The sequence below is a fragment of the Bradyrhizobium sp. CCBAU 51753 genome, from assembly GCF_015291565.1.
Lineage (GTDB): Bacteria > Pseudomonadota > Alphaproteobacteria > Rhizobiales > Xanthobacteraceae > Bradyrhizobium > Bradyrhizobium ivorense.
Genome location: NZ_CP030037.1, coordinates 6,437,291 through 6,546,999, shown reverse-complemented (window position 1 = coordinate 6,546,999; position 109,709 = coordinate 6,437,291). Strand labels below are relative to the sequence as shown.

The following is a 109,709-nucleotide window of genomic DNA, read 5'->3' as shown; positions in this document are numbered from 1 at the left end:
AGGGGCACTGTCTCCGCGAGCAGGCGCTGGCCGGCTGCTCCGCCCCGGACCGGAGCAATCGCCTCGCCACCAGTCTGGAAACGCTGAAATACATGGTTGCCGCCGGAGAGGGCTGCACGCTGGTCCCGGCGCTTGCCGTCTCCGAGCGCGATGCGGTGGTCTATTCCCGCCTCCGCGGCACGAATTACTCACGCAAGGTCGGGCTCGCCTGGCGCCGGAGCGATCCGCGCGGATCGGAATTTTCAACGCTTGCGGAGCGGCTGAGGCAGATCGCGAGCGCGTTCGACATCGACGTCGACGTGACCTGACGGCGCTTGCGGTCACCGGGCCGCGAACGAGTTGCTCGCGGCCGTCCGGTTCATCGTCGCGCGGGGCGCGCTGGCTCAGGACTTCGGCATCAAGCCAGGGGCGTTATGCGGCCATTTGGCGATCGTGGCCTCGTCGACATTGAGATGCTGGGCCACGAGCTTCGGCGGCGTGTGCGTGAGCCAGTTGGACAGCGAGACCTCCTGGTAATGCGCGGTGCGGAATACCCCGATGAATTGCAGATCGGTGTCGCCGACGTTTTCGACGTAGTGGCCGAGATTGCGCCTGACATAGCCGATGTCACCGGCGTTGAAATCGGTCGTCAGCGCCTTGGGGCCGGTATCGAACACGGTCATGCGCGCCTTGCCCTTGATGTAGTACTGCCACTCGTCGGCATTGGGGTGCCAGTGCATCTCGCGCACGCCGCCGGGCCGCACCGTGACCAATGCAGCCGCGACGTTGGTGGACGCCATGAAGTTGGTGCTGTCGGCGACCTGGATGGTCCCGGTCTCCGACGACTTGACCGGACGCGATGAGCCGAGCGGGAAGATAAAGGGATGCGTCGCGACCGGCGCGTCCTGCTGGACGGCTGCGCGATCGGCGGCGAGATCGCCGGGCACGGTGCCCTGGAAGATCCACAGATCGTGCAGCGGGATCTTGGCAAAGCTCTCCGCCGGGACGCCGAAATTCTTGGCCAGCACTTCCGGCGGGGTGTGGGCGAACCAGTCGGTGACGAGCAGGGTGTTGAACTCGTCGGCGTGGCCGTCGTCGAAGCAGATCACGAATTCGCAGCCATCGGGGCCGAGGCCCTGCAACGAATGCGGCGCGCCGGCCGGGAAGTACCAGAGATCGCCTTGCTTGACGTCGGCGACGTAGGGGTGGCCCTCGGCGTCGAGAACCGTGACGCGGCAGCTGCCATAGGTCATGATCGCCCACTCGGCGGCCTGGTGCCAGTGCAGCTCGCGGATGCCGCCGGCCGTCAGCCGCATGTTGACGCCGGAGATCTCCTTCGCGATCGCGAAGTCCTCGACCGTGACCTGACGCGCCCATCCGCCGTTCTGGATTCGCTTCGGCGCGTTGTTGAACGAGGCCCATGTCGTCGGCATGCCGCCGACGTCGGTGGCGGGCGGAGATTGCGCCGACGGAAACTGGTTGCCGAGCGCCGGGTTCTGCGGACCCGGATCGCGGAGATTTCCGGGGCCCTTTGCATTGATCGCGCCCTCGGCCGGCTGGTCGGGATTGCCGAATGAGTTGGCCTTGGCAGCGGACACCGTCATCGCAGCACCGACCGCCGATGCAGCCAGCAGGTTTCGTCTCGAAATCATGATCATGCTCCAAAGCAAAGGTGCAGGGGTTGCCGACTGCGGCTTCCCTACAAGCTAGGCTAGCATCGGACTGGCCCAACCATGAAACGGCGTTTGACTTTCCAGAATGCACTACGGCGTTTGCGCGGATCTCGACGTGCGGCCATCAGGCGTTTTCGAAAAGAATCGTCCGAACAGGGACCTAGCTGATCAGACATCGGTATCCGCAGAGGCGCACGCGATGTCAGAACGCAAAGCAATTCGTCCCTATCATCACCCGGCGGGGGGATGGGGCGCGCTCAAGGCCCTCAGCGCGCACCTGATCGAGCAGCGTATCCCCGTGAAGGGAGCCGCGACGCTCGGATGCATGAACCAGCCCGAAGGTTTTGACTGCCCGGGTTGCGCCTGGCCGGATCCGAAACATACCTCGTCATTCGAGTTCTGTGAGAACGGCGCCAAGGCGGTGGCCTGGGAGGCGACCGCCAAGCGCTGCACGCCCGAGTTCTTCGCCGCGCACACCGTGACCGAATTGTCTGGCTGGTCCGACTACCAGCTCGAAATGGCGGGCCGCCTCACGCATCCGATGGTCTATGACGCGGCCACCGACCGCTACCTTCCGGTCAGCTGGAGCAAGGCGTTCTCGATCGTGGGCCGCCATCTCAAGGTGCTGCCGGATCCGAACATGGCGGAGTTCTACACCTCCGGCAGGACCTCGAACGAGGCCGCCTTCCTCTACCAGTTGTTCGTCCGGGAATACGGTACCAACAACTTTCCCGATTGCTCCAACATGTGCCACGAGGCCACCAGCGTCGGCCTGCCGCAATCGATCGGCGTCGGCAAGGGAACGGTGCTGCTGGAGGATTTCGACAAGGCCGATTGCATCTTCATTTTCGGCCAGAACCCGGGCACCAACAGCCCGCGCATGATGACCAATCTGCGTGACGCCGCGCGGCGCGGCGCGCCCATCATCTCGTTCAACCCGTTTCGCGAACGCGCGCTGGAGCGGTTTCAGGCGCCGCAGAGCCCGGTCGAGATGGCCACCTTCGGCTCGACGCAGATCAGCTCCCGGCTCTATCAGGTGCGGGTCGGCGGCGATGTCGCCGTCATCAAGGGCATCATGAAGGTTCTGGTCGAGCGCGACGCTGCGGCGCGCGCGCTCGAGCAGCCGGCGGTGCTGGACTGGGATTTCATTCACGGCCACACGGTCGGCCTGGAGGCCCTCGCGGAGGACCTGAAGGCGACGCAGTGGCGCGATATCGAGCAGTGCTCGGGCCTCAGCCGCGAGGACATCGAGCATGCCGCGCATATCTACATGCGCGCCGAGCGCGCCATCATCGTCTACGGCATGGGCATCACCCAGCACCGGCGCGGCGCGCAGAACGTCCAGCAGCTGGCCAACCTCGCTCTGCTGCGCGGCCACATCGGGCGCGAGGGCGCCGGCATCTGTCCGGTCCGCGGCCATTCCAACGTTCAGGGCGACCGCACCGTCGGCATCACCGAAACGCCCGCGGCCGACTTCCTCGACCGCCTCGAGCGCCGCTTCGGCTTCAAGCCGCCGCGCGCGCATGGTCATAACGTCGTCACCGCCCTCGAGGCGATGATTCGCGGCGAGGTGAAGGTGTTTGTTGCGATGGGCGGCAACTTCGCCGCGGCCATTCCCGACTGGCAGCTGACGCGGCAGGCGCTCAGGAATCTCGATCTCACGGTCCACGTCTCGACCAAGCTGAATCGCAGTCACCTGATCCACGGCCGCGATGCCCTGATCCTGCCCTGCCTCGGCCGCACCGAGGTGGATGTGCAGGCGAGCGGGCCGCAATCCATCACCGTGGAAGATTCGATGTCGATGGTCCATGCCTCGGCCGGCCGCAATCCGCCGGCGTCTGAACATTTGCTGAGCGAGCCGGCGATCGTCGCCGGCATGGCGCGGGCAACGCTCGGGCAGCGCTCGGTGGTCGATTGGGACGAACTCGTCGCGGATTACGATCGCATTCGCGACGCCATCGAGGACGTGTTCCCGATATTCCAGGCGTACAACGCGCGCGTTCGGGTGCCCGGCGGCTTCCACCTTGTCTCGACCGCGCGCGAACGGATCTGGGCCACGGCCAGCGGCAAGGCCAACTTCCTGGTGTTCGACGGCCTCGGCGAGGATCCGAGCGACACCCATCCCGAGACGCTCTGGCTGAGCACCATCCGCAGCCACGATCAGTACAACACGACGCTCTACTCGCTCTCCGACCGCTATCGCGGCGTCTATGGCCAGCCCGACATCGTGTTTCTGAACCAGCACGAGCTGGAGAAGCGCGGCCTCGCGGACGGCGACAGGGTCGATCTGGTGACGGCATCGACCGACGGCCTCGAACGGCGCGTGCGCAATTTCCGCGTGGTCAGCTATTCGTTCCCGGACGGCTGCTGCGCCGCCTACTATCCGGAGGCCAATCCGCTGGTGCCGCTCTATGCCCACGATCCCGTCAGCTTCACCCCGTCGTCCAAGGGCATCCCGGTCCGGATCGAGCGCGCCAGCGCGAACAACGCATCCGGTGACAGCCGGCAATCCGGGGAATGAAGCAGATGCGAGCCAGCAAGAATTCGATCCTCAGAGATGATCGGTAAGTTGCGGTTCGGGCCGGATCCGCGCCGGCGCCGGGCCCATCAAGCGCCGGTGCCGCGGCGTGCATCCCGTGAACCGTTTGAAGACGGTAGTGAAATGGGCCTGGGTCTGGAAACCGACCGCGAGCGCGATCTCCAGCAAGGTCATCGCGGGATCCTGCATCAGCTCCTCGGCTCGCCGCACCCGCGCGCGCAGCAGAAATTCATGCGGCCGCAGGCCCGTTGCGGCCCGGAATTGCGAGGCGAAGTGCATCCGGCTCAACCCTGCGACCGCAGCCAGATCGAGCAGCGTAATCCGCGACGCGATGTGACGATCGACATAGTCGACGACCCGCTTGAGCCGCCATTTCTGCAAGGCCTGGACTCGCCGGTCGCTTGTCTCGGCTGCGCCTGATGCAGCGGCGCGCCGGGCGCGCGGGTTGAACTGTATGATCGCGGGCGCCAGCTGATGGGCTTCGGCTCGCTGCTGATCATCATGAACGGCAAGCCGGAACGCCTGAAACAACGGCTGGATGACATCGCCGTGCGGCTGCATTGGCGAGCCATCGGCGATAAAGGCGCCGGCTGCGGCCTGGTTGCCGCGTGAAGAGGATTGTGTGCACGTCTCGCCCGACATCAGAGTTGCTCCCGCTGGACAATGCTGTTTCGTTGCTCAAGGCCGATCCAGGTCATCCGCCCCTGCGATCCCACCAAGCCGCCTGCCGCGAGATCGTCAAATCACTGCCGCTTCCAACATGGCCAACAGGAGGGATAGGCTCAATTAAATACGGATTTAGGATTCGGTGCGGCCCGAATTCGGCGAAATGGAAGGCTGCCTTCGGTGGAATGGAAGGCTGCCGCCGTCTAAACGCGAATTCAGATTTCTTAATTTCTATTTAGTGGGCTCACCACAGCGCGCAGACCTACAGTCTTGGGGCCGGACCTCAAATGTGGGAGCAGCAGATGCAGAGCCAGAGCGCAGTCGTGAGTGCCAGCGTCGTTGGTGCGACAGGGCCTCGATCGGCGGATTTCTTCAACAGCTATTCCGCGGCCATCAGGCGCTTTGACCTGCTGGAGGCCGGTCGCGAGCAGCAGCTCGCGCGCAATTGGCAGGAACGTCGCGACAAGCGCGCAACGGATGAGCTGATCACGAGCCATCTTCGCCTCGCCGCAAAGATAGCGCGCCAATACAAGGGGTACGGCCTTCCGATCGCCGACTTGATCGCCGAAGCGAACCTCGGTCTGGTGATCGCTGCGGGACGTTTCGAACCCGGGCGCGGCTCGCGCTTCTCGAGCTATGCCATGTGGTGGATCAAGGCCACCATCCATGATTACATCCTGCGGTCCTGGTCGCTGGTGAAGATCGGCACGACCGCGGCCCAGAAGAAGCTGTTCTTCCGGCTTCGCAGCGAGATGAGAGCCCTGGCGGGTCGAGGAGCCGCGCTCACGCCGGAAGCGGCCCAGACCATCGCAGAGCGGCTCGATGTCACCGCACGCGATGTGGTCGAAATGGATACACGACTGCACGGCGACCTGTCGCTGAATGTCAGGTTCGGCGACGAGGATCAGTCGATGGAATGGGAAGCGATGCTCCCCGACGGCTCGCCGGACTCCGAGACGGTCGTTGCCGAATATGACGAAGCGGCGCAGCGATCGAAGGCGCTTCATGCCGCTCTCGATGTGTTGACCGCGCGTGAGCGACGCGTGTTTGAGGCGCGGCGGCTCGTGGAGCAGCCATTGACTCTCGAAGAGCTGGGGTGCGAGTTGTCGCTTTCGAGCGAGCGGGTGCGTCAGATCGAGACCAGTGCGTTCGCCAAGGTCAAACGCGCGACGGTTTCCGCTGCAACGGAGCGTTTTCCGGCGCGGCCGGAGCTCTGCTGACGGCACGACGCGGGGCTCGAGCATGATGCTCACCCATGCTTGAGCAAGAGAGCAGCGTCGATCACGGCCGCTCGACGCCAAAACGAGGCAGGACGAATAACAGCTTCGTCATGCGACGTCGCAAGCTCTGAATTCGTTTTTACTTGAGCAGGACGGCCCCCGGCAGCATGTCAAGGGAGCTCCGCTCAACCGCGTGCCGTCAGGAATTGAGGAATGGGAATTGTCCGTTTCGCGCTACGATTTCCGCACACGTTCTATGTCGTTGCGGCGCTGATCCTGTTCCTCGGCGGCGCCGCGCTCTGGTCGATGCCGACGGATGTCTTTCCCGAAATTCGCATCCCGGTCGTGACCGTGATCTGGCAATACACCGGCCTCTCTACGCCGGAGATGGAACAGCGCGTCAGCACCTACAGCCAATATTCGATCAGCTCCAATGTCAGCGGCATCAAGAATATGGAGGTGCAGACCCTTAACGGTCTGTCGGTGCAGAAGATCTACTTCCAGCCCGACGTCAACCTCGACCTCGCTATTGCCCAAATCGTCTCGGCCACCAACTCGATCCGGTCATTGTTGCCGCCGGGAATTCAGCCGCCGATCGTCGTGCAGTTCAACGCGTCCAGCGTTCCGGTGCTGCAGCTCAGCCTGAAGTCCGACAAGCTGAACGAGCAGCAGCTCTATGATTTCGGCATCTATCGCGTCCGCCAGCAGCTCGCGCCGGTGCCAGGCGTCACCTTGCCGACGCCGGCCGGCGGCAAGTATCGCCAGATCATGGTCGACATCGATCCCGACAAGCTCTTGGCCCGCGGGCTGACGCCGCTCGACATCGTCAACGCGGTCAACACGCAGAACCTGACGCTTCCCTCTGGAACCGCGAAAATGGGCGATCTGCAGTATACCGTTCGCACCAATGCGACGCCGTCATCGATCGACGATCTCAACAGGATCCCGGTCAAGTTCGCCAATGGCGCGACCGTTCTGCTCAAGGACGTAGCACAGGTGCGGGACGGATCGATGGTGCAGCAGAACATCGTCCGAGAGGACGGCCGGCGTTCGGTGCTGCTCAGCATCATCAAGAACGGCAATGCGTCGACGCTGGCCGTGGTCAACGGAGTCAAGAAGGCGCTGACCGCGGTGCGCGCCGCCGCCCCGGCGGGGCTCAAGATCACCGAGCTGTTCGATCAGTCGGTGTTCGTGACCAACTCGGTGAACGGCGTGCTCCGCGAGGGCGCCATCGCCGCGGGATTGACCGCGATGATGATCCTGCTGTTCCTGGGATCGTGGCGGTCGACGCTGGTGGTCATGATCTCGATCCCGCTGGCCATCCTGTCCTCGCTTGTCGTGCTCTACTTCCTCGGCGAGACGCTGAACACGATGACGCTGGGCGGCCTCGCGCTGGCGGTCGGCATCCTGGTCGACGACTCGACCGTGACGATCGAGAATACCCATCGGCTGTGGACCGAGGAGGGGATGTCGCTGGCGGACGCCACGTTGCACGGCGCGGCCGAGATCGCGGTGCCGACCCTGGTGTCGACGCTTGCCATCAGCTGCGTGTTCACATCCGTGGTGTTTCTCGAGGGGCCGGCCAAGTACCTGTTCACGCCGCTCGGGCTCGCCGTGGTGTTCGCGATGCTGGCCTCCTACGGCCTGTCCAGAACCCTGACGCCGATCACCATCGGACTGCTCCTCAAAAGCGAGCGCCCTCACGCCCACGGCGAGGTCCCAATTGGCCTGTTCGGGCGAATCTCGGCGGCGTTCGAGCGCGGCTTCGAGCGGCTGCGCGACGGCTACGCCACGCTGCTGGTCCTGCTGCTGCGGCGCAAGGCCATCGTGCCGATCGCTGCGTTGCTGATCCTTGGCCTCGGTGTGACGATGCTGAGCCTGGTGGGGCGCGACTTCTTCCCGCTGATCGACGGCGGGCAGATCCAGCTTCACGTCCGTGCGCCGGCGGGGACCCGGATCGAGAGCACGGAGGCGATCTTCCAGAAGGTCGAAGACAAGATCCGCGAGGTGATTCCGGAAAAGGATCGTGCGCTCATCGTCGACAATATCGGCCTGCCGGCGCGGGCCTATAACCTCGCCTTCGCGGACGGCTCGACGATCGGCGTCAATGACGGCGTGATCCTGGTCTCGCTCAAGGACGGCCACAAGCCGACCGCCGATTACATCAGGACGCTGCGTCAGGTGCTGCCGCAGGCCTTTCCCGAGGACACCTTCTACTTCCAGGCGGCGGATATCGTCACACAAATCCTCAACTTCGGCCTGCCGGCGCAGATCGACGTCCGCACCGTCGGCTACGGGACCAACAATTTGTCGGTGGCGCAGCAGCTCCGGAAGCGGCTCAGCGCCATTCCCGGAATCGTCGATGCCCATCTCCAGCAGGAGGTCGACGGCCCGGATTTCTTTGCCGACATCGACCGGACCCGCGCGGCCCAGCTCGGCTTGAACGCAAGCACGGTGGCGACCAATGTCAATGTCAGCCTCAGCTCGTCGGTGCAGGTGTCGCCGAATTTCTGGACTGACCCTGCCTCTGGAATTCCGTACTACCTCGCGGTGCAGACACCGGAGTACAAGGTCAACTCGCTGAACGCGCTGGCCAACACGCCGGTGTCCACCTCGCTCGCGGCCAGCGGTCAGACCGTGCCCGGCATGCTCAGCAATGTCGCGACCTTCAAGCGCGATACGGTGCCGACCAACACCAACCAGAGCAACATCCAGCCGGTGTTCGACGTCTACGCCAGCGTGCAGGGCCGCGACCTCGGCAGCGTCGCCGCCGACATCCAGAAGGTCACGACCGAGCTGCAGAAGGGCCTGAAGCCGGGCAATTCGATCCAGGTCATCGGCCAGATCCAGAGCATGAACGATTCCTTCCGCGATCTCGGCATCGGCCTCGTGTTCGCGGCGGTGTTTGTCTATCTCCTGATGGTCGTGAACTATCAGAATTTTGGCGATCCCTTCGTGGTGATCCTGGCGCTGCCGGCGACGCTCTGCGGCATCGTCACCATGCTGTTCATCACCGGCACGACGCTGAACGTGCCGTCCTTGATGGGGGCGATCATGTCGGTCGGTGTCGCCTCCGCCAATTCGATCCTGCTGGTGACGTTCGCGCGCGAGCAGCAGCTGAAGGGACACTCGGCCTTCGAGGCGGCATTGAGCGCCGGCCACACCCGGATTCGTCCGGTGCTGATGACGGCCGCGGCGATGATCGTCGGCATGATCCCGATGGCGATCGGCGGCGCCGGCGAGGAGCAGAACGCGGCGCTTGCACGGGCCGTGATCGGCGGATTGCTGTTCGCAACGCCGACGACGCTGCTCGTCGTGCCCTATCTGTTTGCCATGCTGCGCAAGGGAAATGACGGCAAGCCGCACCATGGTGTATTCGAGGAAGTGCAGCAATGACCGAGATCGAGCTACGACCTGACGACATCACGCAGGTGCCTGATCGCCAATCCGGCTCCGGCGCGCCGTTGTTGCGGACGGAAGGAGAGCCGCCGCGCCGATATGGTGGACCGGTGCTCGGCGCGACCGTGCTGTTGTTGCTCGCCGCCGGCCTTGGTACCGGCGGCTGGCGTCACTACGAGGCCGGGCGCGCGGTCGCCGCCACGGCCCGGGAGGCGCGTGACATGGTGCCGGAGGTGCAGGTCGCCACCGTCCGCGCCAGCGCCAGCAAGATGCAGGTCAGCTTGCCGGCCACCACGGCGGCATTCGAGGCCGCCAACATTTTTGCCCGGACCAGCGGCTATATCGAGAAGCGCTACGTCGACATCGGCGATCACGTCAAGGCGGGGCAACTGCTCGCCGAAATCGTTGCACCCGAGGTCGATCATCAGATCGCCGAGGCGCAGGCCGCGCTGGCGCAGAGCCAGGGGACCCTGCACCAGACCCAGGCCAGCCGCGAGCTCGCCGAAGTAACCAATGCGCGCGACAGCAAGCTGGTCAAGCAGGGATGGTTGACCGCACAGCAGGGCGACAACGATCGCTTGACGCTGCGGGCACAGCAGGCCGCGGAGGGCGCGGCGCTGTCCAACATTGCGGTGCAGGAGGCCCAGATCAAGGTGCTCGAGCAGCAGAAGGCCTACCAGCGCGTGGTGGCGCCGTTCGACGGCGTGATCACCCAGCGCAATGTCGATAATGGCAGCCTGGTGCAGTCCGGATCGACCTTCATGTTCACGCTGATGCGCGCCAACGTGATCCGCACCCAGGTGTTCGTGCCGCAGGACGAGGCGTTCGGCGTGGCGCCGGGCGTCGACGCCGTCGTGCGTGTGCCCGAAATCCCCGACCGGGCGTTCCCGGGCAAGGTGACGCGCATCGCGACCGCGCTGCAGCCCGGCAGCCGGACCTTGCTGACCGAGATCGACGTGCCCAATCCGGACGGCGCGCTGCAACCGGGCATCTATTGCACCGTCGAACTGTTCATCCCGCAGAGGACGCCGTCGATGATCGTGCCGGCCGACGCCGTCGTGTTCGATGCGAACGGACTGCATGTGGCGGTGGTACGCGAGGGCCGTGTTCATCTGCAGAAGATTTCAATCGCGCGTGATTTCGGCACCGAGGTCGAGGTGCATGATGGCGTCAAGCCGGGCGACCAGGTCATTCTCAACCCGATGCTGAATCTGGCTGAGAACAGCAGGGTTGCCGTCGGCAAGCCGCAGACGACCTAGAGCATGATCCGGAAAAGTGTGAAACGGTTTTCCCTCGCGACAAACGCGGAACGCGTTTGCGCGGAGATCATGCCCAAACAAAGAGCTAAAGCGCGATGATGATTCAACCTAATCTCATCGCGCTTTAGACCGCGGCCGATGCGCGGCCGCGCGGCGAGTGCATCGCCGGCCATGACGATCACCGCGCATTGAGCGGCCGTGACCAGGGTTGCATTTGGATCGGTCATGCCAGTGCGCACCTCTCCTGCAGAGCCAAGTGTTCTTGGCCTGTCATCTGCAAGGGAGAAGTGTGATGACGACATTCAAGCTGTTGTCTGCAGGGCTGATCGCTGCCGCCGCTTTTGCGGCGCCGGTCAGCGCCCGCGAAAACTGTACAGCCGCGCGCGGCATTGCGGCGCGAACCGCTAACGGCCTCTCCGCGGTGGAGCGCTGCTTCGGCGGACGTCTCTGGATTCCCGCACCGTCCGTGAGCGCGCATTCCGAAGCGCCGACCGATCAGCCGGGCGGAGTCTGCGACCATGGCGATGACGCTCAGATTTGCTGAGAGCTCCGGCATCCCGCTTCAAGACAACTCAACATGTGGAGTGTGAAGCATGAAAGGTCTCTCTGTTCTCTGCGTCGTCGCCAGCCTCGCCCTGTCGGGCACGGCCGCGTTTGCCCGAGGGGGCATGGGCGGCATGGGATCACATATGTCGATGGGCGGTGCGCTGGGGACCAGCGCGGCGAGGCCGGGAACGAATTCTCTGGGCACGGCGCTGCCAGGATCCGATTTCGGCAACGGCCATCCGATGAAAGGGCCGCCGCTCGGCACCAACCCCGCGATCGATCGGGACGACGCGCGGCTGCAAAAGATGCTCGAGGGATCGATCTGCCGCGGTTGCTGAGCAACCCGGCAAGCCCCGGCTTGCGGTCTTGACATCCGGTCCTGGCATCCGGCCGTCAGATAATACCGCATCACGAGTCTGCGTGATGGATGGCCGCATGCCAGCGGTCCCACGGCGCTCATGGACTCGCGCCATGGAATGGACGCATATCTCCCGATCAGATGCATTCGTCCCGGCGGACAGTGCCGAGGGCGTGAATACTGAAATCGGAGAATGAGCGTGATGATCGACAATGACGGCGCAAAACAGGGCGGCAGCGTTTCCGTCCGCAACGACTGGAGCCGCGCCGAGGCGGAGCGCCTTTACGAGCTGCCGTTCTCCGACCTGGTGTTTCGTGCCCAGACCGTCCATCGCGCCAATTTCGATCCCAACCGTGTCGAGACCGCGAGCCTGCTCAGCATCAAGACCGGCGGCTGCCCGGAGGATTGCGGCTATTGTTCACAGAGCGCCCATTACGACACCGGCCTGAAGGCGACGCGCCTGATGGACCAGGCGGACGTGATCGCGACCGCCCGGCGCGCCAGGGACGCTGGCGCCGAGCGCTTCTGCATGGCCGCGGCGTGGCGCAATCCCAGGGATCGCGATCTCGACCAGGTCTGCGAGATGGTCAGCGCGGTCAAGGGCCTCGGCATGGAGACCTGCGTGACGCTCGGCATGCTGACGCCCGCCCAGGCTGGCCGGCTGCGCGACGCCGGACTCGATTTCTACAACCACAACGTCGATACCTCGCCGGAGTATTACGACCAGATCATCACCACGCGCACGCTGCAGGATCGCATCGATACGCTGAGCCATGTGCGGGAGGCCGGCATCAAGGTCTGCTGCGGCGGCATCATCGGCATGGGCGAGCAGGTCACCGACCGGCTCGGCATGCTGGTGCTCTTGGCCAATATGCCGGTCCATCCGGAGAGCGTGCCGATCAACCTCTGGAACCGGGTCGAAGGCGTGCCCGTGAACGAGACGGCGAAGCGGCCGGATCCAATCGCCGTCGCGCGCCTGGTCGCGGTCGCCCGCATCATGATGCCGCAAAGCGTGGTACGGCTGTCTGCCGGGCGGCAATACATGACCGACGAGCTGCAGGCGCTCTGCTTCCTCGCCGGCGCCAATTCAATCTTCATTGGCGACGTGCTGCTCACCACCCGCAACCCGCAGCGCGACCGCGACGCCGATCTGCTCGATCGACTTGGGATCAAGTCGGGGCTGGAGCGGACGGAGCAAGGCGATGCGGTGAGCGGGTCGGAGATCGTTGCTCGCGCTGGATAGCTCGGCGTTGAAGCGGCTCCGCTTCGCCTCTCCCCGCCTGCGGGGAGAGGCCGGAACGCATCGCCAGATGCGTTCCGGGTGAGGGGGAGTCTCCGCGAATCCGACTGCCGCCATTGATGCGGAGGCAGCCCCTCACCCCAACCCTCTCCCCGTGAAGGACGGGGAGAGGGAGCTCTCCTACCGTCAGGACGCCGCAGCCAGTGGTGGCGAGACCACCTGCGGCGCCTCCGCCTGCGTGGCCGTCGTCGCGAGTTCGAAGCGGATGCCGTGTAGGGAGACCGTCAGCGGAATCCCGCGAAAATCGTCGTTGAAGGCGTCATTGCGAGGAGCGACAGCGACGAAGCAATCCATGTTTCCGCTTGCGGAGGCATGGATTGCTTCGCGGAGCCTGTCATCGGGCGCGCGTTCGCGCGACCCGTTGGCTCGCAATGACGCGGGGTAGGGGCACTACCGGTTCAAGATCTTCAGCCAGACATCGCCGAGAATGGCGGGCTCGCGCGGCGGGAGATAGGTCAGGCCGGCGGCCTTGCCGAGCTCCGCGAGCTTGCCGGTCGACTGCAGATCAGACAGCACCTTGTTGACGGCGTCGAGCAGCGCCTTGTCGGTCTCGAGGGCGACGTAGCCGCGATTGGCGCCGATCGGATAGTAGTAGCCGGACGCGGTGATCCTGGTGTCGGGATGCACGGCGCGATGGGCGTCGAACCGGCGCAGGTCAAGCAAGGTCGCGTCGAACGCATCGCGCTCGAGCTCGCCGAGCAGATCGCTGCGGCCGGGCACCAGATGGGTGATGTCGTCGATCAGCTTGCCCTTCTCGTAGGTCATGAGAATGGCATCGCCCAGCGTGCCGCTCTCGATCGCTAGGCGCAGGCCGGCGAGATCGCCGATATCGGTGATCTTGCGGTCCCTCGCCTTGGGGCCGAGCACGATGGTCATCGGCGAATAGATGTAGGGCCGGCTCGGCATCAGCACGCCGACCGGGATCCGCCGGCGGCGATCGTCGCGGGTGGCGCCGTCGAAATCCGGCAGCTTTGCCGTCTTGACGCCCGGCACCACCAGCGAGTCCTTGGTGAGGGCATAGCCGCCGACCAGGGCGCAGCGGCCGTCCGACAGCAGCGCATTGGCCTCGAGCGCCGGGCTCGAATCCTCGTCGAGCTTGCTCTCGAACCACTGGATCTTGAGCGGCCGTCCCAGCCGGTCGGCGATGGTCTGCGCCAGCACCACATCGAAGCCGGAATCGGGCTTGCCGCGATGATGCGCCGACAGCGGGGGCACGTCCTCGTCGAGGCAGACCTTGAGCGGCTCGTCGGCGGCCCGCGCGGACATCGTCGCCGCTGCAAGAAGCATTGCGGCGATTGCGCCCGCGAGCAAAGCTCTCATGGCTTCCTCCGGCTCACCACGAAGGCCCACACGTCGGCGATCTCCTGCTCGCTCAGGATATCGCCCCAGGGCGGCATCTTGCCGTTCTTGCCCTGCTTCACGGTGCTGACGAAGCGCGTCTTGTCGTCGGGAAATGTCCGCAAGTCCGGCGTGATGGTGCCGGAGTTCACCATGTTCGGGCCATGGCAGTGCGAGCAGTTCTTGGCGTAGGTGACCTTGCCCTGGTCGGCCGTACCCTGGGGATCGTTCGCGGCGGATTGCTGTGCGGCGGCCGGGATCTGGGTGATCAAGGCCGCCGCGACGGCGGCGAGGATCGCCGCCGTCAACAGAGTTGCTCGTTCAGTCACGTCTGCTCCGCGCTCAATTCTTGACCGCGAAGACCCACAGCGAGCCGCCCGGCGGGACCGTGGCCAGCCGCTCGTCGCCGGAGAACAGCGAATACACGCCGCCGTAGCCGGAGGTGATGGCGACGTATTGCACGCCGTCCTGCTGCCAGGTCACCGGCTGGCCCTCGATGCCCGAGCCGGTCTGGAACTGCCAGAGCTTCTTGCCGGTGTCGGCGTCGAAGGCTTCGAACTCGCCGGTCAACGCACCGGTGAACACGACGCCGCCCGCAGTCGACAGCACGCCGGAGAAGCGCGGAATGTCGGAGGGCGCTTCCCACTTCGCCTTGCCGGTCATCGGATCGATCGCCTTGAGGTGACCGCGCGGGCCGTCACCCCACTCCCAGAGATCGGTCAGGTCCATGCCGAGATACCATTCGCCCTGCTTGAAGGTGACGGGTTCGGTCTTGTAGCGGCCGCCGAATGCGAGCGTGTTCGCATAGGCCAGGTTGGTCTGCGGATTGAACGCCATCGGCTGCCAGTTCTTGCCGCCGAGGATCGACGGATAGACCACGACCTTCTTGCCGTCGCGTGCATCCTTGCTGATGTCGGTCTCGATCGGCCGGCCGGTCTTCATGTCGATGCCGGTGGCCCAGTTGACCTTCACATAGGGATTGGCCGCGAGCAGCTTTCCATTGGTGCGGTCGAGCACGTAGAAGAAGCCGTTGCGGTTGGCATCCATCAGCACCTTGGTCGGCTTGCCCTCGACGTTCATGTCGGCAAGCACCATCTCGGCCACCGAGTCATAGTCGAACGGATTGTTCGGCGAGAACTGGTAGTGCCACTTGATCTTGCCGGTCTTCGGATCGAGCGCCAGCACCGAGCAGGTGTAGAGGTTGTCGCCCGGGCGCACCGCGGAATTGAACGGTCCGGGATTGCCGATGCCCCAATACACCGTGTTCAGCTCCGGATCGTAGGAGCCGGTGATCCAGGTCGAGCCGCCACCCAGCTTCCAGGTGTCGCCCTTCCAGGTGTCGCCGCCGGGCTCGTCCGGGGTCGGGATCGAGTGGGTGCGCCACAGCTTCTTGCCGGTTGCAGCATCCCAGCCGTCGATGAAGCCGCGGGTGCCGAACTCGGCGCCCGAGATGCCGGTGATGACGACGCCGTCGGCGACCAGCGGGGCCACCGTCATCGAATAGCCTTCCTTGATGTCCGCGGCCTTCTGGCGCCAGAGCTCCTTGCCGGTCTTGGCATCGAGCGCGATCACATTGGCGTCGAGCGTGGTGCGGAACACCTTGCCGTCATACAGCGCGGCGCCGCGGTTGATGATGCCGCAGCACACGATTCGCGCCGTCTCGGCGGGATACTCGACCTTGGTCTTCCAGATCTGCTTGCCGGTCTTGGCGTCGATCGCGATCGTGGCGCTGTGCGTGGTGACGTAGATGACGCCCTGGTAGACCAGCGGTTGCGATTCCTCGCTGCGGTCGTCGTTCAGGCTGTAATTCCAGACCGGGACCAGATTCTTGATCGTGTCCTTGTTGATCTGATTCAGCGTCGAGAAGCGCTGAAGATTGTAACCCATGCCATAATTGAGAACATTCGATGTATCAGTCGCACCCTTGACCAACTGTTCGTTGGTCTGGGCGCTTGCACCGTAGGATGCAAGAATTACGAGGCTTGCGGCCAGCGCAATGCGTTTCATCAGCTCCTCCCAATGGACCTTCTTCTGCACGCCTATTTCCTGACGTTGCAGATGCAACTTTCGGCCCGAAACCAAAACGCGTCAATACGAAAGTAGCACGCACGAAGGCTTATGCTGCGGATGCTGGATTTTTCATCACGCGCGTACGTGTAGCCGTTGGCATGCCAACGCCGATGAACAGCCGTTCGTCGCGAGGTTGCGTTTACACGCTACGCCACAATTGCTGTTGGTGTTGTGCAGCGAGCGCGTGCGACTTGAACCAATCGGCTAACTCGACGGCGCGCGTCGACAGGCGCTCGGACGCGGCTTTGCACCGCGCTTGTCCGATGGCACGTTGCAATTGTCGATGCGCTGCTCGTCGTTCCATTTGTGGCCGAGCCGCTCCTTGCCGGTGAGCGTGTCTTGCCGGGCCGCATTGGCTGATGGAGTAGGGGCTTTGCTCTGGGCCGATGCCGGCGGGAGCAGAGACAGCGCAAGCAGGCTGCCCAGAGCGAACTTGGTGATGCCGCGCATGATTGGCCTCGCTTGTTCATGGTGCAATGCAGTCGAACGGTCGCCAGAGATGACCGCCGCCATCGATCGCTTTCCACCCGAATTCCGACAGGGCAGCAAAGCTGCACAATCCGTGCTGGGTCGCGCGGAAACTGTTATGGTTGCCGGAATGGCATGTGAGGAGAGACCAATGATGATTTCGCGCCGATCGCTCGCCTTGATCTCGACCTTGGCCCTGGCCGTGGCAGCGCTGTCAGGTCCCGCCCTCGCGGCCTCCGGCGGCAAGAGTGTGCTCAAGATGCTCGACCCCGACAATGACGGTACGGTCGACCTTGCCGAGGCAAAGAAGGCGGCCGCCGATCTGTTCGCGAAGCTGGATCCCGATCACGATGGCACGCTCGACGCGCGCGAATTGCGCGGGCGCCTGACGGCGAAGGAATTGGCTGCGGCGGACCCCGACCACGACGGCACCCTGACGCTCGACGAATACCTTGCGGTGGTCGAGCAGCGCTTCAAGGCTGCCGATCCCGACAACGACGGAACACTGGATGCGAAAGAGCTGAATTCGCGCGCCGGCCGGGCCTTGCTGCGCCTGCTCAAATAGGCGCTCGGCGGCAAATGCCGGTGGGCCGGCAGCCGGGGCTCGGGCCCCGATCCGGCACATCAGAAAAAAAGTTGCGATTGCACTCCTGGGCAAGACTCAACCGGCATGATCAGGTCTGCTGGTTGGCACGTTGCCCCGTGGAAGCGGGAAAATCCCTGACAGAACAATGTCCGATTTTCCCAGCGGGCCCAAATCTCCGCAGCCATCGCCAATCCCGTCCGCCGCCGGCATGTCCAGCAGCGAAGTCGGCCGGAATCCGGCCTGCTTGCGCCGCGTCTGGGGCGGTCCTAGCTTGCGGGCGGTGCAAGCCTCGCGCCAGCCTTTACTTGGGAGAGCACGGAAATGACCTGGAAAACCCCGAAGATCGTCGAAGTACCGGTGGGCATGGAAATCAACATGTACGCCTGCGCAGCGCGCAAGTGATTGACGGCGTTCTGCCCGGCTCGCGCAGCTTGCTGCGTCGAGCCGCGGCGGGCGTCGATCGGCGCGGTGGCAACGATCCTCGCGCTGCAGCTGCTGTTCAGAAAATTCACCGCACCGTCGCGTGCGAACGCCAGCGTTCGCGAAGCGCACCCGATTTGCCGACCGGCACCGGCTTGCCGTAGGGTGCCGCTCAATGGGTGCAGGAATCAAAAGCATTGGGTTGAAGACGCTGTGCGCGGTCACCATGGCCGCCGCGGCGCTGCCGCTTGCCGCGCGTGGCGAGGGCTTTGATACCGAGCACATCTTCGGCTTCATGATCGGCACCGACGTCGGCACCGTCGGCGAGCGCGAATTCCAGAGCCAGACCACCGGGCGGTTTGCGAGGAGCGGCGGCAGCTATCGGGCCGTCGGCCAGGAGCTCGAGGCTGAGTTCGTGCCGATGCGGGATTTCCGCGTCGAGCTCGGCACGACGTTCATGGCGCATGACATCAACCGCGTTCCCGGCTTTGACGATCGGCGCCAATTGTCATGGCAGGGCGTCTCGGTCGATCTTCGCTACCGCTTGCTCGATCGCGAGGCAGCGCCGTTCGGCATGACGCTGGCGCTGGAGACGCACGCCGACCGCGTCGACGAGACCAGCGCAGCCGTGGTCCGCAGCCACGGCACCGAGCTCACGCTGGCGTTCGACCGCGAGGTGATTCCCGATTTCGTTCTGGCCGCCGTCAACCTGAGCTATGAGCCGGAATGGACGCGGCTGCCGCGCACCGGCGCAGCGGAGCAGGAGGCGACGCTCGGCATGGCGTTCGGGCTCATGGCGAAAGTGCGGCCCGACATCCTGATCGGCGGCGAAGCGCGTTACTTCCGCAAGTATGAGGGGATCGGCCTCGACGAGCTCGCCGGGCAGGCGCTGTTCATCGGCCCGACCGCCTATTTCCAGCTCTCCGAGAAATCGCGCCTGACCGCGACCTGGGGCGTCCAGGCCTGGGGGCAGCGCGCCGGCGGCAGCGGCAACCTCGACCTGGTCAATTTCGAGCGCCACCAGGCGAGGCTGGTGTTCGGCGTCAATTTCTAGAGCGTCGTTCCGAAAGATCACGCTCAAACAAGAGCCTGCAGCGCGATGATCGCATCTCGCTTGAGGCTTGGTTCCGGTGGCCCTCACGGGGCTGTGAAACCGCGTCTTGCCTGATACGTATTTCGCCGTGTTATCTATTTTGAGGGCACGCTTAAGGATTGCGCATGATCGATCTTGTACTCACCGTTTGTGCGGTGCTGTCGCCCGCCACCTGCGAAGAACAGCACCTGTTGTTTAATTGGAGCGGCTCGCCGCAACAATGTGCGATGGCGGCACCGCCCTACATCGCGCAATGGATCGGCGAGCACCCGAAATGGACCGCGGTGAAGTGGCGCTGCGAATATCCGCACCCCAACGATCGCGCTAGCACCGGCGGCGAGGCGCCTGCGGGGTAAGGACTACTTGTTGCAGTCCTTCAGGTCCTTGTCGGATACCGAGAACACCGCATCGGCCTTGATCTCGATGTCGCGCACGAAGCACTGCCTCGCGCCGCTGTAGCCGACCTTGGCGTCGTAGCGGCCGGGCTCGACGCCGGTGATGCGCAGCCGCTCGTCGTGATCGACCTCCTTGTCCTTGTCGTTGAGCGTCTGGTTGGGGCCCCATTGGTTCTTGCCGGCCGGTGACAGCTCGAAGCTCGAAATTGTCGCGCTGGTCAGATTCCACAGACGAATGCCCTTGCCCTTGCTCTGCGCCAGCGCTGCGCCCGGCAGCGCGAGCAATGCGACAGCAACGACGATCCACGCCCGCGACATTGAAACACCTCCGATACTTTTCTTAAAGGATGACCGCGTCTCACATATTTGCAAGGTCCAACTGCGCCAGCCGCGCCTTGATGTCGGCAATGTCCTGCTCGCTGCGCTTCGCCCGCAGCGCGGCGATGGTCTCGACGTGAATGATGCGGGCCGGCCGCGCCGACAGGAAGAACAGGCGGTCGCCGAGCCGGACCGCGTCGTCGAGATCGTGGGTGACGAAGAGCGTCATCATCCGGCGGCTCGCCACTAAGGTCGCGATCTGCTCGCGCAGCCGCCCGGCGAGGGCATTGTCGAGCGAGGCCAGCGGCTCGTCGAGGATCAGAAAATTCGGCTCGACGGCGAAGGCGCGGGCGAGCGCGACGCGGCGGGCGAGGCCGAGCGACAGTTCGCCGGGAAAGTGATGGCGGTGCGCGGAAAGCTCCAGCACGTCGAACAGCGCGGCGAGCCTCGCTTCATCGACGTCAGGCGCGGCGAGGCGCACATTCTCCTCGACCGTCCGCCAGGGCAACAGCCGCGGCTCCTGGAACACCATGCCGAGCCGCACGCCGGGGCGCACGACGCGGCCCTGATAATTGTGGTCGAGCCCGGCGAGGATTTTCAGCAGCGTGCTCTTGCCGCAGCCGGACGGCCCGAACACCACGCCGACCTCGCCGGCGTTCAGCGTGAAGCTGATGGCGGCGAGCACGTCGTGGCGCTTGCCGGCCGCGTTCTCAAAGCTCTTGCCGGTGATATTGACCTCAAGCTGCACGGAGCCGCCACCGCGATAGCCTGGTTTCAAACGGCTGCACCAGCAGGGTTTCGATCACGAGCACGACGGCCGCAAAGCTCAAGGAATAGGCGAGCAGCAGCGGGATGTCGAACAGCTGGAAGGCGACGCCGATCTCGAAGCCGACGCCGTTGGGCCGGCCCAGCAGTTCGGCGACCAGCACGATCTTCCAGACCAGCGACAGCCCGGACCGCGCCGCCGCCGCGATATAGGGCGCAAGCTGCGGCAGGATCACATGGCGGAAGGTGCGCGCCGGCGGAAACGCAAAGGCCGTCGCCATCTCGTCCAGCGCAGGGTCGAGCGCCCGCGCGCCCTCGCGCAGGGTGACGACGGCGGTCGGCAGCTTGTTGATGGCGATCGCCGCAATCGCCGCGACCTCGGTCAGCCCGGCCCAGATGTAGGCGAGCACGATGACGACCAGCGCCGGCAGGTTAAGCAGCAGGATCAGCCAGGGATCGCCGAGCCGGTTGGCGAGCGGCATGCGGCCCATCAGATAGCCGATCGCCGAGCCCAGCGCCATCGCCAGCGTGAAGGCGAGCGCGACGCGGGCCAGCGTCGCGCCGAGATTGACGAACAGCGCGCCGGATTTGGCCTCGGTGAGCATCGCCGCCAGCACCACCGGCGGCGGCGGCAGCTTGGCGTCGCCGATCACGAGCGAGGCGATCCACCAGGTGGCGATGAACAGCGCGAATGAGACGAGACGCAGCACCTCAGTCTCCGGGGATGGCTTGATAGAAGGTGCCGGGATCGAGCTCGCTCGCGCTGCCGACCAGCTCGCGGCCGCCGACCTGCGCCAGCACCCGGTAGAGCACGCGGGCGTCGGCTTCCTCGTCGGCGATCGGGCGGCGCGGGATGCCCTCGCGATAGCGGTCGCGATAGGCGCGCAGGGTGGCGGCGTCGGGCGCGCCGGTAAGCTGAGCGATCGCCTCCCATTCGGCGTCCGAGGTGGCGAGGATCTGCTTGGCCTCGCGGGTCATCGCGATGAAGCGGGCCACGGCATCTTTGTTGGCATCGGCCCAGGCCTCGTCGAACACGTAACCGATCATCGCGATGCGACCCTTGCTGCCGAGCTTCGCGAGCACGTCCTCCATGCCGGCGAGGCGGCGAAAGCCCTTGGCCTCCAGCGCGGCGCAGAAATTCCAGTAGTTGAGATTGGCGTCCATCTCGCCGCCCTGCGTCTTGGCCGCGAGCAGCGGCGGCGCGCCATAGACGATGGTCGACTGCGATTTCAGGTCGATGCCGTCCTGCTTCAGCGCGGCCTGCAGCAACAGCCAGCTCTTGTCGATCGCGCCGCCGGCGACCGCGAGCTTGCGCCCCTTCAGGTCGGCCAGCGACTTGATCGGCGAGGACGCCGGCACCATCACGGCGCCGAGCGCGCTGGAATAGGGGTAGAACTGCAATTTGGCGCCGAGCGAACGCTCGCGCGACACCCATGGCCAGTCGGAGACCATCACGTCGGCATTGCCGGCGCGCAGCGCGATCTTGCCGGCCTCGGGACTGGCCAGCTCGACGACGTCGATGCTGAGATTGGCCTTCTTGTCGAGACCATGGGCGCGGATGACCGCCAGTTCCCAGGCCAGCGTCCCCGTCTTCTGCGACGCAATGCGGATCGTCTCCGCCTCGCAGGCGGTCGCGATTTGCATCACGGCGACAACGGCCGCCGCCAGCATGGTGCGAACTGAATCCATCATGGTCTCGTGAGCGCTCGTCCCGAAAGTTTGCTTTTCTCAGTCACACCCATAGCATAGCCTGCGAGACAAGAAGAGGAAGCAGGACCATGGCACGAGCTGGCATGCTAGGACCGATTGTCGCCCTTGCGGCGCTCGCTGCGACATGCATGCGCGCGCAGGCGCAGGAGATCAACGACTATCCGACCTCGGCGCGGGCCGAATATGTGTTCGGCTGCATGAAGTCCAACGGCGAGAGCCGGCAGTCGATCGAGCAGTGCTCCTGCTCGATCGACGTCGTCGCCTCGATCATCCCCTATGATCGCTATGTCACGGCGGAAACCGTGCTCAGCATGGCGCAGGTGCGCGGCAATCTCGGCGGCCAGTTCCGCTCGTCCGAGCAGGCTGCCAACGCGCTCAACGACCTCCGCCGCGCGCAGGCCGAAGCCGAGGTGAGATGTTTCTAGCTTCGGCTCACCTCTCCCCAACGGGGAGAGGTCGGATTGCGCTCGGCGATGCGAAGCATCGTCCGGTGCAATCCGGGTGAGGGGGTCTTGCTCGCTCGATAGACCGCAACCCCTCACCCGATTTGCCGCGCAAATCGACCTCTCCCAAAGGGAGAGGTGGCACTTCCGATGTCGCTCCAGACTAGCCTAATCCGATCGCGCTTAGCGATTGTCCCGCCGTGCCGGCGTCAAGTCCCGGGATTGTCGACCTTCCATTCGTGCTGGAAGACGTGCCCGTCGGTGTCTTTGGCTTCGGCGCGGATCTGCTTGGCGCCGTTCGAGACATAGGTGAAGCGGATGTTGGGATCCTCGGAAATCGAGATTCCGCCCTCCATCGCTAGCACCGGGCTGTCGCCCTGCCAGAGCTGCAGCTGGTTGATGAAGAACGCCGGGATGTAGAGCTGCGTCACCTGGTCCATCTGCAGGCCGGAATTGTTGGGATGGCCGATCATGATCTGGGCTTCGCGCGTCGTGGTCGCGGGTCCTTGCTCCGGCTTGGCGAATTGCCGGTAGCGCATCTGGCCGAGCCGGCTGTTGGCTTCCTCGACATTCTTGCCCGCCGGCGCCGAGCAGCCGCCCGACGCCTTCACATAGGTCTTCGCCATATAGAGCTTGCCGTCGCTGAGCTCGGCGACGGCGTGCACATTGGTGTAATTGTTGACGCGGACGCGGGTCGAAATCTCCGTGACGTTGGCGTCCGGCCCGAGCGTAAATTTCGCGGCCATCGGCGCCGGGTTCTCATCGATCACCAGCGTGATCGCGGTGATGCGGCGGCTGTCGCCGGGCGACAGTTTGGTGCGCAAGGTCACCGGGACGATCGCAGCATCCTCCGCGCGCGTCGGCATCTCGATGCCGATCACATCGTTGCCGTCATTCATCGGGCGGTTGTTGAAGATGTCCTGCACCAGCCCCGGCCACGGATCATACGCCTCGGCCGCAAACGCAGCTTGTGTGCCCAGCGCGATCGAGAGCAGGCCGGCGACGCAGAGCGCGCTGGCAATCGTAAGCAGGCGGACGCGAGGGCGGAGCATAGTCGCGAGATCCTTGTGCGCCGCGCCACTATAGGACACGGCTACTCCCATTCAAGCTCGGAGAATGCTGCGGTTGCGTTGCGCGCGTTGTAGTCGTCGAACAGCTGCCAGCGCGGCCGTTCCGACGCGGCGGCCCGTTCGGCCGCCGCGGTAATCGGCTTGCCGCTGGCGACCAGCGCGCGCACATCCGCAGCCAGCGTCTCCAGATAGCGCCGCTCGTCGGCAAGCGCCGCGGGCCATTTGCTCACGGCTCCGTGACCGGGAACCACGCGCTGCGCCGGGATCGCCGCAAGCGCGTCAAGCGCGCGCAGCCAGCCCTTGAGGCTGCCGTCGACCACGGGGATATGGTTAAGAAACACCAGATCGCCGGCGAACAGGGTGCTCGTCCGTTCGTCGAGCACGGTGAGGTCGTTATCGCTGTGGGCGGCGGGCCACGCTCTCAGCTCCAGGGTTCGTCCGCCAAGGTCGAGCTTCAAGGTGTCCTCGACCAGCACGGTCGGGGCGATGATTCGCACCTCGTCGATCAAGGCATCGCCCATCGTCCGGCGAAAGCCGTCGAGATAGAATTGTCCGCGCGCGGTCAGCGCACGCGGCAATCCCTTGTGGCCGACGAAACTGGTGCCGTCCTTGACGAAAGCCGCATTGCCAAAACTGTGGTCCGGATGGGCGTGGGTGTTGATCACATAGCGGATCGGCTTGTCGGTGTGGCTCTTGATCGCCGCCAGCAATTGCCGGCCTTCGCGGACGCTGCCGCCGCTATCGATGACCGCGACGGCGCTGTCGCCGACCACGAAGCCGACATTGGCGATGGCGCCGTCATTGTCGCGCGTCATCAATGCGGTCACCCCGCCATGCACGAAAATTCCGGGAGCGACTTCGCTTACAGGCAATTCGCGCTCTTGCGCCCGCGCTATGGTCGATGCCCCGAGCGTCAGGAGCAGCGCTAACCCCGCAACCCAATGAGCCATGTTTCCGCCTCAGTTTCACCGGCACGCGTAACCGATCGCGCGATGGTCCGGTTTGCGGTGCAGCAAGAAACGCGACAGCGTCGCGCGGGTTATTCCTGTTGCACGTCGGGGTGCGGCGAGCAATCCATGGCTGGCGACGCACGGTCCGATCAAGAGGAGAGCGCGTGATGAGAATGTTCGGATGCCGCCCCGCGTTGCTTGCGCTCGTTCTCTTCATCGCCTGTTTCGCCGGACGCGACGCCGCGCGCGCGCAGGTCAATGATCAGGGCGAGCTGTCGATCGAACTGGTCGATCCAAAAGTGCTGCGCATCTGCGCCGATCCGCGCAACCTGCCGTTCTCCAACGACAAGGGCGAAGGATTTGAGAACAAGATCGGCGAGCTGTTCGCCGAGAAGCTGCAGAAGAAGCTCGACTACATGTTCTTCCCGCAGGCGACCGGCTTCGTGCGGGTGACGCTCGGATCGCATCGCTGCGACGTGATCATGGGTTTTCCGCAGGGCGACGATCTCGCGCAGGCGACCAATCCCTATTACCGCACGGCCTACGCGCTGGTGGTCAAGCCGGGCAGCGGCCTCGAGGATGTCGCGCTGCTGGAGGACGAGCGGCTGAAGGGCAAGCATATCGGCATCGTCGCCGGCACGCCGCCCGCGACCAACATGGCGATCGCCGGACTGATGGGGAACGCGAAGCCGTATCCACTGATGATCGACACGCGCTACGATTCCTCGGCGGAGGCGATGATCAACGACCTGAACAAGGGCGAGATCGATGCCGGCGTGCTGTGGGGCCCGATGGCCGGCTTCTATGCCAAGAAATCCAATCCGCCGCTGCATGTCACGCCGCTGGTCAAGGAGACCACCGGGCCGAAGCTCGTCTACCGGATCGCGATGGGCGTGCGTAACGCCGACCAGGCCTGGAAGCGGCAGCTCAATCGCCTGATCCAGGAGAACCAGCCAGCGATCAACAAGATCCTGCTCGACTTCGGCGTTCCCTTGCTCGACGAGAGCGATCGGCCGATCGGCCCGGAGAACACAAACAAGTCGCCATGATCAGGCTGCTCGCGGCCGCGATCGCGTCGACGCTGCTGACGGCGGCGCCGGTCCGCGCGCAGGACAAGCCCGAAGAGCCCGCGGATTATCGCACCGAGGACTATCGGTCGCCGGTGCCGGTGACGCTCGCCGGTGCGCGCGTGCTCTCGACCGCGGAGGCTGAAAAGATCTGGCGCGACAAGTCCGGCGCGTTCATCGACGTGCTGCCGCGCGCGCCCAAGCCGAACCTGCCCGAGGGCACGGTGTGGCGCGAGCGGCCCCATCGCAACATTCCCGGCAGCATCTGGCTGCCCGACACCGGCTACGGTCGGCTCGCGGCATCGACCGAGGACTATCTGAAGCACGGGCTCGCCCGCGCTACCGGCGGCGACGTCGCGACGCTGCTCGTGATCTACTGCCAGGAGAATTGCTGGATGTCGTGGAACGCGGCCAAGCGCGTGCTGTCCTACGGCTACCGCAACGTCGCGTGGTATCCGGATGGAACGGACGGCTGGGAGCGCGCCAATCTGCCGCTGGCGATTGCGGAGCCGGAGCCGCGCGAGGGCGGGGAGCGGTGATCCCCGCACCGCGCGATCCGTGAGAGGTTTACGGCTTCTGCTTGTCGAGCTTGTCGATGGTCTTGCTGCCGCCACTTTCGGTGGCGGTGAAGGTCACCTTGTCGCCGGCGTGGAAAGCCTCGAGCGACTGGCTTTTCGGAACCTTGTATTCCTGACCCGCACCGCCAGCCGCGCCGACCGTGCCGGCCTGGACCGGCGCGATGGTGATGGTTCCGCTCAATCGGTCAATTTTGGTGACCATTCCCGAGGATTGCTCGGCCAAAGCCGCTGATGTGACCAGGCTCGCTGCCGCAAGGCTGGTCAGGACGATCTTGGCTGCTCGCATCGAGGCCTCCCAATTCGCAGGTAAGTCGAAGGCAACGGGCGAGCGGCGCCATTGGTTCCGCGGCGGTTCGCCGCTGGTGAGGAAGTGAGAAGGTCCGAGCCACAATAAAGCCGTCGTCCCTGCGAAAGCACTAGGGGCATGCACACGTCTCACTCATCAGTCAATCTTGCTTAAGGCTACACGGGAGGTGGGAGGGCTCTCTCCCCCCTTGCGGGGGAGAGTTGGAGAGAGGGGTAAGCCACAAACACCGCCCGCGCGGCTTACCCCTCTCCCTAACCTCGAGAGCGAGCTCCGCTCGCCTCGGACCCCGCAAGGGGGGAGGGAACCCATCCGGTGGTGCCTTCCTGGCCTGTAAGCCCTCGCACCAGATGTGTGCATGTCCTAGTGCTTCCGCAGGGACAACGGCGGCGGTGACGGTGCGCTTCTTGCTGCCCCTTACACGCCGTGGTGGCCGCAGCCGTCAGTCCAGCTCCTGCTGGATGGTGCGGCCGAGCGCGAACAGGCGCTGGTCGATCGCGGTCGGCACTTCGCAGACGAATTTGACCACGCGCCTGCGGTCCTCGAAGATTCGCGTCTCCCACACCAACTGATTGCCGAGCTCGTCGATCTTGGCCTGATCCGGCGGCGAGGCGTCCTGCACTGCCTGCAGCGCCAGCGTATCGGCGCGGATCTTTTCGGCGGCCTCGCGCTGCTTGCGCATCACGCGCTCGAGCCCGTTCATCACCGAGGCGCGCTGCGCATTGAGCGCATCGAACAGGCCGGCAAACAGCAGCTTTCCCGCATTGGTCTTGTCGGCGGCGGACGCGGTGAGGAATTCGCTGATCTCCTTCTGCGCCTGCTCCAGCGGAACGCGGCGCGCCGCGAGCTTGGCCACCAGCGCGCTGATCTTCGGATCGTCCTTCCACTTGGTCGCGGCATCGTCGAGCGGCGGCCCGGCCCAGACCGCGGCCAGCGAAATCTCCGGCACCTTGGCCTGCGTGCACGGCCAGTCCGGATAGCGCGGGTCGGCGCCGAGCGCGGCGTGGTTTGACAGCCCAACAGTGAGCAGGCCGCCGATCCCGATGCACCAAGGCTTGATCAAGGACTTGATCATGCGTCGCCTCCGCCGGGCCCGCGGCGCACCAGGCCGCGTGATGGATCGTAAGCCAGGATCGCGCCGATCATGAACACCACCGTGCAGCCGCCGACCACCGCGAGCGAAACCCAGTTCATCTTGCCATACAGCGCAAACCGTATCAGCTCCACCGCGTGTGTGAAGGGATTCCACTGGCAGATATAATACAGCAGCGGGCTGCCTTCCTGGACGCGCCACAGCGGATAGAGCGCCGACGATGCGAAGAACATCGGGAAGATGACAAAGTTCATCACGCCCGCAAAATTCTCCAGCTGCTTGATGCCGGACGAGATCAGCATGCCCAGCGCGCCCAGCATCAGGCCGGACAGCACCAGCGCCGGAAGCACCGTGAGGTAGCCGATCGGCGGCGGTGCGATATCCCAGAACCAGGCGATCGCGAGGAAGGCATAGACCTGCAGCAGCGACACCGCGGTGCCGGCCAAGAGCTTGCAGAACAGCAGATAGCCGCGCGGCAGCGGGCTCACCAGCAGGGTGCGCATGTTGCCCATCTCGCGGTCATAGACCATCGACAGCGAGGACTGCATGCCGTTGAAGAGCTGGATCATCGCCATCAAGCCGGGCGCGATATAGACCTCGTAGAGGATGTAGGTCTCGTAGGGCGGGATGATCGAGATGCCGAGCACCTGGCGGAAGCCGGCGGCGAAGATGAACAGCCAGACCAGCGGCCGCACCAGCGCCGAGACGAAGCGCTCGCGCTGATGCAGGAAGCGCAGCGCCTCGCGCCACACGATGCCGTTCAGGCAAATGATGTATTCCGACAGCGCGAAGCCGCTTCGCGCTGGTGTGACGGTGGTGCTGCTCATGACGGCGGCTTTCCTGCGAGCGTGGCCGCCCCGGTGAGGCGCATGAACGCGGTGTTGACGTCCTGCGCGCCGGCCTCCGCGATGACGCGCGACACCGGGCCGTGGGCCAGCATCTTGCCCTGATGCAGCACGACGAGGTCGTCGCTCGGCATGATTTCGTCGAACAGGTGGGTCGCCCAGAGCACGCCGATGCCCTGTTCGGCGACGAGCTGGCGGACATGATCGAGGATGTCGGCGCGCGCCTTGACGTCGAGCCCGACGGTGGCCTCGTCGAGCAGCAACAGCCGCGGCCGGTGCAGCAGCGCGCGGGCGATCTCGAGCCGCCGCATCTGGCCGCCCGAGAGGTCGCGCACCTTGCTGCCGGCGCGGTCGGCAAGACTGATGCGCTCCAGCACCTCGGCGCTGCGCAGCCGCGCCTCACGCCGCGAGATGCCGTGCAGCGCAGCGTGATACAAAAGATTCTGCGTCAGCGACAGGTCGAGATCGAGCGTGCGCGGCTGGAACACGACGCCCAATAGCCGCAGCGCTTCGCCCGGCGTCCGGCTGATGTCATGGCCGAAAATGCTGATCCGGCCGGCCTGGATGCCGAACAGGCGGGTCACCAGCGAGAACAGCGTGCTCTTGCCGGCGCCGTTGAGGCCGAGCAGTGCCGTAAAGCTTGCCGGCGCGACGGTGAAGTTGACGTCGATCAACGCGCGGCGCGGACCGTAAGCGTGGCTGACATGGCCGATCGACAGCGCGGGCTGCACGGCAGCGTCAGGCCCGGACGCGGTTTCCGGCGCAGTCTGGTTCGCGATGTGCCTGTCGGTTGCGGTCATGGCTGTGCGATCGTGATGCCCCAGGGCAGTTCGCCGACCTGGATGGTCTTGATCACCTTCTGGGCGGCGACGTCGATCACCGAGACGTCGTTTGAGACGCCGTTGGTGACCAGCAAATATTTTTCATCCGGCGTGAAGTCCATGTGCCAGACCCGCTGGCCGACCAGCAGATACTTTGTCACCTTGTGGCTGATAGCATCGACCACCGCGACGCGGTTGGCGGGGCCGAGCGCGATGAACGCGGTCTTGCCGTCCTTGGTCATGCCGATGCCGACCGGCTGGATCGCCTCCTTGCGCAAGCCCGGAATGTCGAAGCTGATCTTGCCGGTAACCTCGTGCTTGACCGGATCGATGATCGACACCGTGCCGCCGATCTCCGAGGACACCCACAGTTCCGAGCTGTCATGCTTGAACTGGGCAAAGCGCGGCCGCGCGTCGACCAGCACGTTGGCCACAATCTGGCGCGTCGCGGTGTCGATGAAATGCGCCATGTTGGTGGTTTCGGAGGTGTTGATCAGGATCTTGCCGTCCGGGCTGATCGTCATGCCCTCGGGCTCGACCCCGACCTGGATGTCGCCGATCCGGGCGCGCTTCTCGAGATCGATCACGGTGACCGTGTTGTCGTTCTCGTTGGCGACATACATGGTCTTGCCGGCGGCATCCTGAGTGAACAATTCAGGGTCGGGGCCGGAGGGCAGGGTGTCGACGATCTCGTTGGTCTTGGTGTCGATCACCTGGATGGTGTCGTCGTCGCCGACCGCGACCATCACGAACTTGCCGTCGCGCGAGAACTCGATGCCGCGCGGCCGCTGCCCGACCTTGATGGTTTTTGTGACCGTCCAGCTGGTGGTGTCGATCACCGAGACGGTGTTGCCCTTCTCGTTGGACACGTAGGCAACGAACGCTGACGCCGGTGCGATGGCGGCAAGCCATGCGAACATCCCGGTGATCAGGCTTTGGCGCCACATGCGTTTCGTCTCCCTCACTGCAGCTTGCATTTCGTCTCGGGCCGGTCAACACCGAGCGTGTCGAGCTCGGAGACCTGGTGCAGGAAACCTTCCTGCGGCGACACCGAGACGACCATGCGGCCGTCGGCCAGCAGGATCGGCTGGCGCAGCTGCCAATTCCAGTCCCGCAAGGTCAGCCGGGTGCCCTTGAAGGCGGCGATCGAGAAATCCGGTCCCTTGAGGAAGGCGATGACTTTCGCCGGATCGCCCGAATTGGTGCGGGACGTTGCCTCGCCGATCATCCGTGCGGCTGTCCAGGCCTGCATGTCGAGCGCGGTCATGCGGCGCTGGTTGAGCTTGACGAAGCGGTTCTGGATCTGGACCGCGCCCCATTGATCATGCGCGGCGTCCCAGCTGGTCGGCACCAGGCCGGCCGAGCCCGCGACCGGCCGCGGATCCCAGGTGCGGTAGGGCAGATAGTCCGCGAACACCTCGCTCTCGTCGGCGGCGATGAGCACGTCATATGCCGGCATCTGCTGGGTGAACACCGGCATCTGGCGCTGGATCAGCGTGACGCCGGAGTCGGTGCGCCGTGCGCCGCCGGTATCCTCAAAGGTCTTTTCCTGGACGATCTTGGCGCCGAACCGCGTGGCGGCGCGGCGCAGCGCATCGGCGTAGAGCTTGTCCTTCTCGTGCGAGCCGGAGATCAGCAGCCAGCGCTTCCATTGCTTCCATACCAGATACTGCGCCAGCGCATCCGCGAGCATGCTGCGGGTCGGCGCGACGTGGATGACGTTGGCGCGGCAGTCCTGCTCGCGCAGCCGGTCGTCGATCGCACCGGCATTGAGCAGCACGGTGCCGCGGTCGCGCAGCGCGTCGGAAACCTTGAGCAGCGCATCGGCGGGCAGGTCGGTGATGATGAAGCTGTCGCGCGCCGCGAGGTCGGTCGCGGCCTTGGCGACGTCGTCGCCGTCCTTGAGCCTGACCTCATCGAGCGCAAAGCGCTGGTTAAGGAATTTTCCGGTGGTGTTGTTGTCCTCGATCGCCAGCCGCGCGCCGGCGATGCCGTTGTTTTCGGCAGGCTGCTCGACCAGCGACAGTGACGATTTGACGCCGGCATGGCCGAGATAGCCGATACGGATCTCGACCGGATCGGCTGCCAGCGCCGCTCTCGCGAACAGGCTGAGTGCGATCGCGCCGACCAGCCATCGGAACATACGTCCTCCCGTTACATCTTCTCATTGCTTGAGCATGATCCTCTTGGGATCATGCAGTGACTTGCAAGATGACCGAATTGGCCTAGCTTGCAACCCCGCTTTTTGTCCGTGCGAGGTTACCAATTGATCGGTTCACAATCATGAGATCGTTCATCATTGTCGTGTCCGCGATGTTTGCAATGTTGGCTGCGGCACGTGCCGAGCCGCCCAAGGTCGCGGTGTTCGATCTCGAGATGATCGACACCAGCCTGCAGGGCGAGGTGAACGGGGCGCAGGCCGACGAGCAGGCGCGGCTCGCGCGCACCGGCGATCAGGTGCGCAAGGCGCTGGCGGAGTCAGGCAAGTTCCGCGTGCTCGACATTGCGCCTGTCAATGCTGCGGCGCACGGCAGCAATCTTCAGGCCTGCGGCGGCTGCGACGTCAAGCTGGCCGGCGAGATCGGCGCCGATCTTGTGATGACCGGCGTGGTGCAGAAGGTCTCCAACCTGATCCTCAACATCAATCTCTATTTGCGCGACGTGCACACCGGGCAATTGCTTGCGGCCGCCAGCGCCGACATGCGCGGCAATACCGACGAATCCTGGTCGCGCGCCACCAGCTACCTCGTGCGCAACCGCCTGCTCGCGCCGAATTACGGCGCGCCGCAGGCGCAATGATTTGCATACACCAATCTAATTCCGTCATCCCCGCGCAAAGGCTTCGCCTTTGTCGCTGGAGGTGCGAGCTCTTGCGAGCCTCGAAGGATGAATCGGCCAGGCTACATCCGCGCGAAAAGCCGGGCCGTCGACCCTTCGAGGGCCGCTGAAGAAGCGGCCACCTCAGGGTGACGGGACTGAGATGCGCGGATTGCTTTCCCAAGTGAGGCGGCGCGCCATAAGCGATCGCCTAGGGGCGAGCGTACGGCTGGCGAATTTCGGAATATTGGAAGAATACCCCTGACTTGCCCGACGTGTCAATAGCCTGGTCGAACGCCGCCGCCGGCTACTTTGCATGGGGTTGTTTTCGCCATATTGGCATCGCGCAGCCTTGGCGCGAGGAAACGTCACGCCTTCAGCCGCGCGGCGTGCCAGCGCAGGTGGTCGGCCATGAAGGTCGAGATGAAGTAATAGCTGTGGTCGTAGCCCGGCTGGCGCCGCAGGGTGAGGGGGATATTGGCCTTCTCGCAGGCGGCTTTCAGCAGCTCGGGCTTCAGCTGCTCGGTGAGGAACTGGTCGGCATCGCCGACATCGACCAGGAGGCCGGAGAACCGCGCGCCGTCCTCGATCAGCGCGACGGTGTCGTGCTTGCGCCACGCCTGTTTGTTGCCGCCGAGATAGCCGCCCAGCGCCTTGGTGCCCCACGGCACCTGCGAGGGCGCGACGATCGGCGCGAACGCGCTGGCTGCGCGATAGCGGTCGGAATGGCGCAGCGCCACCGTCAGCGCGCCGTGGCCGCCCATCGAGTGGCCGAGGATCGATTGCCTGTTGGTATCGACCGGGAAATTCGCCGCGATCAGCTGTGGCAGTTCCTCGGTGACGTAGCTCCACATCCGGTAATTGGTCGCGAACGGCGCTTCGGTCGCATCGACATAGAAGCCGGCGCCGAGCCCGAAATCGTAGGAATTAGCGGGATCGCCGGGCACGCCTTCACCGCGCGGGCTGGTGTCGGGCGCGACGAAGATCAGGCCGAGCTCGGCGCAGGCCGCGCGGTACTCGCCCTTCTCGGTGACGTTGGCATGGGTGCAGGTCAGGCCCGACAGATAGGTGACGACCGGCAGTTTGGTGCCGGGTGCGTGCTCCGGGACGAACACCGAGAACGTCATGTCGGTCTTGGTCTCGCGGCTCTGATGCCGGTACACACCCTGCGTGCCGCCATGCGATTTGTTCTGGGAAATGGTCTGCATCGTCATGTTCCTGGACTCTTCTTGGATTTGCGGTGCGCGGCTTCAGGCGACGCCACTCTCGATCGCCAATCGCACCAGCTCCGCCGAGGTGCGCACGCCGAGCTTCTGGCGCATGATCGATGACGTGTTGGCGACGGTCTTGTAGGAGGAATGCACCAGCCAGGCGATCTCCGACAGGCTCTTGCCGGACGAGAGCAAGCGCAGGATCTCCATCTCGCGCGAGGTCAGTTTCGACAGCGGGTTCTGCGCAAAGGCCGGCCGCGCGAAGGCGACGTTGCGCGCGATCGCCGGCGGCAGATAGACGCCGCCATTGCCGACCTCGCGCACCGCTTCGACCAGATCGTTGGGATCGCCGGTCTTGGAGACGTAGCCCTTGGCGCCGATGTCGATGGCGCGGGCGGCGAACACCGGGTCGCTGTTCATGCTGAACATGATGATGCGGGCGTCGGCATCGCGCGCCAGGATGCGGCGCGCCAGCTCGAACCCGGACACCGTCGGCAGGTTGATGTCGATCACGCAGATGTCGGGCTTGTCGGCGACGAAGGCGCGCTCGCCGCTCTCGGCGTCGGCGGCCTCGAGTAGCGCGATCTCGGGATCGTCGGCGAACACGGTGCGGCAACCGGAAGCGACGATCGGATGGTCATCAACGATCAGAATGCGCATGGCGTTGTCCCGTCGACCGGCGTCGCTCCCTTCATCGCGTCACGTGCACAAGGTTCCGAACCGGTTGTGCACCTCGTGCGAGATTGCAGTAGGGTCGGATTAGATAGCCGGGCAAATTTGGCTGTCAACGATCCTCTGGGAGGATGGTTCGCGGTCGGGGGCAACGCAATGTGGCGAAATCTATCTCTGCGCGCACGGATCAACCTCTTGCTGGCGCTGATCCTGCTGCTCGGATTGAGCATCAATATCGCGCGGCTCGTGCTCGAGGCCGGGCCGCGCGTCCAGGCCGAGGACCAGAGCGTGATCCGCCTTGCGCGCGAGTTCGTCACCACGATCGTGGCCGATCTCAACGACGCCGCGGACCCGGATGCACGGCTCAACCAAATCGTCCGCGATCTCAGCAAGCTGCGTCATGTCAGCATCACGCGGCAGGACGACGCATCTTCACCTGCGCCGGCGCGTTCCGGGGATGCCGGCGAGCCGCGGGCGCCGGCATGGTTCGTCGCGCTGGTGCATCCCGAGCAGACCTCGGTGCGGGTGCCGATCTCCATTCACGGCAAGCCGCAATCGCTCGTCATCACCTCGCATCCCGACGACGAAATGGCCGAGATCTGGGACGGCATCGTCACTCAGCTCGAGGTCGGCTCGGCGATTACGGTGGCGCTGCTGCTGGTGACCATGCTGGTGGTCGGCCGCGCGCTGGCGCCGCTGCAGGCGCTGTCGCAAGCGATGAGCAGCATCGAGGCGGGGGATTACGACGCGCGGGTCGAGCCCGGCGGCTCGCCGGAATTGGCGGCGATCTGTGCCAAACTGAACCATCTGGCGGCGACCCTGGGTGACGCGGTGGAGGGCAAGCGGCAGCTCGCCGAGCGCGCGGTCTCGTTGCAGGATTCCGAACGCAAGGAAATCGCGCGCGAGCTGCATGACGAGTTCGGGCCCTATCTGTTTGCATTGCGCGCGCATGCTGGCGCCCTGTCCCGGCTGTCGGAGCTCGACAAGGCCGATCCGGCGGCGCTGCGCAAGCATGGCAATGCCATCCTCGAGCAGGTCAACGCACTGCAGCAATTCACCCGCCGGATCCTCGAACGGCTGCGGCCGGTCGGGCTGGCCGAGCTCGGGCTGGGCGAAGCGCTCGGCGCGCTGGTGCGGATGTGGAGCGAAACTCACCCCGAGGTCGAGATCGAGAGCCGCATTTCGGATGCGCTCGGCGAGGTCGGCGAGACCGCCGATCTGACCATCTACCGCATCGTCCAGGAAGCGCTGACCAATGTGTTCCGCCACGCCGGCGCCACCGCGGTCGATATCACGGTCGAACCTGCGGAGCGGCCGATCGGCGTGCATGGCAGCCGCGGCTGCGCTTTGGTGCGGGTGCGCGACAATGGCGGCGGGCTGCGGCCGGATTATCGGCTCGGCCACGGCCTCACCGGGATGCGCGAGCGGCTGCTTGCGCTCGGCGGGACGCTCAACATTTCTTCCGGCGATGACGGCGTCACGGTCGAGGCGCTGGTTCCGAAAGCCGCGCAGGCTTAGGCGGCCGATCGCGCCCAGCGGGTGAAGACGAGCCAGGCCAGTGCGAGCGCACCGGCAATCCAGAGCAGGATGATCGCGATCATGCCGGCGCGGCTGGTCGGGCGTCGCAGCGCGGCGGTTGCGCTGGTGCGGCACTCCGCCATCACGTCAGCGGGAATCAGCCGGATCGCGAGCCAGATGCCTGCCGGCACTAGGATCAGATCGTCGAGATAGCCGAGCACCGGGATGAAATCCGGGATCAGGTCGATCGGCGAGAGCGCATAAGCCGCGATCGCAACCGCGAGCGCCTTGGCGTACCAGGGCACGCGCGGATCGCGCGCGGCGAGGTAGAGCGCGTAGCTGTCCCGCTTGAGATTGCGCGCCCAAGCCTTGATGCTGGAGAGCATGGCAATGCGATGCCGCCCGGGCGCAGGCGCTATTCCAGCACCACGTCCACCGCGATGCCGTGCTGGGCCTTGTGCACAGACGACGGCGCGATGCCGAAATATTTGCGGAACACGCGGCTGAAATGCGAGGAGCTGGAAAAGCCCCAGGAGAACGCGACGTCGGTGATGGTCTTGCCGTTCTGGCTTTCCAGCTCGGCCCGGCAATGCTGCAGCCGGGCCTTCCAGATGTAGTCGCTGACCGTCATGCCGCGATCGCTGAACAGCATGTGCAGGTAGCGCTTCGAGCAGCCGAGCGCCGCCGAGATCCGGTCGATGCAGAGATCGGGGTCGCGCAGGTGCTCGCGAATATAGCCCTGCGCGCGCACATAGGTGGCCTCGGCGCTGCCGCGATCGAACATCGCGCCGGTCTCGCGCAGCGGCAGCAGCAACAGGTCGATCAGCGAATCGGCGACGCCAACCGCATTCACCGGCGACAGTTTCGACGCCTCGCCGAACGCGGCATGCACGAAGTCGTAGGCGATGCGGCCGGTGCCGTTGCGCGCCGACAATTTGCACGGCGCCATCTTGGAGAGCTGGAAGCCGCGCTCCTTCAACAGGTCCTTCGGCACGATCACCACCTCGTGGCGCGTCAGCGACGGGCTGATGATGGTGTGCGGGCAGGACACGTCATAGGCGAAGCAGTCGCCGGGCATGATGTCGAAGTGGCGGCCGTCCTGCTCGAAATGCGAGACGCCGTGGGTCTGGAACACGATCTTGATGTAGGGGTGCTCGGACAGCTTGATGCGCGAGACGGTGTGCGCGATCCGATGCTGGCTCGCCTCGATCTGGCAAAGCTTCAGCCGAGAGACCGTGGTGAAATTGATCCGGCCCTCGAGCGAGGATCCTTCCAGCGGATCGACGTCGAACTGACCGCACAGATCGGTCAGCGCATCTGACCAGCGCTGGATCTGCCGCCGGGGCGTCAATCCGTTCGTGCTGAGTGAATGGACTGTATCGGACATCTTTTCAGCCACCGATTCGATCCCCCAGCGTGACTGTTCGTCGCGCAAAGCCTGGCCCGAGATTGCGCCGTTTCCCGCGGATTTTCGCGAGGTCGAGGGAAGGCGGCGGGATTTCCTCCCGGTCAATGTCGGGCAATCCTCCGTCTAAGTTCTTGCGCCGTCAAGCTCAACCTTGAAGGGCGCGAGGCCCCAAGGCGGCCGCGGCGCACTGGATGCTCTGCAGCATGGCGCAGCCTTCCGGGGGCGCACGCAAGAGATACAGGAAAAATCTTACCGAGTTTCGCTGTCGAGCAAACGGCTCTTCCCTTTTGGGCAAGTCGGCCATGGCCAATGGGGGTAGGGCTAAGGAACCAAAATGGAAGAAGTGGGCCGTTTCGACGGAAACCCTTGAGCTCTTAAACTGGGAGGAATCCACGATGCGCAAGTTGCTCTACGCGACCGGTCTTGGGGCAATGGCGGTGTTCGCCGCCGGGGCTGCCAATGCCAATGACGAACTCCACAAGATGGCGCAGAACCCGAAAGACTGGGTCATGCCCACCGGAGACTACGCCAATACGCGCTTTTCGAAGCTGAATCAGATCAACGCCTCGAACGTCGGAAAGTTGCAGGTCGCCTGGACGTTTTCGACCGGCGTGCTGCGCGGCCACGAAGGCGGCCCGCTGATCGTCGGCAACGTCATGTACGTGCATACCCCGTTCCCCAACAAGGTCTATGCTCTTGACCTTTCGAACGAGAACAAGATCATTTGGAAATACGAGCCGAAGCAGGATCCGAACGTCATTCCGGTGATGTGCTGCGACACGGTGAACCGTGGTGTGGCCTATGGCGACGGCAAGATCTTCCTGCATCAGGCCGACACCACGCTGGTGGCGCTCGACGCCAAGACCGGCAAGGTGGAGTGGCAGACCAAGAACGGCGATCCCAGCAAGGGCTCGACCGGCACCTCGGCGCCGATGGTGGTCAAGGACAAGGTCCTGATCGGCATCTCCGGCGGCGAGTTCGGCGTGCAGTGCCACGTTACCGCCTACGACATCAAGTCGGGCAAGCAGGTGTGGCGCGCCTTCTCCGAAGGTCCGGATGACCAGATCATGGTCGATCCCGCCAAGACCACCGATCTCGGCAAGCCGATCGGCAAGGACTCGAGCATCAAGACCTGGCAGGGCGACCAGTGGAAGATCGGCGGCGGCTGCACGTGGGGCTGGCTGGCCTACGATCCCTCGCTCGACCTGATGTACTACGGCTCGGGCAACCCCTCGACCTGGAATCCGAAGCAGCGTCCGGGCGACAACAAGTGGTCGATGACCATCTTCGCGCGCAATCCGGACACCGGCATGGCCAAGTGGGTCTACCAGATGACCCCGCACGACGAGTGGGACTATGACGGCGTCAACGAGATGATCCTCACCGATCAGCAGATCGGCGGCGCCGATCGCAAGCTCCTGACCCACTTCGACCGCAACGGCCTCGGCTACACGCTCGACCGCAACACTGGTGAGCTGCTGGTCGCCGAAAAGTACGATCCGAAGGTGAACTGGACCTCTGGCGTCGACATGAAGAAGGACTCGCCGACCTACGGACGTCCGAAGGTCCTCGATGCCGCGTCGACCGACAAGGCGGGTGAGGACGTCAACGTCAAGGGCATCTGCCCGGCGGCGCTCGGTTCGAAGGACGAGCAGCCGGCAGCCTACTCGCCGGACACGCAGCTGTTCTACGTGCCGACCAACCACGTCTGCATGGACTATGAGCCGTTCAAGGTGAGCTACACCGCAGGTCAGCCCTATGTCGGCGCGACGCTGTCGATGTATCCGCCTCCCGGCGAGACCCACATGGGCAACTTCATCGCCTGGGACGGCAAGACCGGCAAGATCGTGTGGTCGAACAAGGAGCAGTTCTCGGTCTGGTCGGGTGCGCTCGCGACCGCCGGTGGCGTCGTGTTCTACGGCACGCTGGAAGGCTACCTGAAGGCTGTCGACGCCAAGACGGGTAAGGAGCTCTACAAGTTCAAGACCCCGTCCGGCATCATCGGCAACGTCACGACCTATGAGAACAATGGCAAGCAGTATGTCGCAGTGCTGTCGGGTGTCGGCGGTTGGGCAGGCATCGGCCTCGCGGCCGGTCTGACTGATCCGACGGCAGGTCTCGGCGCGGTCGGCGGTTATGCCGCGCTGAGCAACTACACCGCGCTCGGCGGAACGCTCACCGTGTTCTCGCTGCCGCAGCAATGAGCTGACCACCTCGTTCCGGCGCATGGGGTGACCTCCATGCGCCGGTGCGTCTTCAAACTCTACTACGAGGACAAGGCTCTTGCGTAAGATCTGGTTTGTGAGTGCTGCGATCTTTGTCGTGGCAATGGGAGGAGTTGCTTTCGCGGAGGACGCGGGTGATCCGACCGCCGTCAAGTCCGAAGACGGCAAGTATCTCGACAAGGATGGCAACCCGACGTTCAAGGTCGCGCCCGACGGTACGACGGACTGGTACGCCTACTCCGGTTACCGCCGTTACCATTCGGAGTGCCACGTCTGTCACGGTCCCGACGGGATGGGATCGACCTACGCTCCGGCGCTGACGGAATCGCTGAAGACGATGAGCTACGGGGATTTCCTCGGCGTGGTCGCGAGCGGGCGCAAGAACGTCAACACGGCGCAGGAGAACGTGATGCCGGCGTTCGGCGATAATCCGAACGTTGCCTGCTACATGGACGACCTCTATGTCTACCTGCGCGCCCGCGCCAATGGTGCGGTTGGACGTGTTCGGCCGGCAAAGCATGAAAACAAGTCGGAAGCCTACACCAAGGCGGAAGACGCCTGCATGGGCAACGACAGCAAGAAGTGAGCGTGTCCGGCGCGAACGACAACTTTAGAAACGTGATTTGGAGACCAAGATGAAAACGCGCGCCGCAGTCGCATTCGAGGCAAAGAAGCCGCTTGAAATCGTCGAACTGGATCTGGAAGGCCCCAAGGCCGGCGAGGTCCTTGTCGAGATCAAGGCGACCGGCATCTGCCACACCGACGCCTACACGCTCGACGGCTTCGACAGCGAAGGCATCTTCCCGTCGATCCTCGGCCATGAGGGCGCCGGCATCGTGCGCGAGGTCGGCGCCGGCGTGACTTCGGTCAAGCCGGGCGATCACGTGATTCCGCTCTACACGCCCGAATGCCGCCAGTGCAAAAGCTGCCTGAGCCAAAAGACCAATCTCTGCACCGCGATCCGCGCCACCCAGGGCAAGGGCGTGATGCCCGACGGCACCTCGCGCTTCAGCTACAAGGGCAAGCCGGTCTATCACTACATGGGCTGCTCGACCTTCTCGAACTTCACCGTGCTGCCCGAAATCGCGGTGGCGAAGATCCGCGAGGACGCGCCGTTCGACAAGAGCTGCTACATCGGCTGCGGCGTCACCACCGGCGTCGGCGCGGTGGTCAACACCGCCAAGGTGACGCCGGGCGCCAACGTCGTGGTGTTCGGCCTCGGCGGCATCGGGCTGAACGTGATCCAGGGCGCCAAGATGGTCGGCGCCGACAAGATCATCGGCGTCGACATCAACGACTCCAAGGAAGCCTGGGGCAAGCAGTTCGGCATGACGCACTTCGTCAACCCGACCAAGGTCGGCGGCGACATCGTGCAGCATCTGGTCGGCCTAACCGACGGCGGTGCCGACTACACCTTCGACTGCACCGGCAACACCAATGTGATGCGCCAGGCGCTGGAAGCCTGCCATCGCGGCTGGGGCGTCTCGGTCGTGATCGGCGTTGCAGAATCCGGCAAGGAGATCGCAACCCGGCCGTTCCAGCTCGTCACCGGCCGGGTCTGGAAGGGCACCGCCTTCGGCGGCGCGCGCGGCCGCACCGACGTGCCGAAGATCGTCGACTGGTACATGAACGGCAAGATCCAGATCGATCCGATGATCACCCACGTGCTGAAGCTCGAGGAGATCAACAAGGGCTTCGATCTAATGCACGAGGGTAAATCGATCCGCTCGGTCGTCGTATTCTGAAATCAAAACACCAAGCACTAGGAGGATAGATCCATGACTGTTCATATCCACCCATCGGTCGACAACGGCGTCAAACAGGGCTCCGGCAGCTTCGCCGGCGGCACGCTGGTTTGCAAATGTGCAAGCAAACCGGTCAAGGTCGGCATCAAGGGCGACGTCGCCCACAACCACGCCTGCGGCTGCACCAAGTGCTGGAAGCCCTCGGGCGCAATCTTCTCGGTGGTCGCGGTAGTGCCACGCGAGAACGTCACCGTGCTGGAGAACGGCGACAAGCTGAAGATCGTGGATGCCGCCGCGGTGATCCAGCGTCATGCCTGCACCGGCTGCGGCACGCATATGTACGGCCGGATCGAGAACAAGGGCCATCCGTTCTACGGCCTCGATTTCATCCATCCCGAGCTGTTCCAGGAGTCCGGCTCGGCGGCGCCTGGCTTTGCCGCGTTCGTCTCGTCGGTGATCGAGTCCGGCGTCAAGCCGGCCGACATGGCCGGGATCAGGTCGCGCCTGAAGGAGCTTGGGCTTGAACCCTATGACTGCCTGTCACCGCCGCTGATGGATGCGATTGCCACCCACGTGGCGAAGTCCAAAGCGGCTTGATCGAGGCCGCCTGACGGGCTCAGCCCTGACGAGATCCCAGCGCCGGCCGGCGAGCCGCTGCCGGCGCTGGATGCCTGCAATGAACTACCCCGTGACCTTGAACCTTGCATGCCCTGCGGACGACCACAGGGCATGCATTTGTTCACCCGCTTTGCCCTCGTTGCTGCCCCGATGCTGGCTCTGTCGCACGCCAATGCGGCGTCGCCGGAGGACCGCTACATCGCCACGCGCGACGCTGCGATCGCCAAATTCGCCAAGCTGGAGAAGGACGGCAAGACCGGCGACGCCGTCGACAAGGCGGAAGCCGCGGCCCGCGACGAGCTCAAGGCGCAGCTGACCGCCATCCTGCCCGAGCCCGCCCGTCCGGGCTTTGCCCCGGCCCAGCTCAATCTCGACACTCTATATAAAGGCGATATGGGGGTCGGCCTGCTCGACGGGCTGCGCTTCGATGCCGACACCGGCAGGGACGCCGGAAAAATTGGCGAGAAGCGCCCCGACGGCAGCTTTGTCGAGCCGAAAGCCCACATCATCGTCACCACCGAAACCCTGTTTACGCGCTGGCTGAGCGGACACAAGACCTGGTGGGACAAGGGCAGCAAGAACGTCCCGCAGCAGGTCGATGCTGCCTTGAGGTTCGAGGGCCTCTACACCCAGGCGATCTCGACCGATGCCGCCGTGATCAATTTCCACGAGCTGCCGATCGCCAAGCCGGCGTCGGCCACCGTGACTTACGGCTTCCTCGGCGGCCGCACCCAGGATTCCTTCCCCGACGCCGCTGATGAAGTGTTCGTCGCAGCGCTCGCCGGCGGTAAAATGTACATCGCCTATGGCGAACTCGCGCCGACCGTGCAGGTGCCGGCCTGCTCCGCGATCCGTGCCGAGTTCAACAAGAAGGCGGATGAGGCCGCCGAGAAGCTCGAGCGCAAGCAGATGACCCGCAAGGCCTATGACAAGCTCGGCGACCTGCGCCAGCAGGGCGAGGACGCCTTCAAGCGCTGCTTTACCGAGCGCGCGCCGCAACAGCCGGCGTTCGCCGAGGCGACCAGGCAGGCGCAGACGCTGCTGGAGACGGCGCTCGGCAAATAGTCTGCCGCCCGCGGATCACAGGGCGTGCGCCAGCGCGTAGACCAGGAAAACAAGCCAACCCGCCTGCGTGATCAGCCAGCTTGCAAATACGGTGAAGAGCAGCCCGCCTGAGAATGCCGGCATCTGCTCTTGCACCCTGGCAAGCGACTTGATGCCGAACGGCAGCAACAGAAAGAATGTCGGCGCGAAAAGCAGGCCGCAAAAGGTGGGGATGAGAACGATGGTCAAGACAGCGGACGAACTGCTCATCGTGAAGAACTGAAGCGGAAACAGCAGATAGGTGACGAAGATTGCAGGGGTGAAGAAGGCGGACGCGACCGCCGGTGAGAATCCTGTCGCTTCGGCATCCTGTCTGTTCGCCCATGCGCTGATGATGATCCATCCGGCCAGGAACGCGACGATCGGCGGCAGCGCCAGTTTCAACAGAAGGTCATGCGGGTCGTTGGTCAGTGAGAAGATCACAGCGTGCTCCTTCGATTCCGTATCGATCGGCCGGTTCGGCTGAACGCAAGCATCGCAGCCGATATCCGGTGGCTCCGACGCTTCCGCCGCTCCGCGATTCATGCCGAACTGTTGTGGCACCCTGGCTTGCAGCGGCGCAGCAGCGACTGTGCAGAGTTTGCGTTTTGTCGTGCAGGGGGCGTGCAGGCAGTGGATTTGATCGATCGATGGTCCGTGTCTATCTTAGGCACGTTCCGCGCCGAGGGAGATGCCATGACCGCCGTCATCAACCCGTTCCGTATCGCCGTCACCGATGATGTCCTCGACGATCTCCGCACCCGGCTGCGCCGGACGCGCTGGCCCGAGGCCGAGCTGGTCGACGACTGGAGCCAGGGCGCGCCGCTGCAATGGATCCAGGACGTCTGCCGCTACTGGGCCGAGGACTACGACTGGCGCAAGCGCGAGGCGCAGCTCAACCGTTTTGCGCAGTTCACCACCGAGATCGATGGGCTCGACATCCATTTCATCCATGTCCGCTCGAAACATCCGGAAGCCAGGCCGCTGATCATCACCCATGGCTGGCCGGGATCGGTGGTCGAATTCCACAAGGTGATCGAGCCGCTGACCGACCCGACCGCGCATGGCGGCAGCACGGCCGACGCGTTCCATGTGGTGTGCCCGTCGTTGCCGGGCTTTGGCTTCTCCGCAAAGCCGGTCACGACAGGCTGGGGCGTCGACCGCATCGCGCGCGCCTGGGCCGTGCTGATGGCGCGGCTCGGCTATGGCAGCTATTTCGCGCAAGGCGGCGATTGGGGTTCGGCGGTCACCACCGCGATCGGCGGGCTCGACGCCGCGCACTGCGGTGGCATCCACATCACGCTGGCGATGTCGACCCGGCCCAATGTCGAGGGCCAGCCGACGCCGGAGGAGACGCGGGCGCTCAACGGCATCAAATACTATGCCGACTGGGACTCCGGCTATTCCAAGCAACAATCGACCCGGCCGCAGACGCTGGGTTACGGCCTGACGGATTCGCCAAGCGGGCAGGCGGCCTGGATTTTGGAAAAGTTCTGGGCCTGGACCGATTGCGACGGCCATCCGGAAAACATCCTCAGCCGCGACGAGCTGCTCGACAACGTCATGCTGTACTGGGTCACCGCGACGGCTGCGTCGTCGGCGCGGCTGTACTGGGAAAGCTTTGGAGCGAAGAAGCGCACCGTGCACCAGGTGAGCGTGCCGACCGGCGTCGCGGTCTTCCCCAAGGAGATCGTCACCCCGGTGCGCAAATGGATGGAAGCGAGCTTCAGCAACATCCAGCACTGGAGCGAGATGCCGAAGGGCGGCCATTTCTCCGCGTTCGAGCAACCCGAACTGTTCGTCGGCGACGTGCGCAAGTTCTTCCGGACGCTGCGCTAACCGCGCATCGCGAGCCGCGCTCGGCAACCGATGCCGGGGCGGCTTTTGCGGATGTGCGACCCGACTTCCGACATACGGAAATACGGGTCACGCGATGGTGAGGGTCCCGACCTGCCGTTCGCGCAGCCGTGATTTTTCACAGCGTGTCTTATCTCGCGCGCATACCTACCTAACCATTGTCCAACGAAATTCAGAGGAAGCGCTCTCAACGGAGCAGCGATGGCGCGCGCCTGGTCCGCGCCAAAACACGAACCGTTCAGAGTACGACGATGATTGGATTCAAGACTTCGCTTGTTGCAGCGATGATGTCGATTGGCGTGATTAGCTCTGCAAGTGCTCAGTGCCCGACCTGGGCGACGGATAATCCGGCGTCGTTTGATGCACAATATCCCGACAGGAGTGTGTTGAACGATTGCGAGCTAACGCCGGCAGGCAGAATGGGCCTCGAACGGCCCGGCGGCGCGGCTCCCTGGTTCGGGCCCAACCGGGCTTATGAGGAAATGCCTGGCGCTGCTCCGCAACACGGCTCTCGGCACCGATCGCGGTGAGGCGCGTAGGATCGGTGGAGCGCAGCGAGCGTGAATCATACTACCCGTCTCCTGAGGTGCGAGCCTTGCAGCGCGCTTGCGCCGCTTGGCGACCTCGAAGGATGAATCGGCCCGGCTGGTGGCCGTCGATCCTTCGAGGCTCGCAAGCGCTCGCGCCTCCAGCGACAAAGGCGAAGCCTTTGCGCGGGGATGACGGAATCAACAGCGGCGCGACGCGCTCGGTGTCGTCCCGGCCTTCGCCGGGACGACGCCGTCATTGTGCGCGGCGTCCCCGCTCAATTCCGATACGACGGATCGGCGCGATCGAGCTTGCGCAGCAGCGCGGGCCAAGCGAGTTCGCCGTTGCGGGCGGCGCGGCCGGGTTTTGGCAGCATCCGCTCGTAGGTGTCTTCGAGGATGCTTTGCGGCGGGTAGATCAGCTTGGTGTTGCACGACAAGGCCATCACCTGGGTCTGGCAGGCGCGCTCGAGCCGAAACAGCACGTTGAAGGCGGCCGGCACGGTTTGGCCGACGACCAGCAAGCCATGGTTGCGCAAGATCATCGCCTCGTTGTCGCCGAGGTCGCGCACCAGGCGCTCGCGCTCGTCGACATTGTCGGCGATGCCTTCAAAATCGTGATAGGCGATGTGCAGGAAGCGCATCGAGGTCTGCGCGATCGGCAGCAGGCCGCATTCCATCGCCGAGACCGCCATGCCGGCCGGCGTGTGGGTGTGCGCGACGCAGTCGATGTCGTGCTTGGCCATGTGGATGGCGCTGTGAATGACGAAGCCGGCGACGTTGACGTCGTAGTCGGAGGCATTGAGCAGCGTGTTGCCGGCGACGTCGACCTTGATCAGCGAGGAGGCGTCGATTTCCTCGTAGAGCATGCCGTAGGCATTGATCAGGAACTGGTCGGTGGTGCCCGGCACGCGGCAGGAGATGTGGTTCGCGATCATCTCGGTCATGCCGTACATCGCCGTGAGGCGATAGCAAGCGGCGAGATCGACGCGGGCCTGCCACTCCTCCGCGCTCACCTGTTCGCGAACGGATTTGACGACCTTGATCGCGGGCGAGCTGACGGGAGGATTCATGACGTGCTTTCCTGGCGTGCTTTCCGGGATGATGTCTACCGGTCGAAGGCCGGCTCGTGGCGCGCAAGATAGCAGAAACCGCAGGACGGCAACGCGCGCGGTGTCGGCTTATTTGCGGGTCTGGCGGGCAAAATCGGAATGCGACATTGGCCGCGCGGCCGGTCCGATGTCAGGATCCGGGACGGGCCGGCGCATGCGTCGGCGCCTCCTTCCGGTGCCGGCTGCCGAGCGCGGCCGCGATCGTCTCGGGATGCTTGATCCGCTCGATCAGCATGTCGATGCGGTCGCCGCCCCAGAACAATTCGCCGTTGAACACCATGCTGGGCACGCCGAACACGCCGAGCGCCTCGGCCTCGTCGATGATGCGGTCGTGCTCGGCGCGGGCCGAGCCGTGCACATAGGCCTCGAAGTCGTCGGCGGAGCCGCCGATCGACGAAATCACGCCGGAGATTTCCGACAGCTCGTCGATCTCGAGCTCGTGGTTCCAGAACCGGCGGAACACCGTGTCGTGATAGGGACGGAACAGCCCGTGGCGCTGCGCGAACAGCATGCCGGCGCTTGAATAGAATGCATCATAGATCCGGCGCGGGCCCTTCATAGTGAGCCCCTGCGCGTTGGCGAAGCGCCGCGCGTCCATATAGAGGTAGCGCACCTTGCGCCAGAAATGCGGCGTGCGTTCCTCGACCGTGCCCATGAATTCGGGAATGCGCAGGGTGTAGGGCAGCCATTCCAACGCGACACCGTGGTCTTCGAGCTCGAACAGCCGCTTGTTGGCAACGAAGGCGTAAGGGCTCTTGTAGTCGGTGTAGATGCGTACAATCGGCTTTTCCATCGTCATTCCTCACCTGGCCGGACGATTGTTTCCGATCCGGAGCGGTGACGCAACGATGCGACGATGAGCAGATGGCGGGCAAACGAATGGGCCCCGGTGCATTCAAGCATCAGCGGGGCCCTGCTACTTCGTTTTAGCGAAGGATATCTGGTACACACCAGTGGTGTTTCGGGACCTGAGAGCGCGTGGCCTTTGCGCTCCTGTCCTGCGGATATGGTCAGATTGTCGGCAGTACACGCGGCTAGCAGCTGCTGTTCGCCTCAACGTGCACCGTGACCTTGCCGTTGAGCAAGGTCGCTGGCTTTCGCCGGTGGCGTCATGCTCCTCTCCAAGGGTGGGCCGACGGACATCTGTCCGCTTTTTCTGCGTGGCGGTCGACGACATAATCGCCCGTCAATTCCTGCGATGCGGGGAGCTGCGCTCCTTCACCCCAACAGGTGCAGTCGTCGAAATGCTGCGGCAGATATCGCGGTCTGTCAAGTTACCGAAAGGCCGATTCAGGTCAGCGTTCCTGTCCGGCCCTGGTCTGGCGATAGTGGCTGAAATCAGGATCGTGCGTCATTCTCCAGTAGTCGACGAAGCGCCACGGCATCGCCGAGAACACGCGGCCGCGCTTGTTGCGGTAATAGGTCGTCATCCCCGGATGCGTCCAGATCAACTGCTCATGCTCGGCATCGACCCGGCTGATGTACTCATCGTGCGCGTCACGATGCACATCGATCGCGGCGATATCGTTCTCGATCATCGCGACCAGGCAGGCGGAGATGTAGCGGCTCTGGCATTCCGACTGGAAGATCACGCTGCCGCCATGCGCGGGCCCCGAGTTCGGCCCGAGCATCACGAACAGGTTGGGAAAGTCCGGCACGGTGAGGCCGAGATAGGCGGTCGGATTGTCGTCGCGCCAGACCTGCTTCAGGTTCTTGCCGTCGCGCCCGGTGATGTTGAGCCGCGCCGCCATCTCGGTGACCTTGAAGCCGGTCGAGATCACGATGACGTCGTGCGACCGCAGCTTGCCGTCGGCGGTGACGATTCCTTCCGGCGCGAAGCGGTCGATCGGATCGGTGACCAGCTCGACATTCGGCCGGGTCAGCGTCCTGAACCAGTTGTTGTCGAGCAGGATGCGCTTGCCGTAGGGCGGATAGGTCGGTACGCATTTCTCGATCAGGTCGGGACGGTCCTTCAGCTCCGACAAGATGAAGTCGGTGAGCTCCTGGCGATGCCGGTCGTTGCCCTTGTTGACGGCGCGGTCCGGATGCGGCCAGGCCGGGTCCTTGCGCAGGAACGGCAGCAGGCCGTCGCCGTAGCGCCAGAACATGTTGAAGCGGTACCACTGCACATAGAACGGCAAATGCGCGAGCAGCCATTGCGCGCCTTCGGTGATCGGGTCGGAATAGCCCTTCACCGGCCGCGCCCACTGCGCGGTGCGCTGGTAGACGGTGACCGAGGCGACGCGATCGGCGATCGCAGGCACCAGCTGCATCGCGGTCGCGCCGGTGCCGATCACAGCGACATGTTTGCCGTCGAGCTTGATGTCGTCGGACCACAGCGCCGAATGCAGCTTCAGGCCGGCGAACTCTTCATCTCCCTTGAAGCGGGCAGGCAAGGGGTCGTTGAGCTGGCCGATGGCGCTGACCAGCGCGGTTGATTCAAAAGTCTCCTGGCCGCTCTTCGTCCTGAGGGTCGAGATCCAGCGCCGCTTGCCCTCGTCCCAGCGCGAGGCGATCAGCTCGGTGTTGAGGCGAACATTCTTGCGAATGTCGTGCTCCCGCACGACCTTGAGCAGATAGTCCAGCAGTTCCTGGCGCTGCGCAAAATAGCGCGTCCACGGATTGCGGGCGCCGAAGGAGAAGGAATAGGAATGGTTCGGGGTGTCGACGCCGCAGCCGGGGTAGCGGTTGACGTACCAGGTGCCGCCGATCTCGTCGTTCTTCTCGACGATCGTATAGGGGATGCCGAGCCGCCCGAGCGCAACGGCGAGCGCGATGGCACAGACGCCGGCGCCGACGATCAGCACATGCTGCTGCGCCAGGGTCTCGCCGGAGGGACGCGCGTGCCAGCGCGCCTCGCGCGGGATAAAACCCATCTCCTCGCGCATCAGCGGCGCATATTCCGGCGCGACAGGCTCGCCCAGCGTCGCGCGCATCATCCGCAGCATCAGCTCGTCGCCGGGATCGGTGATGACGGGTGCAGGCCGGCCGTTGGCAAACAGGTTGAGGACCGCGGCGCGGACCTCGTTCTGGATCTCCTTCGGCACGCCGGCGTCGGGATCCGGGATCAGGCGAACGTCGCGCTTCGGCTTGTAGGGCGGCTCGAGCCACTTCTCGTCGCCGGTCATGTGCACCAGCACCATCAACAGCACGCGGATGTCGCCTTCCGCGATGGCGGAGGCCAGATCGAGGGGCTTGCGCGAGAGCTCGATGTTCATGCGGGGTCCTCAGTCTGCTGGTGCATCCGGCAGGCCGCCATAGGCGGCCCAACTGGTGCCGGCGATGTAGCCGGCATCAACCGGCAGGTTGATGCCGGTGACGCCGCTGCTCAGTGGCGACAGCAGCCAGGCGATCGCCTGCGCCACTTCCACCGGCTCGACCAGCCGGTTCATCGCGGTCGGCCGCGCGAGCAACTCCTTGTCGAGCGCGCCCGAGGCGATGCCGGCCTCGAGCATCGCCGTGCGGGTGAAGCCGGGCGACACCGCATTGACGCGGACGCCGGCGCGGCCCCATTCGGCGGCCAGCGTCTGGGTGATCTGGATGACGCCGGCCTTCGCCGCGGTGTAGGCGTGGATCGGTCCGGACGTCATGCCGGCCACCGAGGCGACGTTGACGATGGCGCCATGCCGCCGCTTCGCCATGGCGACGCCGACGCTGCGCGCGACCAGGAAGGTGCCGCGCAGGTCGATGTTGACCTCGCGGTCCCATTGCTCCATCCGCACCCGCTCGATCGGATGCATCTTGCCGAACACGCCGGCGGCGTTAACGAGACCCGTGATCGGACCGTGCGCCTTCTCGATGTCGGCGACACCGGTGACGACGGCGGCTTCGCTCGTGACGTCGAACGGCGCCGGCCACAGGATCGCATTGGTTCCGGCCAAGGGTTCTGGCGCGATATCGACGATCACGACGCGGTGGCCCTGATCGGCGAGCAGCGATGCCGTCGCCGCGCCAATGCCGCGGCTGCCGCCGGTGACGAGAATGGTGCCGTCAGCGCTCATGGGAGGTATCCTTGTGACCGGCGCCGAACAGGCCGCGGGTGATCAGCTTCCGGTAGGCCGAGATGACATGGTCCGGCACGGCGGTGACTCCCTGCTCGGAGTAGGAGTAGCGGCGGCTGAGATAGCCGCGCGCCCCCATCAGCACATGGACAATCGCCTCGAACTCGTCGTCGCTGTAATCGGTGATGGCGCCGGCGGTGCGGGCACGGCGCAGGATGCGAACATAGGCGCTCGAGATGTTGTCGAGGTGCTTCTGGTAGCCGATCGGCGCGAAGAACTCGGCTTCGTTGAGAATGCGCAAGAACTCCGGCACCTCGCGGATGAAATCGAAGAAGGCGCCGAAGCGCGCGATCTCCTGGCGCGCGGCATCCGCGGTGCCGGTGCGCGCGCGGATGAAGCGGACCATGTCGAGGCCGATCTTCGGCAGCAGCTGGTCGAGCAGTTCCTGGCGGTTCTCGAAATGATTGTAGAAGGTGCCCTGCGCGACGCCGGCCGCTTCGGTGATGCGAGCGACCGAGGCTTCGGCGTAGCCGTATTTGCCGACCATCTTGGTCGCCGCGTCAAAAATCTTCTGCTTGGTCCAGGCGTTGCGCTCGACCCGGTTGAGTTTCGTGACCTTGGCGGATGTCGCTTGCGTCATGTCGTCGCCTCGAGTTCAGCGCGGAGCACGCGCTTCAGCACCTTGCCGGACGGATTGCGCGGCAGGCTGTCGCGGATGATCAACTGTTTCGGCACCTTGAAGCCGGCGAGGCGGGTGCGGCAATGATCGGTCAGCTGTTGCAGATCGAGCCTCGCGCCGTTCGCCGGCACCACGACGGCGACCGGCTTCTCGCCCCAGCGCGGGTCCGGGAGGCCGATCACCGCGACCTCGCGCACATCAGGCATTTCGTAGATCACGCGCTCGACCTCGGAGGAGGCGATGTTCTCGCCGCCCGAGACGATCATGTCCTTCTTGCGGTCGGTCAGATACAGAAAGCCGTCGGCGTCGAGATAGCCGATATCGCCGGTGCGGAACCAGTCGCCGAAGAACGCGGATGCGGTCTTCTCCGGATCGTTCCAGTAGCCCTGCGTCAGCTTCGGGCCGCGCAAGCAGATCTCGCCGTTCTGCCCGGCGGGCAGGCGCTTGCCGGCCTCGTCGCGGATTTCGATCTCGACATGGGCGATGGCGCGGCCGGTCGAGCCGATCTTCTCGATCTCCCGGCCAGCCTCCATGAAAGTGTCGCCGCCGCAGCTTTCGGTGAGGCCGTAGGCATCGATGTAGCGCGCGTTGCGAAAATACTCCGAGAAGGCGCGGATGCGGACCTCCGGCGTCTTCTCGCCGCCGCCGATCGCCCATTGCAGGCTGGAGACGTCGTAGCGTTCGCGGTTCGGGCAGGTCAGGAGGGCCGTGGTCATCACAGGCGCAAACCATGCGGCGTTCAGCTTCTCGCGTTCGATTGCGGCGAGCGCCGGCTCGGCTTCGAAGCTGCGATGAATGCACAGCATGCCGCCGTGCCAGAGCACGGCGATGCCGGGCAGGTCGAGCGCGCCGACGTGATAGAGCGGGCCGACGACGAGCAATCGGGTATCGGCGCTGAGCCCGAGCACCAGCGTCTGGTCGGCGGACTTCCAGTAGATGTTCTCGTAGCTGAGCATCACGCCCTTGGGGCGATCGGTGGTGCCCGAGGTGTACATCAGCCGCATCAGGTCGCGCGGCTGGCGCACATGCATCGGCGCGCGCGCGATATCGGGCGCCAGATTGGTGACGCCGGATTGCGCGACCTCGTCGAGCAGCACCGTCGGCGCGCCGCCGGCCACGATCTCCGCAAACTCCTCGTCGGCGATCAGCAGCCGCGCGCCGGAATTGCCGACGATGTAGCCGACCTCGTCCGCCGACAGGCGGTAGTTGATCGGCAAAAACACCGCGCCGATGTGGCTGGTCGCGAACACCAGTTCGAGAAAGGCCGTGCTGTTTTTCATCAGGACGGCGACGACATCGCCGGGACCGATGCCTTGTCCGGCGAGCCAGCCGCCGGCCTGCCGGATCCGCAGGTCGAAATCCGCATAGGAGATGTCTTCGCCGCGATATTTCAGCGCACAGCGGTCCGGGGTCCGCCTGCCGTGAAACGCGATGAAGCTGGAGAGATTGATCATTCGCCGCCCATCGGGCCGGTTTCCGGCGCCGTCTCCTCCCTGGATGAATTATGACTCGTAATTCATCTTTGGCTTGACGTCACCCCCCTTGCTCTGAAAACATTGTGGGCACGGAGACGGCACGATCTCCGAGAGGGATTTGGGAACGCGAATCCGACAGGGAGAGGAAAATGACGAGAACCCGTAAACCGGGCATCAGCCGGCGCGCGACTCTCGCGCTGATGGGCGCAGGCGCCGTGAACGTTGCCGCGCCATGGGTGGCGCGCGCGCAGGCCAAGACCATCAAGGTCGGCATGCCGACCATTCTGTCGGGCCGCGTCGCTCAGCTCGGCACCTCCTCGCGCAACGGGGTGATGCTGGAGGTCGAGAAGATCAACGCTGCAGGCGGCCTCGCCGGCCGGCAGATCGAGATGGTGATCCGCGATTCCAAGGGACAGCCGCAGGAAGCCGCGCGCATCGCGCGCGAGCTCGTCAACACCGACGGCTGCGAGCTGCTGTTCGACGGCGAGGCGTCGTCTGGATCGTTCGCCGTCCACGAGGTGGCGCGTGACCTCGGCGTGCTCTGTATCCACACCTGTTCGGAAGCGTCGTCGCTGACGGCCGATCCCAAGCAGCACATTCCGAACGCATTTCGCTGCGTCCGCCAGGGCATTCATGACTCGATCGTCGGCGCCAGCTATGCGGCGCAGATCTCGAAGACCAAGGGCCTGAAGAAGTGGGCGACCTGTTCGCCTGATTACGCCTATGGCCGCGACACCACCGCCGAGTTCGTGCTGTACCTGAAGAAGTTCGCGCCCGATGTCGAGATCATCAGCGAGTCCTGGCCAAAGCTGTTCCAGCCCGACTACACCGAGGTGGTGACCAAGATCCTGCAGGCGAAACCGCAGGCGCTGTATTCCTGCCTGTGGGGCGGCGATCTCACCTCCTACATCGATCAGGCCAACATCTACGCGATGTTCAGCCAGATGGAGGTGTTCGCGGTCAACATGGCCGACTACACCGCGCTCACCGTGGTGAAGAATCTGCCGAAGGGCATCCACTCCGGCGACCGCTACATCAAGACGTTCCCGGCGACGCCGGAGAATGCCGCCTGGGGCGATGCCTACAAAGCGAAGTACAGCGAGTATCCGACCAACTGGTCGTGGCAGAACGCGACCGCGGTGATGTTCCTCGACGCGGCCGTGAAGAAGGCCAACTCGACCGACGGCAAGAAGATCGCGGAGGCCCTGACCGGGTTGACCATCAAATGTCCGTTCGGTGCCGACGGCACCGTCACCATGCGCGCCGAGGACCGCACGCTGGTCGGCTACGCGATCGGCTGGGGCACCACGATCCCGCAGGAGCCCTACGTGCCCGACGTCAAGGCCGGCGACTGGAAGACCATCTTCGAGCTCGAAGCCGAGTGGAAGAAGAGCAAAGGCTACACCTGATCCGTCGACGGCGTGAGGCGGCGCCTGCCGCTTTCCGCCCGTCGCATACTGTTTGTTGCGCGCCGAAAATCGCGGCTCGCTGGAGTGGATGATCTCTCGTGGACCTCGACGCGCTCGCCGGCTGTCTCACCAGTCCCGCCTGCCTAGTGACGCAAACCACCAGCGGCCTCATCATCGGCATGCTGCTGTTTCTGGTCGCTGTCGGACTGACCTTGATCTTCGGCGTGCTCAAGGTGGTCAATTTCAGCCACGGCGCCTTCTACATGTTCGGCGCCTATTTTGCGATGACCGCCTACCAGCTCACCGGCAGCTTCGCGCTGGCGATGCTGTGCGGCGCCGCCGGCACCGCGCTGCTCGGCCTGATCTTCGAGCGCGCCTTCATGAGCCGGGTCTACGGCGCCGACGTGCTGATGCAGCTCCTGGTGTGCTACGCTTTCGTGCTGATCTTCGATGACGTCGTCCGCATGATCTGGGGGCCGGAGTTCAAGTCGATGGGCATGCCGGCGGCGTTCCAGGTGCCGCCGCTGTTCATCGCCGGCGGCGTGGTGCCGCCGTATTACCTGCTGCTGATCGGCGTGGCGCTGGTCGCCGCCGTGATCCTCGGGCTGGGGCTGGCGCGCTCGCGGATCGGCAAGGTGATCCGCGCCGCCGCGCATAATCCCGGCATGGTCTCCGCGCTCGGCATCAACACCGGGCTGATCTATGGCGGCGTGTTCGCGCTCGGCGGCATGCTGGCGGGGCTGGCGGGCGCGCTGGCGGCGCCGGTGCGCTCGCTGACGCCGGGCATGGGCTTCTCGGTGCTGATCGAGTCCTTCATCGTCACCGTGATCGGCGGCATGGGCTCGATCCTCGGCGCGCTGATCGGCGCGCTCCTGATCGGCCTGATCCGCTCCTTCGGCTCGCTCGGCTTCCCGCTGTTCACCGAAGGCCTGATGTATCTGTTCATGGTGATCGTGCTGGTATCGCGCCCGACCGGCCTGTTCGGCAAGGAGGTCGCATGACCGAGCTGCAGGCCGGGCAGGGTGCGCAACCCCTCAAGGTGCCCCGGATCGACGCCAGGCCGCAGCGCTATCGCGACGTCCTGATCGCACTCGCCGCCTTCATCGTGCTCGCGCTGCTGCCGATGCTGTTCGGCAGCAAGCAACTGCTCGATTTCGTGATCCGCTGTGCCGCCTACGGCCTGTTCGCAACCTCGCTCAACCTTTTGGTCGGCTACACCGGATTGATCTCGTTCGGCCACGGCATGTTCTTCGGCCTCGGCGCCTATGGCTTCGGCCTCATGATGCAGAAGACCGGCGTGGCGATCCCGGTGGCCTTCGTCGCCACGCTGGCGATCACTTTTGTCGTCTCCGTCGTGATCGGCGCGATCTGCGTGCGGCTGAAGGAAATCTACTTCGCCTTCGTCACGCTGGCGTTCCAGATGCTGATCCACTCCACCATCCTGTCGTGGCAGTCGCTGACCGGCGGCGACCAGGGCCTGCGCGGCGGCATTCCGCGGCCGCCGTTCCTCGGCATCGACCTCTCGAACCATCTGCATCTCTACATCATGAGCTGCGCGCTGCTGGTGATCGGGCTGCTGCTGATGCGCCAGATCGCGCAATCGCCGTTCGGCTACACGCTGCGCATGATCCGCGACAACGCCACGCGGGCGAGTTTTATCGGCATCAACGTGTGGCGGGCGAAGCTGACAATCTTCGTGCTGGCGGCGCTGTTCGCCTCGACCGGCGGCATGATCATGGCGCTGTTCGTCTCCGGCGCCTATCCGGAATTCGCCTACTGGACGATCTCGGGCGAGGGCATCTTTATCAACATGCTCGGCGGCGTCACAACCTTCCTCGGGCCGATGGTCGGCACGGTGCTGCTGCTGATCCTCAACGACACCGTGACCCGCCTGACCGAGTATCACGGCATCGTGCTCGGCATCGTGATCCTGTTCTTTGCCATCGGCCTTCGGAAAGGCCTGATGGATTTCGTCGTCGAGTGGATCGCGCAACGGCGCGAGAAGGCGGGCGGTTAGCCATGCTGGAGATCCGCGGACTTTCAAAATCCTTTGGCGGCGTCAAGGCGACCGACGATGTCTCGCTCGACTTCGCCGACGGTTCGCTCACCGCCGTGATCGGTCCCAACGGCGCGGGCAAGAGCACGTTCTTCAATCTGATCACGGGCGCGTTGAAGCCGGACGCCGGCCAGATCCTGCTCAACGGTGCCGACCTGGCGGGCAAGACGCCGCCGGAGATCGTCCGCCATGGCATCGGTCGCGCCTTCCAGGTCGCAAGCATTTTTCCGTCGCTGACGGTGGAGGAGACGATGCTGGCCACGGTGTGCGCCGATCAGCGCCGCGCCGGTGTGATGCATCGCCGTTTTCCGCTGGCGGAAACGCGCGACCGCGCCGAACATGCGATGGAGCTGCTCGGGCTTGCCAACAAGCGCAACCGGACCGCCGCGACCTTGTCCCACGGCGACCAGAAGCTGCTCGACATCGCGCTCGCGCTGGTGCTCGATCCCAAGGTGCTGCTGCTGGACGAGCCGACCGCGGGCATGGGCACCGAAGAGCGCTGGCGCATGATCGACAAGGTGCGCGAGCTCTGGGAGACGCAGAAGATCACGGTGGTGTTCATCGAGCACGACATGGACATCGTGTTCAAGATCGCGCCGAAGATCGTGGTGCTGTGCTACGGCCGGATCCTGGCGACCGGCACGCCGGACGCGATCCGCAAGAACGATGCCGTCATCGAGGCCTATCTCGGCAGCGAGGATCATGCGGGAGCGGTGGCATGAGCGCGCAGCCGGTGGTGCAGGTCGAGGATCTCGACGTCTACTACGGCACCAGCCAGATCCTGTTCGGCGTCGGTCTCTCGGTGCGGCAGGGCGAGACCATGGCGCTGCTCGGCCGCAACGGCGCCGGCAAGTCGACCACCATGAAGGCCATCATGGGACTGGCGCCGGCGCGACGCGGCAAGGTGACCTTGCGCGGCCGGCAGGTGTCGGGGATGAAGCCGCATCGCATCGCCCGCGCCGGGCTCGGCTTCGTGCCGGAGGACCGGCAGATCTTTCCCGAGCACACCGTCGAGGACAATCTCGTGATCGGCCAGAAGAAGGGGCCTGATGGCGAGGATGAATGGTCGATCCGCCGCGTCTACGACGTGTTTCCGCTGCTGGAGCCGTTGCGCAACCGGATCGCCGGCCGGCTGTCCGGCGGCGAGCAGCAGATGCTGGCGATCGCCCGCACGCTGATGGGCAATCCTGCGCTGCTGCTGCTCGACGAGCCGAGCGAGGGGCTGGCGCCGATCATCGTGCAGCGCATTGGCGAGCTGCTGCGGCAGCTTCGCGGCACCGGTGCCACGGTCCTGATCGCCGAGCAGAACATGCATTTTTGCCTTGGCCTTGCGAGCCACGCGACGGTTATCGACAAGGGCCAGATCGTCTACACATCCTCCATCGAAGAGCTGAAGGCCAACGACAACATCCGGCAGCGCTACCTGGCGCTGTGAGTTCCGGAGGGCTCTTCGCAGACGGGAGGACGAATGGCGGGCAGACTGACGCCGACGCATGAGGCGCCGTATCGGGGCCTGAAGGTGCTCGATTTCGGGCAGGGGATCGCCTCGCCCTATTGCGCGATGCTGCTCGGGGTCTATGGCGCCGACGTCATCAAGGTCGAGCCGCCGGAGGGCGACTGGTCGCGCTACCTCGGCACCACCTACGGCAATCACACGACCTTGTCGGCGGTCTATAACCGCGGCAAGCGCAGCCTGTGTCTCGACATGAAGCACAAGGACGGCATTGCGGTCGCGCAGCGGCTCGCGAGAGAGGCCGACGTGCTGATCGAGGGATTCCGGCCGGGCGTCGCTGAGCGGCTCGGGCTTGGCTACGAGAGCCTGTCGCGCGACAATCCCGGCCTGGTCTATCTCTCCGTCAGCGGGTTTGGGCAGAGCGGGCCGTATGCGAAACGGCCGGGATCGGATTCGGTCGCGCAGGCCTTTTCCGGGCTGGTCTCGATCAATGTCGGCACCGACGGCGTGCCGCACCGGGTCGGCACCACGATCTCCGATGTCGTCACCGGCGTCTATGCCTTCCAGGCGATTGCGACGACGCTGTTTGCGCGTGCGACGGTCGGCACTGGCCGCTGGATCGACGTCAATCTCTGCCAGTCGACAGCGGCGCTACTCGGCCACAAGGTGGCGGAGTTCATCCTCGAGGGCGGCGCGCCGCGTGCGCTCAACGTGCCGGCCGGCACCTACCAGACGCAGGACGGCTGGATGATGGTGACGCTGGTGAACGAGCCGCAGTACAAGCGCCTCTGCGCTGCGATCGGGCGCGAGGACCTTGCCAGCGATCCGCGCTTCGCCGATTTCGCACGGCGGGCCGATGCAGCCGACGCGCTGATCCCGCAGCTGCGCGAGGTGTTTTTGGCCCAGCCGACCGAGGCTTGGCTGGCGCGGCTGCATGCCGCCGATATCATCGCCGAGCGGATCCTCGATCCCGGCGAATGGCTGCGCAATGCCCATGTCGAGGCGACCAGGGCGTCGGTGTGCCAGGATACGCCCGGTGTCGGCGCAGTCTACACGCCGCGGACGCCCGGGATCGCGAGCCTGTCCGAGGATCGGCTGTGTCCCGCGCCGGATGTCGGGCAGGATAGCCGGGCGGTGCTCGCGGAGGCCGGCTTTGCTGCAGCGGAGATCGACGGCCTGCTGCAGTCCGGCGCCGTGCGGCAAGCCAAGGGATAGCGGGAGAACATCATGACGGACCTCGTTCGTTACTCGGTCACGGATCAGATCGCGGAGATCGTGCTTGATCGCGCGCCAGTCAATGCACTGAGCATCCCGTTGATCGACGCGCTGCTGGCGGCGCTGGCAAAGGCGCGCGACGATCAGGCGGTGCGCGCCGTCATCATCCGCAGCGCCCACAAGGTGTTTTGCGCCGGCCTCGACCTCGATATCGTCCGCGGCAAGCCCGCGATCGAGGTCAAGGGGTTTCTCGAGCGGCTCTACTTCGCGCTGAACGACACGCAGTACCGGATGGGCAAGCCGACCATTGCGGCGGTCGACGGCGCGGTGCGCGCCGGCGGCATGACGATCGCGATCTCCTGCGACATGATCGTCGCGGGCGACGGCGCGACCTTCGGCTATCCCGAGATCGATGTCGGCCTGATCCCGGCGATCCACTTCGTGCAGTTGCCGCGACTGGTCGGAAAGCACCAGGCGTTCGGCCCGCTGTTCCTCGGCGAGCCGTTCGACGCGGCCACCGCGTTTCGCATGGGCCTGCTCAGCGAAGTCGTGCCGAAAGGCACCGCGCTCGATCGCGCCCGGGAGATCGCGCGAAAGCTGGCGGCGAAATCGCCGGTCGTGATGAAGATCGGCCGCGACGCTTTCATGCGCGCGGTCGACGCCGATTTCCGCCGCTCGGTCGAGAACGCCGCCGAGAGTTTTGTGGTGGTCGCCTCGACGGAAGACTGCCAGGAAGGGCTGAATGCGTTCGTCGAGAAGCGAACGCCCAACTACAAGGGACGATAGATGGCTGGATTGTATTTCGGCCTATGCGCGGCGGTCATGCGTTGCAGGGCGGTCGCCGCGAATTGACAATGCGCCCGGTTCGGCGGCAAATGCTTCAAAACCAACACACCGAGAGGAAACCACCATGGCTGACGCGCTGATTATCGATGCATGCAGGACGCCGCGCGGCATCGGCAAGGCCGGCAAGGGCGCGCTCGCCGGCATCCATCCGCAGCAGCTCGGCGCCACCGTGCTGCGGGCGCTGGCCGATCGAACCGGCATCAACACCGCCGATGTCGACGACATTATCTGGGGAACAAGCTCGCAGCGCGGCCCGCAGAGCGGCGATCTCGGCCGCATGTCGGCGCTGGATGCCGGCTATGACGTGCGCGCCTCGGGCGTCACGCTCGATCGGTTCTGCGGCTCGGGCATCACCAGCGTCAACATGGCCGCCAATGCCATCATGGCGGGCTCCGAGGATCTGATGATCGCCGGCGGCACGGAAATGATGTCGATGGATGGCCGCCGCGGCGAGGGGCCGTTCATGATGGACAATGGCAATTTGCGCCTGCGCGCCCGCCACCCGCAATCCCACCAGGGCGTCTGCGCCGATGCCATCGCGACCATGGAGGGGATTTCGCGCGAAGATGTCGACGCGCTTGGCTACGAGAGCCAGAAGCGCGCGGCTGCGGCGATTGCCGGCGGCCATTTCGACAAGAGCCTGGTTGCGGTCCACCGCGAGGACGGCACCTTGGCGCTCGACCGCGAGGAGTATCCGCGGCCGCAGACGACGCTGGAAGGTCTTGCCGCGCTGAAGCCGGCCTTCCCCGCCGTTGCCGACTACGCGCTTGACGACAAGGGCACGACCTACCGGAAGCTGATCCTGGACAAGTATCCCGATCTCGACATCAACTTTGTCCACCACGCGGGAAATTCCTCGGGCGTGGTCGATGGCTCGGCGGCGATCCTGCTGGCGTCGCCGGACTACGCGCGCAAGCACGGGCTGAAGCCGCGCGCCCGCGTGGTTGCGACCGCCAATATGGGGGACTCGCCAACCTTGATGCTTAATGCGCCGGTCCCGGCGACGCGCAAGGTGCTCGCCAAGGCCGGGCTGACGCTCGACGACATCGATCTGTTCGAGATCAACGAGGCCTTTGCGGTGGTCGCCGAGAAATACATCCGCGACCTCAAGCTCGATCGCGACAAGGTCAACGTCAATGGCGGCTCGATCGCGCTCGGCCACCCGATCGGCGCCACCGGTTCGATACTGATCGGGACGGTGCTGGACGAGCTGGAGCGCCGCGACCTCAGGCGCGGCCTGGTCACGATGTGCGCGGCCGGCGGCATGGCCCCGGCGATCATCATCGAGCGGGTCTGAAGTTAGACAGCAGGGAACTGCAGCTCGAAGGCAGTGCTTCGGCTGGACGGCAGGAGACGGATCGAGCCGCCATGGGACACCATGACGGCTTGCGCGATCGCCAGTCCCATTCCGGTGCCGCCGGAGTCGCGGCGGGTGGTGAAGAAGGCGTCGAAGATCTTGTCGCGATTGGCGTCCGAGATCGGATCGCCGTCGTTGCTGACCGTCATGCGGATCGCGGATGCTTCGGCGGTCGCTTCGATCTGCAGGTGCGTTGCGTTGTGACGGAAGGCGTTGTCGGCGAGGTGGGCCAGCACAATCAGCGCCTTTTCGCCGGACATTCCGATCGAGCGCTCGAGGCACCCGCCGGCGGTGATTGTTCGGGCCGCAAAGCGGCTCTTCAGATCGTCGATGACGGGAGCGAGCTGCGTCTGCTCGTTCTGCGGGGCGCTTTCCGCGCGGGCCAGCTCGCGCAGCCGCTGGCTCATGGCGTCCAGCCGCTCGACGTCGCCGAGGATGTTCGAGATGAAGTTCTTCTGCTCGGTCCGCGTCAGCGCATCCGATTTGCTCTGCAGCGAGTCCTGCAGCAGCTCGGCCGCCCCCTTGATCGAGGTCAGTGGCGATTTCAGCTCATGCGTGAGGTGCGCGGAGAACGTCGCGATATAGTCGGAGCGGCGCGAGAGCTGGTGGGCCATGTCGAAAAAGCTGTCGGAGAGCTGGGCGAGCTCGCGGGTGCCGTAATGCTTCAGCGCCCGAAACGCGTCGCGATCGCCGCGGCCGATGCGCACGGCGCGATCGACCAACTCGCGCATCGGTCGCGTGACCGTGCGCGAGAACACCAGGCCGATCGCGATCGTCGCCAGCACCACGGCCAGGGCGGCGAGCAGGAACTTGCCGCGTTCCTGATAGAGATGATCGAAGATGTTGCTCGGCGTCCGCGAGGTGTAGATCAGGCCGGCGACGCGGTCGTTGACGATGACGGGCATCGCCGAGAACACGTGGACCCCGACGCCGCGGCTGATCGAATAGATCGGTGGCGGCGGCTTGTCGGGCATGCGGATGCGCAGCGCGGCGCTGTACTGGCCGCGCAGCGCGGTCGCGACTTCCTCGATATGGGCGAGCGACTGTCCGACCTCCTGGCGTCCGGCGATCACCACGCCCTGCGGGTCGAGAATCCGGAAGCCCGCCAGCGTCACCTTCTGGGTCTCGCGGATGATCGGCGTCAACCGCGCGCCGATCTCGACATAGGCCGGATCCGCTGGCCTCGCGGCCAGCAACGCATCGGGCCGCCGCCGCAGCAGATCGTTGCCGGCAAGATCGAGCGCGGGCCGGATCGGCGTCAGCCGGTCCCCGGGGTCGGGCAAGGCCTCCGGCGGCAGCGTCGCGCCAAGTGGGATCGCATTGCCGAGCCGAGCCTGCACCTCCTGCGCATAGATCGCGGCCAGCACGCGGCTCTGCGCAATCAGCTCGGCCTGGGTCTGGTGGATCAGCTGGTTGTCGTAGAGGCGGAAGAAGAACAACCCCATCAGCGGCAGCACCGCGACCAGCGCCAGCACGGTGAAAATGACCAGGCTGAGCGAGGGGCGCCACTTCTGGTGGGCGCGAAACGACGTCATGCCTGCGGCTCGCACCGGCCGAGCTTGAAGCCGACGCCATGCACGGTCTCGATGACGTTGTCGCACTTCACCGCGGCGAGCTTGGCGCGGATGTTGCGGATATGGCTGTCGATGGTGCGGTCGGAGACCTGGATGTTGAGCTGGTAGGCCGCGCTCATGATCTGCTCGCGGTTGAACACCGAAGTCGGCCTGGTCAGGAAGGCGCGCAGGATTCCGAATTCGATGGCGGTAAGGCGAAGCGCCGCGCCGGCGAAGGTCGCGACATGCTGCTCGGGGTCGACCGAGAGATGCCCCCGGGACAGCACGCTCGCCTCCGGCTTCGCCGCGGCGGCGCGCGGGGTCAGCCGCCGCAGGATGACATTGACCCGCGCCACCAGTTCGCGCGGGCTGAACGGCTTGGTCACGTAGTCGTCGCCGCCGATCTCGAGCCCGAGGACGCGGTCGATCTCCTCGTCGCGGGCGGACAGGAACAGGATAGGCACGTCGGACGATTTGCGGATTTCACGGCAGACGTCGAGGCCGTCGAATTCCGGCATGCCGATATCGAGCACGATCAGGTCCGGCCGGTCGCCGGCAAAACGTACCAGCGCCTCCTTGCCGTCGCGCGCCTCGGTGACGCTCATGCCGGCCTTCTTGAGGGCAACGCGGATCACCTCGCGGATATGCGGGTCGTCGTCGACAACGAGGATGCGGTGGGTCAATTGGGCTCTCCGGATCCGGCGTTCTGGCTAGCTCGCGGCGGTGGCTTTCTCGCGCTCATCCAGCAGGCGCTGTAGCCGCCAGCCGCGAAAGCCCCAGCTGCGCCAAGCGGCCATCTGCTGGTGTTGCTGTTCTACAAGGCAATTACGGCGGGAGACAAGGACAGGGTTGGCGTAGCGGAGCTGGAAGGCCCTGTCGATGGCGGGCAGGGCCTGCGGGCCGAGCTGGAGCAGGTAGTCCATGTCCAGATTGACCCCCTTGCCGTAGGCCTCACGGCTGTGGCTGACATTGTAGTCGGCGATGATGGCGGCGAAGTTGATCAGGGCGCAGGCGTAGACCACGAATGTCAGCGCAAGCAGGTTGCCCTGGATCAGCCATTGGTTCGAACGCCGCAGCACGATGCGGGCGAGGATCAGGACCAGGCCGACCGCGACGAGCAGCATCCAGACGAAGGCGGCGGTGCGCCAGTAGGTGAGGAGGTAGACCTGGACGTAGGCGTCGAGCCGGAGCATCGAGGAGATCACCAGCAGCACGTTCTGTCCGACCCAGAGGTAGACGAGGGGACGTATCACCCGTGAATGCTCGGCGGGACCGCCCGGCCGCATCGCGACCAGGACGAAGGCTGCAGCCAACAGCGCGGTGACGATCAGGGGATAGGCGCCGCGATGTGCATAGGCGGCATAGGTGATGTCGGCGGGCAGTGCGGCGTTGCCCCAGAGGTAGATCGCGTCGAGGATGGTCTGGATCGCAAACAGCAGGTTGAACAGGATCAGCGAGCGCAGGATGGTGCCGGCGCCGAGAAAATCCATCGCGTTGACAGGCTCAATCGTATCGCACGCGGGAAATTCGATGGTGTCGGCCATCGTGAGAAAGCCGCGACGCCACCCGACCTGGATGAAGGGCCAGACCGCCGCCAGCGCCGCGATCCAGAACAGCGTGCGGCTCACGCTGAGATAGGACGCCGGGTTGCCGGGGTTGAGCTGGCTGATCCACTTCTCCAGCAGCGGATTGGCCGCCACGAACAGAGCAACGAAGAGGGCGCTGAGCAGCAATGGGACGAGCCACAGGGCAAAGCCCCTGGTGACTGCCGGCAGATTGAACGCGCTGACGACATCCCGAAAGAATCTGAAAGGACCGGTCAGGAACAGATCGAGCAGGGACGCCGCCCCCTCGGCGAGACCATCGAGATAAGGATTGGTGGTCAGCGCCAGCGCAATGCCGAGCGCCAGAACGGCGATGGTCAGCGAGATGGCATTGACCTCCTCCACGGCGGGCAGCAGCCCCGCCACGACGATCAGTCCAGCCAGCAGCAGCCGGCGGTGATCGAGCTGTCCGAAATTGGCCGCCAGCGCTGCGCCGGTCAGCGCAATCGCGAAAATCACGACGGAGATTCCAAGCTGCTGGCCGAAGAACAGCCAGTCGGCCAGTGCAGCTAGCGCCAGCGTCGCTGCGCCCTTGGCCGGCGGAAGGCCGGTGGCAATCGGTTGGGTCTCGGTCTGCGGCGGCGCAAGGCTTGTCATCATGACTTCTGAATTGAAGCGATGTCTGAGTGCGGCACGCGCCGGCTCGTCCGCGCCATGCGAACGTGCTCCGGCCTGCCCCTGTCGAACTTTCGACCGTGCGCGTGCAAGCCGTGAGAATGCGATCAGCAGGAGTTCAGGATTCTTCTGCAGATTGTGTGCAGAGGCGGCTTCCCCGCTCGCGCCAACAAGTTTGCTCTGCTACGGACGATGCCGGTCGCTCTCTTCCATCGCGCGTGGTCCCATGCAAATCGTCAAGCGCATTGGCGTCGTCCTGCTCTGGATCGCCGGGCCTGTCTTCGTCTTCGCCGGCATCAACAACAACGATCCCTATTTCGTCCCGCTGCGCGGGGCGGGTAATATTCTGCTGGTGGCCGCAAGTGCGGCCGCGGTACTGATGCTGCTTCGCCGCGACTTCTTGAGCCGGCGCGGATGGAGCGGCAGGCTGCTGATTGTGTTGTGGTGTCTGCCGCTGCTCGGAATCACCGTCTCGCGTGCGACGCTCGTGCTGCGCGAGCGCAGCATTCTTGAGGCCGAGCCGGCGCTGGCGCGCACGCTCGGGCAGCACTTCATCGTGGGCTATTCATCGTTCGATGAGGTGGCGCGTCTCGCCGAGCGCGGGTTGATCGCTGGCGTCTATGTCACGCGGCACAACCTGGCCGGCCGAACGGCCGACGAATTGAAGGCGGAGATCGCGGCGCTGCAGGGCAAGCGGCGGGCTGCGGGTCTGCCGTCGCTGGTCGTCGCCGCGGATCAGGAAGGGGGGATTGTCTCCCATCTGGCGCCGCCACTCACGAGGCTGCCGGCGCTGGCGTCGCTGGCCGAATTGAGCGAGGACCAGCAGAAGGCGAAGGCCGAGGAGTTCGGACGCATCCACGGGCAGGAATTGGCGTCGCTCGGCATCAATCTCAATTTCGCGCCGGCGCTCGACCTGCGGCCGGAGGCGAAACGCAACCGGCTCGATTTCAACACGCTGATCAGCCAGCGTGCGATCTCGGATGATCCCGCCAAGGTCGGCGCGATCGCGACCGCCTATATTCGCGGCCTCGAATCCGCAGGCGTCGATGCAACCGTGAAGCATTTTCCCGGGCTCGGCCGCGTGCGGGCCGATACGCATCATTTCCGCGCCGACCTCGATACGCCGGTGGACGAGCTCGAGGCGACCGACTGGCGCCCGTTTCGTGACGTGCTGTCGACGACCCACGCGAGGCTGATGGTCGGGCATGTCGCGGTCAGCGCGCTCGATCCAGGGCGGCCGGCGTCGCATTCAAAGGCGGTGATCGACGGACTGATCCGGAAGCAGTGGAATTACCAGGGCATCGTGATGACGGATGATCTGGTGATGGGAGCGATCTATCAGCACAATGTCTGCACCGCGGTCGTGGAGGCGCTGAACGCCGGCGTGGATCTGCTGCTGGTCGCCTACGACGGATTGCAGTTCTACCGCCTGTTTGCCTGCGCCTCCGACGCGGCGGAGCGCAATGCGCTCGATACCGCCATGCTGCGCGCGAGCGAGACGCGGCTCAGGCGAGCGCGGATGGTTGATTAGGTTATTTGCTTCACGATCGGGCTCCGACCGCCGATTTGTAGTCCTGATGCCGCGACCACGAGACGTAGTAGGCCACTCCCGTCATCGCGGCGAGGCCGGCGATGCTGACCGCAATCTGCATCGCCAGCGAGTTCGGTCCGGTGATCAGGATAAAATGCGCCGCAAAGGACAGGAACACGCCGGCGCAGAACACCGCGAGCCACTCCTCGCCGCACTTCACGATCGGCTGCAAGGCGTGAGCCCGCAGGTGCGCCCAGTCGCGGGGGACCAGCAGGGTGAACAGGAATGTCAGCGCCAGGAAATGCAGGATGCGGTGCGGCGCGATGTCCTCTCTGTCGTCGGGCAGGAACGTATCGATCAGTGCGGTCGGCATCATCTTGCCGAGCGCCGGGATATTGCCGCTGGCGACGACGGCCAGGGCGAACAGCAGGTACAACAGCGCCGCAGCGCGCAGGGCAGGGATCGCCTGCAGGGCGCGGATCACATGGGCATACCGCTTGCCGAGCAGCGCGCACCAGCCGCCCATTACGAACAGCAGCTGCCAGCAGAACGGGTTGAAGTACCAGCGGCCGTCCGGATACGACGCCAGGTTCCAGTCGAACACGCGGGCGGCGACGTAGAGCGTCACCGCGGCGGCCAGCGTCGCGTTCGGCACATACAACAGCCCGAGCAGGACGACGGGCTGGACGGCCATCAAGACGATGAAGAGTTGCAGGACATCGAGATTGAGCGGTTTGGCCTGCAGGAACAGGCCATAGATCAGCGTCCGGATCGGGTGGTCGATGAATCCGGTGATGTTGAACTCGCTGATGATCTCCGGCGCCGCGGTGCGGGTCGCGACGTAGCTGATCAACTCGACATAGATCACGAACAGCACGATATAGGCCGCATAGAGCTGCCAGACGCGCTTGAAGATGCGGGTTGCCGCCACTACATAGCCGCGCTCGAATGACATCCTGGCGGAGATCAGCACCGCGGCGTAGCCGCCGACGAACACGAACAGGTCGGTCGCGCCGCTAAAGCCGAAGTTGCGCAAGGTCAGTGCACTGACTGCGTTGTGCGGAATGTGGTCCAGGAACAGAAACCAGTTGGCGATGCCTAACAGCAGCGCAATCCTGAGATCGCTATTGGCCGCCGGGACCTCGGCGCATGTTGTCGGATTCATTTCAAAGCAGAATTTTACCGGTCCGGGAATCGAGGCCCGAATCTAGTGCGAGACCACGCCGGCTCCGAATAGACTTTGCGTGAGCAATATCTAGTTTGCTTCCAGTTCGGGCCAAGTGGCCGAAGCTGCGAAATATCACATTTTCGAAATCAGCGCGTGAGCGACCGCGAACTCACACCGGCTCATGCTTGCGCAGGTCACGGGCGTGATCGAAGGTGTTGGCTTGCAGGTCCGCGCCGGTCAAGCCGAGCTCGGGCAGGGCGGCTTCGGCCAAAACATCCTCCGTGATGTCCTCGACCGAGGACTCCGCGATCTCATGGATGAAGCTGATGTTGGCGTATTCCCCGGATGCGACCCGGGCGACCACCTCGCGCCGCGTCAGCTCGGGGTCGACGATCGCCTCACGGCCGCGGCGGCCGTAATCGATCATGACGACGAAGTACTGCATGCTCGAAAAATCGTGCCCTGACTGTCATCCGGTATTATTTCCGAGAATCGGAATGAAGTCAAGTATTATTTCTGATAATGAGAATGCGGCCGAGATCCCGATGATCTCGGCCGGTGGAATCGACTGATGCCCCGCTGCGCGAGGCTATTTTTCCGAGGCCTGGCCCTTGCCGGCCTTGCGGCCCTTCGACGCCGTCTTGCCCCGCAGCCGCTGGATCTGGCCGCGCGGCAGGGTGACGCAGATCTCGCCGACCCATTCGAGCTTCACGCCGTTGATCGGCTTGGCGTTGAAGCTCGTCAGGTTGACCACGCCCGGAGATTTGCCCCGCTCGATCGTCTTCAGATACCGCTCGCCGCTCTTCAGCCGGACTGCGGCTTCCTCGCCGTAGAAGCTCGAGAGCGGATGGCGCTGCTCGCGATAGACCACGATCACGTCGCCGTTCTCGTATTTCGGCAGCATCGAATCACCCGATACCTCGAAGGCGATGGTCTCCTCCCAGATCGGGAACGGAAGCTCGACCTCGCCGATGCCTTCGGGCGGCACCTGCTCGTGCTCCGGCTCGATCGAGGCGCCGGCGCCGACCCGGCCCATGACCGGCACCGTGCTCAGCTCGAGATATTCGACGATGGCGTCGATCTCGGAGGCCTTGATCAGCCGGATTCCCGAGAGGATCTCGGACACCGCTCCCGCCCGCACGCCCATCGCCTTGGCAAGCCCGCCCTTGGACTTGCCGGTCCGTTCCAATGCCCGCTCAATCAGTGTCGCATCCAGCATGAATCACCTCTCCTGAACCCCGCATATCCATACCGTTCCGATAATCGGAAAACAAGCTTGACTTTTTCTTCCGAATATCGGAAGTTAGGCGCGGCGCCGGCGGAATGACAGGAAATGGGAATTTTGGAATGGAATCGACAAACTGGCCGCCGGAACATTCGGCGGCGTTACAGGAGTTGCGCGTCCGCGGCATGTCATATGGGATGATTGCCGCCACCATCAACGCAAGGTTCAACACCGCCTATACGCGAAGCGCGGCGTTGAGCCGGGGGCAGCGCATGGGGTTGGGCTGCTTCGACCGGCCCGAGCCGTCCCTGCCGGCGCTCCCCGATCGACCCGAATCGCCCCTTCCGGCGCTGCGCCCGAGTATCGATCGGACGCGGGAGGTTCGTCCAGACGCACGCATTGAGGTGCTCCACTGGCCGAAATTCTTCTTTGGAAAGACGGATTTACCCGAGCTTCGCTGCGCCGGCGTCACGCCGCGCCACCTTTCCCTCGTCGAACTCGGACCCCGCGACTGCCGGTATCCATACGGGGGCGATGGCGAGAATGAGCCGATCACCTTTTGTGGCCATCGGCGCCAGCCGGGGTCGAGCTACTGCGCGCCGCATTTCCGTCTGAGCCGCAACCCCGAGCTGTCGGCGAAGCCGGTCTTGAGCGCCGGCTGGCTTCAGGCCGTCGGGGCGGACTGACGCGCTTCACCTCCCGACCAGGGGACTTGGCCCGCGGTCGCAACCGTGCGGAGGGATCCGCGCGCCCAATCATCAGACATTACGGAGATCACCAATGCCGCGAAGCAGACGCCGGAAGCCGCACGATCCGGCCGGGGCGCACGACCGCCGTTCCCAGGATCTGCCCTACAACGCCGAGATGGCGACCGTCGAGGTCGACGATCCCCTCGCGCTGGAGCCGGGCGAGAAGATCATTGCGCTTCGTTCGGTCCGCAACGATCCGCTCGGCCGCCTGCATGCGCACCGTCAGATCGACGATTCGCAATATCGGGGCGGCCGTGCCTTCCAGGGCGACTGGGAAAAGGCCGAGCGCGGCCCGCGCGCGGTGGATACCACGCGCGAATATGTCGACGGGGGCCTGCAACGCGAGCCGATCACCGAGGGACAGCGTGAGGCGGCCCTTCGGTTGAATCGCGCCGAGCATGAGCTCGGCGCCGACGGTTCGATGCTGGTGCACGAGGTCCTGATCCTCGGCATGACCATGGAGCAGGTGGGGGAGCGGCGCGGATTGCGAACCCAGCGCTGGCAGGACTATTTCTCCCGTCGTCTCAGGGAATGCCTCGACCGGCTGGCCCTGATCTACGGCTTTGCCACGCCGCATCGGGCTGCTGTGAAGGCGTAACGATGCTGACGTTGAACTGATGTGGGTGCCCGTCGCCGCGCGGATATTTTCGCGCGGCGGCAGGCACAGATTCGGGACGAGCACTGTGCCGGTGCTCACACTTCCGATCACAATTCCGTGGCGAGTTTCTCCTTCTGCCCGGCAATGCGGACAGGCTATGATGCCAACGCAAGAAACCAATCAAATCATTCAGGGAGAACCGACTTATGAAGCATACTGGAAGCTGCTTTTGCGGCGCCGTCGAACTGCAGGTCACCGGCGAGCCGGCAGCGATGGGCTACTGCCACTGCCGCTCCTGCCGATCCTGGTCCGGCGGTCCGGTGAATGCGTTCAGCCTCTGGAAGCCCGAGGCCGTCGAGGTCACAAAGGGGGCCGGCAATATCGGGACCTTCGAGAAGACCGCGATGAGCCAGCGCCAATATTGCACTAAGTGCGGCGGTCATCTGATGACCAACCATCCGACGCTCGGACTTGTCGACGTGTTCTCCGCGACGATTCCGACGCTCAAATTCGCTCCCGGCGTCCACGTCAATTATGCCGAGGCCGTGCTGCCGATCCGCGACGGGTTGCCGAAACTGAAGGATTTTCCCGCCGAGTTCGGCGGCTCCGGCGAGATGATGGCCGAGTAGCTGTTTGGCGTGCGAACGGCATGGCGACAGGCGCCATGCCGTTCGCGATGTTTCTGCCGCGGTCCGACGTCCGCGAACCGGAATTGTCTGGCTTCCTTTGTCCTGCGTCACGCGACGGTGACGGCGCGCTTTCCGGCATCCTGGCCGCGACAGCCATGTCAGATGACGATCCCGCCCTGCAAAATCCGGAATTGGTCTTGGTAAGGGGCTTCCGCTAAAAGGCGGTTGCAGCACCTCCACTGGCGATTTGCCGAATTTCGCCTGACAAAACAAGCAGAGGAAACGCCCGATCATGACCCGACCAGAACTGCCGGAGCGCGCGTCGCGCGGAGAGGGGATCCCGACGGCGCTCGATGGCCTGCTGGTGGTCGACTTTACCCGCGTCGTGGCCGGCCCCGCCTGCACGCAGACGCTGGCGGATTTCGGCGCCAACGTCATCAAGATCGAGAATCCCGACGGCGGAGACGATACGCGCGCTTACGAGCATGCCGAGATCGGCGGCGAGAGCGCCGCCTATCTCAGCCTCAACCGCAACAAGCGCGGCATTGCGCTCGACTTCAACAACCCTGCCGCACTCGAGGTGGCGCGCGAGCTGATCGCGAAGGCCGATGTCGTGGTCGAGAATTTTTCCGGCGGCGTGATGAAGAAGTTCGGCCTCGACTATGCATCGGTGGCGCCGAGCAACCCGCGGCTGATCTATTGCTCGATCTCGGCCTATGGCCGCAAGGGCGATTTCGCGCTGCGGCCCGGTTTCGATCCGATCACGCAGGCCGAAAGCGGCTTCATGTCGCTCAATGGCTTCCCGGACGGCGAGCCGGTGCGCACCGGTCCGCCGATCGTCGACATGGCGACCGGCATGTCGGCTTGCAACGCCATTCTGCTGGCGCTGATTGCGCGCGACCGGCTCGGCCGCGGCCAGCAGGTCGAGGTCGCTTTGATCGACAGCGCGGTGTCGATGACCGGCTTTTACGGCATGGCCTATTTGATCAATGGCAACAATCCCGGCCGCTTCGGCAACTCGCCGAACGGCTCGCCCACGGTCGGGGTCTACCGGGCGTCCGACGGGCCGCTCTATATGGCTTGCGCCAATGATCGCCTCTACCGGCGGCTGGTGACCGAGGTGCTGGAGCGTCCCGATCTCGTCACCGATCCCGAGTTCGCGCATCGCAAGGCGCGAACCGCCAACCGGGAGAAGCTGCGCGCCATCATCGCCAGCGTGTTCGCAAGCGACACGCTGGAACACTGGATGGCGAAGATGAAGAAGGCCAACATTCCGGTCGGCTATCTGCGCACGGTCGAGGAGGGGTTCAATGCGCCCGAGGTGCGCGACCGGCAGCGTCTGAGCCGGATTCCCCATCCGACCGCCGGCTCGGTGCCGAACATCGAGTCCCCGGTCACCATGAGCCTGACGCCGACGGTCGATCCTGTCGCCGCTCCGCTGCTTGGTCAGCACACCAGCGACGTGCTGCGCACGACGCTCGGCTATGACGACCGGCGCGTTGCCGCACTGGCCGAGGCGGGAGCCTTCGGCAAGGCAGGCAACACCGGGCTAGCGGCGCAAAGGGTGCTCCCCGAAAGCTAGGTCATCTGACCGTCGACGAGCATAAGGCCGTTCGCCCCTATCCGGTGCAGACGTTGCCGACTGCCCGGCGCCTGGTTGACGGCGCCGGCGACCGGAATAGGCCCGTTTCGGGACCTCAGTTCGGCTTGCTGCGCAGGTTGTTCCTTGGCATACTTTCAACTTCTTCGGGCTCCGCCCGGTCAATTTCGAGGCGTGCCATCCGAAGAATCAGAGTCGCGGTCGTCAGGCCAAGACGCTCGGCCTCTTGAGCTGCGGTCTCGACCTTCTGGGCCAAACCGTCACGTTTACCTGGATATGCCATTCGTGATCCTCACTTACGGTGCGAGATGAAAAATCCCACTTATGTTGCAGAGCTACAGAAGAAGCTCGGAGCTCCATCGAGTGAAACATTGGAAAGCCTGCGACTGTTGAAGGCCTTCCTTCGGCTTGCGCCCGACCAGCGTTCCGAGGTCATCGAGCTGGTCGAACGTTTGGCGGCTCAGCCGCCGGGCGATCCCTCATTGTCCTGAGGGCTTCATGTTGTCCTCAAATCTCAATTGCTGATTGGCTTGGCCGGCGGCTGCGTCGCGATCACGTAGATTGCGCCGCCGTCGAGGGCTTCCGATTGATGACGCGTACCGGCGGGCAACAGGATGGTGTCGCCGGCGCCGACGATCTGCTCCCCGCCATCCCAGGTGAAATTCAGCCGGCCGCTGATGATCATCAGGATTTCATCGACCGGGTGGGTGTGGAAGGCATGCACCTTGCCGGCCGCATCGTGCTGCAGCTCCACCGAGCCCTGCGCGGGAAGCAGGTTCAGGATCTCCGCATCGATGGCGAACTTGGTCTTTGTGCCTGCGATGATCTGGGTCATGCTGCCTGCTCCTTGTCTGCGATCGGCGGCGTCTTGTTCTGCGCGAGCTTGGCAAACGGGCAGCCGGTGCTCGCGTTGTTGTCGTCGTGCAAAAAGTACTGCTGATACTCGCGCCCGTCGGCCGCGCCGTAGCGGCCGAGCAGCGGCGAGGGGCTCGCGCTGTCATACGGGACCAGCCGCTTGCGCACCTCGGCGAACGCGGCGTTTGCCGCCTTCTCGGTCCCGAGAATCTTTTCGAACACCCAGCGCGGCTGGAAGGTGAGCATGAAGGCGCTGGAGCGGCGGCTCTGGCGCATGACATGCGCGGGCGTCGTGCACACCACGAAGATCGGCTCGCCGGCGAACGAGAACTCCCACATCGGATGGTCGATCTGTTCCGGAATCTCGCTGGGCCACGGGCTCTTGTCGAGGCGAGCGAGCTGGTCGAGCGTCAGCCACATCTTGCGATAATAGGCGTCGAGCGTCTGCACGGGACGCGGCCGCGTGAACACGATCAACGAGGTATTGGGACCGAACGAGCGGGACTGCGCAACATACTGCGCGAGCTGTTCGCCCAGCACTGCGACGTCGTACGGATCAAGGAACAGATAGCGCAACTGGTCCTGGCGGTGTCCGGTCACCCCGAACACGCAGGGGAACGGTCTCGCTTCGCTGCTCATTTGCGCTTCAAACTCGGAAAACATCACACTTTGCCAGCTGCTTACTGGAAAGCTCGAGGCAACTTCGCCTTTCTTCAAAAACAAGCGCTCCATAACACCCCCTTCACTCACAACTAGATTCAACGAGCTATCAACTTGCTCCTCATCAGTAGCGGACCGGCAATACCGGGCAGCGACATGAGCAGCAGAATGGCAATCAAGGCGGCGTAACCGGCATCACCGATCGCCGCGCTGTTGTGCACGGCGTCGGTTCCGGAGACCTGGCTGGCGGCAAGCATCGCAAAGCCGATGATGGGCTGCGCGATGCCGGCGAAGATGCCGGCGGCGGTGGTGTTCACCGAAGCGCCGACACCGATGAGGTCGGCGGTGTAGAGCTTCTTGACGCATTTCAGCACCAGCGGGACGGTGCCGCCGGCGACGAGGCCCAGCGCGGTGAACACGACGGTGACGTAGACGAAACCAAACGTGCGCGCGACCGCCGGCAGCAGCATGGCGATCAGCAGCATGCGCAGCAGGCAGATGCGGATCAGGGCATGATCGAGGTTGCCCGCGGCCCGATCGGCGGCGTGTCCCAGGAAGATCGAACCGAGCGCGTTGCCGATCATGAAGGCGAGCAGCGGCGTGCCCGCAGCGGTCGGGGAGATGTGGAAGAAATGCGCGACCATCGGAATGCCCCAGACGCCCGACAGCGTCGTGACGACCGCGAAGTGCGAGGCAAACGTCATTGCGCAGCCCCAGTTCGCAACATGGGCCAGCGATTGCCGCGCGGCGATGACGACGCCCTTCAACGTCTTGTTGCTGTGCGAGACCGGATCCGGCTTGAGCGCAACCTTGGCGAAGGCAAGATTGACCAGGCCGACGCAGGCGATGAACAGGAAGCAGGCCCGCCAGCCGAAGCCGGAGACCGCAGCCGCCAGCGGCGTGGTCGCGATCACGCCGCCGACATAGCCGGAGACCTGCGAAATGCCTGACATCATTCCGAAGCGTTCGTCGGCAAAGCTTTGCGCGACGAGCTTGAGCAGCGCGGTGAACACCAGCGCATCGCCGCAGGCGACGATCAGGCGCGCGGCAAACACGTCGAGCAGATTGGGCGCCAGCGCGAACGCCGCGCTGCCGAGCGACGAGGCGACCATGCTGACCAGCACGACCCGCTTGACGCCGAACCGGTCGACCAGCAGGCCCGCCGGGATCTGCATCAGCGTGTAGCCCCAGAAGTAGCTGGAAGCGAGCATCGCAACACCGGCCGCGTCGGTGTTGAAGTCGAGCATGAAGCCCTGGGTGATCGATTGCGGCGACACGCGCTGCAGGAATGCGATGGCATAGGCGATCGCCACCGCGGCCCAGGCCAGATAGGCGCGATCGGTCAGGCGCGACGTCGGGGTAAATACGGCCTGTTGTCCGAGCATCGACATCACACCCTCGCGTAACCGACCGAGAAGAGGGCGTCCGCAGAATCCGGGATCTTGCGCGACATCGCGGCATCGACCAGCGATGCGGTGCCGTGATAGGCCTGCCGATGATGCTTGATGTGGCCGTAGGCGCCGCGCATGATCATGTCGGGCACTTCAAGCGGCTTGCCCGGATAGAGCGATGTGCACATCTCGACACACGCCGCCTGTAATGCGGGATCCTGTGCGTCGTCGAGCAGCGACGGCGTGACCTTTTCGCAAATCTTGGCGTTGGCGGCCCAAACGATCGGATTGCGGGTCCGCCAACCGTAGAGCACAGAGCCCTCGGTCCTGTCAGTGGCGCCCGAACGCTTGAGAACTTCTGTGGTGAAGAAACCGTAAAGACCGCGACCCTGGTGGACCGGCAATACCTCGGTGCCGCTGCGGTAGATCCCGAGCCCGGCCGACATCTGCAGGACGCGGTAGACGGAGAAGGCCACGAGGCCCGAGCCGTCATAGACCAGGATGAGGCTGTATTTCGGCTCGAACGGTGAGGAGGACGCAGTCCAGTGCGGCTCGGTGGCCTGCCAGTTGATGGCAATGATGCCGTTCATGGCATCCATCAGCGGCTGCCGGTCGCAGGCTTCGATCTGCGAGGCGTCTGGGAAACTGTAGATCGCGTAATCCGACCAAGGCGATTTGATCGCCTCATATCGGCCACCCAGATTTCGCGACATCGCAGAACTCCAGCCTTCCATCGCGAGCTATACAGGGGGGCCTCGAATGGCTTAAAGGACAATATGCCCTCGAAACCTGCCAAACCCCGGCCGGAGCCGCCCGACAGGACATCCACGCGGCTAATCGCGATGGTCGCGTTCCCCGGCGTGACCCTGCTCGACATCTCGGGGCCGGCGCAGGTGTTTGCGGAACTGGAGGCGATCGAGCTGCCCGGACCGGACTATTCGCTGTCCTATCTCTCGCCCGCCGGGGGGCTGGTGCCGACCGATGTCGGCATGATGATCGACACCACACCGATCGAAAGTGTCGCACCGGGCGAGATTGACACGCTGGTGATCCCCGGCGGTCCGGGCATCTGGAAGATCCGCAGCGACGCCAAAATGATGAACTGGATTACCGAGGCGCTGCCGAAGGCACGCCGGGTCGCCTCGGTCTGCCTCGGGGCGTTCGCGCTGGCCTGGACCGGCATCCTGGACGGCAAGCGTGCTGCGACGCACTGGCGCTATTGTCCGAGGCTGCAGGACAATTTCCCCAAGATCCGCGTCGAGCCGAATGCGATTTTCGTCAAGGACGGGCGGGTGTGGTCGTCGGCCGGCGTCAGCGCCGGCATCGACCTCGCGCTCGCGATGATCGAGGAGGATTTCGGCCATACCATCGCACTCGACGTTGCGCGCAGGCTGGTGGTGTTCCTGAAGCGGCCGGGCGGCCAGAGCCAGTTTTCAACGGTCCTTGCGGCCCAGGCATCGGACGTCGAGGGACGCTTCAGTGCGCTGCACGCCTGGATCATCGAGAACATCGCCAGTGATCTCAAGGTCGAGACACTGGCGGAGAAAGCCGGGATGACGCCGCGGACATTCGCGCGAACCTACGTCAGCCGCACCGGCATGACGCCGGCGAGCGGCGTCGAGGCGCTGCGTGTCGAGACGGCGCGCCTGCTGCTCGAGAGCCGCCAGATCGGCGGCGTGGTCGAGGTCGCCAAGCGCGCGGGGTTTGGCGATGACGAGCGCATGCGCCGGGCCTTCCTGCGCCACCTCGGCGTATCTCCGACCGAGTATCGAAACCGGTTTTCCGGCAGCTAGCTCAGCCGCTGCGCCCGATGCAGGCGCCGCGCAATGTTCATGTCGAAGCTGATCCATCCCGCGAGCGAATAGCTGGCCTTCGCTGGCGGAATTCGCCGTTCAGGCGGTAGCTTTTCCGGTTTGTCTGCGGCTAATGTGCCGCCAAATCGGGAGAAGAAACACCATGAATGACGGGACCCCCATTCGGTCGGCGCGCAATGTCGAACTCGGCGCCAGCGGCGAGGAATTCCAGAACCTGCACGAGTTCGTGCGCAAGGCCCGCGCCAAGCTGAACCAGAATGCCTGGGACTATATCGTCGGCGCCGCGGAAACCGAGACCACGATGCGTCGCAACAGGATGGCGCTGGACGAGATCGCATTCCGGCCGCGCGTCCTGCGCAATGTCGTGCATGTCGATCCGTCGGTCGAGCTATTCGGGCGCAGGCTCCGGCTTCCCGTCATGATCGCCCCGGTCGGTGCGCTCGAAATCTTCGACCCGGAATCGGGGGCGGCGGTCGCGCGCGGAGCCGGAACGTTCGGTGCGGCGCATATGCTGAGCTCGGTGTCGGAGCCGGGGCTGGAGAACACCGCAAAGGCGGCCCCGGATGCGCTGCGCATCTTTCAGCTTTATGTGCGCGGCGATGACGCGTTCGTCGAGGACGTGGTCAGCCGCTCGATCGCCAATGGCTATGCCGCCTTCTGCCTCACCGTCGACACCGCGCATTACAGCCGGCGCGAGCGCGATATAGCCAAACGCTATGTGCGCGAGAGCCGGATCCGCGCGACCGGCGGTGACTTCCAGAAAGGGCTGGAATGGCGGACGGCGAAATTGATCAAGGACAAGTTCAAGATTCCGCTGATCCTCAAGGGTATCGCGACGGCGGAAGACGCCAAGATCGCCCTCGATCACGGGGTCGACTGGATCTACGTGTCGAACCATGGCGGCCGGCAGCTCGACCACGGCCGCGGCTCGATGCATGTGCTGCCCGAGATCGTTCAGGCGGTCGCCGGCCGCGCCAAGATCATGGTCGACGGATCGTTCAGCCGCGGCACCGACATCGTCAAGGCGATCATTTCGGGAGCCGACCTTGTGGGCATCGGCCGTCTGCAGTGCTACGCGCTCGCCGCGGCAGGCGAGGCGGGCATTGTGCGCATGCTCGAACTGCTCGAGGATGAGGTCATCCGCTGCCTCGGGCTGCTCGGTGTCACGAGCTTTGCCGAGCTGGACAAATCCTACCTGCATCCGGCGCTGCCGACCAATCCGCCCAGCGTGTTCAGCGCATTTCCGCTGCTGGATATCGAGCCCTACCGCTATTGAACGGCTTGCGAGGCTGATGCGATCATACCTGGTCGCGTCACGCCGTGGTGTCCATGAAGACGCCGCGGCAAGGCCAAAGTCTGATCGAAATGCCGCACTAGTCGAGGCGAATGGCAGACAATCCATTCGCTGAATTTTCCCTCGAGCGAGCGATCGGCTTGCGCTGGGCGTTGCGGGATATCCAGGCCGGCCGGCTCAAACTGTCACCGGTGGGCGACGAGGATCTGGCCGTACTCATCGAGCTCGGTCTGATCGAATTGCACGACGACGAGCCGACGCTGACCCCTTCGGGAGCTGCGGTGCTGCGCGGCTGATCCGAATGCGCCGACTAGCGGGCCTTCAGAAAACTTTCGCCGGAATTGCAGGGCGTGCACTGATAGGTCAGCACGTCATAGACCTGATCGCGCGGCTCGATCAGCGCGAGCCGCATCTGCGCGCCGCATCTCATGCACGGCATCTCTATGCTGGTCTTGAACCGCGTGCAGGTCGGAGTCGGCCGAAAGGTGCGCAGCATCGAAGTCCCCATGTCCCCAGAGACGCAAACGCCACCGACGAAATTCCGAATCACTATGCCACAGTGCTGACACGATTGGAATCCGCGCGGTAACGGGATCAGGCAAGTTCCGCGCCGGAACTGCAGGGATGCGCTGCTGATCGCGATCCGCCTGATCGACATTGACCCATTGTCGTTGTGGCAGAGGACGTCGCGCTGGAGTCGTCGAAGGCGGCGAAGCGCCAGCCGTTGAAGATCATGCCGGTCGGAGCCGATGGTCTTGCACCGACATGACCAGCGCCGCTGCCGGGACGGGTAGATGATATCCGCTCATCTGGGGGGCTGCCCCGGACCCGTTCGTTTTCCGATTTTCCACGGCAGCGTTACTGTCGCGTGTCACCTCGGAGGGCGTGCGGGCGAGGGGCCGGACGGCGCCCGGCGCCTCAACATGTGAGGCTGACGCCGTCGCGATCTGTGCTAACGTCGCCCCGGAGCATAATTTCAGGGGGCGATCATGATCGAGCCGAAGCTTGAAGTTCCTGCCGAACTGCGCGATCTCGCGGAAAAGACCATCGACCAGGCCGAGCAAGCCTTCGGCCTGTTTTTTGATGCTGCCGGCAAGTCGATGACGGCGGTGCCGGGCACGGAGATCTCCCGACAGGCACTGTCGTTCACCGAGCAGAACATGCGGGCGGCGTTCGAGCATGCGCGGAAGCTGGTGCATGCGACCGATCTGCAGCAGGCGATGCAGATCCAGTCGGAATTTTTGCGCAGCCAGTTCACCAATGCCGGGGAGCATATGCGGCAGATCACGGGAAGCGTGATGTCCGCCACCAAGGACGCCACCAAGGGCAAGTTCTAGGATCGATCGTTCTGCGTGGCAGCGCGCCTAGCGCCGCCGGGCCACGGCAATGCCGAGCAGGAAGGCGACGAACAGGCTGGCAAGCGGCGCTTCGCGCGTGACCGCGCTCACGGTGGCGAGTGTTCCGCCCGGCCGGCGTGACGCCGCGATTGTACGGCTGAGCCGGTCGACGGCGGACCGCAGGCCGTCCGACACCTCGGTGATGGTGCGCGAAACGTCGGTCGCGGTGTCGATTGCGCGCTCACCAAGCGTGGGCTGCAGCGGGGATTCCGGTGTTTCAAAGCTCATGCCGTGCCGCAATTTGGCTGAAGGTCAGGTGGCCGTCACCTTTGGCTATCCGCGCGTGCGCGTGTTCTGAACAGCGGGTCGATGACCTTTGGCTATCCGCGACAGGCGCCGTTATGAACGGCGGGTGACGGCCACACGCTGTGAAAATGCCGCGGCCGTCGATTGGTTCCGCGGACATGGCTGGATTTCGCACCGCAGGAACCGGAAACTTTCGACCGGCTCAAGGCTTGTTCAATAACGACACTTGCAGTGCAGGCCCTATGCCATGACCGATGCGAGCGCGATCAAGGAGAGAAGCGCGATCAACGAGCGAAAGCGGCACGGCGGCACGCCGCTTGTGGTGGCAGCCGTCGTGGCGGCCCTCGGCGTACTGGGCATGCTGATCGTCGACCACGGTCCGTGGAACAAGCCGAAGCTGCAGCCGGCTGCGCATGCCAACTACTCGACGACCGGCGAGGCTGCGCGTGCCGCCGGCGCAACGGTGCTGCCGACCGAGCCCAAGGCCCCGCTCGAACCCGATCCGCCGGGCCCAAAGCCGGTTCATCCGGCAAATCCGAACGCGCCGCAATAGATGTGCAGGCTTTATGGGTGCGCGCCATAGGACAAGAAAATTGAATCGGCCAAATCCGGCAGCGCGCCCGGAAAACAGACGGTCGAAGGCAATCAACGCACGCTGACGAACTTGCCCCAGGCCGCCGCGAGCGCGGCGCCGACCAGAACAAGGACCGGATTGTCGCAGAACATCCCGCCGTAGCTGCACATGGTGCCGCCGAGCGAACCGATCTGATGATGGCCTGCGGCATAGAACAGGCCCGACAAGACCGCGAGCACGGCCGCAACGAAATACATGGACGCCTCCTTGCGATGTGAGTACGGCGCGGCCAGTCCGGCCTGCGCCTGCCAAACTTGTCCTGATGTCGGTCGGAACGACGCCCATCGGCCGGCTTGACGCGTCGGGCAACTCACCTGCACAATGACATCATCGCAACAAGCATACGGCGCCCGTTGGAAATTCATGTTGCGATTGAGGGTTTTGACCCGGATTTTCGCCGAAGGCAGTTTCTCGCTGTCGAAGCCGAACCCTCCAATTTTACCGTTTTCTTCGATTTTCGGAAAAACGGTTGACACGTCGGGCAAGTCACCTGCATAATTCCATCATTCCGAAATTGTCGAAGGCCCGCGCGGAGAGCTCCGCGGCGGGCTTTTTGTTTGCCGTTTCACCAATCGGACGGCGGCCGCACGTCACGACGCCACATCTCCCCCGCCGTCGCTCCGAGCGTCGTCAGCGCGCCGCCGTCCGAACCCTTTGAAACTCGAGCGAATTGGCCGGCGCGCGCGAACGCGCCGGTCCTGCGGCGCGGCGAAAGCCGGCGCCGCCCGCGGCCCCACTCGTCAGGGATAAGGTTCGCGCCCCAAAGATCGCAGCCGATCGCGCGATCTGCCGCACATTTCTTCAATCGCCGGTGCCGCGTGCAGCCGGCCGATCAACGAGGGATCCATAGCGGATTGGCGCGTCGCTCTTCGTGTTGCGCCTTGTCACCTTCTCCTTGCGCAGCGCGATCATGTACGCAATCATCAATCGCGAGATTTCGACGGCTCCGGGGCGGAAGCACATCTGATCGGCGCAAGGGCGAGGCATCCGCGGGGGCTGCTATCAGGTATTCACGTTTCGTCGTTTTGGCTTCGATTCTGGCCTGGTCGGCAGCGTTTTGCGAAGATGGCAGAGCCGTCGAGCAAAGCAAGCAAGCTTCGCCGCCCGTTCAAAAGCCTGCTCGGCACGTGGTTGCCGTGAGGCAGATGCCGTTGACCGAGGCGCAAGTCCTGGGTGTCTTGGCGCTAACGGAGAGCGTCTATGACGTCACCGACAACGCACCGGAAAGTATCAACAAGCTAACTCCTGAAACGATCGCGAAACTGGATGCCCTCGTGGGTAAGCGCGGATTTGCCAACTATGAAGAATACAAGGTTGTCACGGAGAATATCGGGCTCGTGTCAGCCGGTATCGATCCGGTGACGAACCGATATGTTGGAAGAGAAGCCGTCATTCGAGCGCAAATTGCCCGCGCTCGTTCAGACAAGAAGATGTCTTCCGCCGATAAGGCGGAGAGGATCGCCGATCTCAAAGACGACCTGCAATTTGCAATGCCAGCCGTACAGTACAAGTCCAATATTGGACTGGTGCTGAAGTACTCAGATGCACTTGCCAAGGTTATCCGAAGCGGCTGATGTGTTTGGCGTAATCCTCTTCAGTTGATCTCACTTTCGGCGGACGGCATTGGGTCGCCGGGCACTAGGCCGCTCGGAATTGTCAGTGGCACCCCAATGCCGGACTGGCCATTCCCGCCCCCAATCTCCGATTTTCCGAACAAGGATGCGGCGACAGGTAGCGAGGAATGGACGGCCGCAAAACGCAGGCGGGCCCCGCTGGGACAAGGACGGAACGCTAGCGAACGACGCGCGAGGGTTCGCCCGAGGGCAACGTATCGACGGGTCGCACTTTTTCGATCGCGCGCTCAATCAAAACATTTGACACGTCGGGCAAGTCACCTGCATAATTCCATCATTCCGAAATTGTCGAAGGGCCCGCGCGGAGAGCTCCGCGGCGGGCTTTTTGTTTGCCGTTTCACCAATCGGACGGCGGCCGCACGTCACGACGCCACATCTCCCCCGCCGTCGCTCCGAGCGTCGTCAGCGCGCCGCCGTCCGAACCCTTTGAAACTCGAGCGAATTGGCCGGCGCGCGCGAACGCGCCGGTCCTGCGGCGCGGCGAGAGCCGGCGCTGCCCGCGGCCCCACTCGTCAGGGATAAGGTTCGCGCCCCAAAGATCGCAGCCGATCGCGCGATCTGCCGCACATTTCTTCAATCGCCGGTGCCGCGTGCAGCCGGCCGATCAACGAGGTCGCATGACCGCCTATCTGATATCGCTCGCGGTTGCGGGCTTGATTGCCATTGCCGTGTGGGACCAGTTCGCATGAGCGCAGACATTATCCAGTTCATTCCGCGGCCGCGCCAGGATCGCGCGCAGACGGATTTTCCAACCATCGCATTTCGCACGGCCGTGCCCGATCGCGATATCGACCACGTCGATACCGCGCCGAGCGAATATCTCCCGTCCGACTGGGAGGAGAAGTAGGTGGCGAAATCGATCACGCAGATTCGTTCGCTCGCGCGCAGCCACACCAGGACGGCAATCAACGTGCTCGTCGGGGTGATGCGATCCACAAGCGCGACGCCGGCGGCCCGCGTGTCCGCCGCCAACGCCATCCTCGATCGCGGCTGGGGCAAGGCGTCGCAGGCGATCGAGAACGGCGACGGCGCGCTCGAACTTGTGCACCGCATCGAGCGGATTATCGTGGAGCCGGAGAGCCTTGAGGGTGAAGAGACGTGAGCGGCACTGGGCGCGGCCCGTCCGATTGATCGGTTTGACTGGGCGATGTCGCTCGCCCCTCTTACCCTTCAGCGATCCTGACGCCGCGGACGACGCTCGCGACTTTGTGTGCCTCGTCTTGCCGAACCACTCTACCAGAGCGCTAGTCACGGTGATATCTATGACAGCGTGTCGGAGCAACGTGCTCCGGGTAGAAGGCCCATGTGGATCGCGAACTGCTCTTCTGTCCTTGCGTTGCATCACGGGAGAACTAGCGTGGCCGATCGACGTCTTCGTGCGTTCTGGGGACTGGGCATAATACCGCTCCTTGCGGCGTTTGATTCGATCTGGTGGTTAATCGGCGTGCGTCTCGATGGGGGGCTAATGGCACCGCAGGCTCCGGAAATCCTTCTCGCTTAGTGCGGCTGGACCTGCCGTTTCTCATTCGGCAGCCGGCTCCGAGCCGCCTCCCGGCCAGTCCGCGTTGTTCGACGAGCGCTTGGGGCTTTCGCGCCCACACCTTCGGTCGCGACGAGATCGCTGAGCCCGTTCAGCGGACAGCCGGTGCAATATCTGCCGCCGTCTGTACTTGGCGTTCCGGACGCACCGAAGACGAGTATCGATGACTGGCTTGCCGCACACACCGGGGCACGCCGTCGCCGATAGCGGTTCAAGCCTGACAGCGGCCGCAATACCGATTTGCCCCTACTGAGAGCAGCCTTGTCGATCCTGAAAATTCCAACTGCAAAAGTGTTCGAGCCGCTGCTGCAGCCTGCGCGCTACAAGGGTGCGTTCGGCGGCAGGGGATCGGGCAAGTCGCACTTCTTCGGCGAACTGCTGGTCGAAATGTGCCAGGCCGAGCGCGGCACGCTGGCGGTTTGTATCCGCGAGGCGCAGCGCACGCTGGCGCAGTCCTCGAAGCGGCTGGTCGAGAGCAAGATCGCTTCGCTCGGTGTCGGCGCGGGCTTCAAGCTCTATTCGGACAAGATTGCGACGCCGGGCGATGGCGCGATCATCTTCCGGGGCATGCGTTATCAAGCGGTGACTCCAATGAATGAAGCGGACGTTAAGGCCATCGTGATGGAAACATTGATTGAGCAGGAGCGGGTCCGCCGAAGTGACATCGACGCCGTCGTCGTCAAGACGATTGCGACCATCTTGACCTCATTCGGCATCGAGGAAGGTGATCGGAAAGAGCTACGCGCAGATTTCCAACACCTGCGGCGGTGGCGGAGAAGCGTGGAGCAGGCGCAAAGTTACACATTCAAAGCGGTCATTACCGTGATTGCTACAGGCTTTATCGGAGCCGTATGGCTGGGCATCAAGGCCACGCTTGGGAAGTGATCATAGCGTAACTGCCTTCCGTCAGCCAGGGAGGAGTCGCTGGATAGTTTGCAGCTTTGAGGCTTGGCCATGTACCGTATACGCGAAGTTGATCCACAGGACGATGAGATTGCAGAGACGCTCGACGAACTTCACCAAGTGACATTCTGCGACGGGACTCGTGTGCCCGATTTCGAGCAGGGGTATTGGTGGATAGCTTTCCATGGAGCGAAGCCGGTTGCGTTCGCGGGCGTTGTCCCATCAACGCACATCGCGAATGCAGGATATCTTTGCCGCGTCGGCGTCGTGATGCAACATTGTGGTCACGGTTTGCAAGTGCGGCTCACCCGCGCGCTCGAAGCGCGAGCGCGAAAAGTCGGTTGGAGCGCGATTGTTTCTGACACGACGGACCGTGTGATCTCAGCAAACAACTTCATCCGACAGGGATACCGGCTCTTTGAGCCGGCGCTACCCTGGGCATGGCCGCATACGCTGTATTGGCGGAAGGGGCTGAGCTAGAAACCGTGAGGTTGGCCCGCGCCTCGATCAAGACAGAAGCCGACGCTAGTATTTCAACGACAAGGCCCGGTGGCTGAACAGCCATCGGGCCTTTTTTTTGTTTCCGGGTAGTCAGGGCTACGCAACGGCAGACCATTGGCATCCGGGGACTGGCGAATCCACGCCGATGGTTGCGAGACTGCGCTCGAGAAATTGCCTCACGTGCCTTGATCTCCGGTGATCACTCGATAAACTGATCCGCGGTTCGACCGTACCTTGAACACAAGGGCATCGAGCGAGGGAGCGTCAATGGTTCAGGTTGGCGGCGGGCCTGGCGCTGCTACGGCAGCGGGGCCCGGGTCGGATAGTTACTCGGTGATCATCGCGCGGGCCTGGGCGCTGGTTCCCGTATTGCGTGAGCGGGCGTCGCGGACAGAGGATCTGCGACGGTTGCCGCCGGAGACTGAGCGCGACCTCCATGATGCCGGGCTGTTTCGGATCCTGCAGCCCAGGCGCGTCGGTGGCAGCGAACTCGACTATATCGCTCTGGTCGATTGTGCTGACGCCTTGGGGCAGGGCGACGCGTCGGTCTCCTGGAATTTCGCCAATCTGGCGAGCCATCACTGGATGTTGGCGATGTTTGCGCCTGAGGCGCAGAACGCGGTGTGGGGCAAGAATCCGGATACGCTGATCGCATCGTCCTTCATCTTCCCGGCCGGTCGCGCCAGAAAGGTGGATGGCGGATATATCCTGAGCGGCCATTGGCCGTTCTCGTCCGGTGTGGAGGCATGCGAGTGGAACATGCTTGCCAGCATCGTTGCATCCGACGATGAGGCTGATGGCGTCGAATACCGGCTGTTCCTGTTGAACAAGTTGGATTACAGCGTCAAGGACACCTGGAACGCGACCGGCTTGCGCGGAACGGGATCTAACGATGTTCAGGTGACGGACGCATTTGTCCCTGAGCACATGACGGTTGCTGTCGCCGACCTGGCGGGTGGACCGACACCGGGCAGTGTTGTCAATCCGAATGCGCTCTATGCGCTTCCGGTGTTCTCGTTATTTCCATACGTGCTCTCCGGAGTCGGACTAGGGAATGCTCAGGCCTGCCTCGACGACTATGTGGAGATCGCGCGACATCGCGCCTCAACCTACAACAGGGCAAAGATCGGGGATTTGCAGAGCACCCAGATCAAGATCGCCGAGGCTTCGGCAAAGACAGACGCCGCGCGCCTGATCATGCGCACCAACTGTATAGACGTACTCGCGGACGCCAGGCGTGGCCATATTCCGAACATGGCGGCGAAGACGAAGCTGCGGCGCGATGGCGCGTTCGCGGTCAACCTCTGTACCGACGCCGTGTCTCTCCTGTTCACGGCCAGCGGAGCTCGCAGCCTGTTCACCTCGGGAACCCTGCAGCGTCAATTTCGTGATGCGCACGCGGTGAACTCGCACCTCGCGTTCAATTTTGATGCGGCGGGAACCAACTACGGACGGGTCGTGCTTGGACTGCCGTCCGAGAACCTGACGCTTTGAGGCTTGCTGGATGTCTGACTCAACCAAACATCCGCAGGACCCGGCCAACGAGCTCGCAAGCGACAATTCGGCGATCGATCCTCGCGACTTCCGCAATGCGCTCGGTACGTTTGCCACCGGGGTGACGATTGTCACCGCGATGTCGGCGGAAGGAAAGCCGTACGGGATCACGTGCAATTCCTTTGCCTCGGTGTCGCTCAATCCGCCGTTGGTGCTATGGAGCCTGGGCGTTTTTTCGCAGGGGCTCGTGATCTTCCAGAACGCCAGCCATTTTGCGGTGAATGTGCTAGCGGCATCACAGCAGAAGCTTGCTCAGCAGTTCGCCAAGTCCTCCAGTGACAAGTTCGCCGGCGTCAGCTGGACACCAGGGCTCGGCAACGCGCCGGTGCTTGCCGACGTTGTCGCCAGTTTTCAATGCCGTGCCGCCAACCGCTACTACGGAGGGGATCACGTTATTTTTCTCGGTGCGGTAGAGGCGTACGCTCATAACCGGAGGGAGCCGCTGTTGTTCGCGCAAGGCGGTTTTGGCCGATTTCTTGCTGGGGACGTTGGCAAAGCTTGATGAATCGAAAGGCACCCAACAGGCGAACGCGCGCCAAGCAGAAACGGTTGTCGGCCGACGATCGCCGCAGCGAATTTGTCACCAAGGCGACCGAGCTTTTCGCGGAAGAAGGATTTGCCGGCGGAACCCGTGCGTTGGCGCGCAAGCTTGGTGTGACCCAACCGCTGCTTTACCGCTACTTTCCAAGCAAGGATGACCTCATCAAGGAAGTTTACCGCAAGGTATACCTCGAACCGCTCGAAATCGGGTGGGAGAAACTGCTTTCCGATCGGTCACGTCCGCTCCGCGTGCGGCTGGAGGAATTCTACGAGATCTACACGGACGCGATCTTCACCCGCAAATGGCTGCGGATTTATCTCTATTCGGGTCTCAAGGGCCTCGACATCAATCGTTGGTACGTTGGCATGGTCAAGGACAAGATCCTGACCCGCATCCTGCGAGAATGCCGCCATGAGGCCGGATTGGCAGTACAGAGCAGGCCGAGCGCCGCCGAGTTGGAGTTGGCGTGGGTGTTTCATGGCGGCATCTTCTACTACGGCGTACGGAAATACATCTATGATGCGCCCGTTCTTGAAGACAAGGCGCAGATGATCAGTGATGCGTTGGATATTTTCCTCGCCGGATTTGAGAAGATCGCGGAAAATTCCGCCGATCGCCGGCGGGTGCCGATCAAGGTCATTGGCTGAGCCGCACTACTTCGCCATCTCGCCCCGATACCAATCCCCAATCTCGCTTGCCGTCATCATTGCCACGCCGTCATGGCCGACGACGTAGTCAAGCAGGGCCTCCCGGTACTTGATTCGATGCGGCACCCCCGTGATGTAGGGGTGTACCGAGATGGCCATGATCCGCGCATTTGTCCGCGCCTTCAAGATAGAGCCGATCGAACTGATCGGTGCAGCGCCTCAAGAATTGTTCGGACGGAAGGTGCTGCAACGCGTGAATGACGATGTTGTTGGTCTCGACGGAATAGGGGATCGTCGTCACGGTGCCGTGCGGCGTCGTGATGTCCTGGGGAAGATCGTCAATCACCCAGTCGGCGACGTACTCGATCCCGTTGAGGCGCAGCAGATCGAGCGTTTCTTCAGTCTCGGTCAGGCCCGGACTTTCCCACGACCGCGGCGGTTTCCCGGTAAAGTTCGCGATGGTGTCGACCGAGCGCCTGATCGCGTCCGCCTGGTCCTCGACCCTGTGCATCGGGCCCTGAATAAAGCCATGTCCCATGAACTCGAAGCCGGCCTCGAGCGCCGCCGATGCCACGCGCGGATAGGTGTTGCAGACGTTGGCGTTTATAGCCAGCGTCACGGGTATGTTCCTGTCGGTGAGCGCCTTGAACTGTCGCCAGAAGCCGGCGCGCATGCCGTATTCATGCCAGGACCAGTTCGGCACGTCGGGCAGCAGAGGCTGGCCCCATCGGCGGGCTAAGCACGGTGCGCGGCATCGCATTTTCGATGCGCCATTCCTCGACATTGAGGATGACCCATACGGCAAGCTTCTTGCCGCCAGGCAGGGTCAGTTTCGGTCGATCAACCAGAGCCTGATACGGAATGCGATCGCTGAGGGCCATATCGAGCTCCTTGATCAATTTGACGGTCCGGCCCCAGCTGCATTGATCCGGGGCAGGACCTTCTCAGCCATCAGGATCATCGATTGGCGGCCGAGTTCGCGGTCCTTCCAATCCTTGCCGGCATAAAGCAAGGTGCCGAACTCACCGACCTCCTGCTCGAACGCCAACAGCTGATCGGCCACGCTTTCCGGCGTGCCATAAATGATGAGCTTGTCGCAGATCGATTCCAGCGTGACCTCAGCGTCTGGCTGTTCCCGCCGCGTCTTGAACAACTCGAGCCGGCCGCCGCGCTTCAGCTTCGTGAACAGCTGATGATAGTAATACACATAGGGGCTGTCCGGCCCCGTGGCATAGGCCTTTGCCGTTGCCGCGTCCTTGGCAACGAACACGCTCTTTGCGACGCGCCAGTTGGCCGCGTCCGCAACGCGTTTCACGCGCTCGCAACCTTCGACATATTTGGGCCAATGGCTCTTTACCCAGGCCGGCATCAGGAAATTCGCCGAGATCGGGTCCCAGCCGCGCGCCGCCGCCTCCGTGACACCCTTTGAAAAGGGAGCAACAGCGGTCACGACGATCGGTGGGTGAGGGGCCTGCAAGGGACGGGCGATAAATCCCTGGCCGATGTCTTCGATCAGGGTCTTGTTGACCGAAATATTCCAGTACTTGCCCTGCAAGTCATAGGGCGGCTTGCCAGCCCAGATATCGAGAACCTGATTGATCGCCTCAAGAAACATCGCGTTGCGGTCGGCATCGAGATTGCCGAACACCTCTGCGTCCGAGAGCAATCCGCCGGGGCTGATGCCAAGAATGAAGCGGCCATCGAGCATGTGATCCAGCATCGCGACCGATGCGGCGACCGCTGCCGGATGCGTGTTCGGCATGTTGATCGTGCTGGTTCCAAGCTTGATCCGCTTGGTGGCGGCCGCGATCCAGGCGATGAAGGCGATGCTTGAGGTGATATTCTCGGCGCGGTCGGTGACATGCTCGCCGACATAGGCCTCGGTGAATCCGAGCTCATCCGCGAGCAGGAAGGCTTCACGATCCTCCCGGAGCGATTGCCGCCAATCCTTCTCGAGAGGATGGATGGGCATCGTAAAGAACCCGAGCTTCATGATCTGCTGCTCCCCGCGGGCGGGCTTTTTGGTTGGTGAGGAACCTGCGACCTCCGTACCGCGAAGACAAGCCCCATCGAATAAATAATCACTCGATAAACAAGCTTGACCTTTGAATTGAGGGACCCTCTAATCCCGGAAAGCGAAAAATCCGGCCCGGGAGGCCACGCCCACATGAAAGCCGCGGCTTTCACGTATGCTCGTGCGACCAGCGTCGTGAACGCGCTGGAGCTGCTGGCTGCGCACGGTGACAGGGCGAAGGTTCTGTCCGGCGGCCAGAGCCTGATGCCGGCCATGAACCTGCGGCTGGTCTCCCCGGACATTGTGGTCGATATCGGCGGCCTCACCGAATTGCGCGGCATTGCGGTGAGCGGAGACGTGCTGGCCATCGGCGCGCTCACCCGCCATGTTGATTTGCTCAGATCGCCGGAGGTTGCAGCGCACGCGCCATTGTTGCGGGACGCCGTGGCCCATGTCGCCCATCCGGCCATTCGCAATCGCGGAACGGTCGGAGGAAGTCTTGCGCACGCCGACCCTGCATCGGAAATTCCCGCCTGCATGGCGGCGCTTGACGCCACGATCGTCGTTCGCGGTCCGGGAGGCGAGCGTCGGATCGCCACAGCCGAGTTCTTCAGGGGGATCTACGAGACCGCGCTATCGCCGCAGGACCTGCTCGTTGCTGTCGAGCTGCCGCTCTCAGGCGAAGGTGCGAGGTTCTTCTTTCAGGAGTATGCCCGGCGGCACGGCGACTACGCCATCGTTGGTCTCGCCGCGCGTGCGCTTGTCGGAGGTGGCCAGTTCACGGACCTTCAGCTGGGATTCTTTGCCGTCGGCGATCGGCCCCTGCTCGCCGATGCCGCGCGCAAGTTGATCAATGTGTCGGTTACGCCCGCCCTGCTTGCCGAAACGGCGGCGGCTCTAGCTGAGGAGCTCGATCCGGAGGAGGATCAGCAAGCTTCCCCGGCGATGCGTCGACACCTCGCGACGGTATTGATGCGCCGCTGCGTAGCCGCGTTGCTTGAGCGGCCCGAATTGGAGACGGGAGGGGCCTGGTGATTGCTCCAATACCGGTCTCATTGTTGGTCAACGGCGAGCCCATCGAGGCCCTTGTCGCGCCGCGGCTCAACCTCGCCGATTTCCTCCGAGAGACTTTGAAGCTCACAGGGACGCATGTTGGCTGCGAGCACGGCGTCTGTGGTGCCTGCACGGTCCGGGTCGACGGCGAGATCGTTCGCTCCTGTCTGTTGCTGGCGGTGCAAGCACAGGGATCGTCGGTCGAAACGATCGAAGGGCTCTCCGACAGCGGCGAAATTGCCGATCTCCAGGCGGCGTTTCGCGCGCGCAACGCGCTGCAGTGCGGCTACTGCACGCCCGGAATGCTGATCACAGCCCAGGATCTGCTCAGGCAATCGCCCACACCCGATCGCGCGGCCATCCGGGAGCATCTCTCCGGCAATTACTGCCGCTGCACGGGCTATCAGGCCATCGTGGACGCCGTTGAGGCGACGGCCAAGACGCGCGCGGAGCAAGCTGCATGACGCGTCCCACAGCAGATTCGCTTTCGGTGCTCGACCGCCCGAATTCCTATATCGGCAAGACGGTGCCGCGGCCGAACCTCGACCGGCTGCTGCAGGGACGTGGGCAGTATGTCAGCGATCTCGAATTGCCGCGGATGGCCCACGTGGTCTTCTTGCGGTCACCGCATGCCCACGCCAGGATTGTCGCGATCGATGCCACCGCTGCGAAGCGTCTGCCGGGCGTGATTTCGGTGGTTACCGGTCGCGAGTTGGAGGCCGTCATTACGCCCTGGGTCGGTGTCCTCTCGCACTTGAAGGGATTGAAGTCGGCGCCGCAACGCGCAATCGCGGTTGAGCAGGTTTACTGGCAGGGCGAGGCGGTTGCGGCGATTGTGGCGACCAGCCGCGCGGTTGCTGAAGATGCCATGGAGCATATCGCCGTTGACTACGAGGAGCTCGACGCGGTCACGGATGTGCGCACCGCGCTCGATCCGTCCACTCCCGTCATTCACGCCTCGCTCGGCGACAATCTTGCCTTCGAGCGAGCTTACCACGCGGGCGACGTCGATCGGGCGTTTGCCGAATCCGACGCGGTGATCGAATCCGAATTCGTGTTCGGCCGTCACACCGGTGTGACGCTCGAACCACGGGCGGTGGTTGCCGACTGGAATGCAGCGGAGGCGCGGCTCACGATCTATCAGGGCACCCAGGCGCCCCACATGGTGCAGAACATCGCGGCCCTGCACCTTGGGCTCAAGGAATCGCAGGTTCGTGTGGTCTGCAAGGATGTCGGCGGCTCCTTTGGCATCAAAGTCCATATCTACGCCGATGAGATGGCGACCTACGCGCTATCCAAGCTGCTGCGTCGGCCGATCAAGTTCGTCGCCGACCGTGTCGAAAGCTTCAACACCGACATCCATGCCCGCGATCATCGCTGTAAGGGACGGATCGGCGTCAAGCAGGACGGTACGATTACCGCTTTCGAGATCGACGATCTGACCGGGATCGGCCCCTACTCGATGTATCCGCGGACCAGCGCCATCGAGGCCAATCAGGTGGTCAATCTGGTCGGCGGGCCATATGTTGCCCAGAACTATCGCGCACGGGCCCGGGTCGTCTTCCAGAACAAGAACGTCATGTGCCAGTACCGGGCGGTTGGACATCCGATCGCCTGTTCGGTGACCGAAGGTCTGGTCGATTTGGCCGCTGCCAGGATCGGGATGGATCCGGCCGAGATCCGACGTCGCAACCTGATCGCGGACGATGCCTATCCTTGCGCCTCGCCCTCGGGCATGAAGTTCGAGCAGCTGTCGCATCACGCCTCATTGGCAAAGCTGCTTCAGATGATGGACTACGATGCGCTGCGCGCGGAGCAGGCGGCATTGCGATTGAGGGGCATCCACCGCGGGATCGGCATCGCGAGCTTCATCGAGGTCACCAATCCAAGCGCAGCCTTCTACGGCGTCGGTGGTGCGAAGATTTCGTCACAGGACGGGGTCGGAGTTCGGCTCGATGCGCAGGGCTCGGTGATCTGCCAGACCAGCATCACGGAGCAGGGACAAGGATCGGAATCACTGACCGCCCAGATCGTGGGCAGCGTGCTCGGCGTCTCGATGGAACGGGTGCGCGTGACATTAGGAGATACCGACAACACGCCCTATGGCGGCGGTACATGGGCGTCTCGTGGTGCCGGCATTGGCGGCGAAGCCGCCCTGCAGGCTGCCAAGGCCTTGCGCAAGAATATTCTGGATGTCGCCGCCGCCATCCTGCAATCGACGCCGGCCGAGCTGGACATTGCCGGCAATAGCATCGTCAGCGCCAGCGACGCTACGCCGAGGATCGAGCTGAACGAACTGGCGCGGATCGTCTATTTCCGGCCGGATACCCTCCCGCCAGGCATTCAGCCCGAGCTGATGGCAACCCGACACTTTGTCCCGCGCCAATATCCCTTCGCCTTCACCAACGGCGTCCAGGCCTCATGGCTGGAGATCGACACCGAGACCGGGTTCATCAAGCTGCTGAAGCACTGGGTGGTTGAGGATTGCGGCACGATCATCAATCCGCAGCTGGTCGACGAGCAGATCCGGGGCGGGGTCGTGCAAGGGCTGGGCGCCGCCTTGTTCGAGAAGTGCATCTATGACGAGCGCGGTCAGCTCACCAACGCCAATATGGCTGACTACCTGGTCCCGATGTCCGGTGAGATGCCAGATATCGAGGTCGGTCATGTGGTGTCGCCGACGCAGGAAACCGAGCTGGGTGCCAAGGGAGCGGGCGAGGCGGGCACGGCCGGCGCGGCGGCAGCGGTCGCCAACGCCGTCAATGATGTGCTCCGGCCGTTCGGGGCGATTATTACCGAGATTCCACTGACGCCTCAGGTTATCCTGACGGCCTTGGGACGGATCTGAGGCGGAGACGTTCCAGGCAACGCGAATACGATAACCAAACAGACAATTCTTGGGGAGGATAGCCATGACGAAGAGGGCCACCAAAGCCGGATGGATGTCACGCCGGCGGCTACTGACGACAGCGAGCGCCGGCGTCGTTCTCGCCGCCTCACCCTTTCGCATCAATCTCCTCCAGGCGCAGGAAGCGCCTATCAAGATCGGTTTCCCTGTTCCTTTGACTGGTCCCTATGGCGCCGAGGCGCAGGATCAGGTGCGTGCCGGACAATTGGCCGTGGCCCAGTTCAACGAGGCCGGTGGCCTCAATGGCCGCAAGGCCGAGCTTGTCGTGCGCGACGACAAGCTGAATCCGGGCGAGGCTGCGACGCGGACCTTGGAGCTGGTCGAGAAGGAGAAAGTCAATTTCGTGGTCGGCAGCCTCTCCGCGGCCGTCCAGCTCGCGATCAACAACGTCACCAAAGAGCGCGGCATCATCTTCAATTCGATCAGCCAGTCCGACGCCATCAACGAGGCCGCCGACTTCAGCAAGTACACGTTCCACGAGGCCCTCAATCCGCACATGACCTCTGGCGCGGTCGGCCGCTACGCTTTCTCCAAGTTTGGCAAGAAGGTTGCCTTCCTGACCGCCGATTACGCCTACGGCCACGAAATGGTTCGCGGCTTCCTCGAGGTCGGAAAGGAATTCAACATCGAGAACCTCGGCGATATTCGTCATCCGTTGGGAACGTCTGATTTCTCGACCCTGCTGCCGCGCCTTCAGGCGCTGAAGCCCGATATCCTGTGCATCAGCAATTTTGGCCGGGACCAGCAGATCGCGCTGAAGCAGGCAACCGACTTCGGCATCAAAAGGTCGATCCAGATCATTGCGCCGCTGCTCTCGCACGCCAGCCGCGTCGCGGCGGGCGCGCAGGCGTTCGAAGGCGTGGTCGGCGGTTGCTCGTTCTACTGGGGCATCGAGGACAAATTCGCCTCGACCAAGGCGTTCAATGAGGCGTTCCGCAAGATGTATGACGGCAAGTTGCCGACCGACTACGGCGCGCTCGGCTATGGCGGCGTCCGGACCGTGCTCGCGGCGGTCAAGGCCGCGGGCAGCGTCGAGACCGACAAGGTCGTCGCAGCGCTCGAGGCCCTGAAGTACGACTACTACAAGGGCCCGCAATATTATCGCAAATGCGATCATCAGTCGGTGCAGTCGGTGCTCGTGATCAAATCGAAGTCGAAGGACATGAGGAACGACTCGGATGTGTTCGAGGTCCTTGCGACCGAAGAGCCCAACGAAAAGAACCTGCGTACCTGTGAATTGCTCGGCCACAAGAGCTGAGTTCACGAGATGGCGCGCGCCAATGGCGGTGCGCGCCGCTTTTGGAGGATGAATGGCGGGTTTGAGCTTTGATCTGATCGCGCTGCAATTGTTCGCCGGGCTGGCGCTCGGCGCAATCTACGTGTTGTTTGCGATCGGACTTTCGCTGATCTTCGGGATGCTGACCGTCGTCAACTTCGCCCATGGGGCGTTCTACATGGTCGGCGCCTATGTCGGGCTTTACCTGATCTCGATCGGCGGCAATTTCTGGCTCTGCCTGGTGGCGGTGCCGCTCCTGATCGGGTTGTTCGGTCTTGCGGTCGAGCGAGTGTTGATCCGGCCGCTGTATGGTCGCGGGATTGACTACCCGCTGCTGCTGACCTTTGGGCTGAGCTATGTGATGGTCGAATGCGTGCGCATTGCGTTCGGCAAGACCGGCTACCCCTTCGACACGCCCGAGATTCTGCAAGGTGCCGTCAATATTGGTGTCGGATACTTTCCGCTCTACCGGTTGTTCGTGATCGGTGCGACGGCAGCCGTGCTGCTGGCGCTCTGGCTATTCCTGGAGAGAACCAGCTTCGGGCTCATCATCCGTGCCGGGGCGCGCGATCCACAAATCGTTCGCGTCCTTGGCGTCGACGTATCTCGGGTCTGGCTGATCGTGTTCGGAATTGGAACGGCGATCGCCGGCTTCGCCGGCCTGCTCGCCGCCCCGCTGCAGGGCGTCATTCCCGAGATGGGTGGCACCATTCTCGCGGAAGCCTTTGTGGTGACGGTGGTCGGCGGCATGGGTTCGATCGGCGGTGCCGTGCTGGCGGGCCTCCTGGTCGGCGTCGTTGTCAGCATGACGTCGCTGTTCGCGCCCGAAATGGCCAAGGTGTCGATCTTCGCCCTGATGGCAATCGTCCTGATCGTGCGCCCGCAGGGCTTCTTCGGTCGCGCTGGATTGTTGAGCTGAGCCGGGCATGACCGAAGCCGCCGAATCCTTCAAGCAGCCGAACGCAGCCACCATCAGCTGGTACGATTTCGCGACGCGGCATCGCGCCAGCCTCGCCGCCGCGGTGATCCTGATTTTCCCTCTGGTGATGCCGTTTACCGCCCTGGCGGTGAACATCCTGATTTACGGGCTGTATGCGCTCGGGTTCAATCTGGTGTTCGGCTATCTCGGGCTGCTCTCGTTCGGTCATGCCGCGCTGTTCGGAACCGGCGCTTATCTTTGCGGCATTGCTATCGTGCATTTCGGCTGGCCGTGGTATGTGGCGATCGCGGCAGGCGTTGGTGGTGGCCTGTTGATGGCGCTGTTGATCGGTGTGCTCGCGATCCGGACCCGCGGCATCTACTTTGCGATGGTGACGATGGCGCTGTCGCAATGCGTCTACTACCTGTTCTATCAGGCCGTCGACTGGACCGGGGGCGAGAACGGCCTCCGTGGTATCAATGTCCGGACCATCGATCTGTTCGGTTTGCGGATCGATTTCATCAATCCGATGATCCGCTACTATGTCATCGCCGCTTTCGTGATTGCCGCTTTCTTTGTGATGTCACGCATCCTTGCGTCTCCCTTCGGGGCCGTTATCGAAGCCGTGCGGGAGAACGAAATGCGCGCGCGCGCATCGGGCTATGACGTCACCGTGACCCGGTTGCTGACCTTCGTCCTGTCGGGCGGCTTCTGTGGACTCGCGGGTGCGCTGCAGGCGCTTCATCTTTCGATCGTTCCGATCGAGATCCTGCACTATGAGACGTCGGGCCTGGTGGTGATGGTGGCATTGCTTGGCGGCATGGGGACCTTCTTCGGACCGATGATCGGCGCCGCGGTCTTCCTGGTTCTGGAGAACGTTGTTTCGGTGTGGACGGTTCACTGGCAACTGATCGTCGGGGCCATCTTCATTGCGTGCGTGCTGTTCTTCCCAGCCGGTATCTGGGGCACGCTGATAGCGAGGCGGCGGCGATGACGGCCATGGCAGGGCAGGCGGGCGAAATCATCCTGCGCACCAAGGGCGTCGGCAAGACGTTTGGGAAGTTTGTCGCGCTCAACAATATCTCCGCGGAGTTCTCGAAGGGGGCGATTACGTCGATCATCGGGCCGAATGGCGCCGGCAAGAGCACCTATTTCAACCTGCTGTGCGGTGCCTTTCCGCCCTCGCGCGGCAGCGTTGAATTCGAGGGCAAGGATGTCACGGGACTCCCGCAGCATCGCTTTGCGCATATGGGGATCGCCAAGTCGTTTCAGATCACCAGCGTATTTCCCCAGCTGACGACGCGTGAGAACATCCGGGTTGGCCTGCAAGCCTTGGTCTCCAGATATGACATCTGGCGCCCACGTGCCCGCCTGAGCGAATTGGTCGAGCGGGCAGATGAGTTGCTGGTCCTGGTGGGATTGTGGGAGTCGCGGGAGCGCGCCGCCAAGACGCTCGCGCACGGCGAGCAGCGGGCGCTGGAGATCGGCATGGCGCTCGCCAGCCAGCCTCGGTTGTTGCTGCTCGATGAGCCGACGGCGGGGATGAGCCCGGAAGAGACCCGGACCATGATGGATTTGATCGTGAAGCTCGCCAAAGAGCGCACGGTCATCCTGGTCGAACACAAGATGAAGCTGGTGCTCGGCATCAGCGACCGCATCCTGGTGCTGCATCATGGCGAACTGCTGGCCGAGGGAACGCCACAGGAGGTGCGACAGAACGAGGCGGTGAAGCGCGTCTATCTTGGCCAGCGGGAGCACTGACCGGATGCTGCAGATCAGCAAGCTCAATGCCTGGTATGGCGCAAGCCACGCGTTGCAGGACATCAGTCTGGAGGTGGCCCGGGGTGAAATCGTCTGCCTGATCGGCCGCAATGGAGCCGGCAAGACCACCACGCTGAAGTCGATCATGGGGCTGATGGACCGAACGCGGGGTTCGGTGATCTTCAAGGGCAAGGAGTTGCTGCAGCAGCCGGCGCACATCCGTTTTGCGCTGGGGCTCGCCTATGTGCCGGAGGAACGGCGGATCGTGCAGGGACTATCGGTACGGGAGAATCTGCGGCTCGGCCTGGTCGCCTCGGCCGAAAAGAAGCGGGAAGCTGAGCTGATTGGCGAGATCGCGATGATATTTCCACGGCTGGCCGAGCGTATGGATCAGGAGGCCGTCACGATGTCCGGCGGCGAGCAGCAAATGCTGGCGATCGCGCGTGCCATGATCGCAAAGCCCGACCTGATCATGCTGGACGAGCCTTCCGAGGGCATCATGCCGGTGCTGGTCGACGAAATGTTCGAGTTGTTCCGCAGCATGAAGGCGCAGGGGACGACGGTATTGCTGGTCGAGCAGAATGTCGAACTCGCGCTCGATATCGCCGATCGCGCCTATGTGCTGGATCAGGGGGCCGTGGTGCACCAGGCATCGGCACAGGACCTGCTCGCGGATGATGAGATCAAGGAACGTTACTGCTCGGTGTGAAGACGCTGGCTCCGCATCGCGGGCAAGCCGGAGCGCGTTCTACTCTGCAGCGCTTGCGATTGCCTCAGCCTTTCGATTGGTAACGACGACCTTGATCGCGTCGTCCACGCGATCCCGCGCATACCTCAGCGCCGTCGGCAGGTCAGCCAGCGGAAACGTATGGGTGTGGATTTTCGTCGCGTCGAACCGCTTCGCGGCCATCAATTCCATCGCACGATGGGTCGCGCTGCGGCCCTCGCCACGGATGCCGTAGGCATAGATGTTGTTGCGTACGAGATGCGCGATGTCCAGCGTTGCGGCCTCGTGCGGGAAGGCGGCAAGGCAGATCTTGCCGCCGCGGTTGGTCATGTGGATCGCCTGATTGAGCGTCGCTTCGGTCCCGGCGCATTCGACAACGTAGTCCGCGCCAATCCCATTGGTCAGTTGCTTGACGACTGAGACCGCATTCTCATCATTGATATTAATGACGCGATCGGCACCTAGTTCCTGGCCGATCGCCAGCCGCTTGTTGCGGGTCCCGGTCAGGATCACCGGGCTTGCGCCCAGCGCCTTGGCCACCGCGACCGCAAGCAGTCCGATCGGGCCCGGACCGATCACGACAACGCTCTCGCCGGCCACCAATCCCCCCAATTCCGTCAAGCCATACATCGACGTCCCGGCAGTCACCACGAGCGTGGCTTCGGCGTCGCTCATGCCGTCCGGAACGCGCGCCAGCGTGTTGATGTGATTGACGGCGTACTCGGCAAATCCGCCATCGGTCGTAAAGCCGTTGGCCCGGTGCCCCTTCTCGGGCTTTCCGTAGTTCAGGCACGAGGTGTACATGCCCTGTCGGCAGCGCTTGCATTGGCCGCAACCGGCGTGAATTTCAACGCTGACCCGCTCGCCGATCTTGAATTCGTCAACGTCGGGTCCGAGCGCGGCGACCGTGCCCATATACTCGTGGCCCGGCGTAAAGCTCTTGTTGAAGGGCAGGCCGCCGTGAATGCTTGCCGGTGAGCCCGAATGAATGATCTCGAGATCCGTCGCGCAGATTGCGACCGCGTCAATCCGGACCAGAACCTCGGCTCGCGATGGGACCGGCGTCGGCTTCTCGCGCAGGAAAAGCTGATCGGGATCGCCAAGCACCCAGGCCTTCATCAGATCGGGAATGGCAAGGTCGGGCGATGTTTTGACGCCGGCGGGCTGATACATGGGCGCTCCCTCTTTTGATCGACAGCCTAGCGCAAGACGCTTGCTCGGCGCGAGCGCCCCGATCGTTGGCATCCATCTCCGGTGTTTGCTGCACAGCAGCAGACGCGTCGCAAAAGCTTCATACGTGGTCTATACTTGATCGCGCGGTTGATGTTGTCGTCCTCATTTCCTTGCCGACCCGGAGCCTCCCATGAAGACCGTCCGCCTTGTCCTTGCCGTGTTGGCGCTGACGCTGATCGCGCCGTGGCAATCCGCCAAGGCAGCGGACGTGATCTGCTACAATTGCCCGCCGGAATGGGCCGACTGGGCCTCGATGCTGAAGGCGATCAAGGCCGATCTCAACTACGACGTCCCGCATGACAACAAGAATTCCGGCCAGGCGTTGGCCCAGATCCTGACCGAGAAGAGCAATCCGGTCGCCGATATCGGCTATTTCGGCGTGACCTTCGGCATGAAGGCCAAGGCGCAGGATGCGCTCGAGCCCTATAAGCCCGTCCATTGGGACCAGGTGCCGGCCGGCCTCAAGGATCCGGACGGCTACTGGACCACGATCCACTCCGGTACGCTCGGCCTGTTCGTGAACAAGGACGCGCTGGGCGGCAAGCCGGTGCCGGCCTGCTGGAAGGACCTTCTGAAGCCCGACTACAAGGGCATGGTCGGCTATCTCGACCCGTCGTCGGCGGCGGTTGGTTATGTCGGCGCGGTGGCCATCAATCTGGCGCTGGGCGGCTCGCCCGCCAACTTTGATCCCGCGATCAGCTTCTTCAAGGAGCTGCGCAAGAACGATCCGATCGTGCCCAAGCAGACGGCGTATGCCCGCGTCGTTTCAGGCGAGATGCCGATCCTGTTCGACTACGATTTCAACGCCTACCGCGCGAAATATTCGGAAAAAGGCAACTTCGAGTTTGTTATTCCCTGCGAGGGATCGGTGGTGTTTCCCTATGTCGTCGGTCTGGTGAAGAACGCGCCGGACAAGGACAAGGCCAAGAAGGTGATGGACTATCTTCTGTCCGACAAGGGGCAGGCGATCTGGACCAATGCCTATTTGCGTCCGGCCCGTCCGATCGAACTGCCGGCCGCGGTGAAGGGCAAATTCCTCCCCGACAGCGACTATGCCCGCGCCAAGAGCGTCGACTGGGGCGAGATGGAAAACGTGCAAAAAGGCTTCGTCGACCGCTATCTCGCCGAGGTCCGCTGAGGCAATATGGTGCCCCTCGCCGGGGCACCATTCTCACGATGTCGCAAAAGTCCTTTGTTTGGCTCTGCCTGCTGCCGCTCGCGGTCGTGACGACGGCTTTCTTCCTGCTGCCGATGGCGCGGCTTGTGGTCGTCGGCGCCGAAGGCCCGCACGGGCTCGCCGGATATCTCGCCATTCTCGCGGAAAGCCGCTATCGGGCGACGCTGATCAATACGGTGCTGTTGGCCGCTGCGACCACGATCGTCACGTTGATCGTCGCGACGATTGCCGGAATGTTTCTGCAGCGGCACCGCTTTCCCGGGCGCGCCGTGCTGATCGCCTTGCTGACCTTTCCGTTGGCCTTTCCCGGCGTGGTGGTCGGCTTCATGATCATTCTGTTGGCGGGACGACAGGGGCTGATCGGTGACCTGTCGAACCGCGTGTTCGGTGAAAAATTCGTCTTCGCTTATTCGATCTACGGGCTCTTCCTCGGCTATCTCTATTTCTCGATCCCGCGGGTGATCCTTACCATCATGGCCGCCGTGCAGAAGCTGGATGTCGGCCTGGAGGAGGCTGCGCGTTCGCTTGGCGCGAGCCCGTGGGCGGTCCAGCGCGATGTCGTGCTGCCGGCGCTGGCGCCGGCGTTCGTCGCGTCCGGCGCGATCGCGTTTGCGACGGCGATGGGAGCGTTCGGCACCGCTTTCACGCTGGCGACCAACATCGACGTGCTGCCGATGCTGATCTACACGGAGTTCACGCTGGCCGCCAATTTTGCCACGTCAGCGGCACTTTCCGTCGGGCTCGGCCTGATCACCTGGTTGATCCTCGCGCTTGCCCGATCGTTCAGCGGCAGCGCGGTCGCGGCGGCCGGGTGACACATGCGCGATCGCCTGATCTTCACCGGCCAGTTCATCTTTACGCTGCTCGTTGCGGCATTCCTCGTGGTGCCTGCGGCGCTTTCGATCTCCGCCGGCGTCACCGTCAACTATTTTCGGGGCATCCAATCCGGCGTGACCCTGCAATGGGTGCTCCAGGTCTGGGACCTCTATGCCGGAACGATCCTGTTGTCCTTCGTGATTGCATTCGCGACCCTCGCGGTCACACTGGTCGCCGGCGTGCCTGCGGCTTACGCGCTGCATGTGCGCGGAGGCCGGCTTGCGCGGATCGTCGAGGAGATCATCACGCTGCCGCTGGCGATCCCGGGGCTGGCGATCGCACTGGCGCTGCTGCTGACCTATGGCGGCTTCGGCGGCTTCCGCCGTTCCTGGCTCTTCATCCTGGTCGGCCACGTTGTCTTCACCATGCCGTTCATGGTGCGGTCGGTGATGGCGGTGTTTGCGACCATCGACATCAGAACGCTCGACGAAGGCGCCGCCTCACTCGGCGCATCGCCATGGCGGCGATTCCGCGATGTGATCGTCCCGAATGCCGTGCCGGGAATTCTCGCCGGCGCGTTGATGGTGGTGACGCTTTCGCTCGGCGAGTTTAACCTCACCTGGATGCTGCACACGCCGCTGACGAAGACGCTGCCGGTCGGACTTGCCGACAGCTACGCCTCGATGCGGTTAGAGGTGGCTTCCGCCTACACCTTGATCTTCTTCGTGATGATCATTCCGCTGCTGGTCGCCATGCAGCTGCTGGCTGACAGGGATCACAAGCGATGAATGTGGCCGGGCACGGCGCATCGGTGCGGATCGAGAGCTGCGGCAAGACATTTGCCGACGGAACACGCGTGCTGGACCCCGCAACCCTAGACATTGCGCGCGGCGAGACGCTGGTGCTGCTCGGGCCGTCCGGCTGCGGCAAGACCACGATGCTGCGCATCATTGCCGGTCTCGAGCTGCCGGACGCCGGCGGCAAGGTTCTGTTCGACGGCAAGGACGTGACGTCCGTTCCGATCGAGCGACGCAATGTCGGGATGGTATTTCAGTCCTACGCCCTGTTCCCCAATATGACGGTGGCGGAGAATATCGGCTACGGCCTCAAGATTCGCGGTGTCGCCAGGAATGAGCGCAGCGCGCGCGTTGCCGAACTGGTGGATCTGACCAACATTTCGGGGCTGGAGAACCGTCGCATCGATCAGCTTTCCGGTGGTCAACGCCAACGCGTTGCATTGGCGCGCGCTGTTGCAATCCGGCCGGGCATCCTGCTGCTGGATGAACCCTTGACCGCGCTCGACGCCGCCTTGCGGGATCGGCTGCGCAGCGAGCTCAACCGTCTGCTGCGCGCGCTCGGCATCACGACGATCTATGTCACGCATGATCAGGCCGAGGCGATGGAATTGGGCGACCGCATCGTGGTGATGCGGAAGGGCGCGATCGCCCAGATCGGGACGCCGCGCGACGTCTACTTCGCGCCAAAGGATCGCTTCGTCGCGGAGTTCATCGGCGCGGCCAACATCGTCGAAGCTCCCATGGAGGGGGGAGACCTTGTCCTGCCGGGTGGACGACTGCCGGTCGGCGGCGAGACGTCGGCCGCGAAGGCGATCGCCATGATCCGTCCTGAAACCATTCGGGTGGTCGAACCCGGGCGTGGACCGCTTTCCGGCATCATTGACACCGTCAGCTTCGTCGGTGACCGACAGCGGCTCGTCGTGAGTGGTGCTTCCACCAGGCCGCTCAACGTCGATGCTCCCAACACAATTCAAGCCAGGGCCGGCGACCGGATCGGACTTTCGATCGCCGCTGAGGCCGTTCGTGTGCTGCCATCCGAAGATTGAGAAAATCGATGTCGACGAAACCAATACTGATCGCCCAGATATCCGACCTCCATATCAAGCCGCCGGGGGCGCTCGCCTATGGCCGTGTCGATACCGCCAAGGCGCTTGAACGATGCGTGGCAACGCTGAATGCATTCGAACCTGCGCCCGATTTTGTGGTGATCTCGGGTGATCTGGTGGATACACCAACCGCCGAGGAATACGATCATCTCAAACGATTGCTGGCGCCGCTTCGGCTTCCGTTTGCCGGCATCCCGGGCAATCACGACTCGCGCGAGTTGATGCGTGCGGCGTTTCCGGCGGCGCCCTATGTCCATGCCGCCGGTCCGCTCGACCAGAAAATCGAGGTGCACGGCCTCGATCTGCTGCTGCTTGACTCAAGCGTTCCCGGCAAACCGCATGGCACGCTTGAGACGTCCACGCTGCAATGGCTCGACACCACGCTGGCGGCGGCGATCGATCGACCAGCTCTGATTTTCCTGCATCACCCGCCGTTCAAGGGCGGTATCTGGCACATGGATCGACAGGATCTGTTCAATGCCGACGAATTGGCCGGGATCGTCAGGCGCCACCCGCGCGCGCAGCTGATCGGATGCGGGCACGTTCATCGTGCCATGCTGACCACCTTCGCCGGAATTCCCGTGACGGTATGTCCGGCGCCGAACCACGCCGTGGATCTCGACCTTGCGCAGCTCCGAGTGCCGTCCTTCAAGGTGGAGCCGCCTGCGTTTCACGTCCATGCCTGGTTTCCCGGTCAGGAACTCGGGCAGTTAGTGACCCACCAGGTTCCGATTGGGCAGTTCGACGGGCCGCATCCATTCTTTGGGCCGGACGGCAGGCTGCTGTGAGGTTGTTCGGCGCGATCAACCCGAGACGGCAAACCCGCCATCGTCGTAGATCGTGGAATGCCCGCCGGACCGGGCCCTGCGCGCCATCATTTCATGCATGTTGCGGAGCTCCTGGACAGCCTGGTTGAGGGCGGCGTCGGCGTTCCGGATCATGGAAATAAACCTCGCGGTCAATTCGGGATCGAGCTTGACGCGAGTCAGGCCATCGCGGCTCTTCTTCCGGTCCAGCTCGCGCTGAATGGTTGTGGCGCGCGCCGTGTCTGCGTCGCAGCCCAACATTTCAGCAATTTCGCGATACGTCATCCAAATCTGTGGCACTTTCTGCACTCCCTGTTTGAGGGGGAAGCTCGCCGAAGTTGATGAATAGCGGGTTGCCGCGTTTGATCACCCGCGCATTGGCGACACGCAAGGCGCTGTTGATGGTTAAGCAAATGGCGGAGCAATAGCCGCGAATATCAGGTGACCCGTTCACCGGACCGCAGCCTTTGCCCGAAAGGGGCGATTTTCACGCGATTGAACCGCGATTCCGGCCGCGGAACCGAAGGCGCTGAAACGACGGAGTTACGGAAAGGCGGCTTGTTCGATGAGATTTGACCGGGCGTGCTGCAGCCATCAAGAGCCCTCGCGAGTGACATTTCGCTTATCAAAAATTGTACTCTCAGTTGGCTTCCACTCCCGATGGTGCAGTGCGGTCTTCAGGTTGCTGTAGGCCTTAGCCGGAGCTATACTAGCAACTGCTTTCATTGATCGATGGCTTTGTCTGCGTCCGCTCCTGGCGGCGGGCCACGCAAACACAATCTTGCTGGATGACGATGACCGGTGCGACGATAGAAAGAACTGCCGGGACGCCGCCGTTTTCCAGCAGCAAGCTGTCGGTGCTGCGCAAGCATCCCTATTTCGCCGATCTTGAGCCCGAGGCTTTCGACCAGCTCTGCCGCTACGCCAAGCACATCACGCTGAAGCGGGGGACCGCGATTTTTTCCAAAGGCGATCCGGGCACGAGCCTGATCGCAGTGATCTCCGGCACGGTGAAGATCAGCATCTCGTCGCCGGATGGCCGCAATGCGATTCTCAACCTGATCGGGGCCGGAGAGATCTTCGGCGAGATCGCGCTGCTCGACGGCTTGTCGCGCACGGCCGATGCCACCGCCAATACCAATTGCGAACTGTTCGTGATCGATCGCCGCGAATTCATTCCGTTCGTGCGCAGCCAGCCGACCCTGGCGATGAAGTTCATCGAACTGCTGTGCGCAAGATTGCGCTGGACCAGCGATCAGGTCGAGCAGGTCATCCTGCAAGATTTGCCCGGCCGGCTTGCCAGCGCGCTGTTGCGTCTCAGCGACAAGCACAAGCGCGAGCCGCAGGGACGTACCATCTCGATCACCCAGCAGGAGATCAGCGAGATGGTCGGCATGACGCGGGAGAGCATCAACAAGCAACTGCGTGTCTGGGCGACGCGTGGTCTGGTGAGGCTTGAACACGGTGCGATTGTCGTGCTGAAGCCGGAAGCGCTGCAGGAACTGGTCGAGGCTGGATCAAGCGACAGCGAATAGTCGCTTCGACTGCAGCAAGCCCGATCTCTCACGAAAAGGTGAACTGATTTAATCCTGTGAAATCATTCACAGCGCCCGCGCGTGCACTGCAGTAAGTGAGGCCTCGGCGGAGCACACATCTGCACCGTGGAGGAATCCATGCATGGCCCTTTCGACAAGCGACAGCAGGACGCGCAACGCAACTACCAGAGCTTCAGCATCAAGCTCATCGCTCTGCCGCTGCTCGTGATCGTCGCATTGATCGGCATGGTGGTCAGTCGTCCGGCGGTGGTCAAATGGATCGCCGATGCGGCGCAAGCGGAGTTTACCGGATCCTACGCTGCCACCGATCTGCTGCCTGACAGCGCACGGCCGGCGCAAATCGCCCAGCCGAGCAACGCAATTCGGACGGTGAGAATCTACTGACCGCCGACGCGTCGTCGCGTCCAGCTGCGCGACGACGGCGCCAGATCGGCGCGGCTTCCTCATGCAGCGACGCCGAGCAGCTTTGCTGCGGTACCGCCAAGAATGTTGGCCTTGTCGTCGTCGCTTAGCGAGGAGCAGGCGAAGATGTGATCGACCGGGCTCAATTGCCATGGATAGGGATAGTCGCTTCCAAGCACGATCTGGCCAGCCCCGACCTGAGCGGCGAGGTGCCTGACGGCCTCGGGTGTAAAGATCAGCGAGTCGAAATAGATCTGCTTGAGATATTCCGTCGGCGCCTTCTTGAGCTGGATGTCGGGATTGCATCCCTTCGGTCCAACCAGGCAGGCATGGTCCGAGCGATCGGCGTACGACGGCAGATAGCCACCGCCATGCGCGGCAATGACCTTCAGCCCGGGGAAGCGGTCGAACGTGCCTTCGAAGATCAGGTGCGAGAGCGCGATCGAGGTCTCCAGCGGATTGCCGATCGTGTTGCCGAGCCAGCCATTGCCCGAGAGCCGCTTGTTGAGCTCCGGCACGCCCTGCGGATGGATGAACAGGGGAACGCCGAGTTCCTCGGCTTTGGCCCAGACGGGATGAAATTTCGGGTCGGAGAATTCGACACCATTGACGACCCCGCCGATCGCCGCACCCTTCAGCCCCTGCTTCTTCACGGCCGTCTCCAGCTCCTGCACGGCAAGATCGGGTGCCTGCAGCGTCAGCGAGGCGAACGCGGCGAAGCGGTCGGGCTTCGAGGCGCAGAGTTCGGCGAGTTTCTCGTTCTGGACCTTCACGATCTGCCCGGCAAGGTCACGGTCCCGATCGTACCAGAACGGATTGATCGACAGCACCTCCATGTCGACGGCCTGTGCGTCCATCGCGGCAAGCCGCTTGTCGATCTCGATGAAGGCCTCGGCCGCGCCATTGACCGGCGGCAATTGCACCTTGTCGGCATTGGAACCGAGCAGGGCGCCCGCTTCGCGGAAATGGCAGTGCGAATGGATGTCGATGGTCTTGACGCGCTTGCCGCTGACCGAGACCGGCAATTTCTGGCGCGATTGTTGCGCGTCTGCATTGTGCACGAGCCCGCAGCTGCAGAACACGATGCCGGCCGCCGCCGTTGCTCCCGCCTTCAGGAAATCCCGCCTTGTGGCCATGACGATCGCCTCCCCTATGTTTGTTCTTGTTGTGGGGCAGCGTATGGATACCGGTGAGCACTCGCAAGCTGCACGCTGTGCGTGTCGCGCAATCTTGATCAGACCGGCTTGATCCCGGCCTTCGTGATGATGTCGCGCCACTTCGGAACTTCATCCGTGATGCGCCTGCGCATGCCGTCGGGTCCGTTGGCGAGCACCTCGAAGCCGTCATTGCGCAACTGGTCGGCGATCTTCGGCGTCTTCAGGATTGCGATCGATTTCGCCGACAGCAGCTCGACGACGGAAGCCGGCGTCTGGGCCGGCGCGAGAAATCCCTGGAAGGTGTCGGAGATGAAATCCTTGTAGCCGAGCTCGACCATGGTCGGCACGTCGGGCAGGTCGAACCAGCGGTGGGCTCCGGTGACGGCAAGCGCCTTCAACGCCCCTGACGCGATGTGCGGGTGTGCCGGCGGCAGTGCCGCAAAGGCAACCTGGGTGGTGCCGCCCAGGATCGCCTGGATCGCCGGACCGGCGCCGGAGAACGGGACGTGCGTCATCTGGATGTTGCCGACGATCTTGAACAGCTCGCCGGCCAGATGCGGCGTCGTCCCAAGGCCCGGGCTGGCATAGTTCAGCTCGTCCGGATTGGCCTTCGCGCGTGCGATCAGGTCTGCGACCGAGTTGATCCCGAGCTTCGGGTTGACCAGGATCACATTGGGCGAGGTGCCGAGCTCAGCGATCGGCGCAAAGTCCTTGTCCGGATCGTATGGGATCTTGGCGTAAAGGCCGGGATTGACGACATAGGCGCTCGACGTGATCAGTAGCGTATAGCCGTCCGGCTCGGCATGCGCCGCAATGCCGATTCCGATATTGCCGCCACCGCCCGCGCGGTTCTCGACCACGATCGTGCCGCTGAGTGCCTCTCCGAGATGGGTGCCGAGAATGCGGGCCATGATGTCGGTCGGTCCGCCCGGCGCGAACGGCACGATGATTTTGATCGGTCGTTCCGGATAGCCGGCCGCTCTCGCTTGTCTTGCAACGCCGGCAATCGCGACTGCGCCACCCGCTGCCAGGATTGCGCGGCGCGAAAGAAGGTTGGTTCTGTTGCCCGTCATCCGATGTCCCTCAGCCGCATCAGGTCTTACAGGTCAAATACTGCCACCGCGCGGATCGGGGAGGCCGTTCCCTCACGCCACTTCATCGGCAGGCCGATGAAGGTGAACTGTCCCTGGCCAAGCAACGCTTCGAGATTGCACAGGCTTTCGATGTGGGTGATGTCGAGATCGAGGCAGGCCTTGTGAACCAGCAGGTTCACGTCGCTCTCGGGGCCCGGACGCATCGAGTCAATGCCGAAATGAACGATGCCATGCCCTGCGAGCCATTCGGTAGCGGCGACGTTCACGCCGGAATTGTCGGTGGAGTATTCCTTGCGCGGAAACGTCCGTGCATGGTGGCCGGTGCAGAGCAGCACGGTGCCGGCCTTCGGTACCGGCACCCCGGCTGTCTTCACGGCCGCCTCCAGATCGGCCGGCGTAATCTCGGCGCGCGGCGCGATATGACGCAGGTCGAGGCAGATACCCGGCACAATGCATTTTTCCAGCGGATACTGATCGATCGATATGCCGTTCGGCCCGAAATGCCGGGGCGCATCGATGTGGGTACCGCCGTGATCGGCCATCGAGATGAACATCGACGCCAACCCGTAGACGTTTCTCGATTCCGCGTAGGCCTCTTCGTGGGTGTTCCACATGCCGTGTATGATCGGCGGATGGCCGGGGTAGCTCGGGGTCCGGTGATAGAGCTCTCGGCTCAGGTCGACGATCCTCACAGCGGGTGCCCTTTCTTGACGGAGCTGGCGCAGGCGCGCTTCTAGGCGCAATGCTGACGCGTTTGCCGCAACTCCGCAAGATGCGTGTATCGCTTTAGTGAAGGACCTGGAGCTGCCGCGGCAGCCACAGCGAGATTTCCGGAAGGTAAGTCACGCACATCAGGACGAAGAACATCACTGCGTAGAACGGCCAGATCTTGCGCATCACCTGCTCGATCGTGACCTTGCCGACCGCGCAGCCGACAAACAGGATCGCGCCCACCGGCGGATGGCACAGGCCGATGCCGAGATTGAGCAGCATGATCATGCCGAAATGAACCGGATCGACGCCGAAATTCTTCATCACCGGCAACAGAATCGGCGTTGCGATCAGGATCGACGGCGCCATGTCGACGAGCGTGCCGAGCACGAGCAGCAGAACGTTGATCAGGAACAGGATGACGTATTTGTTGTCGGAGATCGACAGGAAGAAGGCCGTCATCTTGGCCGGCATCTGGGTCAGCGCCATGATGTAGCCGACGCTGGAGGCGCAGGCGATCAGCGTCATCACCATCGCAACCGTCCGCAGCGTGCGGTGCAGCAGCACCGGCAGGTCGCGCCAGCGGTAGTCGCGATAGATGAACATGGTGACGAAGAAGGCCCAGATGCAGGCGACGGCACCGGCCTCGATTGCGGTGAAGATGCCGCCGAGAATGCCGCCCAAAATGATCACGAGCGTGATCAGCCCCCAGGACGCATCGATCGCGATCCGGATCGCGTCCTTGGCCGGCACGGC

Annotated in this window: 119 protein-coding genes and 1 pseudogene (2 of these 120 running past the window's edge); 67 read left to right on the top strand and 53 right to left on the bottom strand. The window is 63.8% G+C overall.

The window, feature by feature from the left end; genetic code table 11:
* Positions 1–308, top strand: the end of a protein-coding gene (locus XH93_RS30045) for a LysR substrate-binding domain-containing protein (protein WP_194470242.1). The gene continues 601 nt to the left of window position 1, outside the view; the window shows 308 of its 909 coding nt (coding positions 602–909); the start codon falls outside the window, past its left edge; its stop codon occupies positions 306–308.
* Positions 309–383: 75 nt separating this feature from the next.
* Here XH93_RS30045 and XH93_RS30040 read toward each other — a convergent pair whose 3' ends face one another.
* The gene (locus XH93_RS30040; protein ID WP_210340407.1) at positions 384–1,631 is read right to left on the bottom strand and encodes an oxalate decarboxylase family bicupin; all 1,248 of its coding nucleotides are present in this window, start codon (positions 1,629–1,631) and stop codon (positions 384–386) included.
* A gap of 220 nt (positions 1,632–1,851) precedes the next feature.
* On the opposite strand from XH93_RS30040, the gene XH93_RS30035 reads away from it, so the two are divergent.
* Complete coding sequence (locus XH93_RS30035; RefSeq protein WP_194470240.1) at positions 1,852–4,173, top strand: FdhF/YdeP family oxidoreductase; 2,322 nt, start codon at positions 1,852–1,854, stop codon at positions 4,171–4,173.
* A gap of 30 nt (positions 4,174–4,203) precedes the next feature.
* On the opposite strand, the gene XH93_RS43145 is transcribed toward XH93_RS30035, so the two are convergent.
* Positions 4,204–4,833: a helix-turn-helix domain-containing protein gene (locus XH93_RS43145; protein ID WP_194470239.1), complete on the bottom strand. Its 630-nt coding sequence runs from the start codon at positions 4,831–4,833 to the stop codon at positions 4,204–4,206.
* Positions 4,834–5,159: 326 nt separating this feature from the next.
* Here XH93_RS43145 and rpoH point away from each other — a divergent pair, with 326 nt between their 5' ends.
* The 3 genes from rpoH (at position 5,160) to XH93_RS30015 (ending at position 10,735) form a co-directional block, all read left to right on the top strand.
* Positions 5,160–6,077, top strand: coding sequence for an RNA polymerase sigma factor RpoH (gene rpoH, locus XH93_RS30025; protein WP_194470238.1), 918 nt, complete (start codon positions 5,160–5,162; stop codon positions 6,075–6,077).
* Positions 6,078–6,290: 213 nt separating this feature from the next.
* The gene (locus tag XH93_RS30020) at positions 6,291–9,473 is read left to right on the top strand and encodes an efflux RND transporter permease subunit (RefSeq protein ID WP_194470237.1); all 3,183 of its coding nucleotides are present in this window, start codon (positions 6,291–6,293) and stop codon (positions 9,471–9,473) included.
* Positions 9,470–10,735 (top strand): efflux RND transporter periplasmic adaptor subunit, encoded by a 1,266-nt coding sequence (locus tag XH93_RS30015; RefSeq protein ID WP_194470236.1) that lies wholly within the window; start codon positions 9,470–9,472, stop codon positions 10,733–10,735. Before XH93_RS30020 ends, XH93_RS30015 begins: the two co-directional genes overlap by 4 nt.
* Here the strand turns inward: XH93_RS30015 and XH93_RS30010 are convergent.
* Positions 10,732–10,962, bottom strand: coding sequence for a hypothetical protein (locus tag XH93_RS30010; protein ID WP_194470235.1), 231 nt, complete (start codon positions 10,960–10,962; stop codon positions 10,732–10,734). The two genes, XH93_RS30015 and XH93_RS30010, sit on opposite strands and share 4 nt — an antisense overlap.
* Before the next feature lie 65 nt (positions 10,963–11,027).
* Here XH93_RS30010 and XH93_RS30005 point away from each other — a divergent pair, with 65 nt between their 5' ends.
* From XH93_RS30005 to bioB, 3 genes are all read left to right on the top strand, one after another.
* Complete coding sequence (locus XH93_RS30005; protein WP_194470234.1) at positions 11,028–11,279, top strand: hypothetical protein; 252 nt, start codon at positions 11,028–11,030, stop codon at positions 11,277–11,279.
* Between the two features lie 49 nt (positions 11,280–11,328).
* A complete protein-coding gene (locus tag XH93_RS30000; RefSeq protein ID WP_139863114.1) occupies positions 11,329–11,619 on the top strand; it encodes a hypothetical protein in 291 nt (96 codons plus the stop codon).
* A gap of 213 nt (positions 11,620–11,832) precedes the next feature.
* Positions 11,833–12,882, top strand: a complete 1,050-nt coding sequence (bioB, locus tag XH93_RS29995) for a biotin synthase BioB (protein ID WP_371814813.1) — start codon at positions 11,833–11,835, stop codon at positions 12,880–12,882.
* 183 nt (positions 12,883–13,065) lie between these two features.
* Here the strand turns inward: bioB and XH93_RS29990 are convergent, their stop codons facing one another.
* The 5 genes from XH93_RS29990 to XH93_RS29970 form a co-directional block, all read right to left on the bottom strand.
* A complete protein-coding gene (locus tag XH93_RS29990; protein WP_246799333.1) occupies positions 13,066–13,233 on the bottom strand; it encodes a hypothetical protein in 168 nt (55 codons plus the stop codon).
* A gap of 96 nt (positions 13,234–13,329) precedes the next feature.
* Positions 13,330–14,259, bottom strand: a complete 930-nt coding sequence (locus tag XH93_RS29985; protein ID WP_194470233.1) for an ABC transporter substrate-binding protein — start codon at positions 14,257–14,259, stop codon at positions 13,330–13,332.
* Complete coding sequence (locus XH93_RS29980; protein WP_371815128.1) at positions 14,256–14,549, bottom strand: cytochrome c; 294 nt, start codon at positions 14,547–14,549, stop codon at positions 14,256–14,258. The genes XH93_RS29985 and XH93_RS29980 overlap by 4 nt, the downstream gene beginning before the upstream one ends.
* Positions 14,550–14,619: 70 nt before the next feature.
* Entirely contained in the window at positions 14,620–16,284 is a 1,665-nt protein-coding gene (locus XH93_RS29975; protein WP_139485491.1) for a methanol/ethanol family PQQ-dependent dehydrogenase, read from the bottom strand.
* Between the two features lie 267 nt (positions 16,285–16,551).
* Complete coding sequence (locus XH93_RS29970) at positions 16,552–16,860, bottom strand: hypothetical protein (RefSeq protein ID WP_246799332.1); 309 nt, start codon at positions 16,858–16,860, stop codon at positions 16,552–16,554.
* 109 nt (positions 16,861–16,969) lie between these two features.
* On the opposite strand from XH93_RS29970, the gene XH93_RS29965 reads away from it, so the two are divergent.
* From XH93_RS29965 to XH93_RS29950, 4 genes are all read left to right on the top strand, one after another.
* The gene (locus XH93_RS29965; protein WP_139863556.1) at positions 16,970–17,380 is read left to right on the top strand and encodes an EF-hand domain-containing protein; all 411 of its coding nucleotides are present in this window, start codon (positions 16,970–16,972) and stop codon (positions 17,378–17,380) included.
* A 342-nt stretch (positions 17,381–17,722) separates the two neighbouring features.
* On the top strand, positions 17,723–17,803 hold the full coding sequence (gene pqqA, locus XH93_RS29960) for a pyrroloquinoline quinone precursor peptide PqqA (protein WP_035721241.1): 81 nt from the start codon (positions 17,723–17,725) through the stop codon (positions 17,801–17,803).
* Positions 17,804–17,996: 193 nt separating this feature from the next.
* Entirely contained in the window at positions 17,997–18,875 is an 879-nt protein-coding gene (locus tag XH93_RS29955) for a hypothetical protein (RefSeq protein ID WP_194470232.1), read from the top strand.
* A gap of 158 nt (positions 18,876–19,033) precedes the next feature.
* Positions 19,034–19,270: a hypothetical protein gene (locus XH93_RS29950; RefSeq protein WP_139485442.1), complete on the top strand. Its 237-nt coding sequence runs from the start codon at positions 19,034–19,036 to the stop codon at positions 19,268–19,270.
* 3 nt (positions 19,271–19,273) lie between these two features.
* Here XH93_RS29950 and XH93_RS29945 read toward each other — a convergent pair whose 3' ends face one another.
* From XH93_RS29945 to XH93_RS29930, 4 genes are read right to left on the bottom strand one after another with little or no spacing between them, the layout of a single operon-like run.
* Entirely contained in the window at positions 19,274–19,627 is a 354-nt protein-coding gene (locus XH93_RS29945) for a hypothetical protein (protein ID WP_139863130.1), read from the bottom strand.
* 40 nt (positions 19,628–19,667) lie between these two features.
* Positions 19,668–20,375 carry an ABC transporter ATP-binding protein gene (locus tag XH93_RS29940; RefSeq protein ID WP_194470231.1) on the bottom strand — a complete coding sequence of 236 codons (708 nt, stop codon included), beginning with the start codon at positions 20,373–20,375 and terminating at the stop codon, positions 19,668–19,670.
* Complete coding sequence (locus XH93_RS29935) at positions 20,365–21,102, bottom strand: ABC transporter permease (RefSeq protein ID WP_194470230.1); 738 nt, start codon at positions 21,100–21,102, stop codon at positions 20,365–20,367. Before XH93_RS29935 ends, XH93_RS29940 begins: the two co-directional genes overlap by 11 nt.
* Position 21,103: 1 nt before the next feature.
* Positions 21,104–22,063, bottom strand: coding sequence for an ABC transporter substrate-binding protein (locus XH93_RS29930; RefSeq protein WP_371815127.1), 960 nt, complete (start codon positions 22,061–22,063; stop codon positions 21,104–21,106).
* 107 nt (positions 22,064–22,170) lie between these two features.
* Here XH93_RS29930 and XH93_RS29925 point away from each other — a divergent pair, with 107 nt between their 5' ends.
* On the top strand, positions 22,171–22,527 hold the full coding sequence (locus XH93_RS29925; protein WP_139485447.1) for a hypothetical protein: 357 nt from the start codon (positions 22,171–22,173) through the stop codon (positions 22,525–22,527).
* 227 nt (positions 22,528–22,754) lie between these two features.
* Here the strand turns inward: XH93_RS29925 and XH93_RS29920 are convergent, their stop codons facing one another.
* Complete coding sequence (locus XH93_RS29920) at positions 22,755–23,597, bottom strand: quinoprotein dehydrogenase-associated SoxYZ-like carrier (protein WP_194470228.1); 843 nt, start codon at positions 23,595–23,597, stop codon at positions 22,755–22,757.
* A gap of 41 nt (positions 23,598–23,638) precedes the next feature.
* Complete coding sequence (locus tag XH93_RS29915; protein ID WP_194470227.1) at positions 23,639–24,565, bottom strand: quinoprotein relay system zinc metallohydrolase 2; 927 nt, start codon at positions 24,563–24,565, stop codon at positions 23,639–23,641.
* A 173-nt stretch (positions 24,566–24,738) separates the two neighbouring features.
* On the opposite strand from XH93_RS29915, the gene XH93_RS29910 reads away from it, so the two are divergent.
* Complete coding sequence (locus XH93_RS29910; protein ID WP_371815126.1) at positions 24,739–25,614, top strand: substrate-binding domain-containing protein; 876 nt, start codon at positions 24,739–24,741, stop codon at positions 25,612–25,614.
* Positions 25,611–26,171 (top strand): PQQ-dependent catabolism-associated CXXCW motif protein, encoded by a 561-nt coding sequence (locus XH93_RS29905; protein WP_139863137.1) that lies wholly within the window; start codon positions 25,611–25,613, stop codon positions 26,169–26,171. The genes XH93_RS29910 and XH93_RS29905 overlap by 4 nt, the downstream gene beginning before the upstream one ends.
* Positions 26,172–26,199: 28 nt before the next feature.
* Here XH93_RS29905 and XH93_RS29900 read toward each other — a convergent pair whose 3' ends face one another.
* From XH93_RS29900 to XH93_RS29875, 6 genes are all read right to left on the bottom strand, one after another.
* Positions 26,200–26,496 carry a copper-binding protein gene (locus tag XH93_RS29900; RefSeq protein WP_194470225.1) on the bottom strand — a complete coding sequence of 99 codons (297 nt, stop codon included), beginning with the start codon at positions 26,494–26,496 and terminating at the stop codon, positions 26,200–26,202.
* A 460-nt stretch (positions 26,497–26,956) separates the two neighbouring features.
* Positions 26,957–27,589 (bottom strand): hypothetical protein, encoded by a 633-nt coding sequence (locus tag XH93_RS29895; protein WP_246799331.1) that lies wholly within the window; start codon positions 27,587–27,589, stop codon positions 26,957–26,959.
* Positions 27,586–28,434 (bottom strand): ABC transporter permease, encoded by an 849-nt coding sequence (locus XH93_RS29890; RefSeq protein ID WP_194470224.1) that lies wholly within the window; start codon positions 28,432–28,434, stop codon positions 27,586–27,588. The genes XH93_RS29895 and XH93_RS29890 overlap by 4 nt, the downstream gene beginning before the upstream one ends.
* On the bottom strand, positions 28,431–29,252 hold the full coding sequence (locus tag XH93_RS29885; RefSeq protein ID WP_246799330.1) for an ABC transporter ATP-binding protein: 822 nt from the start codon (positions 29,250–29,252) through the stop codon (positions 28,431–28,433). Before XH93_RS29885 ends, XH93_RS29890 begins: the two co-directional genes overlap by 4 nt.
* On the bottom strand, positions 29,249–30,220 hold the full coding sequence (locus tag XH93_RS29880; RefSeq protein WP_246799329.1) for a YVTN family beta-propeller repeat protein: 972 nt from the start codon (positions 30,218–30,220) through the stop codon (positions 29,249–29,251). Before XH93_RS29880 ends, XH93_RS29885 begins: the two co-directional genes overlap by 4 nt.
* 14 nt (positions 30,221–30,234) lie before the next feature.
* Complete coding sequence (locus tag XH93_RS29875; RefSeq protein ID WP_194470223.1) at positions 30,235–31,416, bottom strand: ABC transporter substrate-binding protein; 1,182 nt, start codon at positions 31,414–31,416, stop codon at positions 30,235–30,237.
* 179 nt (positions 31,417–31,595) lie between these two features.
* Between XH93_RS29875 and XH93_RS29870 the strand changes: the two genes are divergently transcribed.
* Complete coding sequence (locus XH93_RS29870) at positions 31,596–32,072, top strand: DUF3280 domain-containing protein (RefSeq protein WP_194470222.1); 477 nt, start codon at positions 31,596–31,598, stop codon at positions 32,070–32,072.
* 386 nt (positions 32,073–32,458) lie between these two features.
* Here the strand turns inward: XH93_RS29870 and fghA are convergent, their stop codons facing one another.
* Both fghA and XH93_RS29860 read right to left on the bottom strand, forming a co-directional pair.
* Entirely contained in the window at positions 32,459–33,304 is an 846-nt protein-coding gene (fghA, locus tag XH93_RS29865) for an S-formylglutathione hydrolase (RefSeq protein WP_194470221.1), read from the bottom strand.
* A gap of 36 nt (positions 33,305–33,340) precedes the next feature.
* Positions 33,341–33,961 carry a response regulator transcription factor gene (locus tag XH93_RS29860; protein ID WP_139863143.1) on the bottom strand — a complete coding sequence of 207 codons (621 nt, stop codon included), beginning with the start codon at positions 33,959–33,961 and terminating at the stop codon, positions 33,341–33,343.
* A gap of 168 nt (positions 33,962–34,129) precedes the next feature.
* On the opposite strand from XH93_RS29860, the gene XH93_RS29855 reads away from it, so the two are divergent.
* A complete protein-coding gene (locus tag XH93_RS29855; protein WP_194470220.1) occupies positions 34,130–35,491 on the top strand; it encodes a histidine kinase in 1,362 nt (453 codons plus the stop codon).
* On the opposite strand, the gene XH93_RS29850 is transcribed toward XH93_RS29855, so the two are convergent.
* Together XH93_RS29850 and XH93_RS29845 are read right to left on the bottom strand one after the other, a co-directional pair.
* The gene (locus XH93_RS29850) at positions 35,488–35,883 is read right to left on the bottom strand and encodes a YkvA family protein (protein WP_194475371.1); all 396 of its coding nucleotides are present in this window, start codon (positions 35,881–35,883) and stop codon (positions 35,488–35,490) included. The genes XH93_RS29855 and XH93_RS29850 overlap by 4 nt on opposite strands.
* 23 nt (positions 35,884–35,906) lie before the next feature.
* Complete coding sequence (locus tag XH93_RS29845; RefSeq protein WP_139485460.1) at positions 35,907–36,878, bottom strand: helix-turn-helix domain-containing protein; 972 nt, start codon at positions 36,876–36,878, stop codon at positions 35,907–35,909.
* Between the two features lie 416 nt (positions 36,879–37,294).
* On the opposite strand from XH93_RS29845, the gene xoxF5 reads away from it, so the two are divergent.
* From xoxF5 to XH93_RS29820, 5 genes are all read left to right on the top strand, one after another.
* Complete coding sequence (xoxF5, locus tag XH93_RS29840; RefSeq protein WP_139485461.1) at positions 37,295–39,103, top strand: lanthanide-dependent methanol dehydrogenase XoxF5; 1,809 nt, start codon at positions 37,295–37,297, stop codon at positions 39,101–39,103.
* 124 nt (positions 39,104–39,227) lie between these two features.
* Positions 39,228–39,710, top strand: a complete 483-nt coding sequence (locus XH93_RS29835) for a c-type cytochrome, methanol metabolism-related (protein ID WP_172628302.1) — start codon at positions 39,228–39,230, stop codon at positions 39,708–39,710.
* Between the two features lie 49 nt (positions 39,711–39,759).
* On the top strand, positions 39,760–40,869 hold the full coding sequence (locus XH93_RS29830) for an S-(hydroxymethyl)glutathione dehydrogenase/class III alcohol dehydrogenase (RefSeq protein ID WP_139485462.1): 1,110 nt from the start codon (positions 39,760–39,762) through the stop codon (positions 40,867–40,869).
* A 33-nt stretch (positions 40,870–40,902) separates the two neighbouring features.
* Positions 40,903–41,466, top strand: coding sequence for an S-(hydroxymethyl)glutathione synthase (gfa, locus tag XH93_RS29825; RefSeq protein ID WP_139485463.1), 564 nt, complete (start codon positions 40,903–40,905; stop codon positions 41,464–41,466).
* 132 nt (positions 41,467–41,598) lie between these two features.
* On the top strand, positions 41,599–42,552 hold the full coding sequence (locus tag XH93_RS29820) for a hypothetical protein (protein WP_194470219.1): 954 nt from the start codon (positions 41,599–41,601) through the stop codon (positions 42,550–42,552).
* A gap of 15 nt (positions 42,553–42,567) precedes the next feature.
* On the opposite strand, the gene XH93_RS29815 is transcribed toward XH93_RS29820, so the two are convergent.
* Complete coding sequence (locus tag XH93_RS29815; protein WP_194470218.1) at positions 42,568–43,134, bottom strand: hypothetical protein; 567 nt, start codon at positions 43,132–43,134, stop codon at positions 42,568–42,570.
* A 132-nt stretch (positions 43,135–43,266) separates the two neighbouring features.
* Here XH93_RS29815 and XH93_RS29810 point away from each other — a divergent pair, with 132 nt between their 5' ends.
* Positions 43,267–44,409, top strand: a complete 1,143-nt coding sequence (locus XH93_RS29810; RefSeq protein ID WP_194470217.1) for an epoxide hydrolase family protein — start codon at positions 43,267–43,269, stop codon at positions 44,407–44,409.
* Between the two features lie 823 nt (positions 44,410–45,232).
* Here XH93_RS29810 and XH93_RS29805 read toward each other — a convergent pair.
* The 6 genes from XH93_RS29805 to XH93_RS29780 form a co-directional block, all read right to left on the bottom strand.
* On the bottom strand, positions 45,233–46,027 hold the full coding sequence (locus XH93_RS29805; protein WP_139863149.1) for a class II aldolase/adducin family protein: 795 nt from the start codon (positions 46,025–46,027) through the stop codon (positions 45,233–45,235).
* Positions 46,028–46,196: 169 nt separating this feature from the next.
* Positions 46,197–46,859, bottom strand: a complete 663-nt coding sequence (locus XH93_RS29800) for a 2-hydroxychromene-2-carboxylate isomerase (RefSeq protein WP_194470216.1) — start codon at positions 46,857–46,859, stop codon at positions 46,197–46,199.
* Positions 46,860–47,361: 502 nt separating this feature from the next.
* The gene (locus XH93_RS29795; RefSeq protein WP_194470215.1) at positions 47,362–49,284 is read right to left on the bottom strand and encodes an NAD(P)/FAD-dependent oxidoreductase; all 1,923 of its coding nucleotides are present in this window, start codon (positions 49,282–49,284) and stop codon (positions 47,362–47,364) included.
* Positions 49,285–49,293: 9 nt separating this feature from the next.
* Positions 49,294–50,067: an SDR family NAD(P)-dependent oxidoreductase gene (locus tag XH93_RS29790; RefSeq protein ID WP_194470214.1), complete on the bottom strand. Its 774-nt coding sequence runs from the start codon at positions 50,065–50,067 to the stop codon at positions 49,294–49,296.
* Entirely contained in the window at positions 50,057–50,707 is a 651-nt protein-coding gene (locus XH93_RS29785) for a TetR/AcrR family transcriptional regulator (protein WP_194470213.1), read from the bottom strand. Before XH93_RS29785 ends, XH93_RS29790 begins: the two co-directional genes overlap by 11 nt.
* Positions 50,704–52,200: an AMP-binding protein gene (locus XH93_RS29780; RefSeq protein ID WP_194470212.1), complete on the bottom strand. Its 1,497-nt coding sequence runs from the start codon at positions 52,198–52,200 to the stop codon at positions 50,704–50,706. Before XH93_RS29780 ends, XH93_RS29785 begins: the two co-directional genes overlap by 4 nt.
* Before the next feature lie 170 nt (positions 52,201–52,370).
* Between XH93_RS29780 and XH93_RS29775 the strand changes: the two genes are divergently transcribed.
* The 8 genes from XH93_RS29775 to XH93_RS29740 all read left to right on the top strand — a co-directional run bounded on the left by XH93_RS29775 (position 52,371) and on the right by XH93_RS29740 (position 60,497).
* Positions 52,371–53,630 carry an ABC transporter substrate-binding protein gene (locus XH93_RS29775; RefSeq protein ID WP_194470211.1) on the top strand — a complete coding sequence of 420 codons (1,260 nt, stop codon included), beginning with the start codon at positions 52,371–52,373 and terminating at the stop codon, positions 53,628–53,630.
* Positions 53,631–53,728: 98 nt separating this feature from the next.
* Positions 53,729–54,631, top strand: a complete 903-nt coding sequence (locus XH93_RS29770) for a branched-chain amino acid ABC transporter permease (protein ID WP_139485474.1) — start codon at positions 53,729–53,731, stop codon at positions 54,629–54,631.
* On the top strand, positions 54,628–55,647 hold the full coding sequence (locus tag XH93_RS29765; protein WP_194470210.1) for a branched-chain amino acid ABC transporter permease: 1,020 nt from the start codon (positions 54,628–54,630) through the stop codon (positions 55,645–55,647). The genes XH93_RS29770 and XH93_RS29765 overlap by 4 nt, the downstream gene beginning before the upstream one ends.
* 2 nt (positions 55,648–55,649) lie before the next feature.
* On the top strand, positions 55,650–56,408 hold the full coding sequence (locus XH93_RS29760; protein WP_139863157.1) for an ABC transporter ATP-binding protein: 759 nt from the start codon (positions 55,650–55,652) through the stop codon (positions 56,406–56,408).
* Positions 56,405–57,121: an ABC transporter ATP-binding protein gene (locus XH93_RS29755; RefSeq protein ID WP_194470209.1), complete on the top strand. Its 717-nt coding sequence runs from the start codon at positions 56,405–56,407 to the stop codon at positions 57,119–57,121. Before XH93_RS29760 ends, XH93_RS29755 begins: the two co-directional genes overlap by 4 nt.
* A 33-nt stretch (positions 57,122–57,154) precedes the next feature.
* On the top strand, positions 57,155–58,354 hold the full coding sequence (locus XH93_RS29750) for a CaiB/BaiF CoA-transferase family protein (RefSeq protein WP_194470208.1): 1,200 nt from the start codon (positions 57,155–57,157) through the stop codon (positions 58,352–58,354).
* Between the two features lie 12 nt (positions 58,355–58,366).
* Positions 58,367–59,140, top strand: coding sequence for an enoyl-CoA hydratase/isomerase family protein (locus tag XH93_RS29745; RefSeq protein ID WP_194470207.1), 774 nt, complete (start codon positions 58,367–58,369; stop codon positions 59,138–59,140).
* A gap of 124 nt (positions 59,141–59,264) precedes the next feature.
* Positions 59,265–60,497 carry an acetyl-CoA C-acetyltransferase gene (locus XH93_RS29740; protein WP_194470206.1) on the top strand — a complete coding sequence of 411 codons (1,233 nt, stop codon included), beginning with the start codon at positions 59,265–59,267 and terminating at the stop codon, positions 60,495–60,497.
* Positions 60,498–60,499: 2 nt separating this feature from the next.
* Here the strand turns inward: XH93_RS29740 and XH93_RS29735 are convergent, their stop codons facing one another.
* The 3 genes from XH93_RS29735 to XH93_RS29725 are packed head-to-tail and all read right to left on the bottom strand — an operon-like array spanning position 60,500 to position 64,311.
* The gene (locus XH93_RS29735) at positions 60,500–62,092 is read right to left on the bottom strand and encodes an ATP-binding protein (protein ID WP_194470205.1); all 1,593 of its coding nucleotides are present in this window, start codon (positions 62,090–62,092) and stop codon (positions 60,500–60,502) included.
* Positions 62,089–62,793 carry a response regulator transcription factor gene (locus tag XH93_RS29730; protein WP_194470204.1) on the bottom strand — a complete coding sequence of 235 codons (705 nt, stop codon included), beginning with the start codon at positions 62,791–62,793 and terminating at the stop codon, positions 62,089–62,091. Before XH93_RS29730 ends, XH93_RS29735 begins: the two co-directional genes overlap by 4 nt.
* Positions 62,794–62,820: 27 nt before the next feature.
* Positions 62,821–64,311 (bottom strand): DUF4173 domain-containing protein, encoded by a 1,491-nt coding sequence (locus XH93_RS29725; protein ID WP_194470203.1) that lies wholly within the window; start codon positions 64,309–64,311, stop codon positions 62,821–62,823.
* 244 nt (positions 64,312–64,555) lie between these two features.
* Between XH93_RS29725 and XH93_RS29720 the strand changes: the two genes are divergently transcribed.
* Positions 64,556–65,860 carry a glycoside hydrolase family 3 protein gene (locus XH93_RS29720; protein WP_194470202.1) on the top strand — a complete coding sequence of 435 codons (1,305 nt, stop codon included), beginning with the start codon at positions 64,556–64,558 and terminating at the stop codon, positions 65,858–65,860.
* Between the two features lie 10 nt (positions 65,861–65,870).
* Here XH93_RS29720 and XH93_RS29715 read toward each other — a convergent pair whose 3' ends face one another.
* The 3 genes from XH93_RS29715 to XH93_RS29705 form a co-directional block, all read right to left on the bottom strand.
* Complete coding sequence (locus XH93_RS29715) at positions 65,871–67,025, bottom strand: OpgC domain-containing protein (protein WP_194470201.1); 1,155 nt, start codon at positions 67,023–67,025, stop codon at positions 65,871–65,873.
* Positions 67,026–67,197: 172 nt separating this feature from the next.
* Positions 67,198–67,473 carry a hypothetical protein gene (locus XH93_RS29710; protein WP_139863166.1) on the bottom strand — a complete coding sequence of 92 codons (276 nt, stop codon included), beginning with the start codon at positions 67,471–67,473 and terminating at the stop codon, positions 67,198–67,200.
* A gap of 144 nt (positions 67,474–67,617) precedes the next feature.
* Positions 67,618–68,247, bottom strand: a complete 630-nt coding sequence (locus XH93_RS29705; protein ID WP_139484947.1) for an XRE family transcriptional regulator — start codon at positions 68,245–68,247, stop codon at positions 67,618–67,620.
* Between the two features lie 128 nt (positions 68,248–68,375).
* Between XH93_RS29705 and XH93_RS29700 the strand changes: the two genes are divergently transcribed.
* The 5 genes from XH93_RS29700 (at position 68,376) to XH93_RS29680 (ending at position 71,811) form a co-directional block, all read left to right on the top strand.
* Complete coding sequence (locus XH93_RS29700) at positions 68,376–68,939, top strand: GcrA family cell cycle regulator (protein WP_194470200.1); 564 nt, start codon at positions 68,376–68,378, stop codon at positions 68,937–68,939.
* A 94-nt stretch (positions 68,940–69,033) separates the two neighbouring features.
* Positions 69,034–69,600, top strand: coding sequence for a DUF6456 domain-containing protein (locus tag XH93_RS29695; RefSeq protein WP_139485191.1), 567 nt, complete (start codon positions 69,034–69,036; stop codon positions 69,598–69,600).
* Between the two features lie 206 nt (positions 69,601–69,806).
* Positions 69,807–70,229: a GFA family protein gene (locus tag XH93_RS29690; RefSeq protein WP_139484949.1), complete on the top strand. Its 423-nt coding sequence runs from the start codon at positions 69,807–69,809 to the stop codon at positions 70,227–70,229.
* 20 nt (positions 70,230–70,249) lie between these two features.
* Positions 70,250–70,447 (top strand): hypothetical protein, encoded by a 198-nt coding sequence (locus tag XH93_RS29685; RefSeq protein ID WP_194470199.1) that lies wholly within the window; start codon positions 70,250–70,252, stop codon positions 70,445–70,447.
* Positions 70,448–70,518: 71 nt separating this feature from the next.
* Positions 70,519–71,811 carry a CaiB/BaiF CoA-transferase family protein gene (locus XH93_RS29680; RefSeq protein ID WP_139484951.1) on the top strand — a complete coding sequence of 431 codons (1,293 nt, stop codon included), beginning with the start codon at positions 70,519–70,521 and terminating at the stop codon, positions 71,809–71,811.
* A 115-nt stretch (positions 71,812–71,926) separates the two neighbouring features.
* Here XH93_RS29680 and XH93_RS29675 read toward each other — a convergent pair whose 3' ends face one another.
* Positions 71,927–72,112: a hypothetical protein gene (locus XH93_RS29675; protein ID WP_139484952.1), complete on the bottom strand. Its 186-nt coding sequence runs from the start codon at positions 72,110–72,112 to the stop codon at positions 71,927–71,929.
* A gap of 25 nt (positions 72,113–72,137) precedes the next feature.
* Between XH93_RS29675 and XH93_RS29670 the strand changes: the two genes are divergently transcribed.
* Entirely contained in the window at positions 72,138–72,320 is a 183-nt protein-coding gene (locus XH93_RS29670; protein ID WP_139484953.1) for a hypothetical protein, read from the top strand.
* Between the two features lie 23 nt (positions 72,321–72,343).
* On the opposite strand, the gene XH93_RS29665 is transcribed toward XH93_RS29670, so the two are convergent.
* The 4 genes from XH93_RS29665 to XH93_RS29650 all read right to left on the bottom strand — a co-directional run bounded on the left by XH93_RS29665 (position 72,344) and on the right by XH93_RS29650 (position 75,448).
* On the bottom strand, positions 72,344–72,664 hold the full coding sequence (locus XH93_RS29665) for a cupin domain-containing protein (protein ID WP_139484954.1): 321 nt from the start codon (positions 72,662–72,664) through the stop codon (positions 72,344–72,346).
* Entirely contained in the window at positions 72,661–73,323 is a 663-nt protein-coding gene (locus tag XH93_RS29660; protein WP_229174019.1) for a YqcI/YcgG family protein, read from the bottom strand. Before XH93_RS29660 ends, XH93_RS29665 begins: the two co-directional genes overlap by 4 nt.
* A gap of 119 nt (positions 73,324–73,442) precedes the next feature.
* Positions 73,443–74,735 (bottom strand): MFS transporter, encoded by a 1,293-nt coding sequence (locus tag XH93_RS29655; RefSeq protein WP_194470197.1) that lies wholly within the window; start codon positions 74,733–74,735, stop codon positions 73,443–73,445.
* Positions 74,735–75,448, bottom strand: a complete 714-nt coding sequence (locus tag XH93_RS29650; protein WP_194470196.1) for a hypothetical protein — start codon at positions 75,446–75,448, stop codon at positions 74,735–74,737. Before XH93_RS29650 ends, XH93_RS29655 begins: the two co-directional genes overlap by 1 nt.
* Positions 75,449–75,511: 63 nt before the next feature.
* On the opposite strand from XH93_RS29650, the gene XH93_RS29645 reads away from it, so the two are divergent.
* The 3 genes from XH93_RS29645 to XH93_RS29635 all read left to right on the top strand — a co-directional run bounded on the left by XH93_RS29645 (position 75,512) and on the right by XH93_RS29635 (position 78,139).
* The gene (locus tag XH93_RS29645) at positions 75,512–76,528 is read left to right on the top strand and encodes a GlxA family transcriptional regulator (protein ID WP_139484958.1); all 1,017 of its coding nucleotides are present in this window, start codon (positions 75,512–75,514) and stop codon (positions 76,526–76,528) included.
* Positions 76,529–76,691: 163 nt separating this feature from the next.
* Complete coding sequence (locus tag XH93_RS29640; protein WP_194470195.1) at positions 76,692–77,825, top strand: alpha-hydroxy acid oxidase; 1,134 nt, start codon at positions 76,692–76,694, stop codon at positions 77,823–77,825.
* A gap of 110 nt (positions 77,826–77,935) precedes the next feature.
* Entirely contained in the window at positions 77,936–78,139 is a 204-nt protein-coding gene (locus tag XH93_RS29635) for a hypothetical protein (protein WP_194470194.1), read from the top strand.
* Between the two features lie 14 nt (positions 78,140–78,153).
* Here XH93_RS29635 and XH93_RS29630 read toward each other — a convergent pair whose 3' ends face one another.
* A complete protein-coding gene (locus XH93_RS29630; protein WP_139863173.1) occupies positions 78,154–78,339 on the bottom strand; it encodes a hypothetical protein in 186 nt (61 codons plus the stop codon).
* Positions 78,340–78,832: 493 nt separating this feature from the next.
* Between XH93_RS29630 and XH93_RS29625 the strand changes: the two genes are divergently transcribed.
* Positions 78,833–79,180 carry a phasin gene (locus XH93_RS29625; protein WP_139863174.1) on the top strand — a complete coding sequence of 116 codons (348 nt, stop codon included), beginning with the start codon at positions 78,833–78,835 and terminating at the stop codon, positions 79,178–79,180.
* 27 nt (positions 79,181–79,207) lie between these two features.
* On the opposite strand, the gene XH93_RS29620 is transcribed toward XH93_RS29625, so the two are convergent.
* Positions 79,208–79,468 (bottom strand): hypothetical protein, encoded by a 261-nt coding sequence (locus XH93_RS29620; protein WP_139484962.1) that lies wholly within the window; start codon positions 79,466–79,468, stop codon positions 79,208–79,210.
* Between the two features lie 265 nt (positions 79,469–79,733).
* On the opposite strand from XH93_RS29620, the gene XH93_RS29615 reads away from it, so the two are divergent.
* Complete coding sequence (locus tag XH93_RS29615; RefSeq protein ID WP_194470193.1) at positions 79,734–80,039, top strand: hypothetical protein; 306 nt, start codon at positions 79,734–79,736, stop codon at positions 80,037–80,039.
* A gap of 92 nt (positions 80,040–80,131) precedes the next feature.
* Here XH93_RS29615 and XH93_RS29610 read toward each other — a convergent pair whose 3' ends face one another.
* Positions 80,132–80,317, bottom strand: a complete 186-nt coding sequence (locus XH93_RS29610) for a hypothetical protein (RefSeq protein WP_139484964.1) — start codon at positions 80,315–80,317, stop codon at positions 80,132–80,134.
* 828 nt (positions 80,318–81,145) lie between these two features.
* On the opposite strand from XH93_RS29610, the gene XH93_RS29605 reads away from it, so the two are divergent.
* The 8 genes from XH93_RS29605 to XH93_RS29565 all read left to right on the top strand — a co-directional run bounded on the left by XH93_RS29605 (position 81,146) and on the right by XH93_RS29565 (position 87,440).
* Positions 81,146–81,694 carry a hypothetical protein gene (locus XH93_RS29605; protein ID WP_194470192.1) on the top strand — a complete coding sequence of 183 codons (549 nt, stop codon included), beginning with the start codon at positions 81,146–81,148 and terminating at the stop codon, positions 81,692–81,694.
* Positions 81,695–82,439: 745 nt separating this feature from the next.
* The gene (locus XH93_RS29600; RefSeq protein WP_172628274.1) at positions 82,440–82,601 is read left to right on the top strand and encodes a hypothetical protein; all 162 of its coding nucleotides are present in this window, start codon (positions 82,440–82,442) and stop codon (positions 82,599–82,601) included.
* Positions 82,602–82,856 carry a hypothetical protein gene (locus XH93_RS29595; protein WP_139863177.1) on the top strand — a complete coding sequence of 85 codons (255 nt, stop codon included), beginning with the start codon at positions 82,602–82,604 and terminating at the stop codon, positions 82,854–82,856. It begins immediately after the preceding gene.
* 729 nt (positions 82,857–83,585) lie between these two features.
* On the top strand, positions 83,586–84,179 hold the full coding sequence (locus XH93_RS42520) for a phage terminase large subunit (protein WP_139863562.1): 594 nt from the start codon (positions 83,586–83,588) through the stop codon (positions 84,177–84,179).
* Positions 84,180–84,248: 69 nt separating this feature from the next.
* On the top strand, positions 84,249–84,677 hold the full coding sequence (locus XH93_RS29580) for a GNAT family N-acetyltransferase (RefSeq protein ID WP_194470191.1): 429 nt from the start codon (positions 84,249–84,251) through the stop codon (positions 84,675–84,677).
* A gap of 288 nt (positions 84,678–84,965) precedes the next feature.
* Positions 84,966–86,192, top strand: coding sequence for an acyl-CoA dehydrogenase family protein (locus tag XH93_RS29575; protein ID WP_194470190.1), 1,227 nt, complete (start codon positions 84,966–84,968; stop codon positions 86,190–86,192).
* A 10-nt stretch (positions 86,193–86,202) separates the two neighbouring features.
* Positions 86,203–86,754, top strand: coding sequence for a flavin reductase family protein (locus XH93_RS29570; RefSeq protein WP_194470189.1), 552 nt, complete (start codon positions 86,203–86,205; stop codon positions 86,752–86,754).
* Positions 86,754–87,440 (top strand): TetR/AcrR family transcriptional regulator, encoded by a 687-nt coding sequence (locus tag XH93_RS29565; protein WP_194470188.1) that lies wholly within the window; start codon positions 86,754–86,756, stop codon positions 87,438–87,440. Before XH93_RS29570 ends, XH93_RS29565 begins: the two co-directional genes overlap by 1 nt.
* Before the next feature lie 6 nt (positions 87,441–87,446).
* On the opposite strand, the pseudogene XH93_RS29560 reads toward XH93_RS29565, so the two are convergent.
* A pseudogene (locus tag XH93_RS29560) lies at positions 87,447–88,321 on the bottom strand (polysaccharide deacetylase family protein).
* Positions 88,322–88,335: 14 nt separating this feature from the next.
* On the bottom strand, positions 88,336–89,433 hold the full coding sequence (locus XH93_RS29555) for an LLM class flavin-dependent oxidoreductase (RefSeq protein WP_194470187.1): 1,098 nt from the start codon (positions 89,431–89,433) through the stop codon (positions 88,336–88,338).
* Between the two features lie 174 nt (positions 89,434–89,607).
* On the opposite strand from XH93_RS29555, the gene XH93_RS29550 reads away from it, so the two are divergent.
* The 8 genes from XH93_RS29550 (at position 89,608) to XH93_RS29515 (ending at position 98,080) form a co-directional block, all read left to right on the top strand.
* Positions 89,608–90,489, top strand: a complete 882-nt coding sequence (locus XH93_RS29550) for a xanthine dehydrogenase family protein subunit M (protein ID WP_194470186.1) — start codon at positions 89,608–89,610, stop codon at positions 90,487–90,489.
* Complete coding sequence (locus XH93_RS29545; RefSeq protein WP_139863183.1) at positions 90,486–90,971, top strand: (2Fe-2S)-binding protein; 486 nt, start codon at positions 90,486–90,488, stop codon at positions 90,969–90,971. The genes XH93_RS29550 and XH93_RS29545 overlap by 4 nt, the downstream gene beginning before the upstream one ends.
* Positions 90,968–93,355 (top strand): xanthine dehydrogenase family protein molybdopterin-binding subunit, encoded by a 2,388-nt coding sequence (locus XH93_RS29540; protein WP_194470185.1) that lies wholly within the window; start codon positions 90,968–90,970, stop codon positions 93,353–93,355. The genes XH93_RS29545 and XH93_RS29540 overlap by 4 nt, the downstream gene beginning before the upstream one ends.
* 64 nt (positions 93,356–93,419) lie before the next feature.
* Positions 93,420–94,673, top strand: a complete 1,254-nt coding sequence (locus XH93_RS29535; RefSeq protein WP_194470184.1) for an ABC transporter substrate-binding protein — start codon at positions 93,420–93,422, stop codon at positions 94,671–94,673.
* A gap of 52 nt (positions 94,674–94,725) precedes the next feature.
* Positions 94,726–95,610: a branched-chain amino acid ABC transporter permease gene (locus tag XH93_RS29530; RefSeq protein WP_139485016.1), complete on the top strand. Its 885-nt coding sequence runs from the start codon at positions 94,726–94,728 to the stop codon at positions 95,608–95,610.
* Positions 95,611–95,617: 7 nt separating this feature from the next.
* On the top strand, positions 95,618–96,604 hold the full coding sequence (locus XH93_RS29525; RefSeq protein ID WP_194470183.1) for a branched-chain amino acid ABC transporter permease: 987 nt from the start codon (positions 95,618–95,620) through the stop codon (positions 96,602–96,604).
* The gene (locus tag XH93_RS29520; RefSeq protein WP_139485193.1) at positions 96,601–97,371 is read left to right on the top strand and encodes an ABC transporter ATP-binding protein; all 771 of its coding nucleotides are present in this window, start codon (positions 96,601–96,603) and stop codon (positions 97,369–97,371) included. The genes XH93_RS29525 and XH93_RS29520 overlap by 4 nt, the downstream gene beginning before the upstream one ends.
* Positions 97,372–97,375: 4 nt before the next feature.
* Positions 97,376–98,080 carry an ABC transporter ATP-binding protein gene (locus XH93_RS29515; protein WP_139485018.1) on the top strand — a complete coding sequence of 235 codons (705 nt, stop codon included), beginning with the start codon at positions 97,376–97,378 and terminating at the stop codon, positions 98,078–98,080.
* 39 nt (positions 98,081–98,119) lie between these two features.
* Here the strand turns inward: XH93_RS29515 and XH93_RS29510 are convergent, their stop codons facing one another.
* A complete protein-coding gene (locus tag XH93_RS29510) occupies positions 98,120–99,088 on the bottom strand; it encodes a zinc-binding dehydrogenase (RefSeq protein ID WP_246799749.1) in 969 nt (322 codons plus the stop codon).
* Here XH93_RS29510 and XH93_RS42510 point away from each other — a divergent pair.
* From XH93_RS42510 to XH93_RS29485, 6 genes are all read left to right on the top strand, one after another.
* Positions 99,083–99,289: a hypothetical protein gene (locus XH93_RS42510; protein ID WP_246799775.1), complete on the top strand. Its 207-nt coding sequence runs from the start codon at positions 99,083–99,085 to the stop codon at positions 99,287–99,289. The two genes, XH93_RS29510 and XH93_RS42510, sit on opposite strands and share 6 nt — an antisense overlap.
* Positions 99,290–99,461: 172 nt before the next feature.
* Positions 99,462–100,469, top strand: a complete 1,008-nt coding sequence (locus XH93_RS29505; RefSeq protein ID WP_194470181.1) for an ABC transporter substrate-binding protein — start codon at positions 99,462–99,464, stop codon at positions 100,467–100,469.
* Positions 100,470–100,507: 38 nt separating this feature from the next.
* Positions 100,508–101,323: an ABC transporter permease gene (locus XH93_RS29500; protein WP_139485020.1), complete on the top strand. Its 816-nt coding sequence runs from the start codon at positions 100,508–100,510 to the stop codon at positions 101,321–101,323.
* A 3-nt stretch (positions 101,324–101,326) separates the two neighbouring features.
* Positions 101,327–102,112: an ABC transporter permease gene (locus tag XH93_RS29495; RefSeq protein WP_194470180.1), complete on the top strand. Its 786-nt coding sequence runs from the start codon at positions 101,327–101,329 to the stop codon at positions 102,110–102,112.
* Positions 102,109–103,167: an ABC transporter ATP-binding protein gene (locus XH93_RS29490; RefSeq protein ID WP_194470179.1), complete on the top strand. Its 1,059-nt coding sequence runs from the start codon at positions 102,109–102,111 to the stop codon at positions 103,165–103,167. Before XH93_RS29495 ends, XH93_RS29490 begins: the two co-directional genes overlap by 4 nt.
* An 8-nt stretch (positions 103,168–103,175) precedes the next feature.
* Positions 103,176–104,015, top strand: coding sequence for a phosphodiesterase (locus tag XH93_RS29485; RefSeq protein ID WP_194470178.1), 840 nt, complete (start codon positions 103,176–103,178; stop codon positions 104,013–104,015).
* Positions 104,016–104,030: 15 nt separating this feature from the next.
* On the opposite strand, the gene XH93_RS29480 is transcribed toward XH93_RS29485, so the two are convergent.
* On the bottom strand, positions 104,031–104,318 hold the full coding sequence (locus XH93_RS29480) for a hypothetical protein (RefSeq protein WP_194470177.1): 288 nt from the start codon (positions 104,316–104,318) through the stop codon (positions 104,031–104,033).
* A 509-nt stretch (positions 104,319–104,827) separates the two neighbouring features.
* Here XH93_RS29480 and XH93_RS29475 point away from each other — a divergent pair.
* The gene (locus XH93_RS29475; protein WP_139863564.1) at positions 104,828–105,568 is read left to right on the top strand and encodes a Crp/Fnr family transcriptional regulator; all 741 of its coding nucleotides are present in this window, start codon (positions 104,828–104,830) and stop codon (positions 105,566–105,568) included.
* 138 nt (positions 105,569–105,706) lie between these two features.
* A complete protein-coding gene (locus XH93_RS29470) occupies positions 105,707–105,973 on the top strand; it encodes a hypothetical protein (RefSeq protein WP_194470176.1) in 267 nt (88 codons plus the stop codon).
* A 59-nt stretch (positions 105,974–106,032) separates the two neighbouring features.
* Here the strand turns inward: XH93_RS29470 and XH93_RS29465 are convergent, their stop codons facing one another.
* The 4 genes from XH93_RS29465 to XH93_RS29450 all read right to left on the bottom strand — a co-directional run.
* Positions 106,033–107,127 carry an amidohydrolase family protein gene (locus XH93_RS29465; RefSeq protein WP_194470175.1) on the bottom strand — a complete coding sequence of 365 codons (1,095 nt, stop codon included), beginning with the start codon at positions 107,125–107,127 and terminating at the stop codon, positions 106,033–106,035.
* 98 nt (positions 107,128–107,225) lie between these two features.
* Positions 107,226–108,221 (bottom strand): tripartite tricarboxylate transporter substrate binding protein, encoded by a 996-nt coding sequence (locus tag XH93_RS29460; protein WP_194470174.1) that lies wholly within the window; start codon positions 108,219–108,221, stop codon positions 107,226–107,228.
* Positions 108,222–108,247: 26 nt separating this feature from the next.
* Complete coding sequence (locus XH93_RS29455) at positions 108,248–108,934, bottom strand: cyclase family protein (RefSeq protein ID WP_194470173.1); 687 nt, start codon at positions 108,932–108,934, stop codon at positions 108,248–108,250.
* A gap of 94 nt (positions 108,935–109,028) precedes the next feature.
* Positions 109,029–109,709, bottom strand: the 3' portion of a protein-coding gene (locus XH93_RS29450) for a TRAP transporter large permease (RefSeq protein WP_139485027.1). The gene runs 615 nt beyond the window's last position; the window shows 681 of its 1,296 coding nt (coding positions 616–1,296); its start codon lies off the right edge, out of view; it ends in the stop codon at positions 109,029–109,031.

Coding starts and splice junctions, on each gene's coding strand:
- XH93_RS30040 (WP_210340407.1), bottom strand. CDS start 1,631: ATGATTTCGAGACGAAACCTGCTGGCTGCATCGGCGGTCGGTGCTGCG.
- XH93_RS30035 (WP_194470240.1), top strand. CDS start 1,852: ATGTCAGAACGCAAAGCAATTCGTCCCTATCATCACCCGGCGGGGGGA.
- XH93_RS43145 (WP_194470239.1), bottom strand. CDS start 4,833: ATGTCGGGCGAGACGTGCACACAATCCTCTTCACGCGGCAACCAGGCC.
- rpoH (WP_194470238.1), top strand. CDS start 5,160: ATGCAGAGCCAGAGCGCAGTCGTGAGTGCCAGCGTCGTTGGTGCGACA.
- XH93_RS30020 (WP_194470237.1), top strand. CDS start 6,291: ATGGGAATTGTCCGTTTCGCGCTACGATTTCCGCACACGTTCTATGTC.
- XH93_RS30015 (WP_194470236.1), top strand. CDS start 9,470: ATGACCGAGATCGAGCTACGACCTGACGACATCACGCAGGTGCCTGAT.
- XH93_RS30010 (WP_194470235.1), bottom strand. CDS start 10,962: ATGACCGATCCAAATGCAACCCTGGTCACGGCCGCTCAATGCGCGGTG.
- XH93_RS30005 (WP_194470234.1), top strand. CDS start 11,028: ATGACGACATTCAAGCTGTTGTCTGCAGGGCTGATCGCTGCCGCCGCT.
- XH93_RS30000 (WP_139863114.1), top strand. CDS start 11,329: ATGAAAGGTCTCTCTGTTCTCTGCGTCGTCGCCAGCCTCGCCCTGTCG.
- bioB (WP_371814813.1), top strand. CDS start 11,833: ATGAGCGTGATGATCGACAATGACGGCGCAAAACAGGGCGGCAGCGTT.
- XH93_RS29990 (WP_246799333.1), bottom strand. CDS start 13,233: ATGGATTGCTTCGTCGCTGTCGCTCCTCGCAATGACGCCTTCAACGAC.
- XH93_RS29985 (WP_194470233.1), bottom strand. CDS start 14,259: ATGAGAGCTTTGCTCGCGGGCGCAATCGCCGCAATGCTTCTTGCAGCG.
- XH93_RS29975 (WP_139485491.1), bottom strand. CDS start 16,284: ATGAAACGCATTGCGCTGGCCGCAAGCCTCGTAATTCTTGCATCCTAC.
- XH93_RS29970 (WP_246799332.1), bottom strand. CDS start 16,860: ATGGCGGCGGTCATCTCTGGCGACCGTTCGACTGCATTGCACCATGAA.
- XH93_RS29965 (WP_139863556.1), top strand. CDS start 16,970: ATGATTTCGCGCCGATCGCTCGCCTTGATCTCGACCTTGGCCCTGGCC.
- pqqA (WP_035721241.1), top strand. CDS start 17,723: ATGACCTGGAAAACCCCGAAGATCGTCGAAGTACCGGTGGGCATGGAA.
- XH93_RS29955 (WP_194470232.1), top strand. CDS start 17,997: ATGGGTGCAGGAATCAAAAGCATTGGGTTGAAGACGCTGTGCGCGGTC.
- XH93_RS29945 (WP_139863130.1), bottom strand. CDS start 19,627: ATGTCGCGGGCGTGGATCGTCGTTGCTGTCGCATTGCTCGCGCTGCCG.
- XH93_RS29930 (WP_371815127.1), bottom strand. CDS start 22,063: ATGCTGGCGGCGGCCGTTGTCGCCGTGATGCAAATCGCGACCGCCTGC.
- XH93_RS29925 (WP_139485447.1), top strand. CDS start 22,171: ATGGCACGAGCTGGCATGCTAGGACCGATTGTCGCCCTTGCGGCGCTC.
- XH93_RS29920 (WP_194470228.1), bottom strand. CDS start 23,597: ATGCTCCGCCCTCGCGTCCGCCTGCTTACGATTGCCAGCGCGCTCTGC.
- XH93_RS29915 (WP_194470227.1), bottom strand. CDS start 24,565: ATGGCTCATTGGGTTGCGGGGTTAGCGCTGCTCCTGACGCTCGGGGCA.
- XH93_RS29910 (WP_371815126.1), top strand. CDS start 24,739: ATGTTCGGATGCCGCCCCGCGTTGCTTGCGCTCGTTCTCTTCATCGCC.
- XH93_RS29905 (WP_139863137.1), top strand. CDS start 25,611: ATGATCAGGCTGCTCGCGGCCGCGATCGCGTCGACGCTGCTGACGGCG.
- XH93_RS29900 (WP_194470225.1), bottom strand. CDS start 26,496: ATGCGAGCAGCCAAGATCGTCCTGACCAGCCTTGCGGCAGCGAGCCTG.
- XH93_RS29895 (WP_246799331.1), bottom strand. CDS start 27,589: ATGATCAAGTCCTTGATCAAGCCTTGGTGCATCGGGATCGGCGGCCTG.
- XH93_RS29890 (WP_194470224.1), bottom strand. CDS start 28,434: ATGAGCAGCACCACCGTCACACCAGCGCGAAGCGGCTTCGCGCTGTCG.
- XH93_RS29885 (WP_246799330.1), bottom strand. CDS start 29,252: ATGACCGCAACCGACAGGCACATCGCGAACCAGACTGCGCCGGAAACC.
- XH93_RS29880 (WP_246799329.1), bottom strand. CDS start 30,220: ATGTGGCGCCAAAGCCTGATCACCGGGATGTTCGCATGGCTTGCCGCC.
- XH93_RS29875 (WP_194470223.1), bottom strand. CDS start 31,416: ATGTTCCGATGGCTGGTCGGCGCGATCGCACTCAGCCTGTTCGCGAGA.
- XH93_RS29870 (WP_194470222.1), top strand. CDS start 31,596: ATGTTGGCTGCGGCACGTGCCGAGCCGCCCAAGGTCGCGGTGTTCGAT.
- fghA (WP_194470221.1), bottom strand. CDS start 33,304: ATGACGATGCAGACCATTTCCCAGAACAAATCGCATGGCGGCACGCAG.
- XH93_RS29860 (WP_139863143.1), bottom strand. CDS start 33,961: ATGCGCATTCTGATCGTTGATGACCATCCGATCGTCGCTTCCGGTTGC.
- XH93_RS29855 (WP_194470220.1), top strand. CDS start 34,130: ATGTGGCGAAATCTATCTCTGCGCGCACGGATCAACCTCTTGCTGGCG.
- XH93_RS29845 (WP_139485460.1), bottom strand. CDS start 36,878: ATGTCCGATACAGTCCATTCACTCAGCACGAACGGATTGACGCCCCGG.
- xoxF5 (WP_139485461.1), top strand. CDS start 37,295: ATGCGCAAGTTGCTCTACGCGACCGGTCTTGGGGCAATGGCGGTGTTC.
- XH93_RS29835 (WP_172628302.1), top strand. CDS start 39,228: ATGGGAGGAGTTGCTTTCGCGGAGGACGCGGGTGATCCGACCGCCGTC.
- XH93_RS29830 (WP_139485462.1), top strand. CDS start 39,760: ATGAAAACGCGCGCCGCAGTCGCATTCGAGGCAAAGAAGCCGCTTGAA.
- gfa (WP_139485463.1), top strand. CDS start 40,903: ATGACTGTTCATATCCACCCATCGGTCGACAACGGCGTCAAACAGGGC.
- XH93_RS29820 (WP_194470219.1), top strand. CDS start 41,599: ATGCATTTGTTCACCCGCTTTGCCCTCGTTGCTGCCCCGATGCTGGCT.
- XH93_RS29810 (WP_194470217.1), top strand. CDS start 43,267: ATGACCGCCGTCATCAACCCGTTCCGTATCGCCGTCACCGATGATGTC.
- XH93_RS29805 (WP_139863149.1), bottom strand. CDS start 46,027: ATGAATCCTCCCGTCAGCTCGCCCGCGATCAAGGTCGTCAAATCCGTT.
- XH93_RS29800 (WP_194470216.1), bottom strand. CDS start 46,859: ATGGAAAAGCCGATTGTACGCATCTACACCGACTACAAGAGCCCTTAC.
- XH93_RS29795 (WP_194470215.1), bottom strand. CDS start 49,284: ATGAACATCGAGCTCTCGCGCAAGCCCCTCGATCTGGCCTCCGCCATC.
- XH93_RS29790 (WP_194470214.1), bottom strand. CDS start 50,067: ATGAGCGCTGACGGCACCATTCTCGTCACCGGCGGCAGCCGCGGCATT.
- XH93_RS29785 (WP_194470213.1), bottom strand. CDS start 50,707: ATGACGCAAGCGACATCCGCCAAGGTCACGAAACTCAACCGGGTCGAG.
- XH93_RS29780 (WP_194470212.1), bottom strand. CDS start 52,200: ATGATCAATCTCTCCAGCTTCATCGCGTTTCACGGCAGGCGGACCCCG.
- XH93_RS29775 (WP_194470211.1), top strand. CDS start 52,371: ATGACGAGAACCCGTAAACCGGGCATCAGCCGGCGCGCGACTCTCGCG.
- XH93_RS29765 (WP_194470210.1), top strand. CDS start 54,628: ATGACCGAGCTGCAGGCCGGGCAGGGTGCGCAACCCCTCAAGGTGCCC.
- XH93_RS29760 (WP_139863157.1), top strand. CDS start 55,650: ATGCTGGAGATCCGCGGACTTTCAAAATCCTTTGGCGGCGTCAAGGCG.
- XH93_RS29755 (WP_194470209.1), top strand. CDS start 56,405: ATGAGCGCGCAGCCGGTGGTGCAGGTCGAGGATCTCGACGTCTACTAC.
- XH93_RS29750 (WP_194470208.1), top strand. CDS start 57,155: ATGGCGGGCAGACTGACGCCGACGCATGAGGCGCCGTATCGGGGCCTG.
- XH93_RS29745 (WP_194470207.1), top strand. CDS start 58,367: ATGACGGACCTCGTTCGTTACTCGGTCACGGATCAGATCGCGGAGATC.
- XH93_RS29740 (WP_194470206.1), top strand. CDS start 59,265: ATGGCTGACGCGCTGATTATCGATGCATGCAGGACGCCGCGCGGCATC.
- XH93_RS29735 (WP_194470205.1), bottom strand. CDS start 62,092: ATGACGTCGTTTCGCGCCCACCAGAAGTGGCGCCCCTCGCTCAGCCTG.
- XH93_RS29725 (WP_194470203.1), bottom strand. CDS start 64,311: ATGACAAGCCTTGCGCCGCCGCAGACCGAGACCCAACCGATTGCCACC.
- XH93_RS29720 (WP_194470202.1), top strand. CDS start 64,556: ATGCAAATCGTCAAGCGCATTGGCGTCGTCCTGCTCTGGATCGCCGGG.
- XH93_RS29715 (WP_194470201.1), bottom strand. CDS start 67,025: ATGAATCCGACAACATGCGCCGAGGTCCCGGCGGCCAATAGCGATCTC.
- XH93_RS29710 (WP_139863166.1), bottom strand. CDS start 67,473: ATGCAGTACTTCGTCGTCATGATCGATTACGGCCGCCGCGGCCGTGAG.
- XH93_RS29705 (WP_139484947.1), bottom strand. CDS start 68,247: ATGCTGGATGCGACACTGATTGAGCGGGCATTGGAACGGACCGGCAAG.
- XH93_RS29700 (WP_194470200.1), top strand. CDS start 68,376: ATGGAATCGACAAACTGGCCGCCGGAACATTCGGCGGCGTTACAGGAG.
- XH93_RS29695 (WP_139485191.1), top strand. CDS start 69,034: ATGCCGCGAAGCAGACGCCGGAAGCCGCACGATCCGGCCGGGGCGCAC.
- XH93_RS29690 (WP_139484949.1), top strand. CDS start 69,807: ATGAAGCATACTGGAAGCTGCTTTTGCGGCGCCGTCGAACTGCAGGTC.
- XH93_RS29685 (WP_194470199.1), top strand. CDS start 70,250: ATGGCGACAGGCGCCATGCCGTTCGCGATGTTTCTGCCGCGGTCCGAC.
- XH93_RS29675 (WP_139484952.1), bottom strand. CDS start 72,112: ATGGCATATCCAGGTAAACGTGACGGTTTGGCCCAGAAGGTCGAGACC.
- XH93_RS29670 (WP_139484953.1), top strand. CDS start 72,138: ATGAAAAATCCCACTTATGTTGCAGAGCTACAGAAGAAGCTCGGAGCT.
- XH93_RS29665 (WP_139484954.1), bottom strand. CDS start 72,664: ATGACCCAGATCATCGCAGGCACAAAGACCAAGTTCGCCATCGATGCG.
- XH93_RS29660 (WP_229174019.1), bottom strand. CDS start 73,323: ATGAGCAGCGAAGCGAGACCGTTCCCCTGCGTGTTCGGGGTGACCGGA.
- XH93_RS29655 (WP_194470197.1), bottom strand. CDS start 74,735: ATGTCGATGCTCGGACAACAGGCCGTATTTACCCCGACGTCGCGCCTG.
- XH93_RS29650 (WP_194470196.1), bottom strand. CDS start 75,448: ATGTCGCGAAATCTGGGTGGCCGATATGAGGCGATCAAATCGCCTTGG.
- XH93_RS29645 (WP_139484958.1), top strand. CDS start 75,512: ATGCCCTCGAAACCTGCCAAACCCCGGCCGGAGCCGCCCGACAGGACA.
- XH93_RS29640 (WP_194470195.1), top strand. CDS start 76,692: ATGAATGACGGGACCCCCATTCGGTCGGCGCGCAATGTCGAACTCGGC.
- XH93_RS29635 (WP_194470194.1), top strand. CDS start 77,936: ATGGCAGACAATCCATTCGCTGAATTTTCCCTCGAGCGAGCGATCGGC.
- XH93_RS29630 (WP_139863173.1), bottom strand. CDS start 78,339: ATGCTGCGCACCTTTCGGCCGACTCCGACCTGCACGCGGTTCAAGACC.
- XH93_RS29625 (WP_139863174.1), top strand. CDS start 78,833: ATGATCGAGCCGAAGCTTGAAGTTCCTGCCGAACTGCGCGATCTCGCG.
- XH93_RS29620 (WP_139484962.1), bottom strand. CDS start 79,468: ATGAGCTTTGAAACACCGGAATCCCCGCTGCAGCCCACGCTTGGTGAG.
- XH93_RS29615 (WP_194470193.1), top strand. CDS start 79,734: ATGACCGATGCGAGCGCGATCAAGGAGAGAAGCGCGATCAACGAGCGA.
- XH93_RS29610 (WP_139484964.1), bottom strand. CDS start 80,317: ATGTATTTCGTTGCGGCCGTGCTCGCGGTCTTGTCGGGCCTGTTCTAT.
- XH93_RS29600 (WP_172628274.1), top strand. CDS start 82,440: ATGAGCGCAGACATTATCCAGTTCATTCCGCGGCCGCGCCAGGATCGC.
- XH93_RS29580 (WP_194470191.1), top strand. CDS start 84,249: ATGTACCGTATACGCGAAGTTGATCCACAGGACGATGAGATTGCAGAG.
- XH93_RS29575 (WP_194470190.1), top strand. CDS start 84,966: ATGGTTCAGGTTGGCGGCGGGCCTGGCGCTGCTACGGCAGCGGGGCCC.
- XH93_RS29570 (WP_194470189.1), top strand. CDS start 86,203: ATGTCTGACTCAACCAAACATCCGCAGGACCCGGCCAACGAGCTCGCA.
- XH93_RS29565 (WP_194470188.1), top strand. CDS start 86,754: ATGAATCGAAAGGCACCCAACAGGCGAACGCGCGCCAAGCAGAAACGG.
- XH93_RS29555 (WP_194470187.1), bottom strand. CDS start 89,433: ATGAAGCTCGGGTTCTTTACGATGCCCATCCATCCTCTCGAGAAGGAT.
- XH93_RS29550 (WP_194470186.1), top strand. CDS start 89,608: ATGAAAGCCGCGGCTTTCACGTATGCTCGTGCGACCAGCGTCGTGAAC.
- XH93_RS29540 (WP_194470185.1), top strand. CDS start 90,968: ATGACGCGTCCCACAGCAGATTCGCTTTCGGTGCTCGACCGCCCGAAT.
- XH93_RS29535 (WP_194470184.1), top strand. CDS start 93,420: ATGACGAAGAGGGCCACCAAAGCCGGATGGATGTCACGCCGGCGGCTA.
- XH93_RS29530 (WP_139485016.1), top strand. CDS start 94,726: ATGGCGGGTTTGAGCTTTGATCTGATCGCGCTGCAATTGTTCGCCGGG.
- XH93_RS29525 (WP_194470183.1), top strand. CDS start 95,618: ATGACCGAAGCCGCCGAATCCTTCAAGCAGCCGAACGCAGCCACCATC.
- XH93_RS29520 (WP_139485193.1), top strand. CDS start 96,601: ATGACGGCCATGGCAGGGCAGGCGGGCGAAATCATCCTGCGCACCAAG.
- XH93_RS29515 (WP_139485018.1), top strand. CDS start 97,376: ATGCTGCAGATCAGCAAGCTCAATGCCTGGTATGGCGCAAGCCACGCG.
- XH93_RS42510 (WP_246799775.1), top strand. CDS start 99,083: ATGAATGATCTCGAGATCCGTCGCGCAGATTGCGACCGCGTCAATCCG.
- XH93_RS29505 (WP_194470181.1), top strand. CDS start 99,462: ATGAAGACCGTCCGCCTTGTCCTTGCCGTGTTGGCGCTGACGCTGATC.
- XH93_RS29500 (WP_139485020.1), top strand. CDS start 100,508: ATGTCGCAAAAGTCCTTTGTTTGGCTCTGCCTGCTGCCGCTCGCGGTC.
- XH93_RS29495 (WP_194470180.1), top strand. CDS start 101,327: ATGCGCGATCGCCTGATCTTCACCGGCCAGTTCATCTTTACGCTGCTC.
- XH93_RS29490 (WP_194470179.1), top strand. CDS start 102,109: ATGAATGTGGCCGGGCACGGCGCATCGGTGCGGATCGAGAGCTGCGGC.
- XH93_RS29485 (WP_194470178.1), top strand. CDS start 103,176: ATGTCGACGAAACCAATACTGATCGCCCAGATATCCGACCTCCATATC.
- XH93_RS29480 (WP_194470177.1), bottom strand. CDS start 104,318: ATGACGTATCGCGAAATTGCTGAAATGTTGGGCTGCGACGCAGACACG.
- XH93_RS29475 (WP_139863564.1), top strand. CDS start 104,828: ATGACCGGTGCGACGATAGAAAGAACTGCCGGGACGCCGCCGTTTTCC.
- XH93_RS29470 (WP_194470176.1), top strand. CDS start 105,707: ATGCATGGCCCTTTCGACAAGCGACAGCAGGACGCGCAACGCAACTAC.
- XH93_RS29465 (WP_194470175.1), bottom strand. CDS start 107,127: ATGGCCACAAGGCGGGATTTCCTGAAGGCGGGAGCAACGGCGGCGGCC.
- XH93_RS29460 (WP_194470174.1), bottom strand. CDS start 108,221: ATGACGGGCAACAGAACCAACCTTCTTTCGCGCCGCGCAATCCTGGCA.